The organism is Micromonospora rubida (assembly GCF_009908295.1).
GTDB lineage: Bacteria > Actinomycetota > Actinomycetes > Mycobacteriales > Micromonosporaceae > Micromonospora > Micromonospora rubida.
In genome coordinates, this window is record NZ_JAAALO010000004.1 from 884,113 (window position 1) to 996,000 (window position 111,888).

The following is a 111,888-nucleotide window of genomic DNA, read 5'->3' on the forward strand; positions in this document are numbered from 1 at the left end:
GCGTCCTGGGGCAGGTAGGTCACGTCCAGGCCGAACTGCGAGCCGTCACCGACCGCCCGCTCGATCTCCGGCGCGGTGCTGCCGACGATGATTCCTACTTCCCGAATCCCAGCGTCGCGAATCGCTTCGAGGCCGTAGAAGAGGACCGGTTTGTTCGCGACCGGAATGAGCTGCTTCGCTGACGTGTGGGTAATCGGGCGCATTCGCGAGCCGACTCCACCCGCCAATACCAGCGCTTTCACGAGTCGACCCTGGATATTCGGACCGGGACAGAAACCTGGTTCACGATGGACTCCGACAGTGGAGGCGACTGGTTCTTCGACGGTACCGAAGTCGGTCCCGTGATTTCCCTACTAAAGCGTCCGCGATCGATCGACGTCGACGCGGAGAGTCAGGCCAGTCGCCCAGGTTGGACAAGCAGCGCGCCGCGGACAGATCGTCTATCCGTCCTGGTCCGTTTCGACCAGGTCAGCGCCCGCCGCTCGCAGCAAGGCCCGCACCATGCCGGCGAAGTCGACGCTCGGGCACCAGCCGGTCGCGGCCCGCAACCGGCTCGCGTCGCCGACCAGCGGGACGCTCGGCCGGGTGAGCACCGCGGCATTTTCCTCGACGTGGTCGCGCCAATCCAGCCCGACCGCCGCGAAGGCGGTCGCCGCGAACTCGCCGACGGTGCGCCGCACCCCCGAGGCGACCACGTAGTCGTCCGGTGTCGCCAGGCTGAGAATTCGCCTCATCGCGTCCACGTAGTCCGCCGCGTAGCCCCAGTCCACCTCGGCCGCCAGGCCGCCGAGCACGAGCCGGTACGCTTCGCCGCGCTGAATGCGTACCACGGCGTCCACGATCTTGCGGGACACGAAGCCGGGGCGTCGGAGCGGGGACTCGTGGCTGTAGAGGATGCCGACCGAGGCGAACACCCCCCGCGCTCGGTAGGAGCGACAGTGCAGCAAACCGGCCGCCTTGCTGATGCCGTAGACGGAGGTCGGTCGAAGCGGCGTGGTCTCGTCCTGCACCGGCGTGTCCGGCATGCCGAAGACGTGTGAGGAGGCGGCGTAGAACACCTTCGAGGCCGGACTGTACTGATCGATGGCCTCCAGGAAGTGCACCACGGCCAACGTGTTGACGGCGTACGACCGGTGTGCCAGCTCTACCGGATCGGCGACCGGGTCCTGTGCGGAGTTCTGCACCGCTGCCAGCAGGTAGATCTCGTCTGGTCGCAGCTCGGCCACCAGTTCGGCCACGTCGTCCGGCCGGGTGATGTCGATTGCGCCGTGGCGGCCCACCGGCACCACCCGGTACCCGAGGGCCCGCAACAGCCGGCTCAACAGCACCCCGTCCTGGCCGTCGGCACCCACCACGATCGCCGTCGGCACCGTCAGACCTGGAGCTCGTCCGGCAGCGGGAATACCAGCCGGCCGCCGGTGAGATCACGTTCACCGCGTGACATCACGTATCGGAGTGGGCCGCGGCCGAGGGCCGTCCGGTCGAAGCGCCGTGCCCGCGCGAGGAAGGCGCGTGGGGTGCCGCGGCCCAGGAGGACGGCGTGGTGTCCGGTCATGAATGGCTGCTTCCGCTCGAAAAGGGACACGGCGAGTCTGACACAGCGGGGGACGAGATTCGACTTATCCGCAGATTCTAGGCCGTTCCCTAATCCTGACCTTGGGTGATGACTGTCGGGTGCCACACCCATATCGTGACTGTCGAGGTCATCCCTTGAAGGAGACGGCATGGACGCGATTGACGTGGTGGGCAACATAGACCACCGTGACCGCGAAGAGTTTCGCAGCCGTGGGTTCGCGATACTCCCTCAGGTCGCGAGCGAGTCGGAGGTGGCGTGGCTGCGTCAGGTCTACGACCGGCTGTTCGTCCGGCGCGCGACCCCAGGCGCGGAGAACTTCTACGATATCGCCGGCCAACGCGACCGCGAAGGGCCGCCGTTGCTGCCACAGATCATCAAACCGGAGAAATACGTACCGGAATTGCTGGACAGTCCGCACTTCGCGCGGTGTCGGTCAATTGCGTCAGCTTTTCTCGATATGGCCGAGGAAGAGCTGGAGTTCTATGGACACGCCATCCTGAAGCCGCCGCGATACGGCGCTCCGACGCCGTGGCACCAGGACGAGGCCTACATGGATCCCCGATGGAGCCGGCGCGGGTTGAGTATCTGGACAACTCTGGACGAGGCCACCGTCGAGAGCGGCTGCCTGCACTACCTGCCGGGGGGCCACCGCGGTCCGGTGCTCGCGCACCACCACATCGACAACAACGACCGCATCCGTGGCCTCATGACCGACGACGTCGATCCGACCAGCGGGGTCGCGTGCCCGCTGGCGCCCGGCGGTGCGGTGGTGCACGACTTCCGAACCCCGCACTACGCCGGTCCGAACCTGACTGACCAGCCTCGGCGTGCGTACGTGCTGGTATTCATGAGCGCGCCGGCCGAGGTCGCCGACCCTGAGCCCCGCCCGTGGATGACCTGGGAATAGCAGGCCCGGTCGCGCCCCGGAATCTCTCACCCGAAGAAGGCCAGCAGGTTCCGCAGGACGCGGGGATAGCCGTATTCCACCCGCACCCGGTCCTGGATCCGACCGACGATCCGGGCATGCCGCTCGAAGTCTGTGGTAAGGCGGGCGAGCGTCGTGGCCGGATCGTCGCCGAGCAGCAGGGGCGCGCACTCATTGCCGTAGACCTCGGCGAGGAATTCCGCGTCGGCGGAAAGAACCGGCAGGCTGCCCGATGCCAGGGTTTCGAACATGCGCGGCGTCAACAGGCCCGTGCCCGCCACCAGGGGACGGACCAGGATCGGTGAGATCAGCGACCGGCCCATCTCCGCGATCACCTGCCCGAAAGCCACCGGTGGGCAGAGTTCGACGCCACGTTCCGCCAGCCAGCCCGGGACACCGGTGGTCGCGTCCTCGAACCCGGGAGAGGTGGCGCCGTCCCAGAAACGTCCGCAGACCCGCATGCGAGGTACGGGACGCAGCGTCGCCGCCGCCTCCACCATGGTTGTCAGCGGCTCCCAACGCCACCAGTTGCTGCCGATGTACTGCAGGTCGTAGTCTCGCTTCCGGCCGAGCGTCAACGGATGGCACACGGTTTCGGGCATGCCGATGCACGAGAAGAACTCCGCTCCTGGGGCCATCTTTCCGGTGAGCTTCGGCTGTAGCACCAGATCGCTCAGCTCGCTGTACAACGAGCGCCAGCTCCCGGCGGTGTACTTGCCCGCCGTGCCGTCCGCGCCCAGCTCCGGTTGCTCGTCGGCCCAGTGTAGGTCGAAGTCCACGACCAGCCGGCGCGACCGGGGGAACGTGCGGGCCGCCAGTTCGATCTGCTCGGGAGTCAGGAACTGTCGGGCCTCGAACATCACCACCAGATGGGTGCCCCAACTGAGGTCCGGCTCGACGGGCAGGTGTCCGGGCACCTGGTCGTCCATCCGCGACAGCGGGCCGCTGACCCGGACCTCGCAGCCCGCCGCGCGGGCCGCCCGGACGTAGCCCGCCACGGTGTGACTGAACCCGGCCTGCCAGTGGAAGTTGCCGGAGATGAGGATGCGGGGCCCCGTCATGACGCCACCTCACGCCGTGCCGGCGTACGGCCCGCGCGCAACGCTCGATGACTGCGCCGACGTTCCGCTATCGTCGGCGCGTGGCCCGCCAGCCATCGCATCGCCGCCAGGGTTTCCCGGGTTCCGGTCATCGGGTCTATCTTGCCGACCACGCTCCGGCCGAACAGGTCCGCCACAAGCCATCGGGCGGCCAGCCGGGTTGCCTTAGTCGGGTTCCAATCCACATCGGTGAGCAGGTAGTAGTAGCGGTTGCGCCGCATGTGCACCCGGGTGTAGGTGCTGCGCGTGGCCGCGCCGCCGCCGCCGTGGTGTTGCAGGCCCTCGTCGAGCAGGAGAGCCACCCGCCAGCCCGCCCATCTGGCCCGCCGGCACAGGTCCACTTCCTCGTAGTACGTATGGAACACCTCATCGAACATGCCCACCTCGCGCAGCATCGTCACCCGCGCGAACAACGCCGCACCCTGGACGTACGCATGCTCCAAGGTCCGCGGCGCGCGGCCTTCCGGACTGCCGGCCGGGGACGGATGAGCCATTCCGTCGCCCGCGAACGCGTGCTGTTCGCCCAGCCAGAGTGCCGTGTTGGTCCAGTCGTTGAACTCGACCAGTTCGGTCGAGTGGGCGTCGTAGCGGTATTGCAGCGGACCGACGATTCCATATTCCGGCCAACGCTCGGCGAATTCGACCATCGCCCGGACCAGCCGTGGCGGGGTCCAGGTATCCGGGTTGACCAGGAATACGTAGTCGGCGCCGGCGGTGAGTGCGGCCCGGATACCGACGTTGTTGGCTCCGGCGAACCCGAGGTTGGTGGGATTACGGGTGATCTTCACGCTCGGGAACTCCCGCGCGACCATCTCCGAGCTGCCGTCGGTGGAGGCGTTGTCGATCAGGTGCACGTCAAGATCGAAGCCTTCGGTGTCGCTGTCGACCAGCGCCCCTAGGCAGCGACGCAGCCACTTGATCTCGTTGGTGGTCACCGTGACGGTCGCCACCTGCGGGCGTCCCGATGTCATGTGCCGGCCTCTCTCCTTCAACGCCGCGTCCGATACCCACACCGCAGCTACCGCCGCAGCACGGCCCGGATGGCCTCGGTGAGTTCGAGGGCGTCGGGCAGCAGCGCGTGGTCCAGATTCAGGGCGTACGGGATCACGGCGCCGTCCGGCCGGGACACCCGCTTCGGCGGTACCGCCAAGCCGAACTCCTCGGCCGCGGTCGCCGCGATCTCGGCACCGAAGCCACACATCCGGTTCGAGTCGTCGATCACCACCAGCCGACCGGTCCGGCTGATCGACTTACCCAGGGTCTCCCAGTCGACCGGGTAGACCGTACGTGGGTCGATGACCTCGACCGACGCCTCGTCGGCCAGGTCGGCGGCCACCTGGAGGGCAACCGGGACCAGATGGCCCACGGCGACCACCGTGACATCGGTGCCTTCCCGGTGCGTACGGGCACTGCCCAGCGGCACGGCGTCGAGGTCGCCGTCGATCTCCTCGGACGTACCCATCAGCAGGGTCGGCGCGAACACGGCGACCGGATCCGGCTCCCGGATCGCCGACAGCAGGAGGCCGTACGCGTCGCTGGGCGTCGCCGGCACCGCGGTCTTGACACCCACGTGCGCGAGCAGGCTGTACGGGTGGTCGGAGTGCTGTCCGGCCATGCCCGACCGGGACCCGGAGCCGGGTACCAGATAGGTGACCGGGACGCTGGCCTGGCCGCCGGTCATCAGCGAGAACTTGTGCGCCTGGTTGGCGATCTGCTCGAACACCAGGTACAGCAGGGACGGGATCTGGAACTCGACGACGGGACGCTGGCCGGCGATGGCGGCCCCGGTGGCCAGGCTGGTGAACGCCTGCTCGGACAGCGGTGTGTCCACCACCCGACCGGTACCGTGCGCCTCGGCCAGTCCCTTGGTGATGCCGGTGAGGCCCAGGCAGACGTCTTCGCCGAAAATGCACACCCGTTCATCACGGGCCATCTCGTCGCGCAGGGCCTGGTTCAATGCCGCGATGTAGGACAGACTCGGCATCGGATCACGCTCCCGGCCGCGTCGGCACCATGCCGGCGTACAGGTAGTCCAGAGCGTCGCGCGGGTCGGAGCCGGGACTCGAACCGGCGAACGCGACGGCTTCGGCGATCAGCGCGGCGATCTCCGCGTCGACTTCGTCGGCGACCGCCGGCGCGAGACGAGCACGCTGGCGGGCCAGCGGATCACGCGCCGTCCAGCTAGCCACCTCGGCCTCGTCGCGGTAGTTGATGCCCATCAGGTGTTCCACGGTGTGATGACCACGGAACCGGTAGGTGGCGCACTCGAGGAAGTGTGGTCCCCTACCGGCACGGCAGGCGGCCACCGCCCGGCCCGCGGCCTCGGCGACCGCTTCCACGTCCATCCCGTCCACCGCGGCCGCGGTCAGGCCGAACCCGGCCGCCCGACGCACCGGGTCGCCCGCCAGGCCCCGGTCGACCGGCAGGCTGATGGCGTACCCGTTGTTCTCGCAGACGAACAGCACCGGCAGCGACCACAGCGCCGCCAGGTTGAAGGCCTCGAGCACCACGCCCTGGCTGAGTGCGCCATCGCCGAAGTACGCCACGGCCACTTGCTGGTCACGGCCTTGGCGCCGGGCTGCCCAGGCCGCTCCCACCGCGATCGGTGCGCCCGCGCCCACGATCCCGTTCGCGCCGTAGATGCCCAGCCCAACGTCGGCGGCATGCATCGACCCACCACGCCCCCGGTTGAGGCCCGTGCTCGCACCGTACAGCTCGGCCAGTGCCCGCTTCGGGTCGGCACCCTTTGCGAGCACATGGCCGTGTCCACGGTGGGTGCTGGTGATGACGTCGTCCTTTCGCAGGTGGGCACTCACGCCCACCGCGACGGCCTCCTGACCGATGTAGGGGTGGATACCACCGACGATCGTCCCGGTGACGGCCATTTCGAGGCAGTGCTCCTCGAACTCTCGGATCAGGCGCATCTGTCGGTAGAAGTATCGAGATCGATCCGGCTCAGTCGTCACATGAACTCCCCTTTCGCCAGCGCGGACGGGATTCGGCACCGACTGTAGGGCGGGAAGGTCCGGGAAATCCCCAGAGATCACCGCGCCTACCTGGTGAGGTCCTGCAGCACGTCGAGGACGGTGACCGGCAGGGGCATCTCGGCGATCTCGTCGGCCATGGCACGCGCGGCCGTGGCGTAGGCCGGCTCGGTCAGCAGCACGCGGGCCGCACTGGCGAGGGCGTCCTCGGTGTCCGCACCGGGCGGCAGGGTGATCGCGATGCCCTTGGTGGCCAGCATCCGGGCCCAGTCCACGAACCGGCTCTCCTGCGGGATGATCAGCTGCGGGACACCGGCCTGCATGGCGGTGAGCGCGGTCATCGTGCCGGAGTGGTGCACGATCAGGGCGCAGGTGGGCAGGACCATGTCCAGCGGAACCCAGCCCGCGTGCGCGACCCCGGGCATCTTCCGGATCAGCGCGCCGACCTCCTCCGGGGCTGCGACGACCAGTTCGATGTCCAGGTCCGCGAGCGCGGTCACGAGGTTCCACAACAGGTCCATGCCGTGCGTCGGCGTGACCAGGCTGCCCGCGGTCAGCAGTACCCGGCGCCGATCCGCCGGGGTGACCATCCACGGTTCCACGGGCCGCTGCTCGCTGGTGGGCATCCACCGCATCGGCTGCACCGGTCCGCCTGCGGGCCGGATGCTCGCCGGGAAGATGTCGATCGCCAGGTCGAAGTCGGGCACCCGGTCGAGGCCGAGCGCGCTCAGTTCGGGCTTGAGCTCGTCCTCGACACCGGGGTGCGTGCCATCCCGGTCGACCGGGGTCCCGGTGAGCAGGTGCCGGGCGCAGGGCAGGCCGAACTCGGCGGCCAGCAGTGGGCCGGCGTAGGCGTGCGGCCCGCTCACCAGGACGTCCGGCCGCCAGTTGGTGATCAGGTCGCGCGTCGGGCCGAGGTTGACGGCGGCCAGGCGGCCGAACATGTGGCCGACGAAGGTCGGCAGCTCGGCGTCGTCGGTGGGAAATTCCAGCGGGTTGCCGGCGCGATCGGTAGTCAGCAATTGCGTCAGCGTCAGATCACTCGTCGTCACGGCGGGCAGGCCGATGCTCGTCGCTGCGGCGGCCGCCTCCGCGGTGGACGCGACGATGACCTCGTGACTGCTCGCCCGTGCGGCGACAGCCAGAGACCCGACCCCAAATACGTTCGATTTCACTGGCCCCGGCAGAAAGAGTATCTTCACGAACCCTCCATGCGAATTCACGTCAAGATGACAGTGCCCGGTGCGGCGCACACCAATCCCCCGCAGCCGGCGTCCGGCCAATTCGAGGGTATCGCCCAGCAATTCAGCGAGAAACCCCGTTTCCGGGCTGAGCAGGCCGGGACCGGGCTGACGCCAGACGGTCAGCCAGCCCTATCGTAGATCACTTCAGGCACGTGACACTAGCGCTCCCACTAGACCTTCCCCGGAATCGTTGAACGCCAATTTCGACACGCCGTATGGTGATGTTCTAAATAGAAGTAGCCCGTCCCCTCCTCCTCATCGATTGGGAGCCTCATGGTCAGCACGGTCTTGGTTATCGGTGGCGGTCCGGCCGGATCGACCGCCGCGGCGCTGCTCGCGCGTGCGGGACTGTCGGTGACCTTGCTGGAGAAAGAGACCTTCCCGCGCTACCACATCGGCGAGTCGATCGCGTCCTCGTGCCGGACCATCGTCGACTTCGTCGGCGCGCTGAGCGACGTCGACGCACGCGGCTACACCGAGAAGAACGGTGTGCTGCTGCGATGGGGCAAGGAGGACTGGGCCATCGACTGGACCGAGATCTTCGGTCCCGGAGTCAGGTCCTGGCAGGTGGACCGCGACGACTTCGACCACGTACTGCTGAACAACGCCGCCAGACAAGGCGCCACGGTCGTTCAGAACGCCGAGGTCAAGCGGGTGATCTTCGACGGCGACCGCGCGGTGGCCGCGGAGTGGACCGAGCCGGACAGCGGCGAACGGCGCACCACCGAGTTCGATTTCGTCGTGGACGCCTCCGGCCGGGTCGGCATGATCCCCGCCCGCCACTTCAAGCACCGGCGAGCGAACGACACGTTCAAGAACGTCGCCATCTGGGGCTACTGGGATGGTGGATCACTGCTGCCCAACTCGCCGGAGGGTGGTATCAACGTGATCGGCGCGCCGGACGGCTGGTACTGGGTCATCCCGCTGCGGAACAACCGCTACAGCGTCGGGTTCGTGTGTCACCAGAAGCGCTTCCTCGAACGCCGCAACGAACACGGGTCACTCGAGGACATGCTCGCCGCGCTCGTCCAGGAGTCGCCGACGGTGCGGAGCCTGGTGGCGACCGGGACATACCAGCCGGGTGTCCGGGTCGAGCAGGACTTCTCGTACGTGTCCGACAGTTTCTGCGGTCCCGGCTACTTCGCCGCGGGCGACAGTGCCTGCTTCCTGGACCCGCTGTTGTCGACCGGCGTGCACCTCGCGCTCTACAGCGGCCTGCTCGCGTCGGCGTCGATCCTGGCCATCGTCAATGGCGACGTCGAGGAGGAGCAGGCCTACGGGTTCTACGAAACGCTCTACCGCAACGCCTTCGATCGTCTGTTCACCCTGGTCGCGGCCGTCTACCAGCAGCAGGCCGGCAAGGCGAACTACTTCGCCCTCGCTGACCGGCTGGTCAGCGAGCACGACGAGACCGAGTACGAACGGGTGGACGGCGCCAAGGCGTTCGCCCAACTGATCGCCGGGATCGCTGACGTGAGCGACGCCATGGCCGGCCGCTCGGTTCCGCCGCAGCTACCGGAGGCCGACGCCGGCAACTCGGTCGGCCAACTCTTCGTCGCCGCCGAGCAGGCTCGGCGGATGGCGGAGGCCGGTGTTCCGAAGGCGCCGGTCAGCGAAGGGCTGAACAAGGTCGACGGACTCGAGCTGTTCGACCCGGACACCGGCCTGTACCTGATGACGAGCCCACGACTGGGCATCGGACGGACCCGGCCGGCGTGAGCGGCTCCTTGGCGGCCGGTCCCGCCCAACGCAACGAGGACTACGACCGACTCACCGTCGAGATCATCGAACGGGTCTGCGGCCGGACAGCCGTGTCGGTCGATCTCGGCGCCGGCGTCGGCGAGATCACCCAGCATCTGGTCCGGGTGGCACCGGAGGGCACCCACTTCGCCATCGAACCGTTGCCCGCTCTTGCCGACGAGTTGGCAGACCGGCTGCCGTCGGTCACGGTCGTCAGGGCGGCAGCCGCCGACACCGCGGGCCCGCACAGCTACGTGCACGTGGTGTCCAACCCGGGCTACAGCGGCCTGCGCCAGCGTCCCTACGACCGGCCGACAGAGACGCTGCGTGAGATCACCGTCGAAACCGTACGTCTGGATGACGTCATTCCCACGGATGTACGTGTCGACCTAATCAAGATCGACATCGAGGGTGGCGAGGTGCTGGCCCTGCGCGGGGCGCGTGACACGTTGCGGCGTGGTCGGCCGGTGATCGTCTTCGAGCATGGCGGCGACGAGGTCATGCGTGAATACGGCACGACGACGGACGACCTCTGGTCATTGCTGGTGGAGGAGCTGAGTTACCAGGTGTTCACCCTGCCGGCGTGGCTGGCGGGGCGGCGCCCGCTGACTCGCGCCTCGCTCACCACGGCCCTGGAACTGGACTGGTACTTCGTCGCGGACTGCGCCGCCGGGTCCACGACCACTGATCAGAAGGGTTTGGACTGATGAACTCCGTCGGAGACCTGCGTGTCGCCAACCGGATCGCGGAATGCGACATCCGGCGGACCGGGCTGTTGCCCGAGCACGTCACGGCCTTTCGCCGGCAGGGTGTCCTGGCCGTACGCGGGTTGCTCACTCCGCAGGAACTGGCCGACGTCCAAGAGGCCGGCCGGACACTGATCGACCGGGCGTGGTCGACCCGGTCCATGCAGGACATTGTCTGGACGTTGGAACCCGACCAGCCGGGCGCCGCACCGGTGCGAATCGAGTACGTCGTAGACAAGGCCCGACCCATCGCCATGCTGGCCGGCCACCCGTTGCTACTGCGGATCATGGAGCAGTTGGTCGGACCGAATCTGATCCCGACCTGGGACAGCATGGTCTTCAAGACACCCGCCGGAGCGCCCAGGCTGGCCTGGCACCGCGACGCCGGGCTGTACGACAACGCGGTCGGCATCACCGGTGCAGGCAGAGTCATCGACGCCGGGATCTACCTCGACCCCGCGCCCGAGGACAACTGCGTCTGGTGCATTCCGGAGTCCAATTACTGGGACGACGATCGATTGACCGCCACCGCGGACCGACTCAACGCGAGCGAATGGGACACCACCGGGGCGGTACCAGCCGTGATGCAGCCAGGGGATCTCCTGCTGCACAACATTCTCACTCTGCACGGGGCGCCCGCGGTGGTCGGCAAGCAGCGTCGGGTCATCTACTTCGAGTACCGGCCGGCCGAGGTCGAATGGCAGTTGGGCCCGCACAGTGCGGAGTACATCGGGCTCAAACAGCAGGTACTGCGATCCTGCGTCCAGATGCGGGCGCACGAGCCGCAATTCGGCGACGAGGAGCCGTTCGACTATCAGCCGGCTGAGTCGCTCCGGCACTGGGCGGACCGGCCGGAGATCGACACTCTGCGTTTCGCGCACGAGGAGTACTGGCGATGGTGAGCTCGGGCGGCATTCGATGAGCATCCCGGGCGACAGCCACGACACCCCGGCCACGGCAGCCGATCAGACCGCGTGTGTGCTGCCGTGGATTCACCTCTGCGCCTCCATCGACGGCGTCTACGGCCGGTGCTGCGTCGATGACTCGATGTACCACACAGAACTGTACGACGAGCAGGAAGAGCCGGCGTTCACGCTGAACGACGACGCGATCGGTTGCTCCCCGAGTTCGCGGTATGCCAAGGACAACCCGGACCGGGTGATGGGCATCCGGGAGGCCTTCAACAGTCCCAACATGAAGCGGACCCGACTGGCGATGCTCAGTGGCCAGCGCGTGGAGGCGTGCAAGTATTGCTACTTTCGGGAGGACCACGGCGCCCAGTCCTACCGGCAGAACGTCAACCGCCGGTTCCATCAGGAGTACGACCTCGATGCGCTCGCCGCCCGTACCGCCGCGGACGGCACGGTCGAGGAATTCCCGTTCTTTCTCGACATCAGGTTCGGCAACAACTGCAACCTGCGGTGCGTCATGTGCACCTACCCGGTGAGTTCCTCCTGGGGTGCCAAGCAACGTCCGGCATGGTCGTCCGCGGTGATTGACCCGTACCGCGACGACGACGAGTTGTGGGCGACACTGCGGGAGAATGCGCACCTGATCCGCCGGCTGTACTTCGCGGGTGGCGAACCCTTTCTGCAACCGGGTCATTTCGCCATGCTCAAGCTACTCGTGGAAACCGGGAACGCGCACAATGTCGACGTCCAGTACAACTCGAACCTGACCGTGTCCCCGGACAACGCGATGAAGCTCCTACGGCACTTCAAGAGCGTGGGTATCGGGGCTTCCTGCGATGGCGTCGGCGAGGTGTTCGAATACATCCGGGCCGGCGGGAAGTGGGCGGACTTCGTGGCCAATCTACGCCTGCTCCGGTCCGAGTTCGACGTCTGGCTCCAGGTGTCGCCGCAGCGGCACAACCTGTGGGACCTGCGTAACGTGCTCGAGTTCGCGCGTACCGAGGGGCTGGAGGTGGACCTGGCCAACGTCGTGCAGTGGCCGCAGGATCTCTCGGTCGTCAGTTTGTCGGCCGAGGAGAAGGCGCGCGCGAACCAGGAGTTGACGGATCTGATCGTCTGGTGCGCCGAACTCGGCTGGGACAAGCCCGCAACCCATCTCGACGCCCTGCGTTCGTTCATGAACTCGCTCGATCCGACCAGCCTGGTGGACGACGGGGTGCCCTGAACGACGACTTCCGGAACGAATTCGTACGGTGCCGCGACAGTTCCTGGCCCAGAGCGCTGAATGGCTGATGTGTATGCGAAACCGCTGCCCCGCTGTCGAAGATCAGGTATGGGGAAAACGCTAGTCCGGTTCAGCTACTCTCGGTCGGTGCGGCGGCCGATCGCAGTGAAGCCTGTCGTGCACCGGACCGGTCGATCCGCGCCTGTGTGGTGATCGGGCTCGGTACGTGAACAAGCGGCCCGTGCAGGTACGGCGCTAGGGAAAGGTTCCGATGCGGATTCTGTTTACCGTGTCCAACTGGGCTGGACACTACATGTGCATGGTTCCGCTCGCATGGGCGTTCCGGGCGGCCGGGCACGAGGTCCGGGTCGCCTGCCCGCCTCAGCAGGTTTCGGGCGTCCAGGCGACTGGCCTGATGCCGGTGTCGATGCTCGACGCCGCCGACATGATGGAAAGCGCCCGGCTGGCCTACTGGGCGTTGGCGATCAACACCCCGCCGCAGAGCGGTGAGATGCCTCTGCCGCTGCATCCCTTCACCGGTGAGTCGCTCGGGTCCGTACGCGATTTCGACACCGGCACGCTGAGCGACTTCTGGAAGAAGTCCATCGCCGCGGTCCAGCGCAGCTTCGACAACGCCGTCGACTACGCCGCTTCCTGGCGCCCCGACCTGGTGGTGCATGACATCATGGCGGTCGAGGGGGCTCTGGTCGGCGTACTGAACGACATACCCAGCGTTTTCTTCGGGCCGGGCTTCATCGGCACTGTGGAAACCGAACCGGGTCTCAACATGATGGCGGGGGATCCCCTGTCCTGCTTCGAGAAGTACGGCGTGGAGTGGACTCGGCGCGACATCAGGTACGCCATTGATCCGTCGCCCGATGTGGCCATCCCGCCGATGGGCGACGCGCTGCGGATACCCATCCGATACCACCCCTACAACGGATCTCAGGACGTGGATCCCTGGCTGTTGGGTCCGGTCAAGGGCAAGCGTGTCTGCGTGGTGTGGGGAAACTCCGCGACAGGGGTGTTCGGCGAACGGCTACCAGCCCTTCGACAGGCGGTCGAGACCTCGGCTCAACTGGCCGCCGAGGTGGTACTCACGGCGGCGCTGTCCGAGGTGGACGCCCTGGGATCGCTGCCACCGAATGTCCGGGTCCTGCGCAACTGCCCACTCGAGTTGATTCTGCCCGACTGCGACCTGCTCATCCACCACGGCAGCGCGAACTGCCTGATGAACGGCATCGCCATGGGGGTGCCGCAGCTGTCACTCGCGCTGAACTTCGACGGGCATATCTACGGTAGGCGGCTGGACCCGCAGGGAGCGACCAAGACGTTGCCCGGACTACTGATCGACCGCGAGGCGATCGACAAGGCCATCGGTGAGGTGCTGTTCGACCACAGGTACCGGCGCCGGGCGGTCGAGCTGAGCGAGTCCGTCGGTGCCGCGCCGACCGCCGTGCAGGTCGCCGACCTGCTCATCACCCTGGCCCGCGAGGGTGGGCTGACCGACTCCGACGTCGCCGGGTTGGTGGCCGGGCGAGAGCCGCATCGTAAGGAAATCACCCAGAACACCGTGAGCGAGGTCTGATGAGCAACGCGCAAGGAACACCCGCCACCGGCCCCAAGCCGCCGCTGCGGAGCATGGGCGACCTCAACCTGGTGTGGGAATGGAAGACGCCGGACGAGATGCAGATCCAGCTCGCCGGCACCCAGCCCCGCGACGAGTACCTGCAGGATCGCGTCGACCGGGCGAAGTGGATGGCCGAACGGCTCCGGATCAACCCGGAGTCATCGATCTTCGAGATCGGCAGTGGCGAGGGGGTCATGGCCAACGTCCTCGCGCCTGTCGTGCGGCGGATGCTGTGCACCGACGTCAGCCGATCCTTCCTCGACAAGGCGCGGGTCACCTGCCAGGACCATGCCAACGTCGACTACCACCACATCGACAACGACTTCCTGGCCGCGTTGCCGTCGGCGGAGTTCGACGCGGGATTCTCGCTGAACGTCTTTATTCACCTCAATGTCTTCGAATTCTTCCACTACTTCCGCCAGATCGCCCGGATCCTGCGGCCCGGCGGCCACTTCGGGGTCAACTTCCTCGACATCGGCGCCTCGACCCGCAGCTTTTTCCACTTCTACGCGGAGCGATACCTAGCGGCGAACCCGTTCGAGTTCAAAGGTTTTCTCTCCTTCCACGGCATCGACGTGATCTCCTCGTTGGCCGTTGAGGCCGGCCTGACGCCGCTGCTGGACGAGTTCGTCAACGAGGACGGGGTCTGCTACCTGATCCTGCGACGCGACCAGAAGTAGGCGGTGTGAGCCACCTGCCCTCGGTATGAGCGTCCAGGTGCCCCCGGGCACCTGGACGCTCAGGCCTCCGGAACGGGCGGATCGGGCCCGCAGACGTTGGTAGACGTCGCCCGGGCCAACGGCGAGGGCGCTGGGAGGCAGGGCGAGCCCAGTGGATCTTGTGCTCGATCGACCAGTGGCCGCGGTCGCGGCCGGGACGTCAGCGGCCCACTCGGCGATCGCGGTGTACGAGCGGTAGCCGGCGCGGACTCGGCGCCGGGATGGGAGTCTTCCGTCTTCCCGGCGTCACTTCGTCCAGGCCGGCGATTCGAGAACCTCGACGATGACACAGGACAACACGACGCCGGGTGCCGTGCCCAGCATCAACATGTGGTCGCCTGGCCCGATCTCGCCCGTACGCACCAGGTGATCGAAGGACAGGATGGTGTCGCTGGCGCCGCAGTGCCCGATCTCACGACCGTATTCCCAGGTCGAACGCGACATGGGCAGGTCCCACATCGTCATCACCCGCTGCTCGACCACCTCGCGGGAGTAGTTCATGAACCCGACCCGGGCGATGTTGCCGATCCCGATTCCGGCCTCCGCCAATGCCTGGTCGACCAGCTCCACGACCTGCTGCGGCACGTCGGCCATGGCCGCGGCCGCCGGGCTGCGGGTGGCGAACTGCTGGCCGATCCGGGCGCTGAAGTCCGTGGTGCGGCCGACCGTGATGCTGGGCGGGAACAGCGGTTCGTCGCCGCGGTGCAGGGCTTCGGCGGCCGTCATCGTCCGTGAGCACACCGAACGCAGCCGAGCGAACCCCGGTTGTTTGGTCAACACGATGGCCGAGGCGGCGTCACCACCGATGAAGCCGGGTCCCATCGACCAGCGGTCGATCAGCGGCGTGCCGTAGTTGTCCGCGGCGACAAGCAGGGCGCTCGTACGTTCCGGAACGGCGGCGAGGTAGCTGGCGGCGAGTTCCATCGCACTGAACAGACCGTTGCAGCCTTGCCGGATCTCCAAGGCGAGCAGGTCGCCGCCCACCAGATGCCGTTGCAGGTACGACTGCGGCGGCCAGCCGTCCGGTCCCTGGTGCCACGTGCTGGCGTATAGCAGCAGGTCGAACTCCTTCGGTGACCCGCCCCACCGTTTGACCGCCTGCTGTGCGGCCCGGAGTGCCATCTCGGGGGGAGGCATGTCGCCCGCGACCGCAGCGCCGATGAGCTCGTGCACCTCGGCGTCCTGGGCCGAATAGTAGCCCCGCGCGACTGCCCATTCGACGCTCACCCGCGGCGGAATGAACGTCCCGACACCGCCGATGAACATGTCCGGTGTCCGCATGAATTCTTCTCCTCGCGATTCATGTTGATCACCACCATAGATCGGAGACGCCCCGACCTTCGTTCACTGGACCATGACTCTATGATGGTCGGATCGCAACTAGTCTGGAATTCCACCTAGATGTCGAACGGATCTTCGTGTGGTATTTCCCTCCGACGGAGCACGTGCGTTCGCCGGCGCCGGGCCCGGGGACGTCGCCGAGGAGACGGCGGTCGCGGCCCCAGCCGGCCCCAGCCGGTGCCGGCCGTCGTCCCGTCCAGACGAGCCTGTCGAATCCCGGCCAAACGGGGACGGGTGGCTCTCGCGAAGTTTCCGGCAGTTGTCCCCGGCCCGCCAGCCCGTGCGGACGACCGGCAGGATTGTCCCGCCGCAGTGCACGCAAGCCGGTTTCGTGGGAGGGGTTTCAGCCATGTCCAAGATCGACAAAGGGCCGCGGAGGCGTGGCGTGGAGGCCCGGCTGGAGCGGCGCAACGCCAGATTTCAGCAGTGGGAGGCGCTGCTGACCAACCGGAACACGAGGCACCGGCTGGGCGAGTTCCTGGTGCAGGGCGTACGCCCGATCAACGAGGCGATCGCGCACCACTGGCGGGTCCGGGCGCTGCTGCACGCGGGAGACCTGAGATCGCAGTGGGCGCGTGACCTGGTCAAGGGGCAGGTCGCCGACGAGGTGATCCGGCTGTCCCCGGAGCTGCTGCGCGATCTCGCGGGAAAGGACGAGGACACCACCGAGCTGATCGCCGTCGTCGCGATCCCTCCGGACGACTTCACCCGGCTCCGCGTACGCCCGAACGGCGTTCTGGTGGTGCTTGACCGTCCGATCAGTCCGGGCAACATGGGCTCGCTCCTACGCTCGGCCGATGCGCTGGGCGTTGACGGGGTGGTCGTCGCGGGCCGGGCGGCCGACCTCTACGACCCGAAGACGGTCCGGGCGAGCCGCGGTTCACTGTTCGCCGTTCCGGCGGTACGGGTCGAGACTCCGGCCGCCGTGCTGGAATGGCTGCGGACGATCGACGCGATGGCGCTGGTCGGAACGAGTGAGGATGCGGTCACCGACATCTGGGATCACGACTTCGCAGGACCGACCGCGGTCGTGGTCGGCAACGAGACGAGCGGCATGAGCAGTTTCTGGGCCAACAACTGCGACTCGGTGCTCCGGATCCCCATGGTCGGGTCGGCGAGTTCGTTGAACGCGACCGTCGCCGCGTCGATCACTCTGTACGAGATCACCCGGCAACGGGCGTGACCGTCACCTCTGGTGGAATCGCTAGTCTTCGGCGGGAACGGCCTACCGTCGGCGCCGTCAGGATATAACCGGTCGGCAGGGGAGTTTCATGAGGAGGCGCGCATGCTGACAGCCGAGCAGATCGAGAGCTTCGTCGCCGACGGCTTCGTCCGGGTGCCGAACGCTTTCTCCACCGTGCTCGCCGCCGAGTGCCGCAATCTGCTCTGGAAGCAACTCGACATGGATCCCGACGACCGCTCGACCTGGACCAGGGAGGTCGTCCGGCTCGGGTTGCGGGGCGACGACGCGTTCGTGCGAAGCGCCAACGCCCCGGCGTTGGTCGAGGCGTACGACCAGCTCGTCGGGGCGGGACGGTGGCGACCGCTGGACATGGTCGGGACGTTCCCGATTCGTTTTCCGGTGGACCGGGATCCGGAACAGGCCGAGGACTACGGCTGGCACATCGACGCCAGCTTTCTCAGCCCTGAGGGCACGGCCGCCATGAGCGGCAGTCAGGATTGGGAAGGCGAACTCCCGCTTGTGCCGCCGGACTACGACCGGATCTTCCGCAGCAACCTGGTTTCGCGTGGCCGGGCCCTGTTGGTGCTGCTCCTCTACTCCGATACCGGCGAGCGTGACGCGCCCACGCTGGTCCGGGTCGGCTCGCACCTGGACGTGCCGTCCCTGCTGGAGCCCTACGGTGCCGAGGGGACCTACCTCGCCTGCGGCAACGTGGGCGCGAACCGTCCCCACGCGATGGCCACCGGGCGGGCGGGTGACGCCTACCTCTGCCATCCGTTCCTGGTGCACACGCCAATTACCAACACCGGCACCAGCCCTCGATTCATGGCACAGCCCTCGCTGCAGCCGGAGGGCGAGTTCGACCTGGACCGCGCCGACGGGCAGTACGTCCCGGTCGAGCGGGCGATCCGGGCGGGTCTCGCCCGTGGATAGCGCCGCGAGCTCCCCGTGGCCGGCCGTGCTGCGGTTGGTGTTCGGCGGGATGGCGACGCACGTGGTCGCGCTCGCGGTCCGGCTGCGGCTGCCCGATGCGATCGGCGGCGGGGAACGGGACGCGGCCGGTGTCGCCGCCGAGTACGGCTTCCAGGAGGGCCCGATGCTGCGACTGCTGCGTGCGCTCGCCGCGCTCGACCTGCTTGCCGAACCCCGCCCCGGCCGGTTCACTGTCACTCCCGTGGGCGCACTGTTGCGCAGCGACCAGCCGGGATCGATGTACCCGCTGGCCCGGATGCTGACCGACCCGACGATGACGAGCGCGTGGCAGAACCTCGAGTTCAGCCTGCGCACTGGTGGCCCGGCCTTCGACGAGGCGTTCGGGATCGACTTCTTCGGCTATCTGGCGTCCCATCCAGAGCTGTCCGAGCTGTACAACGCCGCGATGAGTCAGGGCACCCGGGGAGTCGCCAGGGTGCTCGCCGGTGCGTACGACTTCGGCCGTTTCCAGACGGTCGTTGATGTCGGCGGTGGCGACGGAACGTCGCTCGTCGAGATCCTGGCCGAGCACCCCCGGCTGCGCGGGGTGCTGTACGACAGCCCGTCCGGTGTCGTCGCGGCCGAGCAGAACCTGGAAGCGGCAGGTCTGACGACACGCTGCCGGGTCGAAACCGGAGACTTCTTCTCCGAGGTTCCGCGCGATGGCGACCTGTACCTGCTCAAGAGCGTGATCCACGGCTGGGACGACGAGCATGCCGCGGTGATCCTGCGCAACTGTGCCCGCGCCGCCACGGAACAGGGACGCATCCTGCTTGTCGACCACCTGTTGCCGGACACCGTGCTGCCCGGGCAGAACTCCACCGCCTACCTCACCGATCTGGGCCTGCTCGTCAACGGTCAGGGAATGGAGCGGACGAGGGACGACTTCGCCGGCCTCTGCGCCAAGGCGGGTCTGCGGATCGCCGGGGTCGGGTCGCTGCCCGCCACGGGCTTCCACTGGATCGAGATCCGTCCCGAATGACCGTCGGCGAACCGGTCGTCGTCGTCGACAGGACACTGCCGCCGGTCCGCGGAGGTCGACCTGCCCTGGGCCGATTCGACGCGGGCATGGACGAACTGGTGTCAGTCGGTCGTCAACCAGCCGGAGATCGGCGCCCGCTGCGACGGCTCGGAGCGGGCGGGCCCCGCCGGCCGGGTAGCCACGAGTCAGCCAGGAGGTACGGGTGAGCGACAGCCGCGTCATTGTATTCGGAGGCACCGGCTTTCTGGGGCGCCAGGTCGCGAAGGACCTCGTGGCCGCGGGGCACGATGTGCTCGTCGTGGCGAGAAACGCGCCCAAGGCCACGACCGGGTACCGGTTCCGGGCGATCGACGTCTCGGGGGTACGGGCCGGGGAACTGGCTGCGATGCTGGCCGCCGAGCGCCCGGCGACGGTCGTCAACGCCACGGGTGGCAAGTGGGGTCTGACCGGACGTGGCCTCGAGGCGAGTTGCGTCGGGGCGACCCAAGCCATCCTGACGGCGCTGGCGATGACCTCGTTGGTGCCACGATTCGTGCACCTCGGATCGGTGCTGGAGTGTGGGCTCGCCTCACCGGACGCGCCGGAGGCCGCCCAGCGGTCGTCCCGACCCGCCAGCGAGTACGACCGGTTCAAGCTCGCCGCGACCGAGGCCGTGCTGGCGGCCGCGGCGGCGGGGACCGTGGACCCGGTGGTGCTGCGGTTGGCCAACGTCACCGGCCCGGGTGTGCCACCGGCCAGTCTGCTCGGCCTGGTAGCCGGCAGTCTGGTTGACGCGGCACTCCGTGGCGGGCACGCGAACATCGAACTGACCGCGCTGGAGGCCCGCCGCGACTACGTGGACGTGCGCGATGTCTCCGATGCGATCCAGGCCGCGATCCGGGTGCCCGGCACGACCGTACCCATCGCCATCGGTCGGGGCGAGTCGGTGTCCGTGCGCACGCTGGTCACCATGCTCATCGACATCAGCCAGGTGCCGGCCACCGTGATCGAACTGCCGGCCCCGGCCCCGGCCTCGGCCGCAGGCACCGAGGACTGGACCCGGGTCGACCTGCGGCCGGCACGTGACCTGCTCGGCTGGACGCCGCGGCGGACGCTGTCCGAGGCGATCGGATCGCTCTGGCGCCACGCGCTGGAAGGCCACCCGGTCGGAAACCGGTGACCGACACCTTCGGCCATCGTCAATGGTTCACCAGCAAGCCGCCCCGCCGGCTCGGCCGACGGGGCGATCTTCGTTGCGCGTCGTGGATGACGACGTCGTGCCCATGGAACCGCCGCTGACGCGGTTTCACCGCTCCGCCGACGGTGCCGACAGCACCTACCCGCCGGGTTCTCAGTCCTGCGCCGCGATGGTGTGCGGCAGCGGCTGCACCTGGACGATCGGCGGATCACATTCGTCCCACGGTCGGGTCAACATGGCCACGAAGGACAACGATGTGATCGAGTACACCGCGTGCATCACGCCGATGGGCGTGCGGGTACACGTTCCCCGGGCGACGTGGATGAACTCCTCCGGGCAGTCGGGGTCGTCGGGATCGTCCTTGGTCACCAGCACCCCCTCCCCGTCGACGAACAGCAGATACTCCACGAAGTGCGGATGATAGTGCAGCCCACGGACCTTGCCGGGGTGCATGGTGATGAGGTTGAACTCCAGAAGCGGCTCTGGTGGCACCCAGGTGAAGATGCCGCCCCGGCCGTCCCGGATGGTGTCCAGGTTGCAGCTCGGCTGCAGGACCTCGATCTTCACAACGAACTCCGATCGTCAATGGTCACGGAAGGACATCACGGGTACTCGGTGCCGGCCGCCGGCCGACTGGCATGTGCGTCGCTGCCATCTGGCGTCGTCTCGCCGTCCCAGGTGACCCGGATGTCACGTCCAGGTCCGACCGGCGAGCACATCGTGGTAGATCGTCTCGAATTCCTTGGCCACCACGACGTAGTCCCACTGCTTCAGCGCCGCTGCCCGGACCGAATCCGGATCGGGCAGCGCCGCCACGACGCTCCGGGCCTGTTCGGCGGTGAACGCCGAGCCCTCGGGCACGACCGTTCCGACTGCGGGCACGATCTCGGCCAGGCATCCGTTCGGTGTACCGATGACGGGCGTTCCGCACGCTGCGGCCTCCGACACCACGGTCGATCCGGGTTCACACCACACCACGCCCCACGGCCCCATAGTGCTCTGCGACAGGACCACCATCGCGGTCGCGCGGGAGATCAGGTCGAGCCGCCGCTCACCCCCCACCTCGCCGACAAGGTCGACACTGTCCCCGAAGTCGCGCATGATCCTGGCCAGGTAGTCCTCTTCCCAGGACGGGCCCGCCACGACGAGGCGACGCCCGGCGGCGCTGGCGAAGGCCGCCGCCTCGTAGGTGCCTTTCCATTCCGAGATCCGACCGAGGTAGAGCAGATAGTCGTCCTTGTCGGCCTGGAACGGGTAGCGCGCCTGATTCACCGAGATGCGGACGACCGGCGCGACGTCGTTCTCCGCCTGGGCCCGTTGGGCGTACGAGGCGTACACACAGTTGCGTGGATACTTCGGCTTACCGGTCAGGTGGTGGGTGGACAGATACGCCATGCCCCGGGGAAGCCTGTCGGGATCGATTTGCCCGCAGGAGAAGTCGTGAACTATGTCGATCACGGACGCTTCAGGGCTGTTCAGCCAGGCGTGCATGTCCTCGATCTCACCGGCGTCCACCACGGTGACCGCCGGTGAGACCGGTGTCGTGCCCGGCGCACCGAGCAGGAACACATCGTGGCCGAGTTCGAGCAGTCCGTCCATGTGGTTCGCCACGATCCAGTGGATACCGGCATAGCCCTGCGGCGGGACCGTGATCCAGTGGCTCGGGTCCGTCGGTACCCGCAGTGCCATCGTCACCAACACGACGCGCATGAGTCCTCACTCCTCCGCTACCCGCTGCGGTGTTGGCAGATCGCGCATCGGGTCGTTCCGCGGCCGCCACGCGGCGTTGGCCTGTTCGGTGTTGCGCCCCTTCTCGACGAACGCGAGATTGTGGTAGAGATGCAGCCCGGTCACGGTCAGGTCCGGATACGTCGGCTGGTACGAACCGTCATGGATGCGGTCGCGGTGGTGCAACCCGTCGACGAGCGTCTTGAGGAAGCCGACCGATGTGGCGGGGTCGGCCAGGTCGGTGCCGTTTCCACCCCACTCCGGCCAGTACGAGGTGTGCAGGTCCTCGATCACGTACACGCCGCCGGGGCGCACATGGGGAAAGAGCGCCTCGAACGCGGTGATGACGTGGCTGCTGACATGGCTGCCGTCATCGATCACGATGTCGAAGGGGCCGTACCGCCGCGCGAGGTCGGCGAGCATCGCCGGGTCGGCCTGGTCGCCACGGAGCGTGGTGAGCCGTGGCTCGTCCAGCAGTGACTTGTCGTACACGTCGAGCCCGTAAACGCTGCCGCGATGGAAGTAGTTTTTCCACATGCGCAACGAGGCACCACCGGCATCCGGCTCGTGGTAGCCGCCGATGCCGATCTCCAGCAGGTTCACCCGGTGGTCACGAAACCCGCCCAGATGCCGCTCGTAGTGGGAGGTGTACCAGTGCCCACCCCACTTGTCCGAGCCGAACCGCAGTGCCAGCGCGGCCAGGTCGCCGCGGTACGGCTCGCACGCGCGAAGAGTCTGGTAAGCCGCACGGGTCGCCTCTTCCCGCCGCACCAGCCACGGGTCGTTAGGCTTGTACTCCACCGGGCCGGGCTCGTCCTTCATCACCACGTCCCGGCCGGTGCCGGTCCACGGGCCGGCCGGCCCGAACACGTCCCGCACCAGCGCCGCCAGGTCGTACCGGATACGCACCCACGGATCGTCGGTCCGGCCCGGCCGCGCCTGGCCCCCGTCCGGACCGGCCGCCAAGAGGTAGGAGATCTGTCGAGCACCAGCGACGTCCACGTCGAACTGTACGGTCAGCGGTGTTGCCGGGCCCGGGTGGAGGACGGTCCGGCCGGCCACCTCCGCGATGGCCATGGCCACGACTGATTCCGGATCCTCGGCCGCGAGGTGCGCACCGGGGTCGGGAGCGTCCGCCATGGCGAGCAGACGCTGGATGAGCGAGCCTGTCACGACCCCACCCGCGTGTCGGTCCTCGACGCCTGAACGACCCGCAAGCTGGGCAGCGGGAAGATCAGCTTGCATCCGGCCGCCAGCATGGCCGCTTCGCGCGCGACGATCTCGTCGTAGAAGTGCCACGGCAGAACCAGGTAGTAGTCCGGGCGCCGGGCCCGCGAGTCGGCCTCGCTGATGATCTCGATGTCCGTACCGAGCGTCCGCGCGCCGACCTTGTCCGGGTTACGCTCGGCGGCGTACGGGATCAGCGTGCGGTCGATCCCGCAGTACTGCAGGAGTGTGTTGCCCTTGGTGGAGGCGCCGTAGACGTGCACGGTGCTTCCGTTGTCGCGCAGACCATGCAACATCTTGACGAGCTCGTCGCGGTGCGCTCGCACGTTGTCGGCGAACCGCTCGTACGGCCCGCTCTGGTCCAGTCCCAGCTCGCGCTCCTGCGCGGCGAGCTCGGCCACCGACCCGTCGGCGTGGTCGGCTCCCTCGGTGGACCGGGTGACGAAGCAGCAGATCGAGCCGCCGTTCATCCCGTTGACGCTTGCCCGCCTGATCTCGAGCCCGGCCTGACGCAGGATGAAGGTCAGGGTGTACAGCGAGTAGTACGACAGGTGTTCGTGGCAGATGCTGTCGTACCCGGTGGTCGTCAGCATCTCGCGCAGGTAGGCGACTTCGACCACCCAGACACCACCGGGAGCGAGCATCCGCTCCACCGCGCGGGCGAACGCCACCGGGTCTTCGACGTCGTAGAACATCGCGATCGACGTGACGACGTCGAACGCCCCGGCGTACTCGTCCAGCGCCGTGCTGGGGAAGAAGTCCCGGATCAGGGTGATTCCTTCGGGCGCGTCATCCGTCGCGTTCGACGGGTCGATTCCCCACAGCTCGGCCCCGCGCAGGTTCTCCAGCAGGGTGCCGTCGTTGCAACCGATGTCCAGGGCCCGCCGGAGTGGTCGGCCGAGTGTCGCGACCGCGGATTCGGCGATCCACTTGAGGTGCGTCCGCATGGTGTCGTTGATGCGCGAGCGGTACCAGTAGGTGTCGTACAGCAGACCCGGGGGCAGGGTGTGCCGTAGCTGTACGAGGCCGCAGTCGCCGACGCAGCGGGTGAGTTCGAGCGGGAACTGGACCGCAGGCGGTTCGGGCGCCCCGGGCTTGACGAAGGATCCCTGCAGATACTGGTCGCCGATGTCGACGATCATACGGAGCGTGCCGCCGCAGGCACGGCAGTCCGTCCGCGCATTCACCTGTCGTACCACGCTCTCGTCGTACGCTGATGCGGTCCGACTCACGTAGCGGTCTCCTTCGCGTGGGGTTTTCGGGCGACGAGCAAAAGGTCCAGATAGAACGGTGCGTCCGGGCCCTCCCGTATCCCGAGATCGCCGAACGCGCGATCCAGATACGTGTCCAGGGAACTGGGTAGCAGGTGGTCCACCAACCACAGCGACCGCAGCACCAACCCGACCGGGCCGATCGCGGGCCAGCCGTTCTCCCGTCCGTACCACCGCAGCAGGAGCAGCAGCCCACGCGGGCCACAGGTCAGCTTCATCACCCGGTCGATGGTGAACCCGGCCCGCTCGGCCTGCCGGGCCAGACCGTCCGCCGTCCACCGCCAGAGGTCCTGACCGCCGTGTTCCTCCCACACGCCGTGGGTGGACAACACCAGCCGACCCCCGGGCCGCAACAGCCGGAACGCCTCACGCAGATAGGCGTCCGCGTCGGTCACGTGTTCGAGAACCTGGGTGGACAGCACGCCGTCGAACGTCGCGTCGGGCGCCGGACAGCGCCCGTCGTGGTCGAGCGCGTAGTCGGCCGGGTAGGACTCGCCGCCGGGAATGTCGGCCGTCTTCAGTTCAGCCGCGGTGAAAAAGTTCCGGTACGGCGATGTGCCCGCGCCGTAGTCGAGCCAATTGCCGGAAGCGTCGCCCAGCACCTCGGCGAGTGCGTCGCGCAGATCGATGAAATGCGCGTAGGCCCAGTCGCCCCGGCGCGGATCCGTCCGTTCGCGGAAACGTTCGGCCATCACCTCGTCGAGAGTCGGCTCCGCGTGATGCTTCGAGATGCCCCCGAGCAAGGCGTTCAGCCCTGGGAGCCGGCCCGGCAGGCTAATCACCGCTGGAGCTCCTGCCCGCGGTGGACCGGCGGTGTCCGGTCGGACAGGAGAGGCGCAGCGCTCAAGGTGAGCGGGACCGACCTCGCGGCAGCGGCGTCGTGCCGATGGGTAATCCGGATGCACTCGACCCGCTCGGCCGGGTGCCGCACCACCATGGTCATAGGCTGAGCCTGCCCCTTCGGATTGCGGCGAAATCGAGGACTTCCGCGCTGTCAGCGTCGGCGGGTTTGCCTTTCGGCCGAGAATGTCAAGCCCCAGCCACGTCCGCGGCTCGCGGTTTGACCCCGGGCCCGCCAAAGGCGCGGACATTCACCTTGGGCTCGCCTGATCCGACCCTATCGAGCCGCGCCTGACAACTGACTAGTGTTTTCCCCACAATCTCGGTTTCGCCATGACACTGGCCGAGGAACGCGGGTGTCGGCGCCGCCGGACACCGCGAAGAATAGGAAACTGACTAGAGTTCGACGAACTCGGTCCGACATTCCGCTGATGGGCTCGATCAGCGGGCTGTTCTCATGCCAGACTCACCCCGCCGCCTCGAAAGGCCGTCATGGCAGGTGGGCCGCGTGCATCGACCGCGTTCGCCGCGACGGGTGTCGTGCCGACTCAGGAGGAGGCGGCCGCTGATCGGCCGGACGGTGTCACCTGAGGTGATTACTACGACGTCCGGTGAGTCTTTCCAGATCCGGCACGCGTCCCCTGCCCCGTCACATTGACAAGGTGCCCAGCCATGTTCAACCGACGACAGTTACTCGCCCTCGGAACCGCCACCGCCAGCGGTGTGGCGGCCCGCTTGCTGTTCAAGGGTTCACCGGCCGCCGAGGCAGCGCCGGTGAACCCGCACGCGGATCACCTGCTGCCGGCAGCCAGCGAGGTCGGCGCGACCTCGGTGACGGTCACCCCGTTCACCGAGCGGATGCCGGTTCCACGGCAACTGAGGCCGATCTCTCAGGCCGGTGGCGTCGACGCCTATGAAATCCCGATCCAACCGACGCAGGTCCAGATCCTGCCGGGCCTGTCCACCCCGGCCTACACCTACGGCGGCACGTTCGTCGGCCCGACCATCCAAGCGCGGACCAATCGCCCGGTCCGGATCACCTACACCAACGGGCTGGACAGCCCCACGAACGTACACCTGCACGGCGGCCGCGTGCCGGCCAGCAGTGACGGGCACCCGATGGACATGATCTCGCCGGGCGGCTCACGAGTCTACGAATACCCGAACGTCCAACGCGGCGCCACGCTGTGGTACCACGACCACACCCATGCCTACGAGGCCGACCACGTCTATCGCGGCTTGCACGGCTTCTACCTCATCGAGGATCCCGCTGAGAGGCACCTGCGCCTGCCCAAGGGGCGCTACGACGTGCCGATCATGTTGCGCAACGCACAGTTCGACGAATCCGGCGCGTTCGTCTTCGGCAGCCCCGACAACCGTACGACGATCCTGGCCAACGGCAAGGTCCAGCCGTACTTCGAGGTGGCTCCCCGCCGCTACCGGTTCCGGCTGCTCAATGCGGCCCTCAAGCACGTCTTCCGGCTCAACCTCGGCGGCCAGACGATGGTCCGAATCGCCTCGGACAGCGGCCTGCTTCCCGCTCCCACCACCCACACCGAGCTGGCGGTTTCCTCCGGTGAACGGGTCGAGATCGTGATCGACTTCGCCGAACACCGCGGGAACGGCCCGGTCTACCTGTTCGATGGCGACAGCCCGATTCTGCGATTCGACGTGGCGTCCGCCAAGGTCAACGACAACAGTTGCGTGCCTGACCGCCTGCGCGAGTTGCCGCCGCTGGGTACGCCAACGGTGGAGCGGACCGTGGAACTGCGGTTCGACATGTCCGGCCGGCCGCCGACGGCCCTCATCGACGGCAAGGTGTTCGACCCCAACCGGGTCGACATCCAGGTCAAGCGAGGCACCACGGAAGTCTGGAACGTCGTCAACGGCGACACCGATCCGTTCCCCTTCGACCATCCCTTCCATCTGCACCTGGTGCATTTCCGGGTGCTCGGCCGCAACGGCGGGCCGCCGGCTCCGGAGGACACCGGCCTCAAGGACACGGTGTACGTGTCGCCCAAGGGTTCCGTCCGCTTCCAGGTCACCTTCGACGCGCCCTTCGTCGGCCGGTACATGTACCACTGCCATTACCCCGAGCACTCGTACCTCGGGATGATGGCCCAGATGGAGGTCGTGCCCTGACGGCTCAGCCGGACAGCGTCACCATCGCCGGATGGGCGCCGAACAGGCTGACCACCCGTACGTCGTCGACGCCCAGTCCGGCGGCGTCGACTGCCGCGGCCAGCTCTTCGAATTCGTGCAGCAGCAACACGGCCAGGCCGCCGGCCGCAAGTACCCGGCGAATCTCCCGGAAGAGCCGCGCCGGGTCATCCGCGAGAGCGCCGCGGGCCAGCACCTGACGGTCCCACGGTGGATTGCTCACCACGCGGTCCACCGCGCCGGCACCCAGTGGCAGGCGCCCGGCGTCACCGACCGCCCAGGTGACGCCGGGCGTCGCACCGGCCGAATCACGGCGGACCCCGTCGAGTGACCCCGCGTTGGCCGCGGCCGCGCGAACCGCGGCCGGGTCGTGGTCCAGGCCGAGCAGGACGGCTCCCGGACTCAGTCCGCCGGACTCGAGCAGGATGGTGCCCGTGCCGCAGCACGGGTCGACCACCCGCATCCCGGCGCGGATCCCGGCCTGCAACGCCAGCGCGGCGGCCAACGGCGGGTGCAGCGTGCCCGGTGTGGAGGATGTCTTGTAGGACCGCCGGTGCAGCGGCCGGTCGGCGATCCGTACCGCCAGGGCCGCTTGTGTGCCCTCGACGGTGACCCGCAGCGAGAGGCTGCCCTCCGGCGGCGCCTCGCCGTTGCGGCGGGAGTGGTAGCGCAGGCCCAACCGGGCTGCCGCGGTGCCACCAACGGCGTCCTCGACGTCGTACCGGTTGTAGTTGCGGCGGCCGAGGAAAGACGCCGCCACATCGAGTGTCGCGGCCCGGGTGGAGTAGCCGTAGGTCTTCCGTACCTCAAGCAGTTGCCGCAGTGGGGCGTCGCGCGCCAAGCGTGTGAACGCGGCCAGGGCCGCCTTCGTGTGGTCGGCGTCCTCGGCCACGCTCGCGAGCAGGAACAGATCGTCGACGGTACGCAGGTCGAGCAGGTTCGGCTCCGGACGGCTCGCGCGGAACCACACCTCACGGTGCCGCCGGTGCTCGACCCGGCAGCCGCGCCCGGCCACCTCGCGGGCCGTGATCTCCTCCAGGCCGCGCAGGGTCCGCGCCAAGAACCGCACCGTCACCATTCTCTCCCTCGGGCCTGCGTCGTCGCGTGCCCGAACGTACCAGCGCGATTCCTCATGGCGGCCGACGACTGCCGCACCCACCGGCACCGCCTGGATCTGATTCGATGCCGCGGGCAGATGACGGCCCTGGCGATGCGCGCTGCACGGGGCAGCATGGCGGTCCCGGGCATCGCCGCAAGCCTCAGATCACCATCGGGCGCGTGGTCAACTGCGCCTGGTTGTTCTCCCGCAGAACCTCCTCGGCACTCTGCTCGATCCGGCGCATCGCCCACCGCAGCATCGGCGGCGCCATGACGGACGTGAGGACGGCGACGAGCACCACGATCGTGTAGGTGGCGGTATTGAGGATGCCCAGGCGCAACCCGACCATCGCGATGACGATCTCCACGACGCCCCGTGAGTTGAGTCCCGCCCCGAGGGCGATCGCCTCCCAATGGCTCTGGCGCGTCAGCCGGCCTGCCAGGTACGCGCCACAGAACTTGCCCAGAACGGCGAGTGCCAGGATCACCAGACCGGCCACGAGCACCACCGGGTCGGCGAGGGCGCGCAGGTCGACCCGGAGCCCGGCGCTGGCCAGGAAGAGCGGCGCCAGCACGGAGAGCACCACGGTACGCAACGGTGCCAACCGGGCCGGCTCGACGCCTCCGGGCAGCCCGAGCAGGACTCCCGCCACCAACGCGCCGAAGATCGCCTCGAGGCCGAGCGCATGTCCGGCCGCCGAGAACAGCAGGACGGTGATGACCGCGATGGCGACGGCCGGTTCCACGTCGCGCTGGGCGTTCGCCCACCGCATCGCACGCCTGACCACCGGGCGGCCGATCAGCACCGCCGCGGCGATGAACATGACGAGGTGAAGCAGCGAGGCCAGCACGTTCCCCACGGTGAGGGCGCTGACCGCCATGGATGAGATCACCGACAGCATGAACCAGGCCAACGCGTCGTCCAGGGACGCTGCGGCGAGGATGAGCTGACCGACATCACGGTGCATCAGCCGCATGTCGGTGAGCGTTTTGGCGATCACCGGCACGGCGCTGACGGCCATCGCCACCCCGAGGAAGAGAGCGAACATCACGCGCTGGTCCGTCGCCGGCAACAGTGCCACGGGTACCAGCAGGCCGGTGGCCACGCCCAACCCAAGGGGCAGCAGGAGGCCACCCATGGTCACCGTGGCAACCGTGCCGGCGCGGCGCCGGATCAGTCGCAGGTCGACGTGCAGCCCGGCCACGGCGACCAGCAGCACGACGCTGAACTGCCCGAGCGCGTCCAGCAGGTGCATCTGCGACGGCTCACTGGGCAGTAGCCAATGCCCGACGGACGGCGCCAACTGGCCCAGCAGCGACGGCCCGAGCAGTATCCCGGTCAGCAACTCGCCGACGACCGCCGGCAGGCCGAAGCGCTGCGCCAACCGGCCCAGAATGACGGCCAGCAGCAACAGGACCCCGGCTTCGAGAAGGAACAGGAGTAACTGATGCGAAGCCAGGGGAGCCACGGGTGCGGCGCTCGTGATCATCAACTCTCCATCGTGCGGGATCGGTGAACGGGCCCTTCATCGTGCGACTTCCACCGAACCGATCAGTGCATTCGTCGCGGCTCGGACACCGGGCGACGAATCTCGGTCGGTACTGGCGGAAAGCCTAGCGGCGGAAATAGGTGCGTGGACTAGTGGTTTCCATGGCATCAGCGAGCCCGCGGCCCGCAGTGAACACTAGGGAATTCCCTTACGAAGGGCATGCGAGCATATGCCAGATGAGTACAGACGATCGCTCGGTCTGCGGCCGGGCCCACCGCCCCGCATACCGATTCGTCTGGCGGTGCACGATCCCGGTCCCGAGTCGTACACCCCCGTGACTTCAGGCCGGGGAACCGAGCGAGAACGATGGTCCGTAACCGGAACCGGAACCGGAACCGGAACCGGAACCGGAACCGCGCAAGCGGTGGTTCCGTGAGCTCCTCGGCAAACCGCGAATGCGGGGAAATGCCGGCGGCTCCGCGGGCCACCCGCCACCGACCCGCTGAGCCCTCCGCCGTGGCCGCAGCCGATACCAATGCGCGAAGGACCGTTATGGACCATCCACGAAGTCTGTACCTTGATCTCCTCGAGAGGGTCGTCACGAACCTCATCTACGAGGACCCGCCGGTGCCGAACCGGTGGTTGCTCGAGCGGGAGTTCAAGGCGACCAACCGGGAGAACGGCAAGGACTGGCCGAGCATGGCGCACACCATGGTCGGGCTGAAGCGCATCAGGAACATCCGCGCCCTGTTGGAGCAGGTCATCGCGGACGGCGTTCCCGGTGACTTCATCGAGACGGGCGTGTGGCGCGGGGGCGTGTGCATCATGGCCCGTGGAGTGTTCAAGGCCTACGGGATCCAAGACCGGACGGTGTGGGTGGCGGATTCGTTCGAAGGAATCCCGGACACCGGGGCCGACGGTCACCCGATGGACCAGGCCCTGGGGCTGCACCACTGCAACGACGTGCTGGGCATCCCGATGGAGGTTGTGCAGGCCAACTTCGCCCGTTACGGGCTCCTGGATGACCAGGTGCGGTTCCTACCGGGGTGGTTCTCGGACACGCTGCCGCACGCGCCCATCAGCCAGCTCGCCGTGCTGCGACTCGACGGTGATCTTTACGAGTCGACCAGGGACGCCCTGACCAACCTGTATGCGAAACTCAGCCCGGGCGGATACGTCGTGATCGACGACTACGTCATTCCGGCCTGCCGCAAAGCGGTCCAGGAGTTCCGCGCGGCCCAAGGAGTCACCGAACCGCTGCAGGTGATCGACGAGTACAGCGTCTACTGGCGGCGGGCGGCCTGAGGTCGGGTTGCCCGCGGGCCGCTACAGGAACGGCCATATGGTAACGGGCAAGTCGCCAGCTATCCTCCGCGAGTCCAGCCGGTTGTCATCCTGTCGCCGGCTGACTCGGGGAGCCAGTGCCTCTCCGGGTCGGCTCCCAGGGCCCGGCGAAGTCGTGAGGGGGACTGATCTACGCGTTGTGTCTGGTTGGAGGTCTTCCGGCGGGTTCGTTGTTGATCGTGACTGGTCGATGTTACGGGATGTGAGTCTTGGTCGTGGCTGTCGGGCGGTAGCGGCGTTAGCCCGGGCATGGGTGTTCGAAAGCGGTATCCCAGTGACGTCGGGGGACCATCATGGCCAGGATCGCGGCAGGTCCGACCGAACCAGGGGCAGACCTGCGGTCCAGGGTTCTCCGGTTGCGGTGCCGTCGATGGGGTATGCCGGCGCGCACATCATCGATCTTCGATGATGTGCGCGGTGTGTGCTCTCCAGCGGAAGCCAACAAGAGTCAACCCGTGCGAACGCGGGTCAACGCGGCGACCGACGGTCGCAAACCGGGGTGCGTGTGCTTGAGCGGTGCTCCTGGGCTGCGAGAACACGGGTGCGGGGAACGTGGGTGAACCGGGGCGACTCCCTGCCACCCCAGGCGAACCCGCAGGTCGCTAGACTGGGCCCTCGCGCCCCCGTAGCTCAGGGGATAGAGCATCGGTTTCCTAAACCGTGTGTCGCAGGTTCGAATCCTGCCGGGGGCACCTCGAAGATCAGCAAAAACGCTACCTGAACAGCGGATACGCTGCCACGTCGATGGGTTGCACTGTGCAGGGGTGTGCCACCCTGAGCCGCCGTTTGTCGCCGTCCACGGACTATTCACGGATTGATCTTGGCGACGTTTGCCCAGGTCACATCGGCTGCTCCGACCAAGATCCGGACTGGTGAGGCTGCCGCCGAGACTACGCACCCGAGCCGCCCAACGCGTCCTCGATCCGCTGGTTCACCGTCGCCTCCTGGCCGTCGATGCACTTGGCGTACACCTTCAGCAGCACGTCGACGGAGTGCCCGGCGCGGGCGGCGACGTCGGTTGCCGGAACACCGGAGTTGAGCCACAGCGACACCGCCGCGTGCCGCAGGTCGTACGGGCGCCCGGCGAGCGGGGACGCCACCTGCACCGGAGTCAGCGCCAGCTCCCGCGCCGCCTTCCACACCCGCGAGTACGTCGACGCCGCCACCACGTTGCCCTTCCCGCTACGGAACAGCCGATCGTCATCGGCGACGCCGAACCGGTCGACGTGCCGCCGCAGCGTGCCCACCAGCTCCGGCGGGATCGGCACCACCCGGGACTCTGCCGCCGCCCGGTGCTTCAACCCGCGCCGGTCGTGGACCTCGCCGCTGTCGGTCCACCGCTTGCCCGCCTGGGGCCGGTTGTCGACCAGCGTCAGCCGGCCCCACCCGGTCGCCGGAAGGTGGCAGTCCTGCTCGCGCAGCGCCAGCGCCTCACTCGGTCGCATCGCCGCGAAGTACAGACACGCGAAGAACGCGACCAGGCGCTCACCGCGGCCGACCCGACCCCGCTCGCCGACGTACGACACGGCGGTCAGCAGTTCCCGCGCCTGACGGCCGTTGACCACCACCCGCCGGTCGACCGACTCGGCGATCTTCGCCCGCTGCACCCGTACGCGGATCTTGTCGACCGGGTTGAACTCCAACGCCTCCAGCTCGACGGCGTACTGAAGCACGTTGTAGAACACCGACCGCTTCCGCCGCACCGTCGTCGGCGCCGCCGGCAGCCCGTCGAGCCGCAACGCCAGCACGTCCAAGGCTGCCCGTACCGCCGCCGCCTCACCGACCTCGGACACCGGCAGCGACGCCCGCCGCAACCAGCGCAGCGCCGGAGCGAGTTCCGCCGGCACCTCCTCGTCACGTGCGCCCGGCGGTAGGAGGTGAACGCGCAGGAGCCGCCGCAACTCGTCCGCCGCCGGCCGTCCCGCCAGCTCCCGCACCAGCGCCGGCGTCACCGTCGTCAAGGCGTCGACCATGCTTTCCCGTGACTTCGCCGCCGCGCCCGGCCACTTCATGTCGATGTACGACTGCATGAACTCCAGCCACGACACCGCCCCCCTGCTCTGCGCCATCGAGTCAGGCAGACCGGTTGCGGTGTCGAACGCCTCGCCCCGGTTGATCGCCTGCATCAGGTCCGACCGGTGGTTGTCCGCCAGCGCCCGGGTGGCGAAGTTCCGCGACTTCTCCCGCCCGCCGACGATCCAGCGCACGGTGTACGTCTTCTTCTTGCCGGCACCCTTGTTGACGCGGATGTCCCAGACCCGTACCTCGCGCGACTTCACGCCGCCTCCCGGTGCTGTTGCAGCCACGACCGCAGGTCCCGCCGTTCGATGCGCAGCTCACCGTTGGGCAGCTTGATGCACTCCGGGGCGATGCCCAGCTCACGCCACCGGTAGAAGGTCCGCCGCGACACGCCGTTGAGCACGATGAGGACTTCCGGAACGGTCAGCAGGTCACTTTCCATGAGGGGGTTTTTCCTTTGCATGGTCAAGCAGCGGGGGAGAGGGGAGCAGCGGTTGCCGGCGCGGCGGCGGCTGTTCGTATCCGTGCGGTGTCGAGGTCAGCGCGCCAGCGGATGCGGGCGGAGATCGATCGCAGGAGGCGGTGTTCCAGGGGTGGCACGTCGGGGTCTTCGGGTCGGGCGAGTTCGAACCTGTATCGCTTTGGCCCGTCTGCCTCGTCGGCGGCCTGGTCGTGCTCGTCGGTGTCGGCCATCCCGCCGGCGAGGATCGCGCGCACCCATGACCGGTTGTCTGCGCGGTGGTCGGCGAGGGTCTTGCCGGACCACTGCCGGGAGACCAGCACGCGGCGGCCGGTGAAGCCGAGGGTGGAGCGTTGGTGGACCTTCCCGGTGCACCGGCCGGGGGTCAAGCCGGCCTTGACGCCGTCGGGCTGGACGCCGTAGAGCAGCCAGTTGGCGCACGTCGGCGAGCACGGCAGGATCGACAGTTCGGCGTGCAGCCGGTCGAAGTGCGCCTTCTGCGCGTCCGAGCGCGGCTTGGCCTGGTCGGTCAGGTCCTTCGTGACGTACTTCGTCACGTACCGGATCGACCGTTCCGCGTCCTTGGTGCCGTGGTCGATGCCGCGGGCGTCGATGCGGCCCAGGCGGGCGACGTAGGCGGGGCGACTGTCGGGTCCTTCCAGGGCGTCGAGGGCTTCACCCCAGGTGGGCAGCGGCTCCCGGGTCTTGGGGTCGACGTAGGCCTGTCGGTCGACGTCCCACATCGGTGGCTTGTCGACCGGGTAGACCAGCTCGTCGAAGCGCGGCCACCACACCTGGTGGTAGGTGGCCGCCGCGATCTGCTTGAGCAGCCGACGCGGAAGCGTGCCCCGGATGGCGAAGTGCGCGTGCGGGGCGAGCCGGCGTTGCAGCTCGACGGCTCCCGCGTACTGGACGTTCCAGCCGGCGGCGCGGCGCACGTTCTGCCACCACCGGTCCAGCACCCGGGCGAAGTGGATCGAGTCCAGGGCCGCCCGCCGGTAGTCGTAGCTGCCCGGGTCGACCGGAGTGCTGAGGACGTCGTCGTACGGGCCGTGCCGTTGCCCGCACTCGCAGGGGGCGACGTAGGCGCCGCGCCGGAAGTGGGAGTGCACCGGCCCGTGTGAGCCGAGCGTCAGCGTGATGAGCATTGAGGGCCGGTAGGTCTTGCCGGTCTTGCCGGAGTAGGCGCGGCCGACGGTGCGCGGGTCGACGGGCAGCCGGGGCAGGTCGGGGGAGTCCTGCCGCCGCCTGGTCGACCGCTTGCGTCGGGGCCGCTCGTCGCGGTCCTTCGGGGTCAGGTGTCCCCGCAGGCTCGTTTCGCCGAGTGCCTCGTCCAGCTCGGCTATCGCGGCGTCGACGTCGGCGATTTGCTCGGCCCGCTCCTCGGGTGTCATGGGCTGGTAGTTCAGCGCTTCCCGCTCGAATTCCAGGTGTGCGCGGACGCGGACGAGGACGTCTTCGCCGGGTTCGTCGGGGCGGACGGTGGGTTCGTCGGCGAGGTGCCAGCCTTCGCGGATCTGTTGGATGCGCAGCCGCCGGCCCCGCTCGGCGCAGGGCTTGCACTTCGCCGCGAGGGTCGCCCCGCAGGGCACCTCCACCACCTCGGTCAGGCCGGTGACGGTGTCGGTGCGCCGCAGGGCCAGAGGCCGCACGCAGACACCGTTTTCTTCGGCGAGTTGCTTGAGCGCGTCCTTGGCCAAGGGCTTGCGCATCCGGTCCGCCCGCGACCCCGGCCGAGGCTGCTCAACGGGAGCCGTGGGGACGAGTTCGAGTTGACTCATCGGGCACGCTCCCCGCCGAAGACGCTGCCGTTGCGGGGCGTGAAGGCCGCCGCAGGGACGGGCACCAGTCCCGGGCGTCGTTCCACCGGCATCACGGGCACCGGGCGGGTTGCCGGGCGAAGCTGCGGCTCGTCGACGGGCACGGCCTGGCCCTCATCGACGACGGGCACGGCCTGGCCCTCGTCGACGACGGCCGCCGCCTGGTCCTCGTTGACGACGTCGAAGGGCGACCGGTCGTCGGCCGGGTCGTAGCCGGGAGGTACCGCAGACCAGGTCCCGGTGTCGGTCGGCTTGTCGACGGGCAGCGCCGCCGGGGTGGGGGTGGCGGAGAAGATGAGCTTGGACAGGCCGAGGAATGCCAGCGCGGGGACGGCGGACAGCAGCCACCCGGACATGCTCGGCGTGGCCACCGCCAGTTGCGCCGACAGGGAGAGGGCGACGGCGCAGACGAGCAGGAACAGCGGGTACCCGACGGGCCCGCCGGTGCGGCGCCGCCGGCGGATCGTCAACAGAGCGGCGAGGGGCAGCAGTTCGGATATCGCGGCGTTGGCCCAGCCGAACCAGTCCCCCGTACCGGCCGGAGAGTTGGCCATGGTCCAGTCGTGGACGTGGGTGAACGACGCCGCTCCGGCGAGCCCGCCGACGGTCAGGACGATGAGCACCAGGACCACGCCCTCCACCCGGTCTGCGTTGGTCTTCACCGGGTCACCCCCTGTCCGTCATCGGTGTCGGTGTCGTCGCCGAGTTGGCGGTAGTCGCGGCCGAGTTCGCGGATGTCGTCGTCGGTGAGGTAGGCGAAGCGGACGCGGACGGGTTCGCGGACGCCGTCGAGGACGACGAACCCGACGCCGGGGGCGGACTCGGGGATGCGGTCGCACAGCGCGCCCCGGTCGCGGGCGGAGTCGCCGAGGACCATGTCCACCTGCTCTGGCTCGGTCAGCCGCAGCCCGATCCGGGTCGGGAACAGGTCCCGGAACGGCAGCACGTCCTTGCGCGGGTCCTGGAGCGCGGCGACCACGTGCACCCCGACCGCCCGGCCCTGCGACAGCAGCAGCCCGAGGGCTTCCTTGATCCGGTCGCGGACCTTCCGGTCAGTGATGTACGCCGTCAGCGCCGCCAGTTCGTCGACCACCAGCACGATCAGCGGGTCGTCGACCGTGGGCACGTGCTGACGGGAGACCCCACGCAGGCGGGCCGCCCGCAGGCGCATGCGCTTGACGGCCTCTTCCAGGGCGCCGGCCATGCCGTCGGGGTCGTCGTAGGAGAACCGGGCGAACAGTGGCACCCCGGCGGCCAGCTCCATGCCGCCCTTCGGGTCGAACGCCCACACCTCCACCAGCCCCGACTGGATACCGCCGGCGAGGGAGCGGATCAGCGACCACAACACCGAGCCCTTGCCCGACCCGGTCGCCCCGGCGATCAGCACGTGTGAGCCGGTCAGCCGCAGTTGGTAGGGCTGCCCGTCCTCACGTACCCCGAGCGGGAGCCCGTCGAAGTCCGGCACCTCATCCACCGGCAGCGGGGCCACCGTGCCGGCCAGGGGGTCGCGGCGAAGGAACCGGATCACCACCCGATCCGGCCGGTTGGTGGACCGGGCCTGGCCGGTGCGCAGGCGGAAGGCGTACGCGAGGCGTTCCGCGGCCTGCCCCCAGTCATCCGGAATCTGCCCCGGCAGCATGCGTACGGTCAGCTCGTCGCCGTACCGGTCGCAGCGCACCCGCAAGAGCTGCGGCACGTACCGGTCACCGGCGAACGCCGTAGCCAGCCCACACGTCGCCATCACCGCCGCCCACCGACGCCGATACACCAGCAGGGCGCGGACCCGGCCGACCAGCGGGTACCAGCCGAAGCGCAGCCACGACGACGGATGCCACCGCCACCAGCCCGCGCAGCCGCTGGCGACGGCCAGGACGACGCCGGCCAGGACCCGGCCCCCGTACTCGGCGCGGATCCAGAGGGCGAGCGCGGTCGGGGCGGTCAGCCACCAGTACCGGGTGGCGAGGACGGTGAGGCGGAGCAGGCCCCGGGCCAGCCACCAGAACACCAGCAGCCAGCCCGGAACCCGCCACGCCGGTAGGCGCATGTTCATCGGCGCCACCGGGATCTTGTCCCCGGGGATGATGTTGATCAGAGGCACAGGTCACCGCCCCGATCCGGACGCGCCAACGTCGACACGCACGAGCGGCAGGACATCCGTTGCAGGTCGAACCGGCGCGGTTTGACCCACCGGAAGCAGTGCGGACACAGGATCGCGCACACCCGCGCCGACGCCGGCGGCAGCCGCAGCGCCGACCGCATCGCGGCCTCCACCTCGCGGTAAGCGTGGCGTAGGCCGACCAGGCGGGTACGGGACATCAGGACCACCGCCCCGACGAGCAGTGGCCTTGCGAGGGGGTGGGGGTGGGGGGAACTACGGTGGGCATCACGCCCTCCTTCATCGAGGTGAGGGGTGGGGAGAGCGCGGGACGGATCGGGACTCTTGGCGGGGAAACGACCCGCCCCGCGCGCAACACAGCAACCGGGTCAGGCAGCCACCGAGCCGGGCATCGTTGACGCTGGGCGGAGGGCGGTGGCGCGCAGGGAGTACGCCATGCGGGAGCGGCAGTCACCCGAGGAGCGGCCCGGCTTGCAGCGCTGCGAGTCCACGTACGGGGTGAGGGTCAGGCCCTCGAACTCCACCGCCGGCGGGTAACCCGGCACCGTCGACGGCGGCGGCACCGGCTGCTGCGCCGCCACCACCTTCACCTTCGCCTCCGTCGACCGACCGAACTTCCCCGCCTCCGGGTCCAAATCCATCACCCGCACCACCCAGACCCGCTCGCCGGTCTCCTTGTCGCGCGCCTGGTTGTCCGCCTCACCCCGCCGCTCGAAGTCGAGCTGCGGCGACACACCCAGGCACAGCGCCCCGGCGGGGAACACGTACTCGGACGGGACCGGCACCTTCAACGTCATCGGAACCACTTCGGCAGCCTCCTAGCCCTACCAGTCGTCTTCCTGACAACCGGTTGAGCTAACAAGCTACGTCAGCTTGTAAGCACAAGCAAGGTTTCGATGAGAGCAGTTCACATAGGAGTGTCGGACGGCGGTGGCAATCTCCGGACCCATGAAGCTCTTCGCCCGGCACGAGGCCACCGTCTCCATCTCCTACGGCCACTTCGTTCTACGGGACGTGTGGTGCGATGCCGGCGACGACGGCGAGTCGCTCGGAGATGCGCAGGATCAGGTAGCCGGCGCATCCACATACCGACTCACGGTGCTAACGCCCCTCGACCCGTTCAGGGCGGGGCTCGAGCTGCGGGTGTGGGCCGGCGAGCCCGAAGCCGACAGCAGCCAGTGGGACGGATGTCGACAGCTTGAGCTGCACCTCCCCACCGGAGAGATGATCGTCGAACAGATCACCGGAGGAGCGGCGGTAGAGCTCGCGCTACCGCAAGGAGCTGGGGTCTACGGCGTCCGGGTCTACCGCAGCGGAGAGGGCAACAGTCAGAGTTTCCTCATTGACCTCTGGTGGCAGACGCCGCTGCCGCCAGCCGACGATGACGAGGACTTCTACGGCGATCTGTGGAACTGACTCAGGACAGCGCGTAGGTGTCCTCGATCTCGTGGCGGCTGCCCGGCATCACCAGCACCGACGTCATGATCGGGGCGCCGGATGCCTGGTGGACGGTGATGACGACGCTCATCACCGACTCGTCGGCCGGCACCTTCAGGGCCTCGGCCTCGACTTCGCTCACTCGGCGGGCGGTCATTCGCTCGGTGGCGTAGTCGGCGCGTAGGCCCTTGTGGCGGGCGATGAGGTCGAGTAGGCCGCCCGGGATCGGGTCCGGCTTGGTGATGTCGGTACCGACCGCGATGTCCACCGGCACGAACGTGGCCACCAGGTCCACCGGCCCCGCCTCCGAGACGGTCCGGCGGCGCCGCTCGTAGACCGGCGTGCCCTCTGGGATCTTCAACTCCGCCGCGATGCGCGGTGAGGCGAGTACCGGGCCGACGTGAAGGATTTCCGTCTCCCCGGTCTCGTCCAGCTCGACGGCGTCGCGGGCGTAGTCGGGCGAGGTGCGGCCGGAGGCGGGCCGGCCGCGTACAAAGCTGCCCTTGCCCTGCTGCGACTCGATCCAGCCATCCTGCTTGAGGATGCCCAGCGCCTTCAGCACCGTCGGGCGGGACACCCCGAACTCCGTACAGAGCTGGTTCTCCGACGGCAGTGCCGCACCAGGCGCGTAGTCGCCGTCCTCAATGCGCTTCCGCAGCGTGTTCAACACGCGCAGGTACTTCGGCGTCGGAATCTCGTACGCCATCGCGGGCCACCCCACCTATGAATACTGCATGAATCACAGCAGCTTATGAGTTGTGTGCATGACAGAACAAGTCAGGTCAGGCGTCCGGCGTCACCCGCTCCACCGCTGCGGCCAGCCAGCCTGACCAGGAAGACGAGGCCCCCACCTGCTCCGGTCGCGACGCGCCCGGCCAGCGGCGCGGAAGGCAGCCGTACCGGCCGAACACCCGCAACGCCACCCGCCGTTGCGAGCACGGCCCTTCCTCCCCGCAGCCGGCGCAGCGCCCGTCCGCGCTCGACGACGTGTGCTGGTCAAGCTGCCCTTGCGCTGCCCGGAGCTGGGCACGCGCCGCACCGGACAGGTACGTGGTCACCGGCCCTAACCTCTGGGCAGCAGCTTGCTCGCGTGTACCAGGATCTGCGTCTGCGGACCCCGGCGGCCGGACGGGCTGAGCCGGACACCTTCGACCCAGATCCACTCGTCGTGCGGCGGGCGGTTGACCACCAGCCGGACCCCGGTGACCCACAGCGTCACCGGCCCGTCCGACGGTAGGAGACGATCCGTTGCATCGATCTTCAGCACCGCGCCGAGTTGTATCCGGACGTCAAACACCGCGTCTCCTCATCACCGGCGCCACGTTTCGCAACGACGGACTGTCGGTCTTGCGTCTCTGAATTTGCAGGCCGGCGATCTGTACGAAGACCTCCCGCCGCGCCAGCGCGTTACCGGTGGCCAGGTCGATGGAATAGCCGGTGAGCCACACCCAGCCGTAGTACGTCGGCGTGTCGTCCACCGACGTCACCCGCAGCCACAACGCGCGGTCCCCGGCGAACTGCACCGACGCCCGGCCGTCGACCAGCACCAGGTCACCCGGCACCGGCACACCCGGCCAGGACGGCGCAGGGGTGCGGGGCACCGGGGCGGGCGGGCCATTCACGGGCCGCCGTTCGGGTCGCGGCCCCACACCAGCACCCACCCCGGGCCAGCCTCAGCAGGTCGCCGAACGACCGGAACCCGCACAGTCCAGGCAGGACCGCCGGGCCAGGGAACGAGTCCGCTCCGACCCCCGCCCCAATCCCCGGATGGCGGTGCGGGCAGAGGCGTACTTCCAGCCCGCGCCCGAGCAGGATTGGCAGTCAGTCGATACGTTCAGCCCCGTCATGAAGACAGGCTGTGGCACAAACCGCCCGGTAACCCGGAAAATCCTTCCGGGGTCGAGGCCGACCGAGGGGAGACAGTGAACCGGTGAACGGGACGACTAACCACCTGACCATCGGCGAGCGCGTCGCCTGGTACCGCTACCGGCGCGGCCTGTCCCAGGAAGTCCTAGCCGGACTCATCGGCCGTACCGCCGACTGGCTCGGCAAAATCGAAAACAACCGGATCGAGCTGGACCGGCTCTCCGTCATCAAGTCCCTCGCCGAAGTCCTGGACGTCTCCCTCGGCACTCTGCTCGGCGAGCCCTTACTGCTCGACTGGACCGGCGAGAGCGGCAACGAGACCGTCCCCGCCCTCCGCGCCGCTCTGATGGACTACCGCGCCCTCGGCCCGTTCCACGACGGCACGGACACGGCGCCACCGAGCGTCGCCGTTCTCAAGAAGGAGGTAGGCATCCTCTGGGACGCCTACCAAGGCTCCCGATTCGGGTACGTCACCGGTTGCCTTCCCGAGTTGCTCCACCGCGCCCAGGCCGCCGCCGACCACCACGACGGCGACGACCAGGACCAGGCCCGCCGGCTGCTCGGCCTGGCCTACCAACTCGCCGCCACCCAGCTCACCAAGCTCGGCGAAACCGACCTCGCGTGGATCGCCGCCGACCGCGGCTTGACCGCCGTCCGATCCACCGGCGACCCGCTCATCACCGGCTCCCTGTTCCGCTCCGTCGGCCACGCCCTGCACGCCACCGGCCGCTACACCGACGCCGTACGCCTCACCGAAGACGCCGCCGGCTACCTTGAGCCCCACCTCAAGCACGCCACACCGGCGCTGCTCTCCGTCTACGGAACCCTGTTCCTGTCCGGCTCGATGGCCGCCGCCCGAGCCAACGACGCCACCACCACCCGCACCTTTATCGCCGCCGCAGACCACGCCGCCGGCCAGCTCGGCGCGGACGCCAACCACCTCTGGACGGCGTTCGGCCCGACCAACGTCGCCATCCACCGCGTCGCCACCGCCGCCGAGCTGGGAGACCTGCAAGTCGCCATCGACCTCGGCCCCCGCGTCGACACCACCGGCCTACCGATGGAACGCCGGGTGCGACACGCACTCGAAGTCGCCCGGGCCTACAGCTCATGGAACCGCGTCGACGACGCTCAGGCCGTCCTGCTCGACGCCGAACAGATGGCACCCGAGCAGGTCCGCCATCACTTCCTCAGCCGCCAACTCGCCCTGACCTGGGTACGCCGACAGCGCGGCAAGCCCTCCGCCGAACTGGTCGGACTGGCACGCCGGCTCAAGGTGCTCGACTGACCCCAGCCCATCTAGGCTGCCCTGGTGACGGCCAACGAGATGCCACCCATGGCAACCCCACGCGTCGCCGCAGGCGCACTCTTCTTCGACGATGAAGGCCGCGTGCTCCTCGTACGCCCCAGCTACAAGAACCACTGGGACATCCCCGGCGGCTACGTCGAACCCGGCGAGTCACCCCGGGCCGCCTGCCAGCGCGAGATTGAGGAAGAACTCGGCCTCAAGCCCGCACTTGGACCGATGCTGGTCGTTGACTGGGCACCCGCCGAGCACGAGGGCGACAAGCTTCTATTCGTCTTCGACGGCGGGACGCTCACGGCAGACCAGGAACGCGCCATCCACTTCGAAGACGGGGAACTTACGGAGTGGCGCTACGTAGCCGCAAGGTCCCTGGAGCAGCACGGCCCGTCCCGGCTCGCCCGTAGGATCCGCACCGCAATTGCTGCACGCATCGCCGGAGGATCCGCATACGCTGAACATGGCACCGCAACCTGAACCCCACTTTCGATACATGATCAAGGCGCCCGGCGGCTGACGCGGAAGCGGGAAGCCCGAGGAGTTCCCGCAGAAACGATAGGCGCTCGCGTCGCGGTCGGTGGTGGTTCTGGAAGAAAGCCGTCCCGGCGGCCATCGACTTGGCAGACAGTGAGGATTGGTGGGGTGTCCTGGTGGCAACGTCAATCCCAAAGTGGGTCTTGAATTACTACCGGATCCCGGCCAGAAACTAACCTCACGTCTGAATCCGGAACGTTCCGATGGCTTAGCTCAAGCAGAAGTCGGACTGCGGCCTGCGCCAGTTCGTTAAGCGGAAAGGAGGCGTTAGTGTGGCCCATGGCTGTTCCGGTGAAGAAGTCCGCTATTAGATTACGCCCACTAGACATCGCTATTGCAGCTGCCTGCGCCACCGAGTCGCCACGATCTACTAGTTGACCAAAGTCTGGACTGTCGACAACGTCGGCATTGCCCACCGCCTGGATCGAGATGGCGAAGTTGTCCTGCTGTACCTTGACGTCCGTCATTCGAACTCCCAGCTGACGAATGCCATCAATCAGGGTAGCAACTGAGACGCCGCGACGTGTCTCATGTGGAGGCAGATCGCTTGACCTGGCGGCGAAGTAGGCGATCCAGCCGTCACCGCGCAGTGCTAGGCAGTCTCGTTCTACGCCCCAATCCGCACGTTGCCCTTCGGGGCTACGCGCGCCGTTCCGGCCGAAAACACGTGCCCCACGTGCTAGCAATCGATCCAGGTTGGCTTCGACTAGGCGGCCCAGATTTGATCCTGACTCGGGCCCCAGAGCTACTAACTGTTCAAGTTGAACGCTACGGCCGATTCTACGCCAGAATTGAACGTCATCAGTTGTCAGAGTTGCAAGAAGAAGGGAAAGGTCCCTACCCGCTAGCGGCCCAGTCAGGTTTCGATTGGACGGGAAACTTTCCGCAGTCCCGCCTTGCCCCTCCCAGACTGCCCGGTAAAGCCGGCTGAACCGATTGTTCTGATCGTCGTCCAAGATGCCCTCTGCCGCTGCGAGCGCCGACCTGATCGGCTCCGCCTCCAGATTCTCGGCAGCGGAGAAGCCTGCGATTGCTGATTCGGCGGCACCTCTTGCAGCCTGCTCATCGACTAATCCAAGGCCGCCACGGATGACAGCATTCGCAAGAACCGAAGTAATCGGGACGCGGGGGGCCGCGAATTCCTCGATTGCATCTGGATCCGTAATCAGGGCTCGCGCCTTCTTCGCTGCCGTCACCAAGCGTTCATGGGCGGGTGAACTTCCCTCGGACCCGGAGTCATCCAGCATAAGCATAATTGGATGGCTCGATGCGATGATTTTAAGGTCAGCTGCTAGCCATTCCGGGTTTGAATCTGTGCGCAGGAAGACGAGCCTCTCGCGCCTTTCGTCCGGCCAAGCCAGCACCAGGTCGGGCGCAAATGTGTGGTTGAAGTATTCAGTTTTCCTAACACGGACAGACGGATCGCCAGATTGCAGAAATTTACTGACGCTAGTTTTCAGAGAATCGATTCGTCGATCCGGCGTGTCGAAATTTAGCGCATGACGCAGAGCTGCGCTGAATTGCCCGGTCATTGGGAATCCTCCCCGATGCCCATAAACGCCGTAAGCCGCTGGTAGTGGTCGCTCGTGATTACTAAATCTTCTTGCTCTTCGCAGAGCGTCAGCAGCCACAGGCGTTTGGTCAGCTCATATACGACTTGCGCGTCTAGCTTTTTTTGTGCCTCCTCGGCCGATTCCGTACCGAATACCCGGAAAATATTGTCAGCATGAAGAAGATGTTTTCGTATGGACTCCGGGCTTCGATGTTTATGCCAATTCTGCGCTTGAAATGGTGCCCAAGATAACCATAATAGATTGTCACATCGGTCTGGCTTTTCCTGGAAGGCTACGTAACATTCGGCTATGAATTTTCGGTACTCAGTGGCCGAATCCATTTCGTAGCTATACGCCTTAACTTCCGCCATGAATGACTGGTCATGTAGAGTGCCGCCACGCAACTGTCCCCCCAAGTCAAAGCTAAAGGGTTGGCCGCCGTAGGGCCATTGAAAATGCAGCAGATCCTTAAAAACCTTGCTAGTGTTTGTGTAAATCGACGCAACACGGGTTGAGTAGTTCAGCCACCGCTTAGCTCGATCTACGCCAATACTGCCGGTCTGCTGTCGTATCTCGCCCGCCACCATCACGGAATACTATGCTAGCCAACACGCACAGCAACAGGTCCGAAGGTACAACTGGAGCCCGCCCGCTGGTTGGCTAGCACCAGCACTTGCTTGGTGCTCGCTAGCCTTCACTGCGAGGCTTCGCAGCAGGACGCCGCGCACTACAGGCTCAGGGCGGCGGGGGATGACAGGGGGCACGAGAGGCCGTCAAACGTCGTCAAGCAGCTACCAGCGATGGCAGCCGGTGCGTGCAGCAGGCACTGACAGTGTTCCGCCGGTGGCAGAATAGCGGCTCAAATGTTCCGCTTCACACCGCTTCGACTCCACCGGTTGCCGAAGCACTCTCTTCTAGATCAAGGCGCCGCGCAAGCGCGGCGCGCGCTCGCCCGCCCGCCTGCTGGCGGCCTCCGGCCGGCATCGGCCGGCGGGCGGCGCAGTACGCAAGGCTGGGAGACTGCCAGCGTGCACGAATTGGCATCCCAGCTCACATTGACGCCACGCACTCACGAGTTACTCAGTCGGCGTGCTGCCGCCCGTTGGGCAGCGGACCGCCTGAAGCCGACTCTCCAGGTGCTCGACTTCCTGGTCGACGGAGTCTCGCTGTTGGACATGATCCGAGCACGGCTGCCAGGATTCCTGCTCGTCTCGCCACTCTGGGTCGGTTCACCTCTAGTAGTCGAGTTCCATGCAACCGCTCTTCTTGGCGAGGGCCCGTCGGACCTGCACGACGGTGACCCCGAGGACCACGTCGCCCTCTTCATGTGCCCGCACTGCGCGATCGGCGGATGCGGGGTTCTCTCGGCCCGCCTCGTACGCGATGACGACCGGGTTGTGTGGACTGACGTAGCGCAGGGTTGGCCCAATCTCGCTGGTATCGGCCCCTTCGTCTTCAAGGCGGACGAGTACGAGCGAGCCTTGCGCCCACTGACCTTGGACAGAACGGCCGGCAGGACAGGCAAGACCTCCGTACCCGGCGGGCCGTGACGATCGCGGGGGTGGTTGGCCGCCATCGAAGTCGGGGCGATCGACTGCCGCGCCGCTTCGCGGCTTGCCACCGGGTGTGGGAACCAGGCCGCGGAATGCCGGCGTCACGCGAAGCCGCCCCCGGCCCTCGGGCGGGGGCGGAAAGCCGTACGACGCCGGACAGCCGCGCCCAGGGTGTTGCCGAAAGCTAGGAGACGTCGAAAAGCCGGAGGCCGTCGTATTCGGCGAAGTCGGCGTAGTCCTTGCCGTTGAAGGTCGCCAGCGGTAGCCGGTCGACGAGGCAGCAGGCCGCGATCCACGAATCGTTCGTCGGACGGGGCCGCCCACGCTGCTGCGCCCGCGCCTGGAGCTGCCCCCAGGTGGTCGCCACCGCCTCGTCGAAGGGCAGCAGCACGACACCGGAGCGCCACTGCGCGAGGTCAGCCAGCTTGCGTGGCCCCCAGCTTCGCAGCACGGTCCACTTGGTCAACTCCCCGAGCGTGACGAAGCTGATGCACAGGGTCTTACCGGCCAGCCGGGCACGGAGGCGGTCATGCAGCCGCCCTCGGAGGATCGCCGACGCGACGTCGGTGTCCAGGACTACGAGGCTCACGCGGCGCCAGCTCGGCGGGAGGCATAGAGGTCGGCGAGGAAGTCGTCCAGCTCGTTGTCTGACTCGAAGAGGTCGGGCCGAGCCAGGTCGTCGACGGAGGCGACCGGCCGGACACCCTGACGGCGGGCCAGCTCCTCAGCCGGTACGTGCTCAGCGGTCGGCCACTCGGGCATTCTCTCGGCGTTGCTCGACATCACGACTCGCCCCCTCCAGCTCACAGCGGCTCCCATTCTCTCACGAAGAGAGCGTGGGCCTCGTCATCTCCGGCACGGACTATCCACGGATTGATCTTGACGACGATCGCTGCGGGTCGAGCCAGTCGGGGCAGGTCAGAGGCCCCGAGGTGAGCCGGACCGTACTCCTTTCCTAAACCGTGTGTCGCAGGTTCGAATCCTGCCGGGGGCACCTCGAAGATCAACAAAAACACCATCTGAACAGCGGATACGCTTCCGCGTCGATCGGTCGACCTGCGCAGCCGAATGCCACCCGTAGCCGCCGTTTGTAGCCCTCAGGGCAAAATACGTGCAATGATCTTGGGCACTTGCTCCGGCCTGTTCGGGCAGGTCAGAGCCCTCTCGGCGAGCAGTAGCGGAGGTCGGCCTGACAGGATCGCGCCCGTGACGACCCCGCAGCCGATCCCTCCCAGCCACGCCGACCTGGAGGCGCGGTTCGCCGCCATCCTCTCCGGCCGCCAGTCGCATGACGAGGTGGACCGCTGGGCTACCCGGACCATGCTCGACCTGGAAGGCATCGAGGTCGACGAGGCGGTGTCGTGGGCACTCGGGATCCTCGCCGGCATCGACCTACGCCACGGACCGGATGAGCCGTACCTGCATGACGGTGCGCAGGTGCGCGGGTGGCTCACAGAGTTCCGAGAACGGTGCGGCGTCTCTGACTGAGCACCGACTCGATCGCGTACACCTTCAGCAGCGCATCCACCGAGTGCCCGGCCCGCTGCGTGACTTCGGGCGCCGGCAGCCCGGTCTTGAGCCAGAGCGACACCCCGACGTGCCGCAGGTCGTATGGCCGCCCGGCCAGGGGAGACGCCGCCCGGTCCGGGGTCAGGCTCAGCGTCCGCGCCTCCTCCCAGATCCGGGAGCCCGCCGCGGCAGCGCCGGATCCGGCCGCCCGGCCAGGAACGCCCGATCCCGCGGCCCGATGCCCCGATCCTCACCTGCGGCAACGACGTCGACCCGGGCGCGGACGACTGCGACGCACACCGCACCAGTGAGGTCGTCGCGGTCGCCGACGAGCTGCCGGAGCCGTCGCCTGCGTACGGGTCGACGGCCGGCGCGTCCCGGCTTGCTGCGTGACGTGCACGAAACCCCACGGAGGTGACAGTCATGAGCGCCACCAGCACGTATGGTTCCCGGGGAGTACCGTCTATTGATTTCCGCCGGGAGCCAAGATGTCGGACAAGCCGTTCTATACCGTGGCTGATCTCGCCGTGATCGGCGCCCGGGTGCAGGACGTCGAGGAGATGAAGGGCCGCACGATCTCTCAGCACCTGTGGGAGTCGCAGCCGACGGTGACCGTCACAGGTGTGACCCGGCCGGGAAAGTATGCCGAGGACCCGTTCCCCACGCCGGATGACTACGTGGGCAAGGTTCCGTGGTGGGCGAAGACCCGGGAGCCGGAGATCGTGGCATGGTTCGAGCGGCACCCGCGTCGACGCAAAGGTGATGGGATCGGTGGGCGGAAGCCTAAGGGCCGGGCGAGTTGACTTTGCCGATGGCTACGCCGTCGACATCGACGTCAGGGACGCCGACCGGACGCAGGCGTTTACCATTGAGCCCGGCCCTTCCGGCTGGCGTCCCGGCCACAGGGCTGACCGAATGGGCATCCGAGACGCCTATGCCCCGACTTCTAGCCACCGCGCTGGTTGGACCAGGAGGCCGCATTGAGGGCCGCTGGGAGGCTGTCGGACGTCAGCCCCCTCCACGGGTGGCCAGTGACGATCGCATGGGTGCTCGGCTCGGACGCCCAGGTCATGGCCCTGCCCGTGAGCCTCCTCAGTCGCCTTCCCAAACGGCGGCGGGCAACCTGACGCCCTGGTGGTCACGTCCGAGATTCGACGATCGCGGCCTCGATGCGCAGTCCGACCCCTGCGGCGATGAGGAAGCCTGCGAGGATGTGCGGCTCTGTCGTGCCGGTGCTGGTGGACAAGGTGATGGCGGAGACCAGGAAGCCGGCGACAAGGGCCACATTTCCGAGGGCGCGAGCCGTGGACGCATGCCTCGAAGGAGGGTTCACCTGGCGGACCGTACCGAAGATTTGGTGCCGGTGCTGTCCGGACTCGTACCGATCAGCGGCCGGGCGATCGCGAGGGTGGTCGGCCACGTGGAGGCGGGGGCGATCGGCTGCCGCGTCGCTTCGCGGCTTGCCACCGGGTACGAGAACCAGGCCACGGAACGCCGGCGTCACGCCAAGCCGCCCGGCCGGAGGGGCCGGTGCCGCCTCGGTCCGCTCGTCCATCCGGCGCCGCTAGGGGCGCACCTCGATCGCCCACAGCGAATCGGTCACCGCGATCTGGCGTACGACGAACGGCGAGGTCTGGAGGGCACCCAACACGTCGGCGGGACACGCCAGGGGGTGCTCGCCGGTCGGGGCGACGGTGCCGGCCAGATAGAGGGCTCCGGCGAGGCGCAGGCTCTCCCGGATGAGGCCGCCCAGGTCGGTGACGGTGAGGACCCGCCAGTTCTCCCAGTGGACCACGTCGTCGAAGGAGCCATCCGGCCACGGCGTCTTCAGGCCGAGAAGGGGCTTGTTCGTCTCCGTGCGTTCGGACGTCACGTCGAGCGTCGCCGTGGGACGGTGCCGGAGCAGGCGTGCGCCGCGCCCGGCCCACAGGCGGCGGCCGGCCGCCGGGAGCGAGCGCTCCAACTCCGGTGCCAGTTGGGCGCTCGCGTCGACGGCCCGCTCCAGGAACGCCGCGTACGTCGGCAGGTTCAGCACTTGGTCGCGCGGGTACTCGCCGAGCCGCTCCACCTCGTAGTGCTCGTGTTTGCGGACGAGGTACTCCAGGCCCGAGCGCGCGTTGTCCCAGTTTCGCCCGAAGTCGGAGTAGTGCGGGACGTGGTAGCAGGTCGCCGTGGGGGCGTAGACGAAGCGGCCGTGGGCCCTCTCCCAGTGCAGGTAGAGGCGGTACGCCAGCTCGGTGTCCTCCCAGCCCCACCGGTCGAAGACCTCGTCGAAGCCACCGATGTCGACAAACGTCCTTCGCGGCAGTGAGAAGTTGTGCGAGACCAGGAACACCCACGGCGAGGAGTCGACGGTGCCCTCGGTCTCCACCCCGAACCCCATGCGCGCGTCATCCTGATGGCAAGGCACGACGTCGGGAAGCGTGCCCGGATCGGCGAACCGGGCCGCCGTGCGCCAGTCCGACTCGACGCGGCGGCCGAGGACCACGCGTTCGTGTCCGTCGGCGTGCCAGGCGACGTGCCGTGCGAGCAGCTCGGGGTGCGCCACCGAGTCGGCGTCGAGGAACAGCAGGTGATCTTCGGTGGCGGTGCTCGCACCGGTGTTGCGAGCTGCGGCGCGGCCCCGGTTGACCGGGTGCCGCACCCATCGGACGGGCAACACGTCGGCGAACTGCGCCACCAGCCCCGCCACCGGTTCGGGCGAGCAGTCGTCGACAACGATCACTTCGAACTGCTCTGCGGGAAGGCTCTGGGCCGCCAGCGAGGAAAGCGTGTGACGCAGTGCGTACGGGTTCTGGTACACCGGAACTACGACGGATAGCGCCACGGGCGGGTCCTCCCCGGTAGCTCTGCGGCGACAACTAACGGGCGACCGTAACCACTTCGACGGCCATCCACAATCACCGCGGTTGAACGGGGGGCCGCCGGCGACATGCGGCACCCGCATCGGGAAACCCGTCCTCTAGCATGATTGACCCCTGTCCCACCGTCGCGTCAGGCAGCCCTCATGACCGGTACGATTTTCGAGAACGCCCGGATCCACACGCTCGACCCCGTCCAACCGCGCGCCGAGGCAATGCTGGTGCGCGGCGAGCGGATCGTCGCCGTCGGAAGCCGCGACGAGTGCCGGGAGCGTGCCGGCGGCGGAGCGCGTCGGGTCGACCTCGCCGGGCTGACCGTGCTGCCCGGGCTGATCGACAGCCACATCCACTCCGCCCTGTACGTGCGGGGCCTGGAGCAGGTGGACCTGCGCGGCACCGCCAGCCTCGACGAGGCGCTGACCCGGATCGGGCGGCACGCCGCCACCCTGCCGCCCGACGCCTGGCTCTTCGGCGCACGCTGGGACAGCCACAAGTGGGCCCGGCCGGTGCAGCCGAACCGGGCCGACCTCGACCGGGTCTGCCCGGACCGTCCCGCCGTGCTGCCCAGCATCGACGGGCACACCACCTGGGTCAACAGCGCCGCCCTGCGGCGGCTCGGCATCGACGCCGACACCCCCGACCCGATCGGTGGGCAGATCGTCCGCGACGAGCGCGGCGAGCCGACCGGCATCCTGCGGGAGGCGGCCGGGGACGCGGCCTACGACATCTTGCGTTCCTCCGTCGCGGGGGACATGGTCGCGCAGTTGCGTACCCACCTGCCCCGGCTGCTTGCCGTGGGCCTCACCAGCATTCACGACCTCGACGGGCAGGACTGCCGGGCCGCCTTCGAGACCCTGTACGCCCAGGGTGAGCTGCCGCTGCGGGTGCACAAGACGATTCCGTCGACCTCGTTGGACGAGGCGATCGACCTTGGCTGGGCGACCGGCGACGGGGACCGCTGGCTGAGTACGGGACCGGTGAAGATCTTCACCGACGGGGCGCTCGGCTCGCACACCTGCCTGATGAGCGAGCCGTACGAGGGGGAGCCGGACAACCACGGCATCGCGGTCACCCCGGCGGAGGAGTTCGAGCGGCTGGTGGCGAAGGCGGCCGGGGCCGGCATCGCCGTGGCGGCGCACGCCATCGGCGACGCGGCCAACGCGATGGTGCTGCGGACGTACGCCCGCTGGCAGGAGTCAGCGGGTGCCGATCCGGCGGTACGGCGGCTGCGGCACCGGATCGAACACACCCAGCATCTTCGGCCGGAGGACGTGCCACTGCTCGCCCGGCTGGGCGTGATCGCCTCGATGCAGCCGACCCACTGCACCAGCGACATCCCCCTGACCAGCAGGATGCTCGCCGGCCGGGACCTCGCCTCGTATGCCTGGCGGAGCCTGTTGGACGCCGGCGTGACGGTGGCGTTCGGCTCGGACGCGCCGGTCGAGGATCCGGAGCCGTTCTACGGCATCCACGCCGCGGTGACCCGGCAGCAGTCCGACGGAAGCCCGCCGGGGGGAGTGGACCCACACGAGCGGCTCAGCCTCGACGCGGCGCTGCGGGGGTTCACCGTCGCCGGCGCGTACGCCTCCTACGAGGAGCACCTGAAGGGGCGGCTCAGGGCCGGCATGCTCGCCGACTTCATCGCGTTGCCCGCCGATCCGTACGAGGTCGAGCCGGCGGACCTGCGCGATCTCACGGTGGCGCTCACCGTGGTCGGCGGGGTCGTGCGCTGGCAGCGCTGACCCCACGGCCGGTGTGGCGGATGTTCTCCGCGCTGGCCGGCACATGCCGCTCTCCAGTACGTCCGGCGTCGGCGGCTCACCGTCGCGGCCGCCGAGGTGCTCGCAGGGGAGGCGACGCTGCGGGTCTCGACGGACGGCACGCGGGCCGACGCCGAGCTGTGGATCCCGGTGGAGCGGGTCACGGCCTGAGCCGTCCGTCGCCCCGCCCCGCACCGACAGGGCGCGGGGTGGGCGACGGACTCCGGCAAGCGGATCAGAGAAGGGCTCAGAGCGTCGCGCGGAGCGCCTCGGCGAGGGTGGTCGGCCGGCGGCCGGCCAGCTTCGCCAGGTCGTCGCCCTCGACGTACAGCTCGCCCTGGGACAGGCCCCGGTCGCTGTCGGCGAGGAGGGCGGCGAACCTCGCGGGGATGCCCGCGCCGGCCAGCACCTCGGCGAACTTCTCCGTCGGCAGGTCGGTGTACCCGACGCTCCGGCCGGTCTGCCGGGACAGCTCCTCGGCCAGCTCGGTGAGGGTGAACGCCTCGCCGCCCAGCTCGTACACCCGGCCGGCCTCGCCGGCGCCGGTGAGCGCCGCGGCGGCGGCCTCGGCGAAGTCCGCGCGGGTGGCGGCGCTGACCCGGCCGTCGCCCGCCGCGCCGGTCACCCCGTACTGGAGGTACGTCGGGAGCTGGTCGGTGTAGTTCTCCAGGTACCAGCCGTTGCGCAGGATCACGTACGGCAGGCCGGCGGCGGCGATCTCCCGCTCGGTGGCCAGGTGCTCCCCGGCGAGGATCATGCTGGACCGGTCGGCGTTGGCGATGCTGGTGTAGGCGACCAGCCCCACGCCGGCCTCGCGGGCGGCGGCGACGACGTTGCGGTGCTGGGTCTCCCGCTGCCCGACCTCGCTGCCGGAGACGAACATCAGCTTCTCGGCCCCGGCGAGCGCGGCGCGCAGCGAGTCGGGGTCGTTGTAGTCGGCCCGCCGGGTGACCACCCCGCGTCCGGCGAGGTCGGCGAGCTTGCCGGTGTCCCGGCCGAGCGCCACGATCTCCCCGGCCGGTACGCCCCGACGCAGCAGCGACTCGACGATCAGGCGGCCGAGGTGGCCGGTGGCTCCGGTGACGACGATGGACATGTGACTCCTCGGGAAATGTCGATGATCCGTCGTCCGGTACCAACATGGCGTTCTTCCCAGCACTTCCCGTTGGGCGCCCGCTGATCCTCGCCGGCTGTCGGGGCTGGTGCGTGCGGGCGGAAGGGGGTAGAAACATGTCGATCCCCCAAATCGTGAAGGGATGCCGGACGGCGGATCGAGAGAGCGCTCTCATGGTCGCCCGGCCCGCCACCGCCACCCGACAGGCAGGCTGATGACACCTCGCACCCGCCGCCACCTCCTGGCCCTGGCCACCACCACCGTCTCCCTCGCCGCCGCCGGCCTCGTTCCGGCGCCCGCGCTGGCCCACCCCGGCCACCCCGACGACCGCCACCCGGACCTCGGCCCGTACGTGCACGTCTACGACCCGTCCACCCCGACCGCCGAGATCCAGTCCACCCTCGATGCGATCTTCACGAAGCAGGAACGCAACGAGATGGGCACCGACCGGCACGCGGTGCTGTTCAAGCCCGGCCGGTACGACGTCGACGCGAAGCTCGGCTACTACACCACCGTGGCCGGTCTCGGCCGCTCCCCGGACGACGTCGACATCTACGGCGCGGTCCGGGTCATCGGACAGCCCGACCCGAACTCGCCGGGGGGCATCTCCGCGCTGACCAACTTCTGGCGCTCGGCGGAGAACCTCGCCGTCATACCCTCCGACTGGTCGAACCAGTGGGCGGTCTCCCAGGCGTCCCCGATGCGCCGCGTGCACGTGCGCGGCCCCCTCTGGCTCGAACCGGGCAACGGCGGGTACTCCAGCGGCGGCTACATCGCCGACTCGAAGGTCGACGGGACCACCATCAACGGCTCCCAGCAGCAGTGGCTGACCCGGGACAGCGAGCTCGGCGGCCAATGGAGCAACGGGGTCTGGAACCAGGTCTTCTCCGGCGTGACCGGGGCACCCGCCCAGAGATTCCCCGACCCCCCGTACACCACGCTCCCGACCAGCCCGGTCACCAGGGAGAAGCCGTACCTGTTCGTCGACGGCAACGACCGGTGGCGGGTGGCCGTACCGGGACTGCGGCACGACACCGCCGGCATCACCTGGGCGGCCGGCGGCCGACCGACCCCCTCGCTGTCGCTGCGCGACTTCTTCGTCGCCCGGCCCACCGACAGCGCCCAGCGGATCAACCGGGAGTTGGCGCGGGGGCGGCACCTGCTGCTCACCCCGGGCGTGTACCGGCTGAACCAGGCGCTGCGGGTCACCCGGCCGGGCACCGTCGTGCTCGGACTCGGCATGCCCAGCCTCGCCCCGTCCACCGGCGACGCGGCGCTGCGGGTCGCCGACGTCGACGGGGTACGCGTCGCCGGGTTGCTGGTCGACGCCGGTCGGCGCGAGTCGGACGTGCTCGTCGAGATCGGCCGGCGCGACGGTCGCCGGGACCACGCCGCGAACCCGACCTCGGTGCAGGACGTCTTCTTCCGCATCGGCGGCCCCTGGGTCGGCCGGGCCCGGACCAGCCTCGCCGTGCACAGCGACGACACCCTGCTCGACAACATCTGGGCCTGGCGCGGCGACCACGGCAACGGCATCGGCTGGACGGCGAACACCGCCGACACCGGGGTGCTGGTCACCGGCGACGACGTGACGGCGTACGGGCTCTTCGTCGAGCACTACCAGCGGTACCAGACGGTGTGGACCGGCGAGCGCGGCCGGACCGTTTTTTACCAGAGCGAACTGCCCTACGACCCGCCGAGCCAGGCCGCCTGGGCCAGCCCGACCGGTCGCGGCTGGGCGTCATACAAGATCGCCGACTCCGTGCGCCGGCACGAGGCGTGGGGACTCGGCGTGTACTCGTACTTCAATCAGGGGGTCGACGTCCGGGCGGCCCGGGCGATCGAGGTGCCCCGCCGGCCGGGCGTGCGGCTCCACGACATGATCACCGTCTTCCTCGACGGCAGCGGCGGCATCGAGCGCACGGTCAACGACGCCGGCACCCCGGTCGTCGGCTCGTTCGGCACCAGCCCGGTGGTCAGCTACCCCTGACCGGACGACCGCCCGGGCGGACCCGGTGACCGGGTCCGCCCGGCCGGCGGCTCGCGACACGCGCCGGACACGGTCGGGGAGGCGTGCCCGCCGGGCCATCGGTGACCACCGACCGGGCCGCCCCCCCGGCCCGCAAGCTTGAGCGGCGGGCCGCCCCGTGCCAGCCCGCCGCCCGGGCCGTTACGCCGAGAGTTGGTCGACCCGGGTGAGCACCTGGTCGATCAGGCCGTACTCGCGGGCCTGCTCCGCGGTGAACCACCGGTCCCGGTCCCAGTCCCGCTGGATCTCGTCCAGGGCCCGCCCGCTGTGCTGGGCGATCAGCTCCTGCATGGTGCGCTTGACGTGCAGCATGTTCTCCGCCTGGATGGTGATGTCGGCGGCCGTGCCGCCCATTCCGCCCGACGGCTGGTGCATCATGATCCGCGAGTGCGGCAGCGCGTACCGCTTCCCGGCCGTCCCCCCGCAGAGCAGGAACTGCCCCATCGAGCCGGCGAAGCCGAGCGCCAGGGTGGCCACGTCGTTGCGGATGTACCGCATCGTGTCGTACACGGCCAATCCGGCGCTGACCGAGCCGCCCGGTGAGTTGATGTAGAGGTGGATGTCCCGCTCGCTGTCCTCCGCGGCCAGCAGCAGGAGCTGCGCGCAGATCTGGTTGGCCGACTCGTCCGTGACCTCGGTGCCGAGGAAGACGATCCGCTCCCGCAGCAACCGCTGGAACACCTGGTCGCCGAAGGCCGGCTGCCCACCGTCCAGCATCCGTGCGTCGTACCCGATCATGTCGACCTCCGCCGCGCCGGTGGGCGACTTCGATCGCCCCGGGGACCGGCCCGTCCAGCGTGCGCCCGCCTGGGGCGGCGACCCCAACGCTTCTGCCGCTGGCAGATTCGCCGACGGCAGAACAGGGCGGGGCGTCAACAGCCGGGCGCCGCCGCTAGACGGCCACCGGCCGCCGCAGGCCCACCGCGACCCGCCCGCAGTGCACCAACCCGGTGGTACGCGGACCGACGGCGAGCGGCGCCCCGGGCAGCGCCCGGTGCACGTCGGCCCCCCGCCGGGCGCCGGCCAGCCGGTCGCCGTGCTGTTCCAGCTGGGCCAGCCGGTCGCCGTACCGGGGCAGCGGCAGAGCGACGGCGTGCGCCGCCACGGCCGCCCGGGGACCCACCGGGGTGCGCGGCTCGACCCGGCGCAGGTCGTCCCGGGCCTCCTCCAGCAGGTCGGACAGGCGGATCCCGAGGGCCCGGCAGATCGCCGCGAGCACCTCCGACGACGCCTCCTTGCGGCCCCGCTCGACCTCGGACAGATAGGGCAGCGACACGCCGGCCGCCTCGGCAACCTCACGCAGAGTGCGGCCCTGTCGCATCCTGATCCGGCGGAGCACCCCGCCGATGACCCGTCGCAGCAGTGACATGCGGTCTCACCCCCGGTCATCTCCGTCGACAGCCCCATCATGCCCGGTGCGGGACCGCCGGGCAGCCCCGGGCAGACGAGTCGGTGCGGCCGGACGCGTCCCGTCGGCACCCCGGGGTGCGGATCCCCGCGTACCGGCTATGTTGTGCACGTGCAGGCGACGGAGGCGGAGCGGGTCCCACGGTGATCCATTTTCCCGCGCAGCGGCGGGGCCCGCTGAGCGCGCTGAGCCTGCGCCTCGCCGCCGCCCTGGGCCTGGTCCTCGCCGTGGTCGCCGCGGTCTATCTCGACCGGGACGGCTACCGCGACGTCAACGAGGACGGCCTCACGCTCCTCGACTGCTTCTACTACGCGGTGGTCTCCCTCTCCACCACCGGCTACGGCGACATCACCCCGGCCGCACCGTCCGCGCGGCTGGTCAACGTCCTGTTCGTCACCCCGGCCCGGGTGCTCTTCCTGATCATCCTGGTCGGCACCACCCTGGAAGTCCTGACCGAGCAGTACCGGACCGGCCGGCGCCTGTCGCGGTGGAGGAGAAGCGTGAAGGACCACGTCATCATCTGCGGCTACGGCACCAAGGGCCGCAGCGCGGTCTCGGCGCTGGTGGAGAACGGCCTGGACAGGTCCCGGATCGTGGTGGTCGAGCGCAGCCCCGCCGCGCTGCGGCAGGCCACCTCGGCCGGGTTGGTCGCGATCGAGGGTTCGGCGACGCGTTCGTCGGTGCTGATCGAGGCGCACGTGAAGAACGCCAAGTCGGTGATCATCGCGACCGACAGTGACGACGCCTCGGTCCTGGTGGCGCTCACCGTCCGGCAGCTCACCGCCGGCCAGGTGCGGATCATCGCCGCGGTGCGGGAGGCCGAGAACGCGCCGCTGCTCAAGCAGAGCGGTGCCCACCACGTGATCGTCTCGTCCGCCACGGCGGGACGGCTGCTCGGGCTGTCGACCTCCGCGCCACCGCTGATCGATGTGGTGGAGGACCTGCTCACCCCGGGCCAGGGCATGGCGCTGGCCATGCGCTCGGCCGAGCGCAGCGAGGTGGGGCGTTCGCCGCGCGAGCTGGACTCCCTGGTCATCGCGCTGGTCCGCCGGGGCAAGGTGGTCACGCTCAGCGACCGGGCCGGCGCGGTGATCGAGACCGGCGACATGCTCGTGCACGTCCGTGACGACCGCCCTCAGCAGGCGAGCACCCCGGGCTGACTTGGCAGTTGACGCCGGCACCGGAGACCGGCGGTGGCTGGCGTCGCCGGGCCCGTGCCCTCCGGGCCCGTGCCCTCCGGGCCCGTGTCCGCCGCCGATCGACCTGCGACTACTGCGGTTTCGGTCAGTGGAGATTCATCCTGTCGGATCTTTTGTGACGGCGTGATGCCTGCTATCGTTTGGCCGCTTGGAATTGCCAATGGGCGTGGCATCCGATTTATGCCGGCGCCCCTTGATTGGCTCAGGCACGGGGGATCCAACCGAACGCACGGGGTGCACACATCATGCCTCGGCCTCGTCGTCATCTCTCCGTCCGGTCGACGCACCGCACGTCGGCAGTTTCGAGTACCTCGTTAATCGAACGACGGGAAGAAATTAGTGGCTGAAGTGGCAAACACCGCAGGAGTCCGGCGGCGGGCGGCGGGCATCATCGCCGGCCTCGCCCTCGGCAGCGCGGCGGTCGTCGCGCCGGGAACGGTCGTCCAGGCGGCTACCTCGAACGACGGCGTGCTCAAGCCGGCGAGTGACATCCGGGGCGAGAGCCGGACGACCTCGTCGAAGAACTTCCGGGCGGGCAAGTTCACCCCGCCCAGCCCCGGCGTCAAGGGCGACCTGCTCCCGTCGAAGCGCATCGTCGGCGGCTCCGAGGTCAACGTCGCGAACCACCCGTACGTCGTCGGCATCCTGACCTACGCGTCCGACGGCATCTACTGGTGCACCGGCACCGTCATCGCCCCGAACAAGGTGCTGACGGCGGCGCACTGCTCCGTGGACGTGCCGGGAACGACCCTGGTTCTCGCCGGAAAGAACCAACTGCTCGACGCCAACAACAACATCCCGCCCGGCGGGTACATCGGCGCGGTGGCGTCCACCTGGACCCACCAGGGCTACAACCTCGCCGCGCAGGAGAACGGGACCGCGACGGCCTTCCTGGACGACGTCTCGGTCCTGACCCTCAAGCAGGACCTCCCGTCGGCGTACCCGGCGATCACGCTGAGCGCCCAGGGCGACCAGGCGCCGTACGCGGCGGGCACCGCGGCGGACATTTTCGGCTACGGTCTGGCCGACGGCGACAACGACGACACGAAGCTGCGCAAGGCGACCGTGACGATGCAGTCGAACGCGGTCTGCGGCAACGTCGCGGGCCAGGCGTACGACGCCAACCGGATGATCTGCGCGGGGCCGGACAACGGCGCGGACACCTGCGATGGTGACTCCGGCGGGCCGATCCTGGTGAACGGCAAGCAGGTCGGCATCACCGACTGGGGCTACAGCCCGTGCGGCGACAAGCCGGGCTACTACGAGCGGATCAGCTACTACGCCGACTCGATCAACGCCGACCTGACCCGTCCGCCGCTGGTGAACGCCGACTGGACCGGCGACGGCCACACCGACCTGATGGCGCGGGACGCCGCCGGCAACCTGCGGCTGTATGTGGGCCGCGGGTTCTCCAACGACGGCAGGGGCGGCTTCTACGCCTCCGGGAACTTCAGCTCCGGCTGGGGCAGCGCCAAGCGGGTCTTCCGGGTCTACAACTGGAACGGCGACCGGACCCCCTCGCTGATGGAGGTGGACTCCGCCGGCGCGCTGTGGATCTACAACACCGACGGCCAGGGCAATGCTGTCGGCCAGCGCACGCGGATCGGCACCGGCTGGGGCAACTTCACCGCCCTCATGGTGACGAACAACTGGCTGGGCAACGGCCTGCCGAGCCTGATGGTTCGCAAGTCCAACGGCGAACTGTGGCGCTACACCAGCAACGGCGCGGGCGGATGGGTCAACCCGGCGGGCACCCGGATCGGCACCGGCTGGAACGGGTTCAACCTGTTCCTCACCCCGGGCGCCTGGAAGGGTGACGGCAAGGAGGTCCTGATCGGCCGCACCTCGACCGGCATCCTGAAGATGTACCAGACCGACCAGGCGGGCGGCTGGACCAACCCGTCCGGCACGCAGATCGGCAGCGGCTGGGGCGGCTTCAAGAACATCATCACGCCGGGCGACTGGAACGGCGACAACATGATGGACATGTTGGGCGTCAACAGCAGCAACCAGATGCGCCTCTACACCACCGACGGCTCCGGCAACTGGATCGACGCCAGCGGCAAGGTCATCTCCACCGGTTGGGGCAGCTTCAACCTGGTCTTCTGATCGACCGGGGTTTCCCCGCACCGACGAAAGGGCCCGCAACCTGCGAAGGTTGCGGGCCCTTTCCGTGTCGCGGGTGAGGCGGCGGCTCCGTGCCGCCGTCAGCGGCGGGTCAGCTGATCGTCCAGGTGTCGCCGCTGGCGAGCAGGCCGGCGAGCTGCTGCTCCGGGGTCTCGGTCACTGCGGCCTTCGCCGCCGCGACCTGCTCCTGCACCACGCTGTCGTAGGACGGGCGGTCGACCGAGCGGAACACGCCGATCGGGGTGTTCCGCAGGTCGAGCCCGGGCAGCCGGGACAGCGCGAACGCGTACGCCGGGTCGTTGACCGTCGCGTCGTGCACGACGATCTCCTCCGGGCGCACGGAGGCGGTCTCCAGCACCTTGAGGCCGAAGCCGCCCGGCGGGTGCACCACGCAGAACTGCCCGTCGGAGCCGAAGGTGATGGGCTGCCCGTGCTCCAGCCGGATCAAGAAGTCGTCCCGGGTGGCCGGCTCCTTGAGCTGCTCGAACGCGCCGTCGTTGAAGATGTTGCAGTTCTGGTAGATCTCCACGAACGCCGAGCCCTGGTGCTCCGCCGCCGCCCGCAGCACGGACTGGAGGTGCTTGCGGTCCGAGTCGATGGTGCGGCCGACGAAGCTGGCCTCCGCGCCCAGGGCGAGCGAGAGCGGGTTGAACGGCGCGTCCGCCGAGCCGGCCGGGGTCGACTTGGTGATCTTGCCGACCTCGGAGGTGGGCGAGTACTGCCCCTTCGTCAGACCGTAGATCCGGTTGTTGAACAGCAGGATCTTCAGGTTGACGTTGCGGCGCAGCGCGTGGATCAGGTGGTTGCCGCCGATCGACAGCGCGTCGCCGTCGCCGGTGACCACCCACACGGACAGGTCCGGGCGGGACACCGACAGGCCGGTGGCGATCGCCGGGGCGCGGCCGTGGATCGAGTGCATCCCGTAGGTGTTCATGTAGTACGGGAAGCGCGACGAACAGCCGATGCCGGAGACGAAGACCGTCCGCTCCCGGGGAATGTTCAGCTCCGGCATGAACTGCTGGATGGCGGCGAGGATCGCGTAGTCACCGCAGCCGGGGCACCAGCGCACCTCCTGGTCGGACTTGAAGTCCTTCGCGGTGAGCTTGAGGGCGATGGGCTCAGACATTCTTCAGGACCTCTTCCAACATCGTCTCCAGCTCGGCGGCGGTGAACGGCAGGCCGCGGACCTGGTTGTAGCCGATGGCGTCGACCAGGTACCTGGCCCGGATCACGTGGGCGAGCTGGCCGAGGTTCATCTCGGGGATGACCACCCGGTCGTAGGACCGCAGCACCTCGCCGAGGTTCGCCGGCATCGGGGACAGGTGCCGCAGGTGCGCCTGGGCGACGGGCAGGCCGCGCTGGCGCAGCCCCCGGCAGGCGGCGCCGATCGGCCCGTACGTCGAGCCCCAGCCGAGCACCAGCACCCGGGCGTCGCCGTCCGGGTCCTCCACCTCGACGTCCGGCACCGGGATCGTCTCGATCCGGGCCGCCCGGGTACGCACCATGAAGTCGTGGTTCGCCGGGTCGTACGAGATGTCGCCGGTCTTGTCGGCCTTCTCCAGGCCGCCGATCCGGTGTTCCAGCCCCGGCGTGCCGGGGACGGCCCACGGCCGGGCCAGGGTCTCCGGGTCCCGCAGGTACGGCAGGAAGGCGCCGTTCTCGCCGTTGGGCTCGGTGGCGAACTCGACCCGCAGGTCGGGCAGGGACTCCACGTCGGGCAGCAGCCACGGCTCGGAGCCGTTGGCGACGTAGTTGTCCGACAGCAGGATCACCGGGGTGCGGTACGTCAGCGCGATCCGGGCCGCCTCGATGGCCGCGTGGAAGCAGTCCGACGGCGACTTCGGGGCGATCACCGCGACGGGGGCCTCACCGTGCCGGCCGTACAGGGCTATGTTGAGGTCGGCCTGCTCGGTCTTGGTCGGCAGGCCCGTCGACGGGCCTGCCCGCTGCACGTCCACGATGACCAGCGGCAGTTCCAGCGCCACCGCGAGCGAGATCGTCTCGCTCTTGAGCGCCACGCCGGGGCCGCTGGTGGTGGTGATGCCGAGCGATCCGCCGTATGACGCGCCGAGCGCCGCGCCGACGGCGGCGATCTCGTCCTCGGCCTGCATGGTGACCACGCCGAGCCGCTTGTGCTTGCTCAGCTCGTGCAGGATGTCCGACGCCGGGGTGATCGGGTACGCCCCGAGGAACACCGGCAGGCCGGAGCGCACGCCGGCGGCCACCAGGCCCAGCGACAGCGCCGCGTTGCCGGTGATGTTCCGGTACGTGCCCGGCAGCATCTTCGCCGGCTTCACCTCGTAGCGCACCGAGAACGAGTCGGTCGTCTCGCCGAAGTTCCAGCCGGCCTTGAAGGCCGCGATGTTCGCCGCGACCAACTCGGGACGCTTGGCGAACTTGCGCTCCAGGAAGCGCAGGGTCGAGGAGTACGGGCGGGAATACATCCAGGACAGGAGGCCGAGGGCGAACATGTTCTTGGCCCGCTCGGCGTCTTTCTTGGACACCTTGGTCTCGGCGAGCGCCCGGACCGTCATCGAGGTGAGGGCGACCGGGTGCACCACGTAGCCGGCGAGGGAGTCGTCGTCCAGCGGGCTGGACTGGTATCCCACCTTGGCCAGGTTGCGCTTGGTGAACTCGTCGGTGTTGACGATGATGTCGGCACCGCGCGGCAGGTCGGCCAGGTTGGCCTTGAGCGCGGCCGGGTTCATCGCCACCAGCACGTTCGGCGCGTCACCCGGGGTGAGGATGTCGTAGTCGGCGAAGTGCACCTGGAAGCTCGACACGCCCGGCAGGGTGCCTGCGGGGGCGCGGATCTCGGCCGGGAAGTTGGGCAACGTGGAGATGTCGTTGCCCAGCTGCGCCGTCTCCGAGGTGAACCGGTCGCCGGTCAGCTGCATGCCGTCGCCGGAGTCCCCGGCGAACCGGATGACCACCCGGTCGAGTTGACGGATCTGCTTGGTCACGCCTGAACCTCGCTTCGCTCGGCGCGGTGGCGCGGGCGACTGAACCTGATGGTGACCTCGCCTCGCCCGGCCACGCGACCTCCTTGACGCACCGCTGCCCCGCACCGCCCGTGGCTGGTCCGGTCCGCTGTAGTTCCTCACCCGAGAGCCTACGTCGATTGGGGGGCCGAACTCGCCCTGTGGTCCGCCGACTGGGATCAAATTCGGTGCGGTTATGCCCTGTTTGATGCCGTTTTGGCCCGCCCGCCGTAATCAGGATCACCGGGCCGCCCGCCCCGCCGTCGTCGTCCGGTGGGGGACCGCGGCCGGCCCCGGCCCGGGGCGACCGGGGCCGGGCGGTCGGCGGCGGGCCCCGGTCAGTCCGACGGGGCCGGCGCGGGGGCGGGGCCGACCGGGCCGGCGAGCCGGCGGCGAAGAGAGGTGGTGGCCAGCGCGAGCGCCAGCACGACCAACAGCACGGAGACCACGATCAGGATGACCGCGCTGCGCTGCACCGAGGTGAGACCGCCGGCCGGGTCCGGGCCCGCGCCGGCCGCGGCCAGCACACCCTGGGAGCCGGCCGGGGCGGGGGTGGCGATCGGGGTGGACATGGCGGCCGCCGCCGTGATCCGGAAGCTCATCTGGAGCTGCCGGGCCTGCCCGCTGCGCGGGTCGACCCGGCCGATCACGGCGCCGGCCAGCGGCGCTTCCCGCTGGGCCTCGGCGGTCGCGCTCACCGGGAGCCGGAGGGTGACGGTGCCGCCGGCCGGCACCGTGCCGACGTCGCAGCGGGTACGGGCGGGGCTCGGCGCGGTGCAGCCGGGGGGCGGGGCCGGCACGGTCACCCCGGCGGGCAGGACCACCTCGACCCGGCCGGCGGCATCGACCTTGCCCGTGTTGCCCAGCCGGACGTCCAGCTCGCTGGCGGCCCCGCTGATGTCGAAGGCCACCCCGTCGGCGTCCAGGGAGATGCCCGGCACGGGCGGCCCCGGCGGGAAGAGCACCGCGAAGCCCTCGTTGTCCTCGGCCGAGCCGGCCACGCCGGGGGCGCTCGCGCTCACCCGGACCGCGCCGCTGAGCGGCATCTGCCGCCAGGCGGCGCCGTCGACGCGCACCTTGATCAGGGTGCTGAACCGGTCGCCGGGCGCGGTCTGCCACCCGCCGCAGTGGTGCCCGCCGCCGCCGGCCTCGGCGCACCCGGGGGTGCCGGCGTCGGTCAGGCCCGCCGGGAGGCGGTACGAGAGCCGGATCAGCTCTGCCACCTCGCCGGTGTTGGTCACGGTGACCCGCAGGGTGGTCGTCGTGTCCGCCGCGTTCCAGTACGCCTCGGTCAGCGTGACGTCCTCGGTGCTGACCCGCACGCCGAGCCAGCCCGGCGCCGGTGCGTCCGGGCCGGGAGCCGACGGGCGGGGCGGCGGGGCGGAGGTCGCCGGGGGTGGCGGCGTGGTGGCACCCGGAGCGGCGGTGGCCGGAGCCGGGTCGACGGGCCCGGCCGGAGCGGTGGCCCCGGGGTCGGTGGGCGTGGGCTCCGGAGCGTTGGTCTCCGAGGGCGGCGGCACGGTCGGCGGCGCCTCGGTGGGCGCCGGGTCGGTCGCGGCGGGCTCGACCGGAGGCGTCTCGTCGCCGGGCTCCCCGGCCGGGTCCCCGGGCGGGTCGGCCTCCAGGGCCGTCGTGTGGGCCACGGTGGGAGCGGCGATGGCCCAGCCGGGCAGCGCCGCGACACCGAACGAGAGGGACGCCGCGAGCAGCACTGCGACACGTCGGTCGGCTGCCCGCCGAACGGGGCGTACGTCCACGCGGGCCATCTCTCTTTCGGGACCATCAGGGCGAATTCATTATTCGGCAATAGTTGCCACAGGACACCAGTCTCATCGGGAAACAGTTCCGTAACGTGTCCGGCACGGAGCCGGGCGGGGCGCGGTAGGCTGACCCACCGTGACCGGCTACCTGGGCTCGTACGCGACGCTCGGGCTGTTGCTGCTCGCCAGCGTCCTCTTCTTCGTCGTGGCGTTCGCCGCCAACCGGGTGCTACGCCCCGCCCGCCCGGCCGACCCGATCGGCAAGCGGGCCACCTACGAGTGCGGCCTAGACCCGGTGGGCGGCGACTGGGCGCAGATGCAGATTCGCTACTACGTCTACGCATACCTCTACGTGCTGTTCGCCGTCGAGGCGGTCTTCCTCTTCCCGTGGGCGGTGGTCTTCGACCGGCCCGGCTTCGGGCTGGTCACGGTGGCCGAGATGGGGATCTTCGTGGCCGTGCTGGCGCTAGGCATCCTCTACGCCTGGCGCCGCAACATCCTTCGCTGGACCTGAGCCCACCAAAAATCGGCGGCGACGGTCGGGGTCGTTGCTCTTGGCGGCGGGTTCCGGGGCTGACGCCAGTAGCCGTGCGGTGACGTTGACATGGGGATTGCGGTTAAAGCTGCTTCGTGTGCCCGGGTAGCTCCGCGTCAGCGATGCCGGCGAGGATGTCCCCCAGCGAGAGCGGCTGGTCCACCAGGCACGCGCCATTGGACAACAGCAGCGCCGGCACCTTCGTGGTGAGCTCGGCCTCGCTCAGCACCCCGGCCAGGGCGCACAGCGCCTCCCCCTGCGCGCGGATGCGTTCCCGCAAGCCCGTCTCGCCGCCTGCGAGCGCGATGACGCGTTCCAGCGTCCACGGGTCCTGGGACGGGCGGTTGTCGTACGTCGAGATCGTCCCCGACGCGACCGCAACGACGGTGCTGATGGTGGCCGCGCTGACGAGGGAGACGTGGGCCAGGATCTGCTCGGTGTTCCACTCGCCGGGCGGCGGTACGGCTCGGGGATTGGCGGCCAGCAGCGCGTCGTAGGCCTGCCGGAGCGGGTCGGTGTTCATCGGGTCGGGTTCCTTTCAGGCGTGCGCGCGGTCATCTCCCACGGCTGCTGCGGAAGCGTGTCGCCGGTCTCCAGGAGGGACTTCAGGTTCGACAGGACGGCAGGCCAGCCGCTCGAGATGCCGTTGAACATGTCGAGGTTGGCGAGGTTTTCGTGCGTCACCGTGAGGCGCACGATGTCCTGGTGCGGTTCGACGAGGAACGTGACGACCGACGGCTCCCGATTCTCGAACGGGGTGTCCTCGAAGGTGATGACCAGGCGGCTCGGCGGCTCGGCGGTGAGCACCTTACCCACGGCGTCGGCGACGCCCGATCCGTCGGTGCGCTGGTGCTCCCACGTTGAGCCGGGCTGCCAGTCGGAGAGGTTGGCGTGGCCCCAGTACCGCGCCGTCAGGTCGGCGTCGGTGAGCGCCCGCCATGCCTGCTCAGCGGTGGCGCGGATGTAGGTGACGTATACGTACGTCGGTACGGACGTCATGGCGTGCTCCTCTGCTTGGTGTTTGATGGCGCTGAGTGCACGCAGTCGGGGCTTGTCGAACCCGGAGATCCAGCGTTCTTCGATCTCGTGGATCGGTGCAGGGTTCAGGTAGTGCAGGCGCTCCCGCCCCCGTCGCACGACGGTGACGAGATTGGCCCGCACGAGGATGTCGAGGTGCTGGGTGGCCGACTGACGGGCCATAACCAGGTGCTCGCAGAGTTCGCGCAGCGTCTGGCCGTTGCGTTCGCGGAGGCGGTCGAGCAGGAGTCGCCTCGTCGGGTCGGCCAGCGCCTTGAAGACCAGCTCCGTCTCACTCACGCCTCATTATGCAGGCATTCACCTGCCTAATGCAAACTTGAACCCGGGTCGCCGTACAGCCTCGGCGCGCACTCATTTGCCGCGATCCGAGCGCGACCTGCCTTATCGGTAACAGAACGTAAAGGCGCCAGGGCGCCGCACCAGGTCTTGATCCGTCCTGGCTGACGTGGATTCTGCCGGCCTTCCTGGACCTGAGCCCGGGCCCGGCGGGCGCTCAGGCCAGGCCGCGTCGGGTGGCCGCCGGCGGGCGGTCGCCCCGGATCGACGCCACCATGTCCAGCACCCGGCGGGTGGGCAGCACCTGGTGGGCGCGAAACACCCGGGCGCCCAGCCAGGCCGACACCGCGGTCGCCGCGAGGGTGCCCTCCAGCCGCTCGGCGACCGGCAGGTCCAGCGTCTCGCCGATGAAGTCCTTGTTGGACAGCGCCACGAGGAGCGGCCAGCCCGTGCCGGACAGCTCGGCGAGCCGGCGGGTGATTTCCAACGAGTGCCGGGTGTTCTTGCCGAAGTCGTGTGCCGGGTCGATGAGGACGCCGTCGGGGCGTACCCCCAGGGCGACCGCGCGCTCGGCGAGGCCGGTCACCGTCGCGACCACGTCGGCCACCACGTCGTCGAAGGCGGCCCGGTGCGGGCGGGTGCGCGGCGCGAGCCCGCCGGCGTGCGAGCAGACCAGCCCGGCGCCGGTCTCGGCGGCGACCCGGGCGAGTGCCGGGTCCGCGCCGGACCAGGTGTCGTTGAGCAGGTCGGCGCCGGCCGCGACCGCCTCCACCGCCACCTCGGCCCGCCAGGTGTCGATGGAGATCACCACGTCCGGGAAGGCGGCCCGGACGGCGGCGATCGTGTCCACCGTGCGGCGGATCTCCTCGGCCACGTCCACCTCGTCGCCGGGGCCGGCCTTCACCCCGCCGATGTCGATGATCTCCGCCCCGTCGGTGACCGCCCGCTCCACGGCGCGCAGCGCGCTGTCCTGGGCGAAGGTGGCACCCCGGTCGAAGAACGAGTCCGGGGTGCGGTTGACGATGGCCATCACCGCCAGCTCGCCCGGCGCGAACGTGCGACTTCCGAGCCGAAACGCCCCGGTCATGCTCGCCTCCCGATCTCGCCACGGCCGCGCGACCCGGCCCGCTCTGCGACGCTAGCCGGTCGGCCGGCGTCCGGTCCGCCCGGCACGGCCCACAGATCCGCACCGATCTGTGGGAGGACTGCCCGGCGGGGTCGCTCCCGGCCCGTCGGCGTGCCACGATCTCCTACATGGGTCAGGTGCTGCTCCTGCTGGTCGTCGCGCTCACCGTCGCGGCGGTGGTCTTCGGGGTGACGGTGCTGGTCACCGGCCGCGATCCCGGCCTGGTGCCGGTCGAGCCGGACGGGCGGGCGGTCCCGCTGCCCGCCAGCCGGCCGCTGCGCGAGTCCGACGTGGGCGACGTCCGTTTCGACACGGCGACGCGGGGGTACCGGATGGCCCAGGTCGATCAGGCGCTGCGCCGGACGGCCTACGACATCGGGTACAAGTCCGAGCTGATCGGCGTGCTGGAGGCGGAGGTCACCGCGTTGCGTGAGGGACGGGCCGCGGACGCCGACGAGCTGCGCCGCACCCGCGAGCAGGCGGCGGCCGCCGCCGAGACGGCCGACACCACCCCCGCCGGCGACCTGGTGGAGGCCGTGCCGGCCGCCGCCGACGGGCGGACCCCGGTGTCCGGCGACGCCGACGAGCCGGCAACCGCGGGTGTTGACGCCGACGAGCCGGCAACGGTGTCCGTCGACGAGCCGGCAACGGTGGGCCCGGTCGACGAGCCGGCAACGGTGCCCGCGCGGGCCGCCGCCGACGACGCCCCGAAGCAGGCCCCGGCCGGGGCCGGCGAGTCGGCGGACCCGGCAGGTGGGCGGGGGCCGACGGTCTGGTCGGAGCCGGCGTGACCGGCGGGGCCGACGGCGAGGGCCTGGGCGAGGTGGCCCAGCCCGGCGCGGGGGAGGTCACCGCGACGGTCATCGTCAACGCCCCGGCCGAGCGGGTGTTCGCCGCCCTCGTCGCGTGGGAGCGGCAGTCCGACTGGATCCCGTTCACCAAGGTCAAGGTGGTCGAGGGCGACGGTGGCGAGGGCAGCCTCGTGGAGGCGGTCACCGCGCTGGGGCCGGCGGTCCTGCGGGACGAGATGCGGGTGGTGCGGGTCGACGCGCCCTACGAGGTCGGCGTGGTGCACTGCGGCCGGCTGCTGCGCGGTCCCGGGGTGCTGCGCTGCACCCAGATCGAGGGCGGCCGGACGCAGGTGGTCTGGCACGAGTGGTTCCACCTCCCAGGCGGCACCGCCGGCCGGGTGGCCTGGCCGGTGCTCTGGCCCGGCTCCAAGGTCAGCCTCACCCAGGCGTTGAAGAGGTTCGGCCGGCTGGTCGAGCAGGGCCGCCTGCCCTGACGGCCGGCCCGGGCGCCCGCCAGGTCGGTGACAACGCGGTTTCCCGGTGCTCGGACACCCCCGTTGCGGCGGCGCGGCGGCAGGCTGTCGGCTTACCGGTCTAGCGTGTACGCCGTGACTGACCTGGTGATCGGCGCGGACGGCCTGCCCCGTTGCGCGTGGGGGGCAAGCACCCCGGACTACGCCGCCTACCACGACGGGGAGTGGGGCCGGCCGCTGCGCGGCGACGACGCGCTCTACGAGCGGATGACCCTGGAGGCTTTCCAGTCGGGGCTGTCCTGGCTCACCATCCTCCGCAAGCGCCCCGCCTTCCGGCTGGCCTTCGACGAGTTCCGCATCGAGGCGGTGGCGGGCTACGGGGAGGCTGACGTGACCCGGCTGCTGGCAGACGCCGGCATCGTCCGGAACCGGGCCAAGATCGAGGCGGCGATCGCCAACGCCCGGGCCGCCCTGGACCTGCCCGACGGGCTCTCCGCCCTGCTCTGGTCGCTCGCGCCGCCGCCCCGGGCCGCCCGGCTGGAGACGTTCACCGAGGTGCCGGCGCTGACCCCGGAATCCACCGCGATGGCCAAGGCGCTCAAGAAGCGCGGGTTCCGGTTCGTCGGCCCCACCACGTCCTACGCGTTGATGCAGGCCACCGGGATGGTGGACGACCACCTGGCCGGCTGCCACGTCAGCGGGTCGGGGCCGGCGTGATGGGATTGTCCCCATGACCGACACCGATCGCCGCGTGAGCGGCACGATCCATGTCCGGGGTGCGGGCGGGCCGGATGACGGCGCCTGGGCTGTGCTCCTCCCACCGGGCCGGTACGACGCCGAGCGGCTCGTCCACCACGACACGCTGGAGCTGACCGGGCTCGACGCCGCCGGTGCGGCCTACCCGACGGGTGTGGCCGCCGCCGAGCCGGCCGCGCCCCGTCCCGGCGATCCGGTGGCGGTGTTGATCGAGGGGCCGCTGCGGCTGGTGGCGCTGGGCCGGGTCGCCCGGCCCACGGCCGAGCGCCGGGAGGACCCGGACGACCCCCAGTCCGATCCCGCCTCCGGCTCGCTCGTGGTCGCGTACACCCGAAGGGCCTTCGACGAGCCGGTGGAGGCCGAGGGGCTGACCCTCGACGGGCCGGTCACCGTGCTGCCCGCCGGTGTCTACCGGGAGCTGGCCGAGCGGCTCGGGCCACCGCTGGCGCGTCGTCCGTGGCTGGTCAGCCTCGACCTCCCGATCGAGGCGGAGACCCCGGCCGAGGCGGTCCGGGTGTTCTGGTCGTACGTGCGCGACCTGGGCCCGCAGGAGCTGCCCGCGTTCGTCTCGCCGTCCGGGGACGAGCTGGCCATGCAGGCGTTCGTGCTCGGCGCCGAGGCCAACCAGGACCCGGAGGAGGACGACTAGCCCGGTGCCCGCCGGGTAACGAGGGCTCGTGACGGGCCGGCACCGACGCCCGGCCCCGGGGAGGTGCGATGCGGTTCCAGGACAAGGTCGCGTTCATCACCGGTGGCGCCTCCGGGCTCGGTGCGGCCGCCGCCCGGCGGTTCGCCGCCGAGGGGGCCAGGGTGGTGATCGCCGACATCAACGCCGACGGCGGGCAGCGGGCGGCCGGTGAGCTGCCGGACGCCCTCGCGGTCACCGTCGACACCGGCGAGGCGGCCTCGGTCGAGCAGGCCTTCGCGGACGCCGTGCAGCGGTACGGCCGGATCGACGTGATCTTCAACAACGCCGGCATCGACGGCAGTCAGCAGCCGCTGCACGAGATGGACGTGGAGAACTGGGATCGGGTCAGCCGGATCAACGGCGACGGCGTGTTCCACGTCCTCAAGTACGGCATCGAGGCGATGCTGCGCGGCGACGGAGGCGCGATCATCAACACCTCCTCGACCACGGGGTTGGCCGCCCAGGAGAACATCTCCCCGTACACCTTCACCAAGGCCGGCATCGTCGGCCTGACCCGCTCGGCCGCCGTCGAATACGCGGCGCGCGGCATCCGGATCAACGCGGTCGCCCCGACGGTGGTGATGACCCCGCTGGTGGAGCACTTCATCGCCAACGCGCCGGACCCGGCGCAGATGCGCCGGCAGATGGAGTCGTTCAACCCGAAGCCGGGCATCCCCACCCCGGACGACGTGGCCGGGGTGGTGCTCTTCCTCGCCTCCGACGACGCCGCCTGGATCACCGGCCACACCGTCCCGATCGACGGCGGCTACGTGGCCCGCTGACCGCCGGATCGCGTTCAGCGTCCCTCGAAGACCGGTTTCTGCTTGTTCACGAAGGCCGTGGTGGCGGCCCGGTGGTCGGCGGTGGCGCCGCAGATCGACTGGGCCTGCGCCTCGGCCGACAGGGCATCGGCGAGGGTGCCGGCGTCGGCGACGGAGAGCTGGCGCTTGATCGCCCCGTACGCGACGGTCGGGCCGGCGGCGAGCCGGGCGGCCAGCTCCTGCGCGGCGGGCAGCACCTGCTCGTCGTCGTCGACCAGCCGGGTCAGCAGGCCCAGCCGGTGCGCCTCCTCGGCGGACACCGGCTCGGCGAGCATCAGCAGCTCGACGGCCCTGGCGTGGCCGACTAGCCGGGGCAGCGTCCAGGAGGCGCCGGTGTCGGCGGCGAGCCCCACCCCGGCGAAGGCCATCAGGAAGCGGGTCTTCGGCCCGCCGATGCGGAAGTCGGCCAGGAGGGCCAGCGACGCGCCGGCCCCGGCGGCCATTCCCCGGACCGCGGCGACCACCGGCTTGGGCAGGCTGGCCAGCCGGGCCGCGATCGGGTTGTAGTGGGCCCGGACGGTGGCCAGCGGGTCCGCCCCCGCCGATTCGAGGGTCTGCACGTGCTCGCGCAGGTCCTGGCCGGCGCTGAACGAGCCGCCCGACCCGGCCAGCACCACGGCCCGGCAGCTGCGGTCGGACTCCAGCCCGGCCAGGGCGTCCCGCAGCGCCTCCTTGAGCGCCACGTCGAGCGCGTTCATCGCCGCCGGGCGGTTCAGCGTCAGGGTGACGACGGAGTCGGTGCGGTCGACGAGCAGCGGCTCGGTCACGTTCTAACGACCCTTCTGTCGGGTGGTGCGGTTCGTGGCGTCGAGGCACTGCTCGACGTACCGGTCGGCGGCCGGCCGCAGCCGGGCTGCGTGCCGGTCGAAGAAACTGGCCGCGGCGGTGCCGGGCCAGCGCTCGGGCAGCAGCGCCGGGGGGAGCTGCGGGTCCCGGAAAAGGAACGTACGCCACGCGTGCACGAGCCGGAACCGCGCCGCGTACGCCTCCTCGTCGTCGCTGCGCGCGGTCACGTTGGCCAGCAAGGGGCGCTGCTCGGCGACGAACTGCTCGTAGGCCCGCCCGATCTCGCTGAGGTCCCACGCCCGGCGGACCACCTCCACCGCCCCCCGGGTGCCGGCGGCGTGGGATGCGGTGAACCGCTCGTACCGCACGCCCGCGTCGTCGAGCAGCAGGTCGACGTCCTCCGCCGCCCGGGTGGCCACCCACGTCTGCTCGTCGAGGGTGCCGTAGCCGAGGAAGCCCAGGTTCGCGGCGAGCCGCTGCCGTTCCCGGCGGGAGGTGGGGGTCGACAGGACGAGTAGATCGAACCGTCCGTCCCAGCCGACCCGACCGGTCCGGTAGATCCGGGCAGCCGCCTCGTCGAGTCGCCGGGCGGCTTTCGGTGTGATCGAATATCCCGGCCCGGAGACCAGTCGGAGCGGGTCGAGCCAGCCCTGGCGGACCATCCGGCTCACCGCCGTCCGCACCGCCGGAGGTGCGATCCTGAGCGGCGCGAGCAGCTTGACCAGGGCGGCGACCGGCGCGCGGCCGCCCCTGGGTCGGAGGTGGTCGCCGTACAGGTCGAAGAGTGCCGACCGTGCCTGCATGACCGCACATTGTGACAGGACTTCTCAGGATATGCTAGATGCTGTTACATCAATGCTGCTTCGGTTTGGGTCCGGCGGTGTTCATCAGGGAAAATCGTCATCGGGCCGCCGTGCAAGTTGCGGCGGGCGATGGCGAAGAGGCTGTGGGGCAACCCACCGACCCTGGCGTAGGTCTGAGGGGAGACAACATGGCGGCGATGAAGCCGCGGACGGGCGACGGTCCGCTGGAAGTCACCAAGGAGGGCCGGGGCATCGTCATGCGGGTCCCACTGGAGGGTGGTGGCCGGCTCGTCGTCGAGATGACTCCCGACGAGGCCAACGCGCTCGGTGACGCACTGAAGGCAGCCGCCGGCTGACCGAAAGGCGGTCCGGCCGACGGTCGTCGAGCGGACAGTCCATACAACCCTGAGCCACCGGCCCCGCCGGTGGCTCAGGGCCTTCATTCTCTGGTACGGGTGCCCGACCCGTTCTCCCGATCGTTCTGGAGGTCGTTGCAGCGTGCTGGCCATCCGTCTGGTGAGCGGGCCCGAGTGGCCCGACTCCCTGGCCCTGCCCATCCGCCCCGCGGCGGCTGCCGAGGGCGGGGACGCCCCGGCCACGCTGCCGGTCGGCCTGCCCGTGCCCGACGACGTGCTGGCCGAGGCTGCCGCCCTCGCACCCGCGGCCCGGGCCACCGGGCGGGCCGGCGAGGTGCACGTGCACCTGCGCCCCGGGCGCGTTCCGGGCCGGCTGCTGCTGGCCGGAATCGGCGCCGGCGACGAGGCCGGATGGCGTGCGGCGGGCGCCGCGTTGGCCCGTACTGCGGGAGGTGAGACGCATCTCACGATCGGGATGCCGGGCGACGCCTCGGCCGAGGCGGTGCGTGGCCTCGTCGAGGGGCTCCTGCTGGCGTCCTACCGGTTCCGGCTGACCGAGGCCGGCGAGCGGCCCGCCCTGGCCGACGTGGCCGTGCTGGTGACCGACCCGTCCCGGTACGCCGACGCGGTGACCGCAGCCGAGGTCACCGCGCGAATGACCCACCTGGCCCGGGACCTGACGAACACCCCGTCCTCGGTGAAGAACCCGCAGTGGTTCGCCGAGCAGGTCGAGGCGGCGGTGGCCGACGAGCCCGACCTGCACGTGCGCGTGCGGCAGCCGGATGAGCTGGCCGCCGAGGGCTTCGGCGGCATCCTCGCCGTCGGGGGCGGCTCGGCCAGCGGGCCCCGCTTCGTCGAGCTGGACTGGCGGCCGGCCGGGGCGCGTACCCATGTGGTCCTGGTCGGCAAGGGAATCACCTTCGACACCGGCGGCATCTCGATCAAGCCGGTGGCGGCGATGAAGTTGATGCGAAAGGACATGGCCGGGGCCGCCGCGGTGGTCGCCGCCACCCTGGGCGCGGCGGCGCTGCGGCTGCCGGTCCGGGTCACCACCCTGGTGCCGCTGGCCGAGAACGCGGTCAGCGGGTCGGCGTTCCGCCCCGGCGACGTCGTCACGCACTACGGCGGGGTCACCAGCGAGACCACCAACTCCGACGCCGAGGGCCGGCTGGTGCTCGCCGACGCGCTGGCGTACGCCGTCGCCGAGCTCAAGCCCGACCTGCTGATCGACCTGGCCACCCTGACCGGCGCGAACGCGGTGGCGCTCGGCAAGCGGATGGGTGCCCTCTACTCCGACAACGACGAGCTGGCCGCCGACCTGCTGGCGGCGATCGACGCGGCCGGCGAGGCGGCCTGGCGGATGCCGCTGCCGGCCGACTACGTCGAGCACCTCGGCAGCGAGGTGGCCGACCTGTACAGCGCCCCCAACCAGGGCGCCGGCTCGGTGCTGGCCGCGCTCTACCTGCGCGAGTTCACCGGGGACCTGCGGGGGCGCTGGCTGCACATCGACATGTCAGCGCCGTCCTGGGCCGACGGCGACGCCGCCGAGTTGTCCCGGGGCGCCACCGGCTGGGGCGTCCGGGGCCTGCTGCGCTGGCTCGACACCCTTGACTGACCGCCCCGCGCCCACCGGCCCGGCGTCCCCGGTCGGCCCGCCCTCGCGCCGATCGGGTCGGCGTCGCCGCTGAGCGGCGGCGGCACCCGGCCGGGGATGGCGGAGGGCCGCCATCTGGCCGGGTGGCCCGTGACTCAGCGGCCGGCGGGGTGGAGCGGGCGGTGGCCGCTCAGCACTTGACTGCGGCGAGCAGGCCGTACCCGACGGGGAGCAGCGCAGGCGTCCAGTGCTCGGACTCCCGGATCGCCTTGATCGTCTCCCGGGTGGTCACCGTCTCCACGTCCCGGGCGGCCGGGTCGCCGATCCGGCCGCCGGCCAGGGTGCCGTGCAGCGCGAGCACCCCGCCGGGGCGCAGCAGCCGCAGCGCCGCATCCACGCAGGAGCTGAAGCTGGTGGCCTCGGTGTCGACGAAGACCAGGTCGTACGCGCCGTCGGCGAGCCGGGGGAGGACGTCCAGCGCCCGGCCGGTGATGATCCGGGTACGCCCGGCGGCGAAGCCCGCCTCGGCGAAGATCCGGCGGGCGATCCGCTGGTGCTCCACCTCCACGTCGATCGTGGTGAGGACGCCGTCCGCGCGCATGCCGCGCAGCAGCCACACCCCGCTGACCCCGGTGCCGGTGCCGATCTCCACCACCGCCCGGGCACTGCCGGCGGCGGCGAGCAGCCGCAGTGCCGCCCCCGCACCCGGGGTCACCGCGTCGAGGCCCACCTCGTGGGCGAGGCTGCGGGCGGTCCGTAGCACGAGGTCCTCGGTGACGTACGACTCGGCGAACTGCAACGTCTGGCTCGTCGAGCTGCCGGAACTGGCGGCCGTGGCGATAGGACACCTCCGTCAGGGGCGGGTTGGCGCTATGAGCCTAGAGGCGGGGCCGGACGGATGCAGCCGCGAGTCCGGTCTCGGACGATCACGTGGGCGCGCCCGGACGGGGGCTGCCGGCCGACGATCACGGACGGCAACCGCTGACTGCACTCACGGCATTCGTGTAATCCTGGATGCGGTATCCCCCGTTGTCGGGACCGGCCTCCCGCGCCGGTCCGAAGCGGGGGAGCCGGGGACGACTGGGAGGCCTACGTGACCGACGGCTGGGACTGGCGCCAGCCCGGGGGAACTCCGACGCCGGCGGGCCCGCCGGGGAGCGGGGCGACGCCGGCCGGGTCCCCGGGGGCGTCCGACGGCCCCCCGGGCGGCCCGACGAGCTCCCCCTGGTGGTCCGACGCGCTCGCCGACCCGTGGCGGGACCCGTACGCCCCTGCGGCGGTGGTCGTGCCCGGCCCGGTCGGGGGCGCCGACGCCGAGCCGGAGCCGGTCACCGACCCGGACGCGCCCGGCCGGCCGGCCCTGCGCCAGTTGCTGCTGATCCCGCTGATCACCGCGCTGCTCGCCGGCACCCTCGGCGGCGCCCTCGGGTACGCCTTCGCGGTGCGTGGCGGCGTGACCGGCGGGACCGTGCTCGGCGCCAGCGCCACCGACCCGCCCGCGCTCGCCCAGCGCCGGCCGGAGTCGCTGGCCGGGGTCGCCGAGAAGATCCTGCCCAGCGTGGTGACGGTCCGGGTGGCCAGCCTGGGTGGCACCAGCGAGGGCTCCGGCTTCATCGTCAGCGCCGAGGGGCATGTGGTCACCAACGACCACGTCGTCGCCGGCGGCGCCGGCAAGGCGACGGTGGTCTTCAACGACGGCAGCACCGCCGCCGCCACGGTGGTCGGCCAGGACCCGGAGTCCGACATCGCGGTGATCAAGGTGTCCCGCACCGGCCTGCGGCCGGTGGAGTTCGGCGACTCCGACGCGCTCGCGGTCGGCGATCCGGTGCTGGCCGTCGGCTCGCCGTTGTCGCTGGCCAACACGGTGACCGCCGGCATCGTGAGCGCCGTGGACCGGACGATGCAGGCCGGCGAGCCCGGCGGCCCCACCCGTTACTACGCGGCCATCCAGACCGATGCGGCGGTCAACCACGGCAATTCCGGTGGACCGCTGGTGGACGGGGCGGGGCGGGTGGTCGGGGTGAACTCGACGATCAAGTCGCTGGTGGCCGACGGCCAGGAGGCCGGCAACATCGGACTCGCCTTCGCCATCCCGATCAACCAGGCGAAACGGGTCACCCAGGACATCATCGGCACCGGCAAGGCCCGGCGCACGGTGATCGGGGCCCAGGTCGGCGGCACCGGCGCGGCCAGCGGCGGCGCGGGCGGCGTACGGCTGGCGGCGGTGGAGCCGGCCGGTCCGGCGGCCGGGGCCGGGCTGCGGGCGGGGGACGTCATCCTGCGGTTCAACGGCCGCCCGATGACCGACCCCACCGACCTGATCGCCCTGGTACGGAAGTTCGCCCCGGGGTCGGTGGTGACCGTGGAGTATCGACGTGGGTCGAGCCGGCAGAACGCGTCGGTGACCCTCGCCGCAGACGCCAAGTGAGACCCGTTACCCCCTCCCGGTCGGGTGCCCGACGTGCGTAGTCTTGGCCTGACGCCGACGAGGAGGCCCAGCAGTGTTCGAAAACCTGAACTGGTGGGAGATCGGTGCGCTGCTGCTCCTGGCGCTGTTGATCTTCGGTGACCGGCTGCCTGTCGTGATCAACGACGGGCTGCGGATGGTTCGCAACCTGCGCAGCATGGCCCGCAACGCGACCGGCGACCTGAGCCGCGAGCTGGGCACCGACATCCAGCTTGAGGACCTGCACCCGAAGGCGTTCATCCGCAAGCACCTGCTCAGCGAAGAGGACGAGCAGGCGATCCGGAAGCCCCTCCAGGGCGTGTACGACAACCTGCGGGCCGACGTCACCGGCGTGCACGACGACCTCAAGGACGTGGCCGCCGCGGTGGACCTGCGGAAGAAGACCCCTGGCAGCTCGGCCTCGGGCGGCGCCGCGCCGGCCCCCGCCCCCCGCACGGCCAGCTACGACGACGCCACCTGACCGGCCCGCCCCGGGCCGGAAAGCCGAACGGGGGGCGGCCGGGTCAGCGGCCGGCGGGCTTGAGCCCGAGCGGCTTGCCGAGCAGGGACTCCCGCCGCACCGCCAGCCGGTCGGCGACCCGGTCCAGGGCCTTCGCCGCCGGCGACTCCGGCTCGGCCAGCACGATCGGGTTGCCGGCGTCGCCGGCCTCCCGGACCCGGGTGTCCAGCGGGATCTGACCCAGCAGCGGCACCTGGGCGCCGATCGTCCGGGTCAACGACTCGGCGACCGCCTCGCCGCCGCCGGAGCCGAAGATCTCCATCCGGGTGCCGTCGGGCAGCTCCAGCCAGGACATGTTCTCGATCACGCCGACCACCCGCTGGTGGGTCTGCAACGCGATCGCACCGGCCCGCTCGGCCACCTCGGCGGCGGCGGCCTGCGGGGTGGTCACCACCAGGATCTCCGCGTTCGGCAGGAGCTGGGCCAACGAGATGGCCACGTCGCCGGTGCCCGGGGGCAGGTCCAGCAGAAGCACGTCCAGCTCGCCCCAGTAGACGTCGGCCAGGAACTGCTGCAACGCCCGGTGCAGCATCGGGCCGCGCCACACCACGGCCGCGTTGCCGGCGGTGAACATGCCGATCGAGATGACCTTCACGCCGTGCGACTGCGGCGGCATGATCATGTCCTCGACGCGGGTGGGACGGGCGTCCGTGCCGAGCATCCGGGGCACCGAGTGCCCGTAGATGTCAGCGTCCACCACGCCCACCGACAGGCCCCGGGCGGCCAGCGCGGCGGCCAGATTGACCGTGACGCTGGACTTGCCCACGCCGCCCTTCCCGCTGGCCACCGCGTACACGCGGGTGCGGGAGCCGGGCTGGGCGAACGGGATCACCGGCTCCGCGGCGCCGCCGCCGCGCAGCTTCGCCTGGAGACCCTGGCGCTGCTCGGGGCTCATCACCCCGAACTCGATCTCCACCCCGGTCACCCCGGGCACCGCGCCCACTGCGGCGGTGATGTCGGTGCGCAGCTTGTCCTTCAGCGGGCAACCGGCCACAGTGAGGAGCAGCTCGACCCGAACCACGCCGTCGCCGCCGACCTGGGCGGAGCGGACCATGCCGAGGTCGGTGATGGGCCGGCGGATCTCCGGGTCGTCGACGGTGGCCAGGGCGGCCTGGACGGCATCCTCGACGGTGCTGACGGGTGCTGACATGCCCGCAATGCTACGTCGGGGGCGATCCGTGCCGGCCGCTGGCGGGACCGGTGTGAGCGAATCGATGACCCCGACGACCATCGCTCCGGCCCGCCGGCCGGCGGGTAGGCGCTGCCCGACTTCCCCAGGCCGGCGAGGTCCCGGCCGGAGCGTTTTTGGGCCGCCCGCCCGACTTCCCCAGGCCACCCCGTCAGCCGGCTGTCAGCGTTCCTGCGCCGGGCCCTCCGGGCGGCCGTCCCGGGTGAAGTCGCCGTCGAGCTCGCCGATCGGCTCGTCGAGCGGCTCCCCGGCCCCGCGAGGCTCCCCGCGACCACGCTGCTCCCTGCCACCGCGCTGTTTCCCGCGACCGCGGGGCTCCGCGGCCACGCCGGGCTCCCCGTCCACGCGGGGCTCCGCAGCCTCGCGGAGGGCCGGCCTGTCCTGCTGCCGGCGTTCCAGTCGCTGCCGGCGCTGGGTGGCGTCGTCCAGTTCCTCGGCCAGCCGGGCCAGCTCCGAGCGGAGGAAGTCCCGGGTCGCCACCTCGCCCAGTGCGATCCGCAGCGCGGCAACCTCCCGGGCCAGGTACTCCGTGTCCGCCTTCTGCATCGTCGCCCGGCGCCGGTCCTCCTCCAGTGCCACCCGGTCCCGGTCCGTCTGCCGGTTTTGCGCGAGCAGGATCAGCGGCGCCGCGTACGAGGCCTGGAGGGAGAGCACCAGGGTCAGGAAGGTGAACGTGTACGGGTCGAACCGCAGTCCCGCCGGGACCAGCGTGTTCCAGGCGAACCAGGCGGCGATCACCACCGTCATGTAGACGATGAAGTTGGCCGTGCCCATGCTCCGGGCGATCCCCTCGGACCAGCGGCCGAACGCCTCCGCGTCGAACCGGGGCAGCTTCGCCCCCCGGGGCTCGCGCGGCTGGTCCAGCCGCTCGGTCCGCCGCTGCTCACTCATCCGTGCCGTCCAGCACCACGGGCCCGCCCGGGGCGGACTCGGCATCCCGGTCCCGCCAGTCGCGGGGCAGCGAGTGGTCCAGCACGTCGTCGACCGTGACCGCGCCGAGCAGGCGGTTGCTTCGATCCACCACGGGCATGGCGACCAGGTCGTACATGGCCATCCGGCGGGTGATCTCCGGCAGCGGGGTGGCGGGGCGCAGCGGGTCGATGTCGTTGACCACCACCCCGCCGAGCAGGTCGGCCGGCGGCTCGCGGAGCAGCCGCTGGAAGTGCGCCATGCCCAGGTAACGACCGGTCGGGGTGGTCATCGGCGCGCGGGTCACGAAGACCTGGGCGGCCACCGCAGGGGAGAGCTGCTCCTCCCGGATCCGGGCGAGGGCCTCGGCGACCGTGGCGTCCGGGGGCAGGATCACCGGCTCCGAGGTCATCACGCTGCCGGCCGTGCCGGAGCTGTACTTCAGCAGCTGGCGCACCGGGTCGGCCTCGTTCGGCTCCATCAGGTCGAGCAGCATGTCCTGCTCGGGCGGGGACAGCTCGTTGAGCAGGTCGGCGGCGTCGTCCGGGTCCATCTCCTCCAGCACGTCCGCGGCCCGCCCCCGGTCCAGCGCGGCGAGGATCTCCACCTGGTCGTGCTCGGGCAACTCGCTGAGCACATCGGCCAGCCGCTCGTCGTCCAGCGCCGCCGCCACCTCGTTCCGCCGGGCGTCGGGCAGATCCTGGAGGGCGTTGGCCAGGTCGGCCGGTCGCATGTCCTCCAGCACGGCGAGCAGGTTCGCCGTGCCCCGGTTCTCGCCGATGCCGCTCAGGCCGCGTACCCGGTCCCAGTCGACCTGCTGGAGGTGGCCACGGCGGGTGAGCCGGCGGGTGTGCTCGCGGACGGCCACCCGGGTCAGCGACCACTCGCCGCCCCGGCTGCACTCCATCGCCACGTCGACCACCGCGCCCGGCTGGCCGCCCGGGTCGATCTGCACCCGCCGGTCCAGCAGTTCCTGGAGCACCAGCAGCTCGTTGGGGCGCTTCTCGAACCGGCGCAGGTTGAGGGTGCCGGTGCCGAGCACCACCGCGTCGGCCTCGATGGAGGTGATCCGGTTGATGGACAGGAAGATCCGCCGACGCATCGGCATCTCCGCCACCAGACCCACCACCTCGGGCGGGCGCTGGGTCGCCCGGATCCGGGCGACCGCGTCCCGCACCCGTCCTACCTGGTCGCCGTTCGGGTCGAAGACGGCGACTCCGGCGAGTCGGGCGATGTAGACCCGGTTCGGCGTGCTCACAGGCACCAGCCTAAGCGCCTACTGTTTATCAACATGTCGACCTTGGCGTACGAGATCGTGGACGTCTTCACCGACCGCCCCTTCGCCGGCAACCCGCTGGCCGTGGTGTTCGGTGCCGAAGGGCTGGCCACCGAGCAGATGCAGGCGCTCGCGCTGGAGTTCAACCTGTCCGAGACGGTGTTCGTGCTGCCACCCACGCAGGTCGGGGTCACCTACCGGGCGCGGATCTTCACCCCCACCGACGAGCTGCCGTTCGCCGGGCACCCCAGCGTCGGCGCGGCGGTGACCGCGAGCCGGCGCGGGATGTTCGGCGTGGGGCAGGTCACCCAGGAGTGCGGGGCGGGGGTGCTGCCGATCGAGGTGACCGCGACCGGCGCGACGCTCACCGGCGGCATTCCCACCCTCGGCCCCGAGCTGGACCTGGAGCCGCTGCTGGAGATGACCGGCCTCACCGCCGACGACCACGCCGGCCCGGCCCCCCGGGTGGCCGGCTGCGGGCTGGAGTTCCCGTACCTGCCGGTGCGCCCGGACGCGGTGGCCCGCGCCCGGTTGAACGCGGCGGCGGCGGAGCGGTACGGAATCGAGCACGTCAGCGTCTTCTCCTGGGAAGCCGACTCGCAAACCGCGCACACCCGGGTCTTCGTGCCCGGACACGGCGTAACGGAGGACCCGGCGACCGGATCGGCCGCCCTCGGGCTCGGCGTGTGGCTGGTCGCCAGCGGCCTGCTCCCGGGCGACAGCCGTTCCTCCTACGCCGTCCGGCAGGGCGCGGAGATCAACCGCCCGTCCTTCCTGGCCTGCACGGTCACGGCCGCCCACGGCGCTGCGGTCGGCGCCACGGTGACCGGCGACGTGATGGCGGTGGCCCGGGGCGAGATCGCCGTCCCGCCCTTCATCGGCTGAGCGGCGCGCCGGGCCGGCAAGGTGCGACCCGTGGTGGCGGTGCGGTCGCGCGGGCCCGAGAACATGCGGGAGGATGCCGTAGTGACGGACGAGGTGGACGAGCGGGTCGCGACGCCCCTGGTCGACGAGGCGGTGAAGAAGGCCGCCGTCGCCTGGGTGGGCGTCGCGGGCGAGCCGGCGCGGGCGCTGTGGTGCGTACCGGTCGAGGGGTCGCTCCTGGTGGTGAGCGGGCCCGGCGAGCAGTCGGCGCCCGGCCTGGCGGAGGCCGCCGAGGCGCAGGTCACCCTGCGTGGCGACCACGGCGGGCGGATCGTCGCCTGGCCGGCCCGGGTGGCCCGGGTGACTCCCGACAGCGAGGAGTGGACGGCCCTGGCCCCGACGGTGGCAGCCAAGCGGCTGAACGCCCCCGGCCCTACGGCCGACCTGGTACGGCGGTGGGCCGCCGAGGGCTGCGCCCTGGTCCGGCTGGTTCCGGCCGGCGAGCCCGCAGCCGGCGACCGGCTCCCGGACTCGTCGCTCGCTGAGCCGCCCCGCCCGGCCCCGGTGGTCCGGGTCACTCGCAGTCCGTTCCGCCTGCATCGGGTCCGCCGCCGCTGAACCGCCCGCCCCGCCTGCCGCAGTCCCCACGACCTACGGGGCCGGGTCCTTCGCCGCCGCCCGGCGTGCGGTCGGAAGCGCCGGCCGGGCGACCGTAGCCGTCAGGGCACGGCCGCGCCGGGGTGATGCCCAGCGACCGAGGGTTGTCCGGACATCGCGGGGCGCCCGCACTCGGCGACCGGGACGGCGAGAGCGGCAAGGCCGTGAGGGCGGCAAGGCCGTGAGGGCTGCGCGAGGGCGGCGAGGGGCCGCAAGGGGCAAAGCGACCAGGACAGCGGGCAGGCCAGGGCGCGTACCGCTGCCGGAGCCCGGCCGGTCCCGAGGCGGGTGGCCGGCCGCGTGGCGGGTCAGGCCGGCACGGCGGCCGGGTCCACCAGGTCGATGACCTCGGTCAGCGAGCGGAGCACGGGCCCGGTCCAGTCCGGCTCGGCGTCGAACACCATGTGCTCGGCCAGGTCCGGGGCCGCCAGCCGCACCGCCGTCAGGCCCGCCTGCTCCGCGCCGGTGAGCTCCCGGCTGCCCCCGTCGCCGACGTACAGGCAGTCGGTCGGTGGCAGCCCCAGCAGCCGGCACGCGGCCAGGTAGAGCGCCGGGTCGGGCTTGCAGCGACCGACCTCCACCGAGAAGACCCGCACGTCGAGCAGCGGGTCGACGGCCAGCTGGGGCAGGAACGCCGGCAGCTCGTGGGTGCAGTCGCTGACCACCCCGGTGCCCAGACCGCGCCGGCGCAGCGCCGTCAGCACGGGCACCGCCTCGTCGCGCAGCCGGGTGTCGGCCCGGACCGCCCGGTGCCGGGACCGGACCGCCGCGCGCAGCGCGCTCTCCGGCGGGTCCACCCCGGCCTGGTCGCAGACCCAGCGCAGGGTCGCCTCGGCGTCGCCGAACCGCCCGCTGGCGCGCTCGTAGTAGCTGCGGTCGAGCACCGCGGCGAGCGCCTCGACCGGGCAACCGAGCAGTTCGGCGGTGAACCGGTGTGCCGCGCCGCGCTGCACGGAACGGGTGAGCGTGCCGAAGAAGTCGAACAGCACCGCATGGAAGACGGGCATGGGAAGGTACCTCCGGGCGTCAGGGGGGAGGGTCGCCAACGGAATTCCCTGATCGTAACCGGACGATGACGTTCTGTGCCGTCCTGGGTCGTGTGAGGATTGCTCTTCGTGTCCGTACCCCCGCAGCACCGCCCGCCGGTCGACGCGCCGACCGTCGGCGTCGTCGCCCTGGCCGTCGTCGCGGTCTCCTCGTCCGCGCCGCTGATCGCCTTCGCGGCCGCGCCGGCCCTGGCGATCGCCTTCTGGCGGAACCTGCTCTCGGTCGGCGTGCTCGGCCCGTTCGCGCTGGCCCGGCGGCGGGCCGAGTTCCGGGCGCTGACCGTCGGCGCGGGCCGGCGCGAGGGCTGGTACTGCGTGCTCTCCGGGGCCGCGCTGGCCGTCCACTTCGCCACCTGGATGCCGAGCGTCCGACTCACCTCCGTTGCCGCGGCCACCGCCCTGGTCGCCACCCAACCGGTCTGGCAGGGGCTGATCGCCCGGGGTCAGGGGCGCCGGCTGCCGGCGGCGGTCTGGGCCGGCATCGGAGTGTCGGTCGGCGGCGCGGCGCTCGCCTCGGGGACCGACTTCGGCGTCTCCGGCCCGGCGTTCGCCGGCGACCTGCTCGCGCTGGTCGGCGGCATGTTCGCCGCGGTCTACACCGCCCTCGGGGAGCGGGCCCGCAGCACCGTCAGCACCACCACGTACACCATCGTCTGCTACGGGGTGTGCGCGCTGGTCCTGCTGGCGGTCTGCCTGGTCGGCGGGGTGCGGCTGGGCGGCTGGGACGCCGGCACGTGGCTGGCGATCCTCGCCCTGGTGGGCGGCGCTCAGCTCCTCGGCCACTCGATGTTCAACTACGCGCTGCGCCGGATCCCGGCGACCACGGTCAGCGTGCTGATCCTGCTGGAGGCACCCGGGGCCGCCCTGATCGCCTGGGCCTGGCTCGGCCAGTTCCCCCGGGCCACCGCGCTGCCCGGGCTCGCGCTGCTGCTGGTGGGCGTCGTCGTGGTGGTGCTCGGTGGGGCGCGCGCCGGCCGCCGGGTCGTCCCCACCCCGCTGCCCGCCGACGCCACCCCGCTCGTCGAGCGTCCGCCGGCCTGACTCCGCGTACTTTCCGCGGCGAATGTCGCGGTTCCGCCCGCCCCGATACACCTCTTCGGCGACAGTGCGAGGGGAGAGGGGCGGTGGGATGGGCAAAGGCGGTGGGGAGGGGACGGTCGTCACCCCAGCGGCGGAGTTTCCGGCCCTCGGGCCGGAGGAGCTGGGGTCGCTGCGCCGGATCGGGGACCGGTGGCGGGTGGCCCGGCCAGACCGGCCGGGGCCGGCGGGTGAACTGCCGGTGGACCCGACCCTCGGGCAGTACCGCCGCAGGCCCGCCCCGAGCCGGTTCGGCCGGCTGGCGCCGATCGAGATGTTCCAGGTCGGGGAGCCCGACGAGCTGGTCGCCACCGAGCCGGCGAACCTGCCCGGCTCCCGCCTCGGTCGCGGCCTCGCCCGACTGCGCCGGGGGGCGCTCGGGCCGCCGCTGAGCAGCGCGGCCGTGCTGTACGAGCGGATGCGCAAGCTGGTCGCCCTGCCGGTGCTCTCCTCCGACCTGCTCAGCTCGGTGGCGTACGGGCCGGAGGCGATGCTGACCGTGCTGGTGCTGGCCGGCAGCACCACGCTCGGGCTGTCGTTGCCGCTGGCCGGGGTGCTGGTGGTGCTGATGATCACGGTCGGCGTCTCCTACCGGCAGACCATCCCGGCCTACCCGCACGGCGCCGGCTCGTACATCGTGGCCGGCGACAACCTGGGCGCCGGGGCGGGACTCGCCGCGGCGGCCGGGCTGATGGTCGACTACGTGCTGACCGTGTCGGTGTCGGTGGCCGCCGGGGTGCACGCCGTCACCTCGGCCCTGCCGGGGCTCACCGGGCTCACCGTTCCGCTCGGCGTGCTGATGATCGCGGTGCTGCTCGCCGGCAACCTTCGGGGCGTACGTACCGCCGGGAACCTCTTCGTGCTCCCCACGTACGCCTTCGTCGTCGCGCTGCTGGCGGTGCTCGGCGTCGGGTTCCTCCGGGCGGCCGGCCGGGGGTTCGCGGCGCTGCCGCCGCCGGACGTGCCGGTTGCCGAAGGGCTGGGCCTGCTGCTGGTGCTGCGGGCGTTCTCCTCCGGGGCGGTGTCGATGACCGGCATCGAGGCGGTGTCCAACGCGGTGCCGGCGTTCCGGCCGCCCGAGTGGCGCAACGCCCGCACCGTGCTGAGCTGGATGGTCGCCATGCTGGTGTGCCTGTTCGCCGGCATCGTCGTGCTGATCCACCTGAACGGCCTGGTGCCCCGGCCCGGTCAGACGCTGCTGTCCCAGCTCGCCCGGAGCAGCTTCCCCACCGGCCCCTGGTACGCGCTGGTGCAGGCGGCCACCGCGCTGATCCTGCTGCTGGCCGCGAACACCGCCTTCAACGACTTTCCCCGACTGCTGTTCTTCATGGCCCGGGCCGGGCACGCCCCGCGTCGGTTCCTGCACATGGGGGACCGGCTGGAGTTCGGCAACGGCCTCGTGGCGCTCTCCGTGACGGCGGCGCTCGTCTTCCTCGCGTTCGGCGGGCACACCGAGGCGCTGATCCCGCTCTACGCGGTCGGGGTGTTCCTGGCGTTCACCCTCTCCCAGGCCGGGATGGTGGTGCACTGGCGACGCCGGCGCGGGGCGGGTTGGCGGCGCCGGCTGGCGGTCAACGCGCTCGGCGCGACGATGTCCGGGTTGGTCCTGCTGACCGCAGCGGTCGCCAAGTTCGCCGAGGGCGCCTGGGTGGTGCTCGTCGCCGTGCCGTTGCTGGTGCTGCTGTTCCACCGGGTGCAGCGGCACTACCGACGGCTGAACCAGGCGCTGGCGCTGCGCCCGCCCGGAACTCCCCCGGCGTCCCCCGGGCTGCCCCTGCCGGCCGAGGGTCAGGAGGTGCCACAGCAGATCCGGCACCTGGTGGTGGTGCCGGTGGCTCGGCTCAACCGGGCCTCGCTGCGCGCCCTCGCGTACGCGGCGTCGCTCGGGCAGCCGACCCTGGCGGTGCACCTCGCCCCGAACGAGGAGGAGGCCGACCGGTTCCGTGGGCAGTGGGAGGCGTGGGGGGACCACCTGCGGCTGGAGACGATCGTGTCGCCGTACCGGGCGGTGATCGGGCCACTGGCCCGCTACCTGGAGGCGCTGCACGCCTCCAGGGCCGACCTGGTGCTCACCGTGATCGTGCCCGAGGTGGTGCTGCGCCACCCCTGGCACCGGCCGCTGCACAGCCAGGTGGAGCGGCGGCTGCGCCGGGCACTGCGGGAGCTGGCCGGGGTGGTGGTGACCAGCGTCCCGGTGCACCTGCCCGGGTGAGGCGGGCGTACCCGGCCAGCCGGCCGCTGGTCACCGCCGCGGGGCGGCTGGCGGGCTACCCGGCATCGATGCCGACCGCCTTCGCGCTGGCGGCCCAGAGGCGGGCGGCGAGTCGCGGGTCGGCGGCCTTGCGCAGCGGGCGGCGGGGTCGCCGGTCGGCGTAGTAGCCGCCGGACGTCAGCCTGGCCGGCTCCTGGTCGGCGAGCCAGACCAGCGTCTCGGCGCCCTTCTCCGGGCTGCGGAACGGCAGGACCCGCATGCCCAGGGCCACCAGCCGGCTGTCCGCGCCGAACCGGGTCCGCACCACACCCGGGTGGAAGCAGTACGCGGGGATCTCCGGCCACCGCCGGGCCGCCTCGGCGGTGAACAGGATGTTGGCCTGCTTGCTGGTGCCGTACGCGCGCATCGGCCGGTAGCCGCGCAGCGTGGCGTTGAGGTCGTCCGGGTCCAGTACGCCGCTGCGGTGCGCCCCGGAGGCGGTGGCCACCAGCCTGCCGACCCGATCCCGCAGCAGGGTGCTGAGCAGGAACGGGGCCAGGTGGTTGGCCTGCATCGACAGCTCGAACCCGTCGATGGTGGTGACCGGGCGCAGCACGATCGCCCCGGCGTTGTTGGCCAGCACGTCGATTCGGTCGTACGCGGCGCGTAGCCGTTCCGCCAAACCCCGCACGTCGTCGAGGACCGCGAAGTCGGCCCGGAACAGCTCGGGCCGCTCGCCGCTGGCGTCCCGCACCCGGTCGCCGGCCGCCTGGAGGCGGGCCGGGTCCCGACCGACCAGTGCCACCTGGTCTCCGCGACGGGCCAGGTCCACGGCGGCGGCCAGTCCGATGCCGGAGCTCGCCCCGGTCACCACCACGACCCGACGCCCAGTGAGATCTTCCACAGGTCCATTCACCCCGGTCACGGCACGAGGTTACCGTGGCGTCACAAACACCTTTGCGATCGTTAAGTCCGCCGGCGCGGCGGGCCCCGTCAGCCCGTCGGCCGCCCGCCGACGCGGGAAGGAGCGCATCCATGGCCGCTGTCGGTCGCCCCCGCCGATCCTGCCTCGCCGTGCCCGGTTCCAGCGTCAAGATGCTCGGCAAGGCCCAGGGCCTTCCCGCCGACCAGGTCTTCCTGGACCTGGAGGACGCGGTGGCCCCGCTGGCCAAGCCGGACGCGCGCAAGAACATCGTGGCCGCGCTCAACGAGGGCGACTGGGCCGGCAAGACCCGGGTGGTCCGGGTCAACGACCTCACCACCCCGTGGACGTACCGGGACGTGATCGAGGTCGTCGAGGGTGCCGGCGCCAACCTGGACTGCGTCATGCTGCCGAAGGTGCAGAACGCCGCCCAGGTGCAGTGGCTGGACCTGACGCTCACCCAGATCGAGAAGACCCTCGGCCTCCAGGTCGGCCGGATCGGCATCGAGGCCCAGATCGAGAACGCCGCCGGCCTGGTCAACGTCGACGCCATCGCCGCCGCGTCGCCCCGGGTGGAGACCATCATCTTCGGGCCGGCTGACTTCATGGCCTCGATCAACATGAAGTCCCTGGTGGTGGGCGCGCTCATCCCCGACTACCCGGGCGACCCGTACCACTACATCCTGATGCGCATCCTGATGGCCGCCCGGATGCACGACAAGCAGGCCATCGACGGCCCGTTCCTGCAGATCCGGGACGTCGACGCGTTCCGGGAGGTGGCCGGGCGGTCGGCCGCGCTGGGCTTCGACGGCAAGTGGGTGCTGCACCCAGGGCAGATCGACGCCGCGAACGAGGTCTACTCGCCGGCCCAGGCCGACTACGACCACGCGGAGCTGATCCTCGACGCGTACGAGCACTACACCTCGGAGGCGGGCGGCCGGCTCGGCGCGGTGATGCTCGGCGACGAGATGATCGACGAGGCGTCCCGCAAGATGGCCCTGGTGATCGCGGCCAAGGGTCGCGCGGCCGGGCTGACCCGCACCTCCAGCTTCACGCCCGAAGCGGGGTGAGCCGGTGCCGCCCCGGGTCCCGGGGCGGCACCGGACCGTCGTGCCGTCCGCGCGTCAGTAGCTGCTGCTCGTGCTGCTCGTGCTGCCCGCGTAGATCGCGATGCCGATCATCACGATGTAGAAGATGATCCCCAGCACGATCAGGCCGGTGAGGATCCAGCCGACGATGATGGCCGCCTTCGCCATTCCCTCCCCGCCCTCGCCGGTCTGCCGGATCTGCTTCTGGGCGACGTGACCCATGATCGCGCCGACCGGCGCGGTGATGCAGGACGCGAAGCCGACCAGGGCGAGTACGAGCGCCGCGATGGCCAGGCCGTTGGTCCTCGGCGGCTGCGGGTACCCGTACCCGGGGTAACCGGCCTGCGGGTAGCCGGCGGGTGCGTAGCCGGGCACGGCGTACGGGTCGGCGGCGGCCGGCGCGGGCTGCGCCGACTTCATCCCCGCGTACGGGTCGACGGGCGCGTACGGGTCCGTGCCCGTCGGCTGGCCAGGGACAGGCTGCCCGCTGACCGGCAGGGTGGGGTCGACCGGAGGGTTGGACGGCTGGGACCAGGGGTCGGTGCCGGACGGCGGCGGATATGTCATCGGTTCTCTCCGTCTGTCGAGGGTGCGCGGTCAGGGTAGCCAGGCCCGCCCAGAACCGGCGCCCCCGTTACCGGGTGCCGCGTTGCCCGGCGGGGGCGCAGCGGGCAGGATCGCGGGCATGGCAGCAGACGCGCGGTCCGCGGACCGTTCCGGAAGCCGACCGCGGCGGGACGCGAGCCGACCGGGCCTGGCCCGCCGCGGCCGGGTCACCGCCGCGACGGCACCGGCCGAGCAGGACGCCCCGGCACCGTTGGCCGACCCCGTAACCATGCGGCTCGACGGCAGGGTCGCCCTGGTCACCGGGGCCGGCAGCCCCGACGGCATCGGGTACGCCACGGCCCGTCGGCTGGCCGATCTGGGCGCCCGGGTGGCCATCGTGTCCACCACCCGGCGCATCCACGAACGGGCCGGCGAGCTGGGGGTGACCGGGTTCGTCGCCGACCTCACCGACGAGTCGGAGGTGGGGGCGCTCGCCGACGCGGTCGCCGAGCAGCTCGGCGACGTGGAGGTGCTGGTCAACAACGCCGGCCTGGCCAGCCGGGCCAGCCCCGAGGTGCTTCGCCCGGTGGCCCAGCTCAGCTACGCGGAGTGGCACGGCGAGATCGACCGGAACCTGACCACCGCGTTCCTGTGCAGCCGCGCGTTCATCGGCGGGATGGCCGAGCGTGGCTGGGGACGGATCGTCAACCTGGCGGCCACCGCCGGCCCGGTCAACGCCCTGCCCACCGAGGCTGCGTACGCCGCCGCGAAGGCGGGCGTGGTCGGCCTGACCCGGGCGCTGGCGATGGAGATGATCGCCGACGGGGTGACGGTGAACTCGGTGGCCCCGGGGACCATCCACACGGCAGCCTCCACCGTGGCGGAGATCCGGCAGGGGCTCGGCACCCCGGTGGGCCGCCCCGGCACCCCGGACGAGGTGGCCGCCGCGATCGCGTTCCTCTGCTCGCCCGCCGCGTCGTACATCACCGGGCAGATGCTGGTGGTGGACGGCGGCAACAGCGTGCGGGAGGCACAGTTCCGCTGACCAGTCCCGGGGCGGCGGACGGGCGTCAGTTGTAGTAGCCGCCCCAGAACGCCAGCGCGCTCCAACCGCAGCAGGCCAGCAGGCCGATCACGGTGAAGAGGTAGCCGAGGATCAGGCCCCAGGTGGCGAGCTGGTCGCCCTCCTCGCCGGTGCGCCGGAGCTGCTGCTTGGCCACGTGCCCGAACACGATGCCGGCGGGCGGGAAGACGAACGCGAAGACCAGCGACAGCACGGCGAGGATGTTCGTCCCCCGGGCGGGCGGCGGCTGGCCGGGATACTGCCCGGGCTGGCCGTACTGCCCGGGCTGGCCGGGCTGCCCGTAACTCTGGGGTGGGCCGTACTGGCCCGGTTGCTCGTACTGCTCGTATCCCGGGGGCGGGCCCGACTGGCCGGGCTCGTAGGGCGGTGGCTCGTACGGCGACGGCGGCTGGTCCGGCTCCTGCGGTGGATAACTCATGTGGTCCCTCCCGCGCACCCCTGGTGACCTGCCCTGTTGCGGACGCTACCCGCAGCGGTGAACCTTTTCACAGCGGTTGTGTGGACTGGTCAGCTTGGCCTCGCCGGCCGGGAGGCCGATACTGACCGAGCGTTCAGTTACCCATGAGTAATGCGCCGATCCCCGGAGGCTGAGATGGCCCGACTCGCCCAGACGCCCGGCCTGACCGACGTGCAGCGGTCGATCCTGGAAACCGTCCGGGAGTTCGCCGACAGGGAGATCATCCCGCACGCGCAGCGGCTGGAGCACGCCGACGAGTACCCCACCGACATCCTCGACGGGATGCGCGAGATGGGGCTGTTCGGCCTCACCATCGCCGAGGAGCACGGTGGGCTCGGCGAGTCCCTGCTGACCTACGCCCTGGTGGTCGAGGAGCTGTCCCGGGGCTGGATGTCGGTCTCCGGCATCGTCAACACCCACTTCATCGTGGCGTACCTGATCTCCCAGCACGGCTCGGCCGAGCAGCAGGCCCGGCTGCTGCCGCGGATGGCGACCGGCGAGGTACGCGGCGCGTTCTCCATGTCCGAGCCGGAGTGTGGCTCCGACGTCTCGGCGATCAGGTCCAGGGCGGTCCGCGACGGCGACAACTACGTCCTGAACGGCCAGAAGATGTGGCTGACCAACGGGGCGTACTCCTCGGTGGTGGCCACCCTGGTCAGGACCGACACCGGCGCCGACTCGGTGTACGGCAACATGAGCACCTTCCTGCTGGAGAAGGAGCCCGGCTTCGGCGAGACTGCGCCCGGCCTGACCATCCCCGGCAAGATCGACAAGATGGGCTACAAGGGGGTCGAGACCACCGAGATGGTCCTCGACGGCGTCACCGTCCCCGCCGCCAACGTGCTCGGCGGGCCGGACAAGGTCGGCCGCGGCTTCTACCAGATGATGGACGGCATCGAGGTCGGCCGGGTCAACGTCGCGGCCCGCGCCTGCGGCATCTCCATCCGCGCCTTCGAGCTGGCCGTCGCGTACGCCCAGCAGCGGAAGACCTTCGGCCAGCCGCTGGCGAAGCACCAGGCGATCGCCTTCAAGCTCGCCGAGATGGGCACGAAGATCGAGGCCGCGCACGCCCTGATGGTCAACGCCGCCCGGCTCAAGGACGCCGGTCAGCGCAACGACGTCGAGGCCGGGATGGCCAAGCTGCTCGCCTCCGAGTACTGCGCCGAGGTGGTCCAGGAGGCGTTCCGCATCCACGGCGGCTACGGCTACTCCAAGGAGTACGAGATCGAGCGGCTGATGCGGGAGGCCCCGTTCCTGCTCATCGGCGAGGGCACCTCGGAGATCCAGAAGACGATCATCTCCCGTGGCCTGCTCAAGGAGTACAAGCTCTAAGCCAGCATCACAGTCAACCGAGGCGGGTCAGCCCGGCAGCGGCGCGCTCGACGATGAGGCAGCGGTCCTCGACGTAGTCGATCCCGGCCTCCTCGGCGATCCGCCGCGCCTCCGGCGAGACGATGCCGAGTTGCAGCCAGACCGCGGGCGCGCCGATCGCCACGGCCTCGCGGATCACCCCGACCGCGTCCCGGGCCGGGCGGACCACGTCGACCAGGTCGACCGGGTGCGGGATGTCGGCCAGCGACGCGTACGCCCGCTCGCCGAACAACTCGTCGACCGTCGGGTTGACCGGGATGATCCGCCAGCCGTGCCGCTGCATCTGCGCCGGCACCCGGTGTGCGGCCTTGCTCGGGTCGCGGGACGCGCCCACGACGGCGATCACGGCGGAATCGGCGAGGATCTGCTGAGCGGTACGCACCCGCCGACTCTAGCCGGCCTGCCTGCGGGTGTTGCGGGTGAAGTACAGGCCGTGCCGTCGGCGATGAGGTCGCCGGCCTCCGTGGTGATGCCCCTGAGTGAACCGGTAGGCCGGTCATCCGGCGAAGCCGGGGTGTCGAGAGTGCGGACGGGTAGCGCCGGGCAGTGCCGGCGGCAGGGGTGGAGCCGCCGGCACTGCCCGCTCGGAACCGCCCTCGTCCGGGGGAGCGGAGAGGCTGTCCCAGCGCATGGCCATCATTCGAACACGTGTGCGAATTGAGCGCAAGTGGCCTGCCGGACACCAGGGCCCGGGCGGTCGCCCGGCCGGAGGAGGATGTAGCCATGGAGACGTCGACCTTCGTCTACGACGGCGACTGCGCGTTCTGCACGAAGTGCGCCCAGTTCATCGAGCACCGTATCCCCACGGGGGTGCGGGTGCTGCCCTGGCAGTTCGCCGACCTCGACGCGCTCGGCCTGACGGAGGCCGAGTGCGAGGAGGCCGTGCAGTGGGTCGGCGCGGACGGCTCCCGGGCCGCCGGCCCGGACGCGATCGCCAGGCTGCTCGGCGACAGCGGCCCGCTCTGGCGGGTGGCCGGGGCCGGCCTGCGGTTCCCGCCGGCCCGCATGGCGGCCTGGCCGGCGTACCGCTGGGTGGCCCGTAACCGGCACCGGCTGCCGGGCGGCACCGCCGCGTGTTCGCTGCCCCAGGAGGCGCGGGGGCGGCTCTACGGCCCGGCGGGACGGCCCACCACGCGGCCCACCCGGCCGCGCGGGACCGCCTCGGTCAGCCAGCCGGTCATCGGTCCGCCTGCCAGCTGACCACGATCTCGTCGGCCCAGCGGCCGGTCGGGCTCGGCGACGTGCCGGCTCTGCTGACCCTCGATCCCCGCGACGACCGGGCCCGCGGCGACGGCCCTTACCCGGGACGCGACGACGTCCGGGCCCCAGATCTGGGGCCCGGACGTCGCGGTTGTCGGCTCAGTGGTTGTGCTCGGCCAGCTTCTTGCGGACGTCGTCCATGTCGAGGCCCTGAACCTGCTCGATGAGGTTCTCCAGGGCGGACTCGGGCAGGGCGCCCGCCTGGGAGAAGACGATCACGCCGTCCCGGATCGCCATGATCGTCGGGATGGAGCGGATGTCGAACTTGGCGCCCAGTTCCTGCTGTGCCTCGGTGTCGACCTTGCCGAAGACGACGTCCGGGTGCTTCTCCGCGGAGCGCTCGTAGACCGGGGCGAACCGCTTGCACGGGCCGCACCACTCGGCCCAGAAGTCGACGAGGACGATGCCATCGCTGCCCGCCACCTCGTCGAAGTTCCCCGTGGTCAGCTCAACGGTTGCCATTTGCACTCTCCGATCACCGCGGAATCAACTACGCCTCCTGGAACCAGGACGGGTGCCCACGAATTCCCGGCAGGTCGGCGCCGAAACCCCGCCGGACGGCTGGCGGGAGCGCAGGGGCATCGACCTGCATCTGTCGTCCCTGGCTTACGGCGTGCACATGCATGACGCATTTGCGTGACGAGCCGTGATGGGAGCGCTTCCATGGTTGTGCGGCCGGGCGGCGTAGCTCTGTCGGTGATCTGATGCCTGACAAGCACCGATCCGACCTGCGGAGATCGCTCCGGAATTGGTCACTGGTCACGCAGAGTATTGTTACGAAAAGATAAATGTGACGTCGGTCTCTGTTCGTTTGGCACTGCGGTGCGGCAGAATCTGTCGCATCAGAGCGTGGGCGGCGGGTGCCGGGGAGGGCCCCGCCGCTCATTGCGTCTCCCCCAAGTGCCGCCGCCGGTGTGACAATTTCCCGGCCGGCCCGCCTGGGCCCCCGCCTTAACACTCGATAAGGCATGCTGGCCCGAACTTCGTCGCCGCCATGAAGGGGACATCGATGCAGTTCGGCCGCTACTACGAGGAGTTCGAGGTCGGCGCGGTCTACCGGCACTGGCCGGGCAAGACCGTCACCGAGTACGACGACCACCTCTTCTGCCTGCTCACCATGAACCACCACCCCCTGCACCTGGACGCCCACTACGCCGAGTCGGCGAGCCAGTTCCAGCGCAACGTGGTGGTCGGCAACTACATCTACTCGCTGCTGCTCGGCATGTCCGTCCCCGACGTCAGCGGCAAGGCCATCGCGAACCTCGAGGTCGAGTCGCTGCGGCACGTGGCCCCGACCTTCCACGGCGACACCATCTACGGCGAGACCACCGTGCTGGACAAGCGTGAGTCCGGCTCGAAGCCGGACCGGGGGGTCGTCTCGGTGGAGACCCGCGGCTACAAGCAGGACGGCACCATGGTCTGCGTCTTCCGCCGCCGGGTGATGGTCCCCAAGCGGGAGTACGCGGCCGCCGCCGTCGGAGAGGGCGTCGACCCGGATCGGCCCAGCTTCCCCGAGCCGCGCTGACCCTCCCGTCCGGCACCGGGCCCCTCCCCGCCGTCTTCCGCCGGGTTGGGGCCTTTTCCCTGGTCGGAGGCTTATGCTGGCGCCGGAGGTCCCCATGAGCCACTCCGTCGCCGGAGAGCCGCCCTCTGCCGGCCGCCGCGCCGCGCCGCTGACCACCGCCGTCTACTCCGCCGCCGAGTGGGACCTGCTGACCGGGCTGCCCGGCCGGGTGCTCGTGGCCGCCGCCACGCCCGCCCCCGGGCGCCCGTCGCGGGGCGTCGCCGCTGGGCTCGCCGGCATGGACGCCGTGGCGGCGGGCCGTGCCTTCGACAGCGACCTGGTCCGTGCAGTGGTGGCCGCCATCTACGCCCGACACGACGGGGCGCCCGCCCCGGCCGGCCGGCTCACCGACGTCGTCGACCTGCTGGCCGCCTGCCGGGCCGCGGTGCGGGTGCTGCGCCGCCGGGCCGACCCCGCCGACTCGGCCGCGTACCGGCAGTGGGTGCAGTCGGTGGCGGCCCGGGTCTGCCGGGTCACCGCGGGCGGCGCCCCGGCCCCGGTGGACGCGCCCGCCGCGTCGGCCGACCGGCGCTTCCTGGACCGGCTCGGCGGGGCACTCGACCTGGTCTGATCAGGCCGCCCGCCAGCCGCCTGCGACCGGTTCCGGGGCACCCTACGGCCGGCGGGCGGCGGGCGGACCGTACCCTCTTCAGACCGTGACCGGTGACCAGCTCGAAGTCGGCGTGGGGCCGTGGCCCGGCGACCGGCCGGACGACCCGCGGTACGACCCGGAGCTGCTCGCCGGGGGCGACCGGCGCAACGTGGTGGACCGGTACCGGTACTGGCGGCGGGAGGCCGTGGTCGACGACCTCGACCGGCGTCGGCACGACTTCCACGTGGCCGTCGAGAACTGGCAGCACGACTTCAACATCGGCACGGTGGTCCGCAACGCGAACGCCTTCCTCGCCGCCGAGGTGCACATCGTCGGGCGCCGGCGGTGGAACCGGCGGGGCGCCATGGTGACCGACCGGTACCAGCACGTCCGTCACCACGAGACGATCGACGAGTTCGTCACCTGGGCGGCGGGGCGGGACCTGCCGGTGGTCGGCATCGACAACCTGCCCGGATCCCGGCCGCTGGAGACGACCACCCTGCCGCGCGGCTGCGTGCTGCTCTTCGGCCAGGAGGGCCCGGGGTTGTCCGAGACCGCCCGGGCGGCCTGTGGCCAGCTCTTCTCGATCGCCCAGTACGGCTCGACCCGATCGATCAACGCCGGGGTGGCCAGCGGCATCGCGATGCACGCGTGGATCCGGGCCCACGCCGGCCCGCCGCCCGACTGAGCCGCGGTCCACACCGCTGCGCCGCCCGGGTCCGGGGCGGGCGTCGGCCCGATGACCCTGTGCCCGTGATCGGGCACGGTCGGTGGAATCCCATCCCGACGCGCCGGGGAAACGGCCGCTCGACTTGACTGCCCCGCCATCCGGGGTGACGGTGGAAACGTGAGTGTCGCGGTGAGTTGTCCGAGGTGTGGTGGATCCGTGCGGGAGCCGGACCTGATGCACACCGAGTGGCGGTGCCTGCGCTGCGGGCCGGTGCCGCCGTTGCACGTGCCCGAGCACATCGGCGCGGAGATCATGGCCAGCGTGGTGGACCGGGTCGCCGGCGCGGTGACCGGGGCGGAGCCGGCCACGCCGGTCTGGTGCCCCTGGCCACTGCCGCCCGGCTGGACCCTCACCGGCGTGGCGTACGCCGGCGACGAGCGAACCGGGGTGCGGGCCACCGCGATCGCCTGCGCCGGGCCCGAGCCGCTCGGCGGCGGCCCCGCCGATCTGGTCTTCGTGGCCGAGGAGCCGGGCGTGGGCCTGGGCACCCGGCTCGCCGGGATGGCGGGCCCCGATCCGGGCCCGCAACTCGCCGAGGCGTTGAACGAACCCGGCCCCGGGCATCCGGAGCACATCGGACAGGCCAGGATCCGGGTGGCCGGCCACCCGACTCCACTGTGGCTCGTGAATTCTCCGACAGATCGAAGCGCGTACGCCGGCGAGGCTCGGGGAATGTGGCTTCATGCGATAGCCTGGCCGGCGAGTGCGGGGCATCTGCTCGCCGAGGACGTGGAGTTGCGCGACCTCACGGAGTGGACGCCGTCCGAGCTCGTGTACGGCGCACCGTCCCCTTACCTGCACGGGAAGGCCTGACAAGTCTCCCGTTCTGTCGGGGAACGGACGCAAAGATTCACTGTACGACACCTTACTGATACTCTGGGTGCCGCTGCGGTAAATGGACCCGGCGCCAGCGCGAGAGGATGGCCCGCCATGGTCAAGAAGGTCCTCACCTGGGCCGGTATCGCATTTTTGATCTTCTTTGTCGCCTACCGGCCGAACTCGGCGGCAGACGTCTTCAAGTCGATCGGTGGCGGCATCATGGACATCGCCCAAGGCTTCGGCGACTTCTTCACCAGCCTCATCGCCTAGCCGCCGATGGGAAGCCCCTCCGGCCCCCCCTTCGATCCCGACGACCCCGACCGTGGGCGCCGGGACCGAGACACGGAGCCGATTCCCCGGGTCCGGCCTGACGACGTGCCGGGCTCCCGCTCTGGTCCCTCGGACGGCCCCCCGTTCTCCGACGACGTCGGCTACGGCGAAGGCCCGTACGCGGGCGAGGGACGCTCCGGGCGTGCCTGGGTCCGCGACCCCGAGGCCGGCTACCAGGCGCCGCAGATCTCCGAGGACGAGCTGGCCGGCCTGCGGGTCGACGCCTCCGGCATGCCGCTGGGCCCCCGGCGGGTCCTCCCGCTGGAGGACGAGCCCAGCTCGCTCGTCGCCCGCTACCTCTTCCCCACCGAGCGATACCGGGGCGAGTGGAAGCGGCACTGGATCCACCTCACCACGCCGATCCTCGTGGGCATCGCCGCGACCTTCGTCCTCGGCTACCTCTCCGGCTTCCTCGCCGGGCAGGACGTGGGCGCGCTGACCACCATCGCGGTACTGCTCTGGTTCGCCGTGATGGGCTGGGTCGCGTGGAAGGTCGCCGACTGGTGGTACGACCGCTTCATCCTGACCAACAAGCGGGTGATGGTCGTCAACGGCATCGTCACCCGCAAGGTCGCGATGATGCCCCTGGCCCGGGTCACCGACATGAAGTACGAGCAGAGCCCGACCGGCCGCGCGCTCAACTACGGCACCTTCGTGTTGGAGTCCGCCGGCCAGGACCAGGCGCTCCGCGAGATCAAGAACCTGCCCAACCCCAACGAGCTCTACCTGCGCGTCGTCGAGGAGATGTACGAGCCGCAGGCAGTCGAGGCGCGGTTGGGCAAGGAAGCGGACGAGGCCAAGGCCGACGACGGCGCCTGAGAATTCCGTCCGAACATCGGAGGAACAAGGCACCAATCGCCGTCGACCCACGCGCCCCGGCGTGGCAGCCTGCCAGCAGGGCACGGGGGTGCGGGAGGTGGGCGTGGCCGGCAGGGACCCGCTGGAGGAGGAGTTCCGTGAGTTCGTCGCGGCCCGTTCCGGTGCCCTGCTGCGCACCGCGTACCTGCTCGCCGGGGATTGGGCCACGGCCGAGGACCTGCTCCAGACGGCCCTGACCAAGACGTACCTGGCCTGCCGGCGACTCGGCGGGATCGAAGCGATCGAGCCGTACGCCCGCCGGGTCATGGTCAACACCTCGACGAGTTGGTGGCGGCGGCGCTGGCACGGGGAACGGCCGACCGAGGTGCTGCCCGAGCGGGCCGGGACCGACGAGATCGAGCAGCAGCTCGACCGGGACGTGCTCTGGCGGCACCTCAGGGCGCTGCCCAGCCGGCAACGGGCGGTGCTGGTGCTGCGCTTCTACGAGGACATGTCGGAGGCGCAGACCGCCGCGCTGCTGGAGATCTCCCCGGGAACGGTGAAGAGCCAGACGTCCCGGGCGCTGGCCACCCTGCGCCGCAGGCTGGGCGAGCAGGCGGCCCTCGACCTGCCCGACCTGCCCGGGTCGACGCGGTCCGCCGGCCGGGAGGCGACGCGTCGCCCGTACCGGGCGACGGTGTCCGACGCCCCGGTCCCGGGCCGCGCCGGCCCGCGCCCCGGCGCGTCCCGGACGCCGCCGCGCCGGCCCGCACCGGCCGGGGAGCCGTCGCGCGTGCCGGCACCCGCCTCGCCCCGCATGCCGGCCGAGGCCCAGCGTGCCGCCGGCGCCCCACGCCGCAGCGGCCACCCGAGGGACTCGGCGCCGGCGGTCGCCGCCACCCCGCCGGCAGCCCTCGCCCCGGTGGTCGCCGACGCCGTCGCGGCCGACGGTCGCCCGGCCGACGCCGTCGGGGCGTCGACCCGGGCCGTCGGCGCGGAGAGGCGGTGAGCGGCGTGCCGATCCCCGCTGACAACCGGACGGGGGACCCCGGGCGTCCAATGGATGTGCCGAGAGACGAGCTGGAGCGGGCGGTCCGGGAGACGCTGTCCCGGCAGGCCGCCCTGCTCCGCCCCCTCGCCGTGGACCCGGCCGGCCTGGTCATCCGGCGTGCCAACCGCACCCGTCGCCGCCGGACCCTGGCCGGCATCGCCCTCGCCGGGGCGGCCACCGTGCTGGTCAGTGCCGGCGTGGCGCAGTTCGGTGCGCAGGCGGGCCACCCGACAACCCCGACCGTGGTGCTCGGTGACCCGCGTGGGGCCACCGCCGGCCCGGCCCCGAACCTGGCGGCGAGCCCGTCGGCCGGGCCCGCCCGATCGCTCCCCGGTCCGGGCGGCTCCGCCGTGGACCTGATCGTCGGCACGACCCTGCGCACCACCGGGAACGCGAGCATCCCTCTCGGGCTGGGCGCGGTCGACCGGGCCCAACGCATCCCCGACCAGGGCGGCTGGCTGGTGGTGAGCGGTCCGACCGCGGCGGGCCGGAGCCTCGTCTCCGTGCGGCCGGGTGGCAGCAGCCAGGTGCTCCTCGCGGGCGCGGAGACCATCGCCGTCGCCACCACCGGTCGGCAGGTGGCCTGGCGGGACGGGGACCGGATCACCCTCGCCGGAATCGTCGGCGACCGCCTGGTCGCGGTCACCAGCACGGCGGCCCCCGGGCCGGCCGTCCCGGTCGGCTTCGTCGGCGACGCCGTCCTCGTGCGCCTCGACCCCACCCGGCCCGGGTACGCGGTGTGGCGGCCGGCTGTGGGTGGGCTCTCCGCCGGGGCCGGGGGCGACGTCCTCGCCGTCCACGGGACGCTGCCGGACGGCCGGGCGGTCGGCGTGGTCACCACCGGTACGCCCGGCCGGCCCTGCCTGGCGCTGCTCGACCCCGCCCGGAACCTCGCCGTGATCCGTACCGCCTGCGGGCCGATCCTCGACGCCGACGGGTTCGGCGCGGTCTCCGCCGACGGCCGCTGGCTGCTGGTCAACGGCCGCACCGGCACGTCGAAGGCCGCCGGGGCGCTCCTGATCGACCTGGCCACCCTCGACGGGACGCCGGTGGCCCGCCGCGCCGGTCCCGCGCTGGCCGGTGTGGTGGCCTGGACCCCGGCCCGGACCGCCGGGTACGTCGACGGACGCGGCTGGCTCGTGCAGGTGCGCACCGACCGGGTGCTCGCCGGGGAGCCGGCCGACGCCGCCCCGGTGTCCGGCGTCGATCCGGGCGGCCGGCCGGTGGTCGTCACCGACGTGGCCCCCTGACCTCCCGTCCTGACCTCCCGTCCTGGCCTCTCGCCCTGGCTGGGGCCGTGCCGGCGGCGGGTAGCGTCGGGCGATGACCCCGCACCCCGGGCCGGCAGCCCGCATCGACCTGCACACCCACTCGACGGCCAGCGACGGCACCCTCACCCCGGCCGAGCTGGTCCGGGCCGCGGCCGACGCCGGACTGGACGTGCTGGCGATCACCGACCACGACACCACCGCCGGCTGGGCGCCCGCCGTGGCGGCGCGGCCCCCCGGGCTGACCCTGATCCGGGGCGCGGAGATCTCCTGCCGCTGGTACGGGGCCGAGCCGGCGGTGGCGCTGCACCTGCTCGCGTACCTCTTCGACCCGGACCACCCGGAGCTGGTCGCGGAGCTGGCCCGGATGCGGGCCGGCCGTGAGGTGCGCGGGGAGCGGATCGTCGAGCTGCTGCGCGCCGACGGCGTCGAGGTGAGCTGGCCGGAGATCCTGGCCGGGGCGGCCGGCGGGACGGTGGGCCGGCCGCACATCGCCCAGGCGCTGATCCGGGCCGGGCTGGTGACCACCACCATCGAGGCGTTCGGGTCGGCCTGGCTGGGGGAGCGCTACCGGCTGCCCAAGGAGGATCTCGACGTGTTCCAGGCGGTCCGGCTGGTCCGGGCGGCCGGCGGCGTGCCGGTCCTCGCCCACCCGAGGGCCAGCCGGCGGGGGCCGATCGTGCCGGACGGGCTGATCGTCGAGCTGGCGGGGGCCGGCCTCGCCGGGCTGGAGGCCGACCACGAGGACCACTCGCCCGCCGAGCGGGCGCACGTGCGGGCGCTCGCCGCCGAGCTGGGCCTGTTCGTCACCGGCTCGTCCGACTTCCACGGCACCCACAAGACCGTCCGGCTCGGCGCGTTCACCACGGCCGCCGAGGTGTACGAGCGGATCCTGGCCGAGGCTGGCGGGGTGACGCCTGTCGCTTGACCTGATCCGTATCCACCCGCGCGGCTACCGTGTCCGGGTGGATCCCAAGCTCTTCGGCGAGGTCTTCGTGACCCTGCTGGTCATCGTCGACCCGCCGGGCATGATGCCGATCTTCCTCGCGCTCACCGGGCCGCTGTCCGCCCGCGACCGGAACCGGGCGGCGTGGCAGGCCGTGGCGCTGGCGCTCGGGGTGATCGTGGTTTTCGCCGTGGCCGGTCAGACCCTGCTCGCCTACCTGCACGTGGACCTGCCGGCGCTCCAGGCGGCCGGCGGGCTGCTGCTGGTCCTGGTCGCCCTGGAGCTGCTCACGGGCAAGACCGACGACCCCACCCAGCAGTCCACCTCGAACATCGCCCTGGTGCCGCTGGGCACCCCGCTGCTGGCCGGGCCAGGCGCGATCGTGGCGACCATGCTCTTCGTCCAGCAGGCCGACGGGGTTACCGACTACGGCTCCATCGCGACGGCCATCGTCGCGGTGATGCTCGCGGTCTGGCTCGTGCTGCGCTTCTCCGGCGGGATCGTCAAGATCCTTCGGCCGGGCGGGATCGAGGTGCTCACCCGGATCGCCGGCCTGCTGCTGGCGGCCATCGCCGTGCAGCTCATCGCCGACGCCGTCGCCGCCTTCGTCACCCAGTACATAAACATGGCCTGAGCCGACCGACCCGACGCGCCGACCGGGTCGGGCGGAGCGTCGTACCGGGGTGGCAGGATCGGTGGGGTGCGACGAGCCTCCTCACCCGGACGATCCACCTCCGGTCGGGCCCCCCGGGCCCGCGCCGGCCAGCCCGAGCAGCTCGGCTTCGACGGCATGCCGGAGCGGCTGTTCGTCTGCACGCCCAGCAAGCTCGGCGCGTACGCGGACTGCGCCCGCCGCTACCGCTACTCGTACGTCGACCGGCCGGCCCCGCCGAAGGGCCCGCCCTGGGCGCACAACTCGCTCGGCGCGAGCGTGCACACCGCCCTGAAGAACTGGTACGCGCTGCCCGCCGACCGCCGCCGCCCGGAGGCGCTGGGCGTGCTGCTCAGGGGCACCTGGGTCCGCGACGGCTACCGCGACGACGAGCAGGAGCGGGAAGCGTACCGGCGGGCGCTGGGCTGGCTGGAGTCCTACGTCGACACCCTGGATCCGGAGGCCGACCCGGTCGGCGTCGAGCGGGTGGTGGCGGTCAAGACGGCGGTGCTGGCGTTCAACGGCCGCACCGACCGGATCGACTCCCGGCCCGGCCCCGACGGCCCGGAGCTGGTGATCGTGGACTACAAGACCGGCCGCGCCGGAACGGACGCCGACGACGCGCGCGGCTCCCAGGCGCTGGCCCTCTACGCGTACGCCGCCGAGCGGGTGTTCCGCCGGCCGTGCCACCGGGTGGAGCTGCACCACCTGCCCACGGGCACCGTCGCGGCGCACGAGCACACCGCCGAGTCGCTGGCCCGGCAGCTCACCCGCGCCGAGGAGACCGCGCGGGACATCATGGCCGCCGAGCGGGCCGTCGCCGACGGGGCCGACCCCGACGAAACGTTCCCCACCACACCCGGGCCGCGCTGCGGCTGGTGCGACTACCGCCGCACCTGCCCGACCGGCTCGCAGACGCCGGGCAAGGAGCCCTGGGCGGCGATGGAGCGCACCGCCTGACCGGCACCGCACGCACCGTCTGACCGGCACCGTGACGCCGCCGGGGCGGGCCAGGACCGGCCGGGGTCAGGCGGCGACGCCGGCCGCCCGCGCCTTTGCGGCCTGCTGCATCGGGCCCTCCCGCCAGCGGCGCGGCAGGGCAGCCAGGGCGAGCCGCAGGGCGCGCACGCTGAGGTCGGCCGACAGTTCGGTGGTCGGTAGCCCCAGACCGCCGTACATCCGGCGGGCCCAGGGCGGCAGCAGCGCGAACGCGGTGCCGGCGACGCCGAGGTACGCGAACCGGGCCGGCCCGAGGTTCAGCCCGACCCGGGCCGGGAGGCTGAGCTTCCACGGGATCGGCGGCACGGTGAGGAAGACGGCCGTCTCCGCCGCCTCCCGGGTGATCCGCAGGTCCGGCCGGACGCGCCGGTAGTACTCCGCCACCTCCGCCGCGGTGCCGGGCACGTCCGCCGGGTCCAGCCCGACCAGGGCCGCCACCCGGCGCTGCTCGCCGTAGTAGCCGTCCACCTCGGCGTCGGTCAGCCGCAGCCCGGCGCGGCGGGCGGTGCTGAGGAACGACTCCACCTCGGCCACGTGCACCCAGCACAGCAACTCCGGGTCGTCGACGCGGAACGGCTCCCCGGTGGCCGGGTCGGTGGCGCGCAGCCGGGCGTGCAGCCGGCGTACCCGTGCCCCGGCGGCCTCGGCCTCGGCGGTGGTGCCGTAGATGGTGGTCGCCACGTACGTGGCGGTGCGGACCAGCCGCCCCCACGAGTCGGCGCGGTAGTCGCTGTTCTGCGCCACCCCGGCCATGGCCCGGGGGTGCAGCGCCTGGAGGTAGAGCGAACGCAGGCCGGCGACGATCAGGATCGGCTCCCCGTGCACTTTCCACGTGACCGATCCCGGACCGAACAGGCCGAGGTCATCGGAGTCCACCTGACCAAGGGTGCCACGCCCCGAGCCCGGTCGGCGGGGGGTGACGTCAGTCGTCGGCGGAGCGGCGGGCCTGGCAGGCCGGGCAGAGCCCCCAGAAGGTGACCTCCGCCTCGTCCACCTCGAAGCCGTGGGCGATGGCCGGGTCGAGGCAGGGTGCCTCGCCGACCGCGCAGTCGATGTCGGCGATCTCGCCGCAGCTTCGGCACACCACGTGGTGGTGGTTGTCGCCGACCCGCGCCTCGTACCGTGCGGGGCTGCCGGCCGGCTCGATCCGGCGGGAGAGACCGGCCCGGGACAGCGCGCCGAGGACGTCGTAGACGGCCTGGGTGGAGACGGAGTCGAGGCGTTCCCGCACCCGGCGGGTGATCTCGTCGACCTCCAGGTGACCGCCGGCGGCGAGGACGCCCAGCACGGCGAGGCGCGGCCGGGTGACCCGCAGGCCCCTCGACCGAAGCAGCTCCTCACCACCGGACATGAGGTCAATGACAGCACGGCCCCCACCAGGCGACAAGCGAGCTCCTTGACCGGGTGGCCAGGACCACAGCAGGCCGTCGCCCGGGGCCCGGGCTGAACCGGGCAATCGACGCGTGCGTGTACCCGATCGTCAGCACTGCCGTGGCAGCGGAGCGTCGTACGCTGGCTGCCGCGGACCGCGTCCACTGGAGGTGTCGGGTGTTCAGGGAGATCAACGGGCTGCCAGGCCACGTTCTGATGATTCACGCCGCCGTGGTGTTCGTTCCGCTGCTGGCCGTGCTGGCCGCCGCCTACGGGCTGCTGCCGAGGTGGCGCCCCCGGCTCGGCTGGGCGGTGGCCGCCCTCGCGGTGGTCACCCCGATCGTCACCTGGGTGGCGACGGAGTCGGGCGAGGCGCTGGAGGGGGCGCTGCGGGAGAAGGGCTACCCGCCGCAGATCCTCGACCAGGTCCACGAGCACGCGGAGTACGGCGGGACGCTGCTCTGGTTCACCGTCGGCCTCGCCGTGGCGGCCCTCCTCCTGCTGCTGGCGACCCGCAACGACGACCGGGTCTCCCGGCTGCCCTCCTGGGCGCCCCTGCTGCTGACCGTGGTGGTGGTCGTGCTCGGGCTGGCCTCGCTGGTCTACGTCTACCTGACCGGCGACACCGGAGCCCAGGCGGTCTGGGGCGGCACCCTCTGACCGTCCGTGCGGCGAGCCGGCCCGGTCAGAAGATCGCCCGGGAGCAGAGCAGGCAGAGCAGGGCGACCAGCACCACCCCTGCGGCCCCGCCGACACTCCAGGTGACCCACTGGGCGCGCTGCTCCTCCACGTCCAAACCGGCCGTGTCCTGTGGCGGCAGGCGTCGGGGCGGCGCCGCCCGCAGGTGCACCGGGGGCCGCCAGCCGGGCGGCGGAGGCGTGGTGGGCGGCGGCCCGCCGTACCCGGCCGCCGGGCCGGGACTGTCGGCACCGGCCGGCCCTACCTGGCCGGGGGCCGCGCCGCCGCTGCCGGGGGCGTCCGGCGGACGGCGCCAGTAGTCGTCGTCGGGGCGGTCACCGCTGGGCGTCGTCACGCCGTCCGACGCTACCAACCCCTGCGCCCCGTGGCCGACCGGACGCGGGCCGGAGCCGGTACTCTTGCCGCTCGTGAGCATCGACCCGGGGACGCAGGCGCGCGGCGACGACGACCGCGCCGTCGAGCTGAGCGACGACTTCGTGGTGCTGCCCGAGCAGACGGCCGACGACACCGACCGCGGTTGGGGCGAGCGGTCCGGCGGCAACGACGACTGGCTGCTCGCCGAGCGCCCGCCGCACTGGGGCTGAGCCCCGCCGCCCGCCGTCCCGGCCCGCCTCGGACGTTCGGACCTGCCGGTCGGCGTGCCCCTCGGGCGCTCGGCTGTGCTGTCCCGCTTGGCCGTGCCGTGGGTCCCGCGCGGCGTCAGCCGCGGACCACGATGGCGAACCGGCTGCCCTCCGGCAGCCCCACGGCGCGCTGCGCCTGCTCGGGGCGCAGCGCCAGGTAGAGCGCCGAGGAGCCGTCCGCCGCGCCGGCCCCGACCACGTCGAGCACCAGCGCGCGGGACGCCAGCAGGTCGGCCTCGGTGGCCCGGCCGCCGGCCGGCACGGCGAGCAGGTCGACCCGGGCGCCGGGGCGGACCACGGCGAGCGCGGCGGGTTCGGCCAGCCGGACCGGGACGCCGACCGCCCCGTCGGGCAGGGGCAGCGCGGACGGCGGGCCGCCGGTGGACGGCGACGGGCCCGGGCCGGGGGAGCCGGAGCCATTCGGTGGTGGCGGGCACCCGGCCGGGGTCTGGAGGACCGCCGCGGCGAGCCCGAGGAGGGCGGCGACGAGGGCGGCGCGCAGCAGCGCGGACCGTCCCGGAAGCCGGGGCCGGCGCATCGGCCGCAGTGATCCCGTGCCCGCCCCGGTGATCGCCATCCGGTCCTCCCGCCTCTCCCCGGGCGCCGCAGTGGCACCGGGGCACCCGCCTCGCCCGGCACCGTGGTGGCGCCGGGAGCAGCAGGCTAGGCCGGGAAGGGCCGGCCCCGCCCGGGTCGGGGCGGGGCCTGTGGACAACCGGGCCGCCTGTGGACAACCCCCACGCGGCGCGGCGATCTGCTAGGAAGCCGGGTCAGGAGGAGCTGGAACCGCTGGCCGCCGGGGCCTTCGACGTGCCGCCCGAGGACGACGACCCGGACGACCCGGATGCCCCGGACGACCCGGACGCGGTCGACGAGCCCGAGGACCCGCTGGTCGAGCCGCCGGACGTGCTCGACGACGACCCGGAGTCGCCGGACGACGACTCGGACTTGGCCGGCTTCTCGGTGCCGCTCTTGGCCGGGTCGGCCCCGGCGCGGGAGTCGGTGCGGTAGAAGCCCGAGCCCTTGAAGACGATGCCGACCGAGTTGAAGACCTTGCGCAGCCGTCCCGCACACGCCGGGCACTCGGTCAACGGCTCGTCAGAGAAGGACTGCACCGCCTCGAGCTGCTGACCGCACGCGGTGCAGGCGTACTGGTACGTGGGCACGTTCTCCTCCGGATGATCTGGCACGGCCGGTTGGCACTCGACTCATTCGAGTGCCAATGGTGCGTCATCGGACCCGGGTTCGTCCAGCGGAAGTGCCGGGATCGACCCGGGGCCGCCTGTCAGCGTACGCAGCCCCGCCCCGGGGTCGACCACCGCGCGGACCGGGCGGTCGTGCGGCTCGACCGGGAGATGTTCGCGCAGTTCACCGTCGTGCAGCAGGGCCACCGTCAGGGTCTCGTCGCCGACCCGGGCCAGCGCCCGGTCGTACGAGCCGCCACCGCGGCCCAGCCGCCGCCCGTGCCGGTCCACCGCCAGGGCCGGCACCACCACGAGTTGGGCGGCGGTGACCGCCGACCGGCCGAGCCGGGGGCCGGTCGGCTCCCGCAGCCCCCGCCCGGCCGCGACCAGGCAGCCGGGGCCGGTGTACGCCGCCCAGTCCAGGTCGAGGTCGTCGCACAGCACCGGCAGCAGCAGGTCGGCCCGGGGCGGCAGCGCCGCGTGCAACGCCTCCGGCAGTTCCGGGCCGCCCGGCTCGGAGCCCACCGGGACGTATGCGGTCATCAGGGTCGGGCGCAGCCGACGGACCAGCTCGACCAGCGCGGCCCGGACGCTCGCCGCCGCCTCGGCCCGGGCCGACGTGGGCAGCGCGCGGCGGCGGGCGAGTAGGTCGACCCGGGCAATCCGCTTCGCCTCATGGGCCACTTCCGCGTCATCAGAAAAATCAGGCACGCAACACTCCTGACGCAACGTTCCCCACCCGGTCGCACTGTGTCAGCATCGCAAGCATCGGGCGCGGAACTGCCGGGGGGAAGCGTTGACGCTACGCGGGCGGTTGACGGCAGCCTTCCTCGCGGTGGTGCTCGGCCCGGTCCTGCTCGGCGCGCTCTTCGTCGGCTCGACCATGGCGGCCGTCGACCGCAGCCGTTCGACGGAACGGCTCGGGCTGGCCGCGGCGAGCGTGCGTACCTCGGTCGACGCCCTGTGCCAGCAGTTGCGCGCGGCGGCCGACGCGGTCGCCCTCGTCGCCGACCAGGCCGGGCGGCCCGGCGCGGCCGGGCAGGTGGTGAGCCGGGGCCTGGCCGCCGCCGTGCTGGTCACCGACGTGGCCGGCGGAGTCCTCTACACCACCCCCGGTGCCCCGGCCGGGCCCTGGCGGGACTGCTCCGCCGACGACCTTGCCGGGGGGGCGGTCCGTGCGCTCACCGCGCGGGTCGGGCTGCGCGACCGGGCCGGCGCCGACCTGGGCACGGTCGCCGCGGCCCAGCCGGTCGACCCGGGCTTCGTGGCCCGGCTGGCGGCGGTCACCGGCGTCGCGGTCACCCTCCTCGACGACGCCGCCGGCGTCGCGCACACCACCGAGGCCCCGGGGGTACGCGACGCGGTCCTCACCGCCGCGCGGAAGGTCACCGGCGACCGGGTCACCGAGACCCTGGACGGCCGGTACGTCCGCCGGGTGGGCCCGTCGCCGGGGCAGCCGCTGCCGCTGGTGCTCTCCGTGCCCAGCGAGCAGCCCCCCGGCCTGCACGCGGCGCTGGTCGGCGCGGTGGTGCTGGCCGGGCTGCTGGCGGTGGCGGTGGCCTGGCGGCTGGCCCGGGTCACCACCCGGCCGCTGGTGGAGCTGGCCGGCGCGGTGGACCGGGTGGCCCGCGGCGACCTGGGCGCCCGGGTGCCGGTGCGCAGCCGCGACGAGATCGGCCGGCTCGCCGCCGCGTTCAACCGGATGACCCGGGAGACCGACTCCTACGTTCAGGCGCTCACCAGCAGCCGGGACCAGTTACGCGGGCATCTCGCGGTGCTCGGCGACACCCTGGCCAGCACCCACGACCTACAACGCATCCTGCGGGTGATCCTGCACAGCGCGATCGCCGCGACCGGGGCCCGGGCCGGGGCGGTGCTCCTGGTCGACGGCGGGGTGCTGGTGGGGCGGTGCGCCGAAGGGCTGGACGGGCGCTGGCCCGCCGCCGGGCCGCCGCCGGACGCCGCCGACCCGGTGCCGCCCGGCGACGCCGATTCGGCCCGGCCCGACGACGCCGATTCGGCCCGGCCCGGCCCCATCGACCCGGCCCGGCCCGCCGGTGCCGGCCCGGCGGCGCTGCGGGTGCCGGTGGGACGCGGGGTGGTCGGCGCGGTGGCGGCCACCGGTGAGCCGTGCCGGGGCCGCGTCGATCCGGCGGCCGAACCGACCGGGGAGCCGCGCTGCGAGACGTACGTCGCAGTGCCCTTCGCCACCCCCGGCGGCCTCGCCGACCGGGCCGGCGCGGAGCCCGCGGCGGCGCTCGGCGTGCTGGTCCTCTACGACCGGCTCGGCGGGGACGAGTTCGACGACGACGACCTGGTCACCCTGCGCACCTTCGCCGGGCACGCGGCCGTGGCGGTGGACAACGTCCGGGTGCACGAGGAGGCCCAGCGGCTGTCGCTGACCGACCCGCTGACCGGGCTGTGGAACTACCGCTACCTGCGCGAGTCGATTCGCCGGGAGGTGGAGCGGGCCAGCCGGTTCGGCCGGATGCTCAGCGTCCTCGCGCTGGACCTGGACCGCTTCAAGATGGTCAACGACACCTGGGGCCACGCCGCCGGGGATGCGGTGCTCGCCGAGTTCGCCCGCCGGCTCCGGGGCGAGATCCGCGAGGTGGACCTGGCCTTCCGCCAGGGCGGGGAGGAGTTCGTGCTGCTGCTGCCGGAGACCGACGCGCGGGGCGCGACCACCGTGGCCGAGCGGCTCGGCGCTGCCGTCCGGGACGTCCCCGTCGCGCTGGACGGGCCCGGAGGGGTGACCATCGGGGTGACCGTCTCCGTCGGCATCGCCGTGTACCCGGACCACGCCACCACCGGCCAGCAGGTCCTCGACGCCGCCGATGCCGCCCTGTACGCGGCCAAGGCGGCCGGCCGGGACACCTGGCGGCTGGCCGAGGCGCAGCCCTGGCCCCCGGTGGAGGAGATCGCCGTGCCGGCCGCCGCGGTCAGCCCCTCCGACGGACTGCCCCGGGCGGGTGTGGCGATCGACGGGCGGGACTCCCCGGCCCGCGTCACGGCGGCGGTCGGCCCGGTCGACCTCGACGCCGGGCGGCCGGAGGTGCCGGTGGCGCGGTCCGGGCCGGGCGGCGCGTCTTCCGGTCCTCACCCGTCGCGGCACGCCTCTGGCCGATAGTCTCGCGACATGTCGGAGCACTCAGCGAACCCCTCACCGGCCGCCGCAACCGGTCGTTCCCGCGCCGTCAAGGCCGTCATTCCCGCTGCCGGCCTGGCTACCCGGTTCCTGCCGGCGACCAAGGCGGTGCCCAAGGAGCTGCTGCCGGTGGTCGACCGGCCGGTGCTCCAGTACATCGTCGAGGAGGCCACCCAGGCCGGCATCGGCGACGTGCTGCTGATTACCGGGCGCGGCAAGACATCGATGGTGGACCACTTCGACCGGCGGCCGGACCTGGAGGCCCGGCTGGAGGCCAAGGGCGACACCGAGCGGCTCGCCGCCGTGCGCGGGCCCAGCGAGCTGGCCGAGATCTACACCTGCCGTCAGCCCGAGCAGCTCGGGCTCGGTCACGCCGTCGGGTACGCCGAGTCACACGTCGGGGACCAGCCGTTCGCGGTGCTGCTCGGCGACGAGTTCGTCAAGCCGTCCGAGCCGTTGCTGCCGGCGATGCTGGAGCTTCAGGCCCGCACCGGTGGCGTCGTGCTGGCCTTCTTCGAGGTCGACCCGTCCGAGACGAAGCGGTACGGCATCGCCTCCGTCGAGCCGGCCGAGCCGGAGCTGGCCGACGTCGGCGAGGTCGTGAAGGTCACCGGCATGGTCGAGAAGCCGAAGCCGGAGGACGCCCCGAGCAACCTCGCCGTCCTCGGCCGGTACGTGCTGCCGGGGCGGATCTTCGACGCGATCCGGCGGACGAAGCCGGGCAGCGGCGGGGAGATCCAGCTCACCGACGCGATGGAGCTGCTGCGCACCGAGGGCGTGCCGGTGCACGCGATCGTCTACCGGGGCACCCGCTACGACACCGGCATGCCGCTGGGGTACCTCCAGACCGTGGTGCAGATCGCCTGCGAGCGCGACGACCTCGGCGCGGAGTTCCGCAAGTGGCTCGGCGAGTTCGTCAACAACGGCGACGAGACCGTCACTGCGGCGATCCTGAACGGGATGCACGACGCGTCGGGCGGTCCTAATACATGACCGCGACGGCCGACGCCGAGGCGGCCGCGAACGAGTTGACGCCGCTCGCCGACTACCTGGGCAGCGTGCTGCGCAGGTTACGCGCGCTGCCTCCGCTCGACCTCGACCTCACCCAGGCATACGGCAACGTCCTCGCCGAGGACGTCGTCGCGC

The 111,888-nt window shown here is 71.1% G+C and carries 114 protein-coding genes, 1 tRNA gene and 4 pseudogenes (2 of these 119 cut by a window edge); 59 read left to right on the forward strand and 60 right to left on the reverse strand.

Annotated features, from left to right (window positions below):
- The 3 genes from GVV04_RS18620 to GVV04_RS18630 form a co-directional block, all read right to left on the reverse strand.
- Nucleotides 1–242: the 5' end (the start) of a glucose-1-phosphate thymidylyltransferase gene (locus GVV04_RS18620; protein WP_161689269.1), read on the reverse strand. Its footprint begins 826 nt before the window's first position; 242 of the gene's 1,068 nt are visible here — the first part of the coding sequence; its start codon is at nt 240–242; its stop codon lies off the left edge, out of view.
- A 198-nt stretch (nt 243–440) separates the two neighbouring features.
- Nucleotides 441–1,370, reverse strand: coding sequence for a GDP-mannose 4,6-dehydratase (locus GVV04_RS18625; protein WP_161689270.1), 930 nt, complete (start codon nt 1,368–1,370; stop codon nt 441–443).
- A gap of 2 nt (nt 1,371–1,372) precedes the next feature.
- Nucleotides 1,373–1,555: a hypothetical protein gene (locus GVV04_RS18630; RefSeq protein WP_161689271.1), complete on the reverse strand. Its 183-nt coding sequence runs from the start codon at nt 1,553–1,555 to the stop codon at nt 1,373–1,375.
- A gap of 169 nt (nt 1,556–1,724) precedes the next feature.
- On the opposite strand from GVV04_RS18630, the gene GVV04_RS18635 reads away from it, so the two are divergent.
- Nucleotides 1,725–2,483, forward strand: a complete 759-nt coding sequence (locus tag GVV04_RS18635) for a phytanoyl-CoA dioxygenase family protein (protein WP_161689272.1) — start codon at nt 1,725–1,727, stop codon at nt 2,481–2,483.
- Between the two features lie 26 nt (nt 2,484–2,509).
- Here the strand turns inward: GVV04_RS18635 and GVV04_RS18640 are convergent, their stop codons facing one another.
- The 5 genes from GVV04_RS18640 to GVV04_RS33995 all read right to left on the reverse strand — a co-directional run bounded on the left by GVV04_RS18640 (nt 2,510) and on the right by GVV04_RS33995 (nt 7,787).
- Nucleotides 2,510–3,499, reverse strand: a complete 990-nt coding sequence (locus tag GVV04_RS18640; protein ID WP_328822447.1) for a CgeB family protein — start codon at nt 3,497–3,499, stop codon at nt 2,510–2,512.
- A gap of 59 nt (nt 3,500–3,558) precedes the next feature.
- The gene (locus GVV04_RS18645; protein ID WP_161689274.1) at nt 3,559–4,572 is read right to left on the reverse strand and encodes a glycosyltransferase family 2 protein; all 1,014 of its coding nucleotides are present in this window, start codon (nt 4,570–4,572) and stop codon (nt 3,559–3,561) included.
- Between the two features lie 47 nt (nt 4,573–4,619).
- Nucleotides 4,620–5,585, reverse strand: coding sequence for an alpha-ketoacid dehydrogenase subunit beta (locus tag GVV04_RS18650; RefSeq protein ID WP_161689275.1), 966 nt, complete (start codon nt 5,583–5,585; stop codon nt 4,620–4,622).
- Between the two features lie 4 nt (nt 5,586–5,589).
- A complete protein-coding gene (locus GVV04_RS18655; protein WP_161689472.1) occupies nt 5,590–6,525 on the reverse strand; it encodes a thiamine pyrophosphate-dependent dehydrogenase E1 component subunit alpha in 936 nt (311 codons plus the stop codon).
- Between the two features lie 128 nt (nt 6,526–6,653).
- Nucleotides 6,654–7,787, reverse strand: a complete 1,134-nt coding sequence (locus GVV04_RS33995; RefSeq protein ID WP_161689276.1) for a nucleotide disphospho-sugar-binding domain-containing protein — start codon at nt 7,785–7,787, stop codon at nt 6,654–6,656.
- 315 nt (nt 7,788–8,102) lie between these two features.
- On the opposite strand from GVV04_RS33995, the gene GVV04_RS18665 reads away from it, so the two are divergent.
- The 6 genes from GVV04_RS18665 to GVV04_RS18690 all read left to right on the forward strand — a co-directional run bounded on the left by GVV04_RS18665 (nt 8,103) and on the right by GVV04_RS18690 (nt 14,761).
- Nucleotides 8,103–9,548, forward strand: coding sequence for an NAD(P)/FAD-dependent oxidoreductase (locus tag GVV04_RS18665; RefSeq protein WP_161689277.1), 1,446 nt, complete (start codon nt 8,103–8,105; stop codon nt 9,546–9,548).
- Between the two features lie 8 nt (nt 9,549–9,556).
- On the forward strand, nt 9,557–10,276 hold the full coding sequence (locus GVV04_RS18670) for an FkbM family methyltransferase (RefSeq protein ID WP_161689278.1): 720 nt from the start codon (nt 9,557–9,559) through the stop codon (nt 10,274–10,276).
- Nucleotides 10,276–11,217, forward strand: coding sequence for a phytanoyl-CoA dioxygenase family protein (locus GVV04_RS18675; protein ID WP_161689279.1), 942 nt, complete (start codon nt 10,276–10,278; stop codon nt 11,215–11,217). The genes GVV04_RS18670 and GVV04_RS18675 overlap by 1 nt, the downstream gene beginning before the upstream one ends.
- 16 nt (nt 11,218–11,233) lie before the next feature.
- Nucleotides 11,234–12,451, forward strand: coding sequence for a twitch domain-containing radical SAM protein (locus GVV04_RS18680; protein ID WP_161689280.1), 1,218 nt, complete (start codon nt 11,234–11,236; stop codon nt 12,449–12,451).
- Between the two features lie 271 nt (nt 12,452–12,722).
- Entirely contained in the window at nt 12,723–14,039 is a 1,317-nt protein-coding gene (locus GVV04_RS18685) for a nucleotide disphospho-sugar-binding domain-containing protein (RefSeq protein ID WP_161689281.1), read from the forward strand.
- Nucleotides 14,039–14,761: a class I SAM-dependent DNA methyltransferase gene (locus tag GVV04_RS18690; protein ID WP_161689282.1), complete on the forward strand. Its 723-nt coding sequence runs from the start codon at nt 14,039–14,041 to the stop codon at nt 14,759–14,761. Before GVV04_RS18685 ends, GVV04_RS18690 begins: the two co-directional genes overlap by 1 nt.
- Nucleotides 14,762–15,046: 285 nt before the next feature.
- Here GVV04_RS18690 and GVV04_RS18695 read toward each other — a convergent pair whose 3' ends face one another.
- Nucleotides 15,047–16,066, reverse strand: coding sequence for a ketoacyl-ACP synthase III family protein (locus tag GVV04_RS18695; protein WP_235966261.1), 1,020 nt, complete (start codon nt 16,064–16,066; stop codon nt 15,047–15,049).
- A 424-nt stretch (nt 16,067–16,490) separates the two neighbouring features.
- Between GVV04_RS18695 and GVV04_RS18700 the strand changes: the two genes are divergently transcribed.
- From GVV04_RS18700 to GVV04_RS18715, 4 genes are all read left to right on the forward strand, one after another.
- Entirely contained in the window at nt 16,491–17,324 is an 834-nt protein-coding gene (locus tag GVV04_RS18700) for a TrmH family RNA methyltransferase (protein ID WP_161689284.1), read from the forward strand.
- A 102-nt stretch (nt 17,325–17,426) separates the two neighbouring features.
- Nucleotides 17,427–18,257: a phytanoyl-CoA dioxygenase family protein gene (locus tag GVV04_RS18705; protein WP_161689285.1), complete on the forward strand. Its 831-nt coding sequence runs from the start codon at nt 17,427–17,429 to the stop codon at nt 18,255–18,257.
- Nucleotides 18,250–19,278 (forward strand): methyltransferase, encoded by a 1,029-nt coding sequence (locus GVV04_RS18710; protein WP_201753601.1) that lies wholly within the window; start codon nt 18,250–18,252, stop codon nt 19,276–19,278. Before GVV04_RS18705 ends, GVV04_RS18710 begins: the two co-directional genes overlap by 8 nt.
- 202 nt (nt 19,279–19,480) lie before the next feature.
- Complete coding sequence (locus GVV04_RS18715) at nt 19,481–20,437, forward strand: NAD-dependent epimerase/dehydratase family protein (protein ID WP_161689286.1); 957 nt, start codon at nt 19,481–19,483, stop codon at nt 20,435–20,437.
- Between the two features lie 171 nt (nt 20,438–20,608).
- On the opposite strand, the gene GVV04_RS18720 is transcribed toward GVV04_RS18715, so the two are convergent.
- The 5 genes from GVV04_RS18720 to GVV04_RS18740 all read right to left on the reverse strand — a co-directional run bounded on the left by GVV04_RS18720 (nt 20,609) and on the right by GVV04_RS18740 (nt 25,463).
- Nucleotides 20,609–21,022 (reverse strand): cupin domain-containing protein, encoded by a 414-nt coding sequence (locus tag GVV04_RS18720; protein ID WP_161689287.1) that lies wholly within the window; start codon nt 21,020–21,022, stop codon nt 20,609–20,611.
- 123 nt (nt 21,023–21,145) lie between these two features.
- Nucleotides 21,146–22,054, reverse strand: coding sequence for a glycosyltransferase (locus GVV04_RS18725; protein WP_235966263.1), 909 nt, complete (start codon nt 22,052–22,054; stop codon nt 21,146–21,148).
- A 117-nt stretch (nt 22,055–22,171) separates the two neighbouring features.
- Entirely contained in the window at nt 22,172–23,428 is a 1,257-nt protein-coding gene (locus GVV04_RS18730) for a class I SAM-dependent methyltransferase (RefSeq protein ID WP_161689289.1), read from the reverse strand.
- Nucleotides 23,353–24,642, reverse strand: coding sequence for a class I SAM-dependent methyltransferase (locus GVV04_RS18735; protein WP_161689290.1), 1,290 nt, complete (start codon nt 24,640–24,642; stop codon nt 23,353–23,355). Before GVV04_RS18735 ends, GVV04_RS18730 begins: the two co-directional genes overlap by 76 nt.
- Nucleotides 24,639–25,463, reverse strand: a complete 825-nt coding sequence (locus GVV04_RS18740; protein WP_161689291.1) for a class I SAM-dependent methyltransferase — start codon at nt 25,461–25,463, stop codon at nt 24,639–24,641. Before GVV04_RS18740 ends, GVV04_RS18735 begins: the two co-directional genes overlap by 4 nt.
- Before the next feature lie 730 nt (nt 25,464–26,193).
- Here GVV04_RS18740 and GVV04_RS18745 point away from each other — a divergent pair.
- Complete coding sequence (locus tag GVV04_RS18745; RefSeq protein WP_161689292.1) at nt 26,194–27,663, forward strand: multicopper oxidase family protein; 1,470 nt, start codon at nt 26,194–26,196, stop codon at nt 27,661–27,663.
- A 4-nt stretch (nt 27,664–27,667) separates the two neighbouring features.
- Here the strand turns inward: GVV04_RS18745 and GVV04_RS18750 are convergent, their stop codons facing one another.
- Both GVV04_RS18750 and GVV04_RS18755 read right to left on the reverse strand, forming a co-directional pair.
- On the reverse strand, nt 27,668–28,756 hold the full coding sequence (locus GVV04_RS18750; protein ID WP_161689293.1) for a methyltransferase domain-containing protein: 1,089 nt from the start codon (nt 28,754–28,756) through the stop codon (nt 27,668–27,670).
- Between the two features lie 184 nt (nt 28,757–28,940).
- Entirely contained in the window at nt 28,941–30,269 is a 1,329-nt protein-coding gene (locus tag GVV04_RS18755) for a cation:proton antiporter (RefSeq protein ID WP_201753604.1), read from the reverse strand.
- Nucleotides 30,270–30,785: 516 nt separating this feature from the next.
- Here GVV04_RS18755 and GVV04_RS18760 point away from each other — a divergent pair.
- On the forward strand, nt 30,786–31,574 hold the full coding sequence (locus tag GVV04_RS18760; RefSeq protein ID WP_201753605.1) for a TylF/MycF family methyltransferase: 789 nt from the start codon (nt 30,786–30,788) through the stop codon (nt 31,572–31,574).
- A gap of 658 nt (nt 31,575–32,232) precedes the next feature.
- A tRNA-Arg gene (locus GVV04_RS18765) sits at nt 32,233–32,305 on the forward strand.
- Between the two features lie 198 nt (nt 32,306–32,503).
- On the opposite strand, the gene GVV04_RS32250 is transcribed toward GVV04_RS18765, so the two are convergent.
- From GVV04_RS32250 to GVV04_RS18800, 7 genes are all read right to left on the reverse strand, one after another.
- Nucleotides 32,504–33,892 carry a tyrosine-type recombinase/integrase gene (locus tag GVV04_RS32250; protein ID WP_161689294.1) on the reverse strand — a complete coding sequence of 463 codons (1,389 nt, stop codon included), beginning with the start codon at nt 33,890–33,892 and terminating at the stop codon, nt 32,504–32,506.
- Entirely contained in the window at nt 33,889–34,074 is a 186-nt protein-coding gene (locus GVV04_RS18775) for a helix-turn-helix transcriptional regulator (RefSeq protein ID WP_161689295.1), read from the reverse strand. The genes GVV04_RS32250 and GVV04_RS18775 overlap by 4 nt, the downstream gene beginning before the upstream one ends.
- Nucleotides 34,075–34,097: 23 nt before the next feature.
- The gene (locus GVV04_RS18780) at nt 34,098–35,873 is read right to left on the reverse strand and encodes a replication initiator (RefSeq protein WP_161689296.1); all 1,776 of its coding nucleotides are present in this window, start codon (nt 35,871–35,873) and stop codon (nt 34,098–34,100) included.
- Entirely contained in the window at nt 35,870–36,574 is a 705-nt protein-coding gene (locus tag GVV04_RS18785; protein ID WP_161689297.1) for a DUF2637 domain-containing protein, read from the reverse strand. The genes GVV04_RS18780 and GVV04_RS18785 overlap by 4 nt, the downstream gene beginning before the upstream one ends.
- Nucleotides 36,571–38,010: an FtsK/SpoIIIE domain-containing protein gene (locus GVV04_RS18790; RefSeq protein WP_161689298.1), complete on the reverse strand. Its 1,440-nt coding sequence runs from the start codon at nt 38,008–38,010 to the stop codon at nt 36,571–36,573. The genes GVV04_RS18785 and GVV04_RS18790 overlap by 4 nt, the downstream gene beginning before the upstream one ends.
- Nucleotides 38,001–38,228, reverse strand: coding sequence for a hypothetical protein (locus tag GVV04_RS18795; protein WP_235966267.1), 228 nt, complete (start codon nt 38,226–38,228; stop codon nt 38,001–38,003). Before GVV04_RS18795 ends, GVV04_RS18790 begins: the two co-directional genes overlap by 10 nt.
- 168 nt (nt 38,229–38,396) lie before the next feature.
- Nucleotides 38,397–38,825: a hypothetical protein gene (locus tag GVV04_RS18800; protein ID WP_201753606.1), complete on the reverse strand. Its 429-nt coding sequence runs from the start codon at nt 38,823–38,825 to the stop codon at nt 38,397–38,399.
- 151 nt (nt 38,826–38,976) lie between these two features.
- Here GVV04_RS18800 and GVV04_RS18805 point away from each other — a divergent pair, with 151 nt between their 5' ends.
- Nucleotides 38,977–39,444 carry a hypothetical protein gene (locus GVV04_RS18805; RefSeq protein WP_161689300.1) on the forward strand — a complete coding sequence of 156 codons (468 nt, stop codon included), beginning with the start codon at nt 38,977–38,979 and terminating at the stop codon, nt 39,442–39,444.
- 1 nt (nt 39,445) lies between these two features.
- Here the strand turns inward: GVV04_RS18805 and GVV04_RS18810 are convergent, their stop codons facing one another.
- The 4 genes from GVV04_RS18810 to GVV04_RS18825 all read right to left on the reverse strand — a co-directional run bounded on the left by GVV04_RS18810 (nt 39,446) and on the right by GVV04_RS18825 (nt 41,027).
- Nucleotides 39,446–40,171, reverse strand: a complete 726-nt coding sequence (locus GVV04_RS18810) for a GntR family transcriptional regulator (RefSeq protein ID WP_161689301.1) — start codon at nt 40,169–40,171, stop codon at nt 39,446–39,448.
- Nucleotides 40,172–40,247: 76 nt separating this feature from the next.
- Nucleotides 40,248–40,523: a hypothetical protein gene (locus tag GVV04_RS18815; RefSeq protein WP_328822449.1), complete on the reverse strand. Its 276-nt coding sequence runs from the start codon at nt 40,521–40,523 to the stop codon at nt 40,248–40,250.
- A 5-nt stretch (nt 40,524–40,528) separates the two neighbouring features.
- A complete protein-coding gene (locus GVV04_RS18820; RefSeq protein ID WP_161689302.1) occupies nt 40,529–40,762 on the reverse strand; it encodes a hypothetical protein in 234 nt (77 codons plus the stop codon).
- Entirely contained in the window at nt 40,755–41,027 is a 273-nt protein-coding gene (locus GVV04_RS18825) for a hypothetical protein (protein ID WP_407938812.1), read from the reverse strand. The genes GVV04_RS18820 and GVV04_RS18825 overlap by 8 nt, the downstream gene beginning before the upstream one ends.
- 368 nt (nt 41,028–41,395) lie before the next feature.
- Between GVV04_RS18825 and GVV04_RS18830 the strand changes: the two genes are divergently transcribed.
- Nucleotides 41,396–42,619, forward strand: a complete 1,224-nt coding sequence (locus tag GVV04_RS18830) for a helix-turn-helix domain-containing protein (RefSeq protein WP_161689303.1) — start codon at nt 41,396–41,398, stop codon at nt 42,617–42,619.
- A 24-nt stretch (nt 42,620–42,643) separates the two neighbouring features.
- Nucleotides 42,644–43,111 carry an NUDIX hydrolase gene (locus tag GVV04_RS18835; protein ID WP_328822450.1) on the forward strand — a complete coding sequence of 156 codons (468 nt, stop codon included), beginning with the start codon at nt 42,644–42,646 and terminating at the stop codon, nt 43,109–43,111.
- A 182-nt stretch (nt 43,112–43,293) separates the two neighbouring features.
- Here GVV04_RS18835 and GVV04_RS18840 read toward each other — a convergent pair whose 3' ends face one another.
- The 4 genes from GVV04_RS18840 to GVV04_RS18855 all read right to left on the reverse strand — a co-directional run bounded on the left by GVV04_RS18840 (nt 43,294) and on the right by GVV04_RS18855 (nt 47,057).
- On the reverse strand, nt 43,294–44,700 hold the full coding sequence (locus tag GVV04_RS18840; protein ID WP_161689304.1) for a hypothetical protein: 1,407 nt from the start codon (nt 44,698–44,700) through the stop codon (nt 43,294–43,296).
- A complete protein-coding gene (locus tag GVV04_RS18845) occupies nt 44,697–45,308 on the reverse strand; it encodes a hypothetical protein (RefSeq protein ID WP_161689305.1) in 612 nt (203 codons plus the stop codon). The genes GVV04_RS18840 and GVV04_RS18845 overlap by 4 nt, the downstream gene beginning before the upstream one ends.
- A gap of 1,150 nt (nt 45,309–46,458) precedes the next feature.
- Nucleotides 46,459–46,863 carry a type II toxin-antitoxin system VapC family toxin gene (locus GVV04_RS18850; RefSeq protein ID WP_161689306.1) on the reverse strand — a complete coding sequence of 135 codons (405 nt, stop codon included), beginning with the start codon at nt 46,861–46,863 and terminating at the stop codon, nt 46,459–46,461.
- Nucleotides 46,860–47,057 carry a hypothetical protein gene (locus GVV04_RS18855; RefSeq protein ID WP_161689307.1) on the reverse strand — a complete coding sequence of 66 codons (198 nt, stop codon included), beginning with the start codon at nt 47,055–47,057 and terminating at the stop codon, nt 46,860–46,862. Before GVV04_RS18855 ends, GVV04_RS18850 begins: the two co-directional genes overlap by 4 nt.
- Nucleotides 47,058–47,480: 423 nt before the next feature.
- Here GVV04_RS18855 and GVV04_RS18860 point away from each other — a divergent pair, with 423 nt between their 5' ends.
- Together GVV04_RS18860 and GVV04_RS18865 are read left to right on the forward strand one after the other, a co-directional pair.
- The gene (locus tag GVV04_RS18860) at nt 47,481–47,762 is read left to right on the forward strand and encodes a hypothetical protein (RefSeq protein WP_161689308.1); all 282 of its coding nucleotides are present in this window, start codon (nt 47,481–47,483) and stop codon (nt 47,760–47,762) included.
- Between the two features lie 509 nt (nt 47,763–48,271).
- Nucleotides 48,272–48,586, forward strand: a complete 315-nt coding sequence (locus GVV04_RS18865; RefSeq protein ID WP_161689309.1) for a hypothetical protein — start codon at nt 48,272–48,274, stop codon at nt 48,584–48,586.
- Between the two features lie 335 nt (nt 48,587–48,921).
- Here the strand turns inward: GVV04_RS18865 and GVV04_RS18870 are convergent, their stop codons facing one another.
- A complete protein-coding gene (locus GVV04_RS18870) occupies nt 48,922–49,338 on the reverse strand; it encodes a hypothetical protein (protein WP_161689310.1) in 417 nt (138 codons plus the stop codon).
- 9 nt (nt 49,339–49,347) lie between these two features.
- Complete coding sequence (locus GVV04_RS18875) at nt 49,348–50,610, reverse strand: glycosyltransferase family 2 protein (protein ID WP_161689311.1); 1,263 nt, start codon at nt 50,608–50,610, stop codon at nt 49,348–49,350.
- Between the two features lie 180 nt (nt 50,611–50,790).
- Here GVV04_RS18875 and GVV04_RS18880 point away from each other — a divergent pair, with 180 nt between their 5' ends.
- Both GVV04_RS18880 and GVV04_RS34815 read left to right on the forward strand, forming a co-directional pair.
- Nucleotides 50,791–52,386 carry an amidohydrolase gene (locus tag GVV04_RS18880; protein WP_161689312.1) on the forward strand — a complete coding sequence of 532 codons (1,596 nt, stop codon included), beginning with the start codon at nt 50,791–50,793 and terminating at the stop codon, nt 52,384–52,386.
- A gap of 17 nt (nt 52,387–52,403) precedes the next feature.
- Nucleotides 52,404–52,506, forward strand: a pseudogene (locus GVV04_RS34815) (AraC family transcriptional regulator); the annotation flags it as partial.
- 145 nt (nt 52,507–52,651) lie between these two features.
- On the opposite strand, the gene GVV04_RS18885 reads toward GVV04_RS34815, so the two are convergent.
- Entirely contained in the window at nt 52,652–53,500 is an 849-nt protein-coding gene (locus tag GVV04_RS18885; protein WP_161689313.1) for an SDR family oxidoreductase, read from the reverse strand.
- Between the two features lie 232 nt (nt 53,501–53,732).
- Between GVV04_RS18885 and GVV04_RS18890 the strand changes: the two genes are divergently transcribed.
- The gene (locus tag GVV04_RS18890; protein WP_235966272.1) at nt 53,733–55,508 is read left to right on the forward strand and encodes an adenylyl cyclase; all 1,776 of its coding nucleotides are present in this window, start codon (nt 53,733–53,735) and stop codon (nt 55,506–55,508) included.
- A gap of 180 nt (nt 55,509–55,688) precedes the next feature.
- Here the strand turns inward: GVV04_RS18890 and GVV04_RS18895 are convergent, their stop codons facing one another.
- On the reverse strand, nt 55,689–56,285 hold the full coding sequence (locus GVV04_RS18895; RefSeq protein ID WP_161689315.1) for a ClpP family protease: 597 nt from the start codon (nt 56,283–56,285) through the stop codon (nt 55,689–55,691).
- Nucleotides 56,286–56,493: 208 nt separating this feature from the next.
- A pseudogene (locus GVV04_RS33235) lies at nt 56,494–56,916 on the reverse strand (helix-turn-helix domain-containing protein); the annotation flags it as partial.
- 182 nt (nt 56,917–57,098) lie between these two features.
- Between GVV04_RS33235 and GVV04_RS18905 the strand changes: the two are divergent.
- Nucleotides 57,099–58,115 carry a potassium channel family protein gene (locus tag GVV04_RS18905; protein WP_161689316.1) on the forward strand — a complete coding sequence of 339 codons (1,017 nt, stop codon included), beginning with the start codon at nt 57,099–57,101 and terminating at the stop codon, nt 58,113–58,115.
- Between the two features lie 378 nt (nt 58,116–58,493).
- Nucleotides 58,494–60,263: a trypsin-like serine protease gene (locus tag GVV04_RS18910; RefSeq protein ID WP_161689317.1), complete on the forward strand. Its 1,770-nt coding sequence runs from the start codon at nt 58,494–58,496 to the stop codon at nt 60,261–60,263.
- Between the two features lie 109 nt (nt 60,264–60,372).
- On the opposite strand, the gene GVV04_RS18915 is transcribed toward GVV04_RS18910, so the two are convergent.
- The 3 genes from GVV04_RS18915 to GVV04_RS18925 form a co-directional block, all read right to left on the reverse strand.
- Nucleotides 60,373–61,407 (reverse strand): 2-oxoacid:ferredoxin oxidoreductase subunit beta, encoded by a 1,035-nt coding sequence (locus GVV04_RS18915; protein ID WP_161689318.1) that lies wholly within the window; start codon nt 61,405–61,407, stop codon nt 60,373–60,375.
- Complete coding sequence (locus GVV04_RS18920; RefSeq protein WP_161689319.1) at nt 61,400–63,244, reverse strand: 2-oxoacid:acceptor oxidoreductase subunit alpha; 1,845 nt, start codon at nt 63,242–63,244, stop codon at nt 61,400–61,402. The genes GVV04_RS18915 and GVV04_RS18920 overlap by 8 nt, the downstream gene beginning before the upstream one ends.
- Nucleotides 63,245–63,600: 356 nt before the next feature.
- Nucleotides 63,601–65,028: a hypothetical protein gene (locus GVV04_RS18925; RefSeq protein ID WP_161689320.1), complete on the reverse strand. Its 1,428-nt coding sequence runs from the start codon at nt 65,026–65,028 to the stop codon at nt 63,601–63,603.
- 130 nt (nt 65,029–65,158) lie between these two features.
- Here GVV04_RS18925 and ndhC point away from each other — a divergent pair, with 130 nt between their 5' ends.
- The gene (gene ndhC, locus GVV04_RS18930; protein ID WP_161689321.1) at nt 65,159–65,536 is read left to right on the forward strand and encodes an NADH-quinone oxidoreductase subunit A; all 378 of its coding nucleotides are present in this window, start codon (nt 65,159–65,161) and stop codon (nt 65,534–65,536) included.
- A gap of 103 nt (nt 65,537–65,639) precedes the next feature.
- Here the strand turns inward: ndhC and GVV04_RS18935 are convergent, their stop codons facing one another.
- The 3 genes from GVV04_RS18935 to folP all read right to left on the reverse strand — a co-directional run bounded on the left by GVV04_RS18935 (nt 65,640) and on the right by folP (nt 67,958).
- Nucleotides 65,640–66,080: a hypothetical protein gene (locus GVV04_RS18935; RefSeq protein WP_161689322.1), complete on the reverse strand. Its 441-nt coding sequence runs from the start codon at nt 66,078–66,080 to the stop codon at nt 65,640–65,642.
- Complete coding sequence (locus GVV04_RS18940; RefSeq protein ID WP_161689323.1) at nt 66,077–66,874, reverse strand: ArsR/SmtB family transcription factor; 798 nt, start codon at nt 66,872–66,874, stop codon at nt 66,077–66,079. Before GVV04_RS18940 ends, GVV04_RS18935 begins: the two co-directional genes overlap by 4 nt.
- Nucleotides 66,875–67,088: 214 nt before the next feature.
- Nucleotides 67,089–67,958 carry a dihydropteroate synthase gene (gene folP, locus GVV04_RS18945; RefSeq protein ID WP_161689324.1) on the reverse strand — a complete coding sequence of 290 codons (870 nt, stop codon included), beginning with the start codon at nt 67,956–67,958 and terminating at the stop codon, nt 67,089–67,091.
- Nucleotides 67,959–68,125: 167 nt separating this feature from the next.
- Here folP and GVV04_RS18950 point away from each other — a divergent pair, with 167 nt between their 5' ends.
- From GVV04_RS18950 to GVV04_RS18970, 5 genes are all read left to right on the forward strand, one after another.
- Nucleotides 68,126–68,788 (forward strand): DivIVA domain-containing protein, encoded by a 663-nt coding sequence (locus tag GVV04_RS18950; RefSeq protein ID WP_161689325.1) that lies wholly within the window; start codon nt 68,126–68,128, stop codon nt 68,786–68,788.
- Complete coding sequence (locus tag GVV04_RS18955) at nt 68,785–69,282, forward strand: SRPBCC family protein (RefSeq protein WP_161689326.1); 498 nt, start codon at nt 68,785–68,787, stop codon at nt 69,280–69,282. The genes GVV04_RS18950 and GVV04_RS18955 overlap by 4 nt, the downstream gene beginning before the upstream one ends.
- Before the next feature lie 114 nt (nt 69,283–69,396).
- Nucleotides 69,397–69,978: a DNA-3-methyladenine glycosylase I gene (locus GVV04_RS18960; protein WP_161689327.1), complete on the forward strand. Its 582-nt coding sequence runs from the start codon at nt 69,397–69,399 to the stop codon at nt 69,976–69,978.
- 13 nt (nt 69,979–69,991) lie between these two features.
- A complete protein-coding gene (locus GVV04_RS18965; RefSeq protein ID WP_161689328.1) occupies nt 69,992–70,666 on the forward strand; it encodes a hypothetical protein in 675 nt (224 codons plus the stop codon).
- Between the two features lie 68 nt (nt 70,667–70,734).
- Nucleotides 70,735–71,487, forward strand: coding sequence for an SDR family NAD(P)-dependent oxidoreductase (locus tag GVV04_RS18970; RefSeq protein ID WP_161689329.1), 753 nt, complete (start codon nt 70,735–70,737; stop codon nt 71,485–71,487).
- Between the two features lie 14 nt (nt 71,488–71,501).
- Here the strand turns inward: GVV04_RS18970 and GVV04_RS18975 are convergent, their stop codons facing one another.
- Together GVV04_RS18975 and GVV04_RS18980 are read right to left on the reverse strand one after the other, a co-directional pair.
- Nucleotides 71,502–72,293: an enoyl-CoA hydratase-related protein gene (locus GVV04_RS18975; protein ID WP_161689330.1), complete on the reverse strand. Its 792-nt coding sequence runs from the start codon at nt 72,291–72,293 to the stop codon at nt 71,502–71,504.
- Between the two features lie 3 nt (nt 72,294–72,296).
- Nucleotides 72,297–73,115: a PaaX family transcriptional regulator gene (locus GVV04_RS18980; RefSeq protein WP_161689331.1), complete on the reverse strand. Its 819-nt coding sequence runs from the start codon at nt 73,113–73,115 to the stop codon at nt 72,297–72,299.
- Nucleotides 73,116–73,303: 188 nt separating this feature from the next.
- On the opposite strand from GVV04_RS18980, the gene GVV04_RS18985 reads away from it, so the two are divergent.
- Nucleotides 73,304–73,471 (forward strand): DUF3117 domain-containing protein, encoded by a 168-nt coding sequence (locus GVV04_RS18985; RefSeq protein ID WP_007455245.1) that lies wholly within the window; start codon nt 73,304–73,306, stop codon nt 73,469–73,471.
- 142 nt (nt 73,472–73,613) lie between these two features.
- A complete protein-coding gene (locus tag GVV04_RS18990) occupies nt 73,614–75,086 on the forward strand; it encodes a leucyl aminopeptidase family protein (protein WP_161689332.1) in 1,473 nt (490 codons plus the stop codon).
- Nucleotides 75,087–75,255: 169 nt separating this feature from the next.
- Here the strand turns inward: GVV04_RS18990 and GVV04_RS18995 are convergent, their stop codons facing one another.
- The gene (locus tag GVV04_RS18995; RefSeq protein ID WP_201753607.1) at nt 75,256–75,864 is read right to left on the reverse strand and encodes an O-methyltransferase; all 609 of its coding nucleotides are present in this window, start codon (nt 75,862–75,864) and stop codon (nt 75,256–75,258) included.
- A gap of 294 nt (nt 75,865–76,158) precedes the next feature.
- Here GVV04_RS18995 and GVV04_RS19000 point away from each other — a divergent pair, with 294 nt between their 5' ends.
- Nucleotides 76,159–77,493: a S1C family serine protease gene (locus GVV04_RS19000; protein ID WP_161689333.1), complete on the forward strand. Its 1,335-nt coding sequence runs from the start codon at nt 76,159–76,161 to the stop codon at nt 77,491–77,493.
- A gap of 73 nt (nt 77,494–77,566) precedes the next feature.
- Complete coding sequence (locus tag GVV04_RS19005; RefSeq protein ID WP_161689334.1) at nt 77,567–77,992, forward strand: Sec-independent protein translocase family protein; 426 nt, start codon at nt 77,567–77,569, stop codon at nt 77,990–77,992.
- A gap of 43 nt (nt 77,993–78,035) precedes the next feature.
- Here the strand turns inward: GVV04_RS19005 and GVV04_RS19010 are convergent, their stop codons facing one another.
- From GVV04_RS19010 to GVV04_RS19020, 3 genes and pseudogenes are all read right to left on the reverse strand, one after another.
- Nucleotides 78,036–79,181 carry an Mrp/NBP35 family ATP-binding protein gene (locus tag GVV04_RS19010; protein WP_161689335.1) on the reverse strand — a complete coding sequence of 382 codons (1,146 nt, stop codon included), beginning with the start codon at nt 79,179–79,181 and terminating at the stop codon, nt 78,036–78,038.
- A 330-nt stretch (nt 79,182–79,511) separates the two neighbouring features.
- Nucleotides 79,512–80,111 (reverse strand): annotated as a pseudogene (locus tag GVV04_RS19015) (DUF1003 domain-containing protein); the annotation flags it as partial.
- On the reverse strand, nt 80,104–81,387 hold the full coding sequence (locus GVV04_RS19020) for a magnesium transporter MgtE N-terminal domain-containing protein (RefSeq protein WP_161689337.1): 1,284 nt from the start codon (nt 81,385–81,387) through the stop codon (nt 80,104–80,106). The gene GVV04_RS19020 and the pseudogene GVV04_RS19015, both read right to left, overlap by 8 nt.
- A 33-nt stretch (nt 81,388–81,420) precedes the next feature.
- Here GVV04_RS19020 and GVV04_RS19025 point away from each other — a divergent pair, with 33 nt between their 5' ends.
- Nucleotides 81,421–82,290, forward strand: a complete 870-nt coding sequence (locus GVV04_RS19025) for a PhzF family phenazine biosynthesis protein (protein ID WP_161689338.1) — start codon at nt 81,421–81,423, stop codon at nt 82,288–82,290.
- Between the two features lie 63 nt (nt 82,291–82,353).
- Nucleotides 82,354–82,887 (forward strand): hypothetical protein, encoded by a 534-nt coding sequence (locus GVV04_RS19030; protein ID WP_161689479.1) that lies wholly within the window; start codon nt 82,354–82,356, stop codon nt 82,885–82,887.
- Nucleotides 82,888–83,234: 347 nt separating this feature from the next.
- On the opposite strand, the gene GVV04_RS19035 is transcribed toward GVV04_RS19030, so the two are convergent.
- Nucleotides 83,235–83,933, reverse strand: coding sequence for an HAD family hydrolase (locus GVV04_RS19035; RefSeq protein ID WP_161689339.1), 699 nt, complete (start codon nt 83,931–83,933; stop codon nt 83,235–83,237).
- Between the two features lie 99 nt (nt 83,934–84,032).
- Between GVV04_RS19035 and GVV04_RS19040 the strand changes: the two genes are divergently transcribed.
- Together GVV04_RS19040 and GVV04_RS19045 are read left to right on the forward strand one after the other, a co-directional pair.
- Nucleotides 84,033–85,013 carry a DMT family transporter gene (locus tag GVV04_RS19040; protein WP_161689340.1) on the forward strand — a complete coding sequence of 327 codons (981 nt, stop codon included), beginning with the start codon at nt 84,033–84,035 and terminating at the stop codon, nt 85,011–85,013.
- A gap of 88 nt (nt 85,014–85,101) precedes the next feature.
- On the forward strand, nt 85,102–87,261 hold the full coding sequence (locus tag GVV04_RS19045) for an APC family permease (protein ID WP_161689341.1): 2,160 nt from the start codon (nt 85,102–85,104) through the stop codon (nt 87,259–87,261).
- A gap of 55 nt (nt 87,262–87,316) precedes the next feature.
- Here GVV04_RS19045 and GVV04_RS19050 read toward each other — a convergent pair whose 3' ends face one another.
- A complete protein-coding gene (locus GVV04_RS19050; RefSeq protein WP_161689342.1) occupies nt 87,317–88,144 on the reverse strand; it encodes an SDR family NAD(P)-dependent oxidoreductase in 828 nt (275 codons plus the stop codon).
- A gap of 131 nt (nt 88,145–88,275) precedes the next feature.
- On the opposite strand from GVV04_RS19050, the gene GVV04_RS19055 reads away from it, so the two are divergent.
- Nucleotides 88,276–89,232 carry an HpcH/HpaI aldolase/citrate lyase family protein gene (locus GVV04_RS19055; protein WP_161689343.1) on the forward strand — a complete coding sequence of 319 codons (957 nt, stop codon included), beginning with the start codon at nt 88,276–88,278 and terminating at the stop codon, nt 89,230–89,232.
- A gap of 54 nt (nt 89,233–89,286) precedes the next feature.
- On the opposite strand, the gene GVV04_RS19060 is transcribed toward GVV04_RS19055, so the two are convergent.
- Nucleotides 89,287–89,817, reverse strand: coding sequence for a DUF4190 domain-containing protein (locus GVV04_RS19060; RefSeq protein ID WP_161689344.1), 531 nt, complete (start codon nt 89,815–89,817; stop codon nt 89,287–89,289).
- Between the two features lie 187 nt (nt 89,818–90,004).
- On the opposite strand from GVV04_RS19060, the gene GVV04_RS19065 reads away from it, so the two are divergent.
- Nucleotides 90,005–90,841 (forward strand): SDR family NAD(P)-dependent oxidoreductase, encoded by an 837-nt coding sequence (locus GVV04_RS19065; protein WP_407938819.1) that lies wholly within the window; start codon nt 90,005–90,007, stop codon nt 90,839–90,841.
- 25 nt (nt 90,842–90,866) lie between these two features.
- Here the strand turns inward: GVV04_RS19065 and GVV04_RS19070 are convergent, their stop codons facing one another.
- Nucleotides 90,867–91,298, reverse strand: coding sequence for a DUF4190 domain-containing protein (locus GVV04_RS19070; protein ID WP_161689346.1), 432 nt, complete (start codon nt 91,296–91,298; stop codon nt 90,867–90,869).
- Between the two features lie 174 nt (nt 91,299–91,472).
- Between GVV04_RS19070 and GVV04_RS19075 the strand changes: the two genes are divergently transcribed.
- Complete coding sequence (locus tag GVV04_RS19075) at nt 91,473–92,669, forward strand: acyl-CoA dehydrogenase family protein (RefSeq protein WP_161689480.1); 1,197 nt, start codon at nt 91,473–91,475, stop codon at nt 92,667–92,669.
- Between the two features lie 13 nt (nt 92,670–92,682).
- Here GVV04_RS19075 and GVV04_RS19080 read toward each other — a convergent pair whose 3' ends face one another.
- Complete coding sequence (locus GVV04_RS19080) at nt 92,683–93,090, reverse strand: CoA-binding protein (RefSeq protein ID WP_161689347.1); 408 nt, start codon at nt 93,088–93,090, stop codon at nt 92,683–92,685.
- Between the two features lie 341 nt (nt 93,091–93,431).
- On the opposite strand from GVV04_RS19080, the gene GVV04_RS19085 reads away from it, so the two are divergent.
- Entirely contained in the window at nt 93,432–93,908 is a 477-nt protein-coding gene (locus GVV04_RS19085; RefSeq protein WP_328822451.1) for a thiol-disulfide oxidoreductase DCC family protein, read from the forward strand.
- A 159-nt stretch (nt 93,909–94,067) separates the two neighbouring features.
- On the opposite strand, the gene trxA is transcribed toward GVV04_RS19085, so the two are convergent.
- On the reverse strand, nt 94,068–94,430 hold the full coding sequence (gene trxA, locus GVV04_RS19090; RefSeq protein WP_161689348.1) for a thioredoxin: 363 nt from the start codon (nt 94,428–94,430) through the stop codon (nt 94,068–94,070).
- Between the two features lie 547 nt (nt 94,431–94,977).
- On the opposite strand from trxA, the gene GVV04_RS19095 reads away from it, so the two are divergent.
- From GVV04_RS19095 to GVV04_RS19140, 11 genes are all read left to right on the forward strand, one after another.
- On the forward strand, nt 94,978–95,493 hold the full coding sequence (locus GVV04_RS19095; protein ID WP_161689349.1) for a MaoC family dehydratase: 516 nt from the start codon (nt 94,978–94,980) through the stop codon (nt 95,491–95,493).
- Nucleotides 95,494–95,566: 73 nt separating this feature from the next.
- Nucleotides 95,567–96,103 (forward strand): hypothetical protein, encoded by a 537-nt coding sequence (locus tag GVV04_RS19100; protein WP_201753608.1) that lies wholly within the window; start codon nt 95,567–95,569, stop codon nt 96,101–96,103.
- 85 nt (nt 96,104–96,188) lie between these two features.
- Nucleotides 96,189–96,812 (forward strand): TrmH family RNA methyltransferase, encoded by a 624-nt coding sequence (locus GVV04_RS19105; protein ID WP_161689351.1) that lies wholly within the window; start codon nt 96,189–96,191, stop codon nt 96,810–96,812.
- Nucleotides 96,813–96,983: 171 nt separating this feature from the next.
- Nucleotides 96,984–97,667 (forward strand): DUF6758 family protein, encoded by a 684-nt coding sequence (locus GVV04_RS19110; protein ID WP_328822462.1) that lies wholly within the window; start codon nt 96,984–96,986, stop codon nt 97,665–97,667.
- 117 nt (nt 97,668–97,784) lie between these two features.
- Complete coding sequence (locus GVV04_RS32255) at nt 97,785–97,943, forward strand: hypothetical protein (RefSeq protein WP_165878125.1); 159 nt, start codon at nt 97,785–97,787, stop codon at nt 97,941–97,943.
- A 6-nt stretch (nt 97,944–97,949) separates the two neighbouring features.
- Nucleotides 97,950–98,822 carry a PH domain-containing protein gene (locus GVV04_RS19115; protein WP_161689352.1) on the forward strand — a complete coding sequence of 291 codons (873 nt, stop codon included), beginning with the start codon at nt 97,950–97,952 and terminating at the stop codon, nt 98,820–98,822.
- Between the two features lie 61 nt (nt 98,823–98,883).
- On the forward strand, nt 98,884–99,810 hold the full coding sequence (locus tag GVV04_RS33240) for a SigE family RNA polymerase sigma factor (RefSeq protein ID WP_328822452.1): 927 nt from the start codon (nt 98,884–98,886) through the stop codon (nt 99,808–99,810).
- A gap of 50 nt (nt 99,811–99,860) precedes the next feature.
- The gene (locus GVV04_RS19125; RefSeq protein ID WP_161689353.1) at nt 99,861–101,102 is read left to right on the forward strand and encodes a hypothetical protein; all 1,242 of its coding nucleotides are present in this window, start codon (nt 99,861–99,863) and stop codon (nt 101,100–101,102) included.
- Between the two features lie 73 nt (nt 101,103–101,175).
- Complete coding sequence (locus GVV04_RS19130; RefSeq protein ID WP_161689354.1) at nt 101,176–102,048, forward strand: PHP domain-containing protein; 873 nt, start codon at nt 101,176–101,178, stop codon at nt 102,046–102,048.
- Nucleotides 102,049–102,085: 37 nt separating this feature from the next.
- Complete coding sequence (locus tag GVV04_RS19135; protein ID WP_161689355.1) at nt 102,086–102,700, forward strand: MarC family protein; 615 nt, start codon at nt 102,086–102,088, stop codon at nt 102,698–102,700.
- A gap of 66 nt (nt 102,701–102,766) precedes the next feature.
- Nucleotides 102,767–103,678 carry a RecB family exonuclease gene (locus GVV04_RS19140; RefSeq protein WP_161689356.1) on the forward strand — a complete coding sequence of 304 codons (912 nt, stop codon included), beginning with the start codon at nt 102,767–102,769 and terminating at the stop codon, nt 103,676–103,678.
- A gap of 66 nt (nt 103,679–103,744) precedes the next feature.
- On the opposite strand, the gene GVV04_RS19145 is transcribed toward GVV04_RS19140, so the two are convergent.
- Both GVV04_RS19145 and GVV04_RS19150 read right to left on the reverse strand, forming a co-directional pair.
- Nucleotides 103,745–104,593, reverse strand: a complete 849-nt coding sequence (locus tag GVV04_RS19145; RefSeq protein WP_161689357.1) for an oxygenase MpaB family protein — start codon at nt 104,591–104,593, stop codon at nt 103,745–103,747.
- A 46-nt stretch (nt 104,594–104,639) separates the two neighbouring features.
- Nucleotides 104,640–105,068 carry a Fur family transcriptional regulator gene (locus GVV04_RS19150; protein ID WP_161689358.1) on the reverse strand — a complete coding sequence of 143 codons (429 nt, stop codon included), beginning with the start codon at nt 105,066–105,068 and terminating at the stop codon, nt 104,640–104,642.
- A 197-nt stretch (nt 105,069–105,265) separates the two neighbouring features.
- On the opposite strand from GVV04_RS19150, the gene GVV04_RS19155 reads away from it, so the two are divergent.
- Complete coding sequence (locus GVV04_RS19155; protein ID WP_161689359.1) at nt 105,266–105,748, forward strand: DUF2231 domain-containing protein; 483 nt, start codon at nt 105,266–105,268, stop codon at nt 105,746–105,748.
- 25 nt (nt 105,749–105,773) lie between these two features.
- Here GVV04_RS19155 and GVV04_RS19160 read toward each other — a convergent pair whose 3' ends face one another.
- Nucleotides 105,774–106,121 carry a hypothetical protein gene (locus GVV04_RS19160; protein ID WP_161689360.1) on the reverse strand — a complete coding sequence of 116 codons (348 nt, stop codon included), beginning with the start codon at nt 106,119–106,121 and terminating at the stop codon, nt 105,774–105,776.
- 64 nt (nt 106,122–106,185) lie between these two features.
- On the opposite strand from GVV04_RS19160, the gene GVV04_RS19165 reads away from it, so the two are divergent.
- Entirely contained in the window at nt 106,186–106,371 is a 186-nt protein-coding gene (locus GVV04_RS19165; RefSeq protein ID WP_161689361.1) for a hypothetical protein, read from the forward strand.
- A gap of 115 nt (nt 106,372–106,486) precedes the next feature.
- Here the strand turns inward: GVV04_RS19165 and GVV04_RS19170 are convergent, their stop codons facing one another.
- Nucleotides 106,487–106,987 (reverse strand): flagellar biosynthesis protein FlgA, encoded by a 501-nt coding sequence (locus tag GVV04_RS19170; protein WP_161689362.1) that lies wholly within the window; start codon nt 106,985–106,987, stop codon nt 106,487–106,489.
- Between the two features lie 149 nt (nt 106,988–107,136).
- Here GVV04_RS19170 and GVV04_RS34420 point away from each other — a divergent pair, with 149 nt between their 5' ends.
- The gene (locus GVV04_RS34420) at nt 107,137–107,421 is read left to right on the forward strand and encodes a hypothetical protein (RefSeq protein ID WP_328822464.1); all 285 of its coding nucleotides are present in this window, start codon (nt 107,137–107,139) and stop codon (nt 107,419–107,421) included.
- Between the two features lie 14 nt (nt 107,422–107,435).
- Here GVV04_RS34420 and GVV04_RS34425 read toward each other — a convergent pair.
- Nucleotides 107,436–107,600 (reverse strand): annotated as a pseudogene (locus GVV04_RS34425) (FmdB family zinc ribbon protein); the annotation flags it as partial.
- An 18-nt stretch (nt 107,601–107,618) separates the two neighbouring features.
- Nucleotides 107,619–108,305 (reverse strand): 5-formyltetrahydrofolate cyclo-ligase, encoded by a 687-nt coding sequence (locus GVV04_RS19180; RefSeq protein ID WP_161689363.1) that lies wholly within the window; start codon nt 108,303–108,305, stop codon nt 107,619–107,621.
- Nucleotides 108,306–108,390: 85 nt separating this feature from the next.
- Between GVV04_RS19180 and GVV04_RS19185 the strand changes: the two genes are divergently transcribed.
- The 3 genes in view from GVV04_RS19185 to GVV04_RS19195 are tightly spaced (at most 9 nt apart) and all read left to right on the forward strand, a layout consistent with a single transcriptional unit that may run on beyond the window.
- Nucleotides 108,391–110,724 carry a diguanylate cyclase gene (locus GVV04_RS19185; protein WP_201753611.1) on the forward strand — a complete coding sequence of 778 codons (2,334 nt, stop codon included), beginning with the start codon at nt 108,391–108,393 and terminating at the stop codon, nt 110,722–110,724.
- Nucleotides 110,725–110,733: 9 nt separating this feature from the next.
- Nucleotides 110,734–111,735: a UTP--glucose-1-phosphate uridylyltransferase gene (locus GVV04_RS19190; RefSeq protein ID WP_161689364.1), complete on the forward strand. Its 1,002-nt coding sequence runs from the start codon at nt 110,734–110,736 to the stop codon at nt 111,733–111,735.
- Nucleotides 111,732–111,888 carry the 5' portion of a molybdopterin molybdotransferase MoeA gene (locus GVV04_RS19195; RefSeq protein ID WP_161689365.1) on the forward strand. 1,148 nt of this gene lie beyond the right edge of the window, so only the first 157 of its 1,305 coding nucleotides appear in the window; its start codon is at nt 111,732–111,734; its stop codon lies off the right edge, out of view. The genes GVV04_RS19190 and GVV04_RS19195 overlap by 4 nt, the downstream gene beginning before the upstream one ends.

Excerpts from the sequence above, each read along its gene's own strand:
- GVV04_RS18630 (WP_161689271.1), bottom strand. The coding sequence starts at position 1,555 with ATGACCGGACACCACGCCGTCCTCCTGGGCCGCGGCACCCCACGCGCC.
- GVV04_RS18635 (WP_161689272.1), top strand. The coding sequence starts at position 1,725 with ATGGACGCGATTGACGTGGTGGGCAACATAGACCACCGTGACCGCGAA.
- GVV04_RS18645 (WP_161689274.1), bottom strand. The coding sequence starts at position 4,572 with ATGACATCGGGACGCCCGCAGGTGGCGACCGTCACGGTGACCACCAAC.
- GVV04_RS18650 (WP_161689275.1), bottom strand. The coding sequence starts at position 5,585 with ATGCCGAGTCTGTCCTACATCGCGGCATTGAACCAGGCCCTGCGCGAC.
- GVV04_RS18655 (WP_161689472.1), bottom strand. The coding sequence starts at position 6,525 with ATGCGCCTGATCCGAGAGTTCGAGGAGCACTGCCTCGAAATGGCCGTC.
- GVV04_RS18665 (WP_161689277.1), top strand. The coding sequence starts at position 8,103 with ATGGTCAGCACGGTCTTGGTTATCGGTGGCGGTCCGGCCGGATCGACC.
- GVV04_RS18675 (WP_161689279.1), top strand. The coding sequence starts at position 10,276 with ATGAACTCCGTCGGAGACCTGCGTGTCGCCAACCGGATCGCGGAATGC.
- GVV04_RS18680 (WP_161689280.1), top strand. The coding sequence starts at position 11,234 with ATGAGCATCCCGGGCGACAGCCACGACACCCCGGCCACGGCAGCCGAT.
- GVV04_RS18685 (WP_161689281.1), top strand. The coding sequence starts at position 12,723 with ATGCGGATTCTGTTTACCGTGTCCAACTGGGCTGGACACTACATGTGC.
- GVV04_RS18690 (WP_161689282.1), top strand. The coding sequence starts at position 14,039 with ATGAGCAACGCGCAAGGAACACCCGCCACCGGCCCCAAGCCGCCGCTG.
- GVV04_RS18695 (WP_235966261.1), bottom strand. The coding sequence starts at position 16,066 with ATGTTCATCGGCGGTGTCGGGACGTTCATTCCGCCGCGGGTGAGCGTC.
- GVV04_RS18700 (WP_161689284.1), top strand. The coding sequence starts at position 16,491 with ATGTCCAAGATCGACAAAGGGCCGCGGAGGCGTGGCGTGGAGGCCCGG.
- GVV04_RS18705 (WP_161689285.1), top strand. The coding sequence starts at position 17,427 with ATGCTGACAGCCGAGCAGATCGAGAGCTTCGTCGCCGACGGCTTCGTC.
- GVV04_RS18725 (WP_235966263.1), bottom strand. The coding sequence starts at position 22,054 with ATGGACGGACTGCTCGAACTCGGCCACGATGTGTTCCTGCTCGGTGCG.
- GVV04_RS18730 (WP_161689289.1), bottom strand. The coding sequence starts at position 23,428 with ATGCAAGCTGATCTTCCCGCTGCCCAGCTTGCGGGTCGTTCAGGCGTC.
- GVV04_RS18745 (WP_161689292.1), top strand. The coding sequence starts at position 26,194 with ATGTTCAACCGACGACAGTTACTCGCCCTCGGAACCGCCACCGCCAGC.
- GVV04_RS18755 (WP_201753604.1), bottom strand. The coding sequence starts at position 30,269 with ATGATCACGAGCGCCGCACCCGTGGCTCCCCTGGCTTCGCATCAGTTA.
- GVV04_RS18775 (WP_161689295.1), bottom strand. The coding sequence starts at position 34,074 with ATGGAAAGTGACCTGCTGACCGTTCCGGAAGTCCTCATCGTGCTCAAC.
- GVV04_RS18780 (WP_161689296.1), bottom strand. The coding sequence starts at position 35,873 with ATGAGTCAACTCGAACTCGTCCCCACGGCTCCCGTTGAGCAGCCTCGG.
- GVV04_RS18795 (WP_235966267.1), bottom strand. The coding sequence starts at position 38,228 with ATGTCCCGTACCCGCCTGGTCGGCCTACGCCACGCTTACCGCGAGGTG.
- GVV04_RS18800 (WP_201753606.1), bottom strand. The coding sequence starts at position 38,825 with ATGACGTTGAAGGTGCCGGTCCCGTCCGAGTACGTGTTCCCCGCCGGG.
- GVV04_RS18805 (WP_161689300.1), top strand. The coding sequence starts at position 38,977 with ATGAAGCTCTTCGCCCGGCACGAGGCCACCGTCTCCATCTCCTACGGC.
- GVV04_RS18810 (WP_161689301.1), bottom strand. The coding sequence starts at position 40,171 with ATGGCGTACGAGATTCCGACGCCGAAGTACCTGCGCGTGTTGAACACG.
- GVV04_RS18840 (WP_161689304.1), bottom strand. The coding sequence starts at position 44,700 with ATGACCGGGCAATTCAGCGCAGCTCTGCGTCATGCGCTAAATTTCGAC.
- GVV04_RS18845 (WP_161689305.1), bottom strand. The coding sequence starts at position 45,308 with ATGGTGGCGGGCGAGATACGACAGCAGACCGGCAGTATTGGCGTAGAT.
- GVV04_RS18855 (WP_161689307.1), bottom strand. The coding sequence starts at position 47,057 with ATGTCGAGCAACGCCGAGAGAATGCCCGAGTGGCCGACCGCTGAGCAC.
- GVV04_RS18865 (WP_161689309.1), top strand. The coding sequence starts at position 48,272 with ATGTCGGACAAGCCGTTCTATACCGTGGCTGATCTCGCCGTGATCGGC.
- GVV04_RS18870 (WP_161689310.1), bottom strand. The coding sequence starts at position 49,338 with ATGGACGAGCGGACCGAGGCGGCACCGGCCCCTCCGGCCGGGCGGCTT.
- GVV04_RS18880 (WP_161689312.1), top strand. The coding sequence starts at position 50,791 with ATGACCGGTACGATTTTCGAGAACGCCCGGATCCACACGCTCGACCCC.
- GVV04_RS18885 (WP_161689313.1), bottom strand. The coding sequence starts at position 53,500 with ATGTCCATCGTCGTCACCGGAGCCACCGGCCACCTCGGCCGCCTGATC.
- GVV04_RS18890 (WP_235966272.1), top strand. The coding sequence starts at position 53,733 with ATGACACCTCGCACCCGCCGCCACCTCCTGGCCCTGGCCACCACCACC.
- GVV04_RS18895 (WP_161689315.1), bottom strand. The coding sequence starts at position 56,285 with ATGATCGGGTACGACGCACGGATGCTGGACGGTGGGCAGCCGGCCTTC.
- GVV04_RS18915 (WP_161689318.1), bottom strand. The coding sequence starts at position 61,407 with ATGTCTGAGCCCATCGCCCTCAAGCTCACCGCGAAGGACTTCAAGTCC.
- GVV04_RS18925 (WP_161689320.1), bottom strand. The coding sequence starts at position 65,028 with ATGGCCCGCGTGGACGTACGCCCCGTTCGGCGGGCAGCCGACCGACGT.
- GVV04_RS18935 (WP_161689322.1), bottom strand. The coding sequence starts at position 66,080 with ATGAACACCGACCCGCTCCGGCAGGCCTACGACGCGCTGCTGGCCGCC.
- folP (WP_161689324.1), bottom strand. The coding sequence starts at position 67,958 with ATGACCGGGGCGTTTCGGCTCGGAAGTCGCACGTTCGCGCCGGGCGAG.
- GVV04_RS18950 (WP_161689325.1), top strand. The coding sequence starts at position 68,126 with ATGGGTCAGGTGCTGCTCCTGCTGGTCGTCGCGCTCACCGTCGCGGCG.
- GVV04_RS18965 (WP_161689328.1), top strand. The coding sequence starts at position 69,992 with ATGACCGACACCGATCGCCGCGTGAGCGGCACGATCCATGTCCGGGGT.
- GVV04_RS18970 (WP_161689329.1), top strand. The coding sequence starts at position 70,735 with ATGCGGTTCCAGGACAAGGTCGCGTTCATCACCGGTGGCGCCTCCGGG.
- GVV04_RS18980 (WP_161689331.1), bottom strand. The coding sequence starts at position 73,115 with ATGCAGGCACGGTCGGCACTCTTCGACCTGTACGGCGACCACCTCCGA.
- GVV04_RS18985 (WP_007455245.1), top strand. The coding sequence starts at position 73,304 with ATGGCGGCGATGAAGCCGCGGACGGGCGACGGTCCGCTGGAAGTCACC.
- GVV04_RS19010 (WP_161689335.1), bottom strand. The coding sequence starts at position 79,181 with ATGTCAGCACCCGTCAGCACCGTCGAGGATGCCGTCCAGGCCGCCCTG.
- GVV04_RS19025 (WP_161689338.1), top strand. The coding sequence starts at position 81,421 with ATGTCGACCTTGGCGTACGAGATCGTGGACGTCTTCACCGACCGCCCC.
- GVV04_RS19030 (WP_161689479.1), top strand. The coding sequence starts at position 82,354 with ATGCGGGAGGATGCCGTAGTGACGGACGAGGTGGACGAGCGGGTCGCG.
- GVV04_RS19035 (WP_161689339.1), bottom strand. The coding sequence starts at position 83,933 with ATGCCCGTCTTCCATGCGGTGCTGTTCGACTTCTTCGGCACGCTCACC.
- GVV04_RS19045 (WP_161689341.1), top strand. The coding sequence starts at position 85,102 with ATGGGCAAAGGCGGTGGGGAGGGGACGGTCGTCACCCCAGCGGCGGAG.
- GVV04_RS19055 (WP_161689343.1), top strand. The coding sequence starts at position 88,276 with ATGGCCGCTGTCGGTCGCCCCCGCCGATCCTGCCTCGCCGTGCCCGGT.
- GVV04_RS19060 (WP_161689344.1), bottom strand. The coding sequence starts at position 89,817 with ATGACATATCCGCCGCCGTCCGGCACCGACCCCTGGTCCCAGCCGTCC.
- GVV04_RS19070 (WP_161689346.1), bottom strand. The coding sequence starts at position 91,298 with ATGAGTTATCCACCGCAGGAGCCGGACCAGCCGCCGTCGCCGTACGAG.
- GVV04_RS19075 (WP_161689480.1), top strand. The coding sequence starts at position 91,473 with ATGGCCCGACTCGCCCAGACGCCCGGCCTGACCGACGTGCAGCGGTCG.
- GVV04_RS19085 (WP_328822451.1), top strand. The coding sequence starts at position 93,432 with ATGGAGACGTCGACCTTCGTCTACGACGGCGACTGCGCGTTCTGCACG.
- trxA (WP_161689348.1), bottom strand. The coding sequence starts at position 94,430 with ATGGCAACCGTTGAGCTGACCACGGGGAACTTCGACGAGGTGGCGGGC.
- GVV04_RS19095 (WP_161689349.1), top strand. The coding sequence starts at position 94,978 with ATGCAGTTCGGCCGCTACTACGAGGAGTTCGAGGTCGGCGCGGTCTAC.
- GVV04_RS19100 (WP_201753608.1), top strand. The coding sequence starts at position 95,567 with ATGCTGGCGCCGGAGGTCCCCATGAGCCACTCCGTCGCCGGAGAGCCG.
- GVV04_RS32255 (WP_165878125.1), top strand. The coding sequence starts at position 97,785 with ATGGTCAAGAAGGTCCTCACCTGGGCCGGTATCGCATTTTTGATCTTC.
- GVV04_RS19115 (WP_161689352.1), top strand. The coding sequence starts at position 97,950 with ATGGGAAGCCCCTCCGGCCCCCCCTTCGATCCCGACGACCCCGACCGT.
- GVV04_RS19125 (WP_161689353.1), top strand. The coding sequence starts at position 99,861 with ATGGATGTGCCGAGAGACGAGCTGGAGCGGGCGGTCCGGGAGACGCTG.
- GVV04_RS19130 (WP_161689354.1), top strand. The coding sequence starts at position 101,176 with ATGACCCCGCACCCCGGGCCGGCAGCCCGCATCGACCTGCACACCCAC.
- GVV04_RS19150 (WP_161689358.1), bottom strand. The coding sequence starts at position 105,068 with ATGTCCGGTGGTGAGGAGCTGCTTCGGTCGAGGGGCCTGCGGGTCACC.
- GVV04_RS19170 (WP_161689362.1), bottom strand. The coding sequence starts at position 106,987 with ATGGCGATCACCGGGGCGGGCACGGGATCACTGCGGCCGATGCGCCGG.
- GVV04_RS19190 (WP_161689364.1), top strand. The coding sequence starts at position 110,734 with ATGTCGGAGCACTCAGCGAACCCCTCACCGGCCGCCGCAACCGGTCGT.